The organism is Herbaspirillum sp. SJZ099 (assembly GCF_007828355.1).
Lineage (GTDB): Bacteria > Pseudomonadota > Gammaproteobacteria > Burkholderiales > Burkholderiaceae_D > Herbaspirillum.
Window position 1 is genome coordinate 111,729 of the sequence record NZ_VIUO01000002.1, and the last position, 115,343, is coordinate 227,071.

Sequence of the window (115,343 nt, forward strand, 5' to 3'; positions counted from 1 at the left end):
GCAGAACATCGGCAACATCGTCAAGCTGATCGCCGCCGTGCTGGAAGACGCCGGTTTCGCGCCCGCCGAGGCCGTGCGCCGCGCCGAGGACGGGATGGTGATGCTGCACGGCGCATTGGTGGTGTCGCGCGCCCAGGGCAGCACTGCCGTCTTCACGCGGGTGGTGCGCGGCATCCCCGACATGCTGCTGGCGCCGTAGCGGTTTTCCCCGAACCTGTTCCGTTCCCGCGAGGGCCGCGCCGCAAGGCAGCGGCCCTTGTCGCATTGGCGGGTCACTTTTTGCCGCCCGGTGCGGTGTTGCGAAAACGCCCGCGCGAAAAAATGCCGGCTTGACAGTCGCCAAGTTACTTTTATAATGATAGTTACTATCTTCATGAAAGTAAGTCGCCGCACCCGGCAACACTCCCTCGAACCCGGCACATCGCCCAACCAAGCAGACAAGGAAACCCAATGAACACCAGCAAACGGCCAGGCAAGGCCCTCATCACCGGCGCATCGGCCGGCATCGGCGCAACCTACGCGCAGCGCCTGGCGGCGCGCGGCTACGACCTGCTGCTGGCGGCGCGCGACGCCGCCCGGCTGGAGCAGCTCGCCGCCGAATTGCGCGGCAAGCACGGCGTGCAGGTGGAGGTGCTGCCGGCCGACCTGACCGCCAAGGCCGACCTGCTCAAGGTCGAGCAGCGCCTGCGCGGCGACGCCGATATCACGCTCCTGCTCAACAATGCCGGCATGGCGGTGCAGGGCAAGCTGATCGAGGCCGACATCGACCGTTACGAGGCGATGCTCCAGCTGAACGTGGTGGCGGTCACGCGCCTGGCCGCGGCGGCGGCCGCCAACTTCGGCCGGCGCGGCAGCGGCGCGATCATCAATGTCGCCTCGGTGCTGGCGCTGGCGCCGGAAATGTTCAATGGCGCCTACAGCGGCACCAAGGCCTACGTGCTGAACCTGAGCCAGTCGATGCAGCAGGAACTCGGCCCGCTGGGCGTGCAGGTGCAGGCGGTGCTGCCCGGCGCTACGCGCACCGAGATCTGGCAACGCTCCGGCGGCAGCATCGATCAACTGCCGGCGGAAATGTTGATGGAAGTCGGCGACATGGTGGATGCCGCCCTGGCCGGATTCGACCAAGGTGAAGCCGTCACCATCCCTTCGTTGCCGGACGTTGCCGACTGGAACGCGCTCACCTCCGCGCGCCATGCGCTGGGCCCCAACCTCTCGCGCAACCGGCCCGCCGCGCGCTACCTGGACCATGCCGGCTAAGTCCCGCCCGCGCGCGGCCGCCCAGCCGGACCATCCGGCCGGCTTGCCCGGCCCGCGCCAGCAGGTGCGGGCCGCGCAGGCGGCGCGCCAGTTGACGCGGCAGGGCCAGCCCTGCCCGGTGGCCGGCTCGCTGCAACTGATCGGGGAATGGTGGACCGTGCTGATCGTGCGCGATGCCCTGCGCGGCATGACGCGCTTCGAGCAATTCCGCCGCAACCTCGACATTTCCCCCGCCATTCTCTCGCGCCGCCTGCAGGCGATGGTCGACGCCGGCCTGATGCAACGGCGCCGCTACCGCGAGCATCCGCCGCGCGACGAATACGTGCTGACCGAAGCCGGCCGCGCGCTGCAGCCGGTGATCGCCGCCCTGCGCGGCTGGGGCCGCCTGTACCTTGCGCGGCGCGCTGGCGCCAGCAAGGAAAGCTGAAAGCGGCCACAATGGCAAGGCTTGAGAACCAGCTTGCCGCCAGCAGCGATGCGGGCACAGACCACAAGGAGAAAAGATGAAGATATTGATCGTAGGCGCCGGCGCCGTCGGCGGCTATTTCGGCGCGCGCCTGCATGCGGCCGGCCGCGACGTCGACTTTCTGGTGCGCCCGCAGCGCGCGGCGCTGCTGCGTGAACGCGGCCTGCGCGTGAAAAGCCCGATGGGCGACCTGACGCTGCGCGATGCCCGCCTGCTCGATACGACCGAACTGGTTCCGCACTACGACCTGGTGGTGTTGAGCTGCAAGGCCTACGATCTGGAGAGCGCGATCGAATCGCTGGCGCCGGCGATGGGTGCGCAGACGGCGATCCTGCCGCTGCTCAACGGCATGCAGCACCTCGACATCCTGGAGCAGCGTTTCGGCGCCGCCGCCGTGCTGGGCGGCCAGTGCGTGGTCGCCGGCACGCTCGACGCCGACGGCGCCATCGTGCACCTGAACAATGCCGCCGGCCTGACCTTCGGCGAACGCGGCGGCGGCATCACGGCGCGCGCGCAGGCGATCTGCGATGCCCTCTCCGGCGCCGGATTCGACGTCAAGCTGAGCGAGAACATCCTGCAATCGATGTGGGAAAAATGGATCATGCTGGCCACGCTGGCCAGCGCCACCTCGCTGATGCGCGCCTCGGTGGGAGACATCCTGCAAGGTCCGGGCGGCCAGGCCTTTATCGAAGGCATGCTGGCCGAATGCGCCGGCATCGCCGGGCTGCAGGGCTACCAGCCGGGCGAGAGCTTCTACAACCGCACGCGCGGCATGCTGACCGAGCATGGTTCATCGCTGACGGCATCGATGTTCCGCGACATCGGCAACGGCAACCGGATCGAGGCCGACCACATCGTCGGCGACCTGATCCGCCGCGGCGACGCCAAGGGCGCTAAGACCACGCTGCTGCAGCTGGCCTATCTGCACCTGAAGACCTACGAGGCGCATCAGGCGCGCGTGTCGTCCTGAGATCGGGATGCCTGGGCCGCCTTGGGCGTCCCGGGCATCTCCCGCTTCATTACCAGCCACCCCCCAGCGCCCGGAACACCGACACCGCCGCCCGCGCGTTGTCGGCATGCACCTGCGCCATCTGGTCCTGCGCCGCCAGCAGCAAGCGGTCTTCGGTCAGCACCTCGGCCAGGCTCAGCACGCCGCCCTGGTAGGCTTGCTCGGCGTTGCCGCGCGCGCGTTGCTGGGCATCGACCTGCGCCGCCAGTTCGCGCGACTGCTGTTCCAGTTGCACCAGCGCCATGATGGCGTTTGCCACATCCTCTACCGCCGTCAGCATGCTCTTGCGGTACAGCGCCAAGGCTTCCGCATGGGCGCCTTCGGCGCGCGCGATCTCGGCATCGATGCGGCCGAAGTCGAACAGGCGCCAGCGCAAGCCGAGCCCGCCTTGGGCCTGCAGGCTGTCGGCCGTCAGGAAGCCGGCCGCCCCCAGGCTCTGGAAGCCCAGCAGCGCCGACAGCGACAGGTCGGGATACCACGCCGCCATCGCCTGGCCGATGCGTTCGTTGGACGCGGCCAGCCTGCGCTCGGCCGCGATCACGTCGGGCCGGCGGCGCATCAGTTCCACGCTGCTCTGCGACACCGCGATGGCCGGCACGCGGCCGGTGTCGGCGCCTTCGGAAAGTCGTTGCGCGTAAGTCCCGGGCGCGGCGCCCATCAGCACGTCGAGGCGGTTGGTCTGGCGCTCCAGTTCGATGCGCAGCGGCGGCAGCGCCGCACGCGATTGCGCCAGGCGGGCATCGGCCTGGGCGATCTCGGCCACGCTCGCCAGGCCATCCTTGAGGCGCAGCCGCACGATTTCGCCGAGCTCGGCGCTGGCCTTGACCTGGTGTTCGGCCAGCGCGATGCGCGCCTGCGCGCCGCGGATGCGGAAGTAGGCATCGGCCGCTTCCGCCTCCACCGATATGCGCACGCCGAGCTGCTGCGCCTGGGCCGCCTGCAGCTCGGCATCGGCCGCCTGTGCGCCGCGCTTCAAGGCGCCGGCCAGGTCCAGTTCCCAACTGGCGCCGGCGTCCAGTTCGAACAGGTTCTGCGTGCGCTGGTAGCCGGGGAAGCCGCTGGCGATCTCGCCCAGCGGACTTTGCAGCGATTGCCTGGCGCGCGCGGCCTGGCCGCTGAGTTCGCCTTCCGGCAAGCGGCGGGCGCCGGCGATGCGTGCGCTGGCCTGCGCCTGTTCGACGCGCGCGAACGCTGCCGACAAATCCAGGTTCTGCGCCAGCACGCGCTGGATGATGTCGCTCAGCACCGGGTCGTCGAACCCGTCCCACCAATGATCCAGCGCCGGCGCCGGCGTTTGCGCGGAGCGCTGTTGCAGCAGGGCGACGTTGCGCAGCGGGGTGTCCTGGTATTCGGGGCGCCGGTAGTCCGGGCCGGTCGTGCAGGCGCTCAATGCCAGCGCAGCGGCTAGCGCGCCCAATGCCGGCAGGCGGCCGGCGCGCGAGGGAAACAAGGGGTTCATGCTTCTGGCCTTTTTTTCATCTGTTTCCGATGCCGGGGACGGCGACGGAAGAAGTGGTCGATCCGGTTTGGAATTGTTACTTGCAAAATGATAGCTTGAAGTTTAAACTCACTATCGTTTTGAAAGCAACTTCTATTTGAGGCCTGTCGCGCAATGGGAAAAGGCGACGGGCAGGCCGTCATCCACATCCAATCGCCATCGAGGCCACCATGACCACCCAGAGCACCATCGGCGCCCCCGCGCAACCTGCCGCAACGATGCCGGCGCCCAGAAAGAAATCCACCCTGCTGACATACGCGCTCCTGGCCATCGCCGCGGTGGCGGCCGTTGCCTGGCTGGCGCACTGGTTGGCGGTGGGGCGCTATATCGAGAGCACCGACGACGCTTACGTCGGCGGCGACATCACCGTCATCGCCCCCAAGGTGGCCGGCAACATCGAGGCGGTGCTGGTCAAGGACAACCAGGCCGTGCATGCCGGCGACCTGCTGGTAAAACTGGATGGCCGCGACTACCAGGCCGCGCTGGCCAAGGCGAACGCCGCGGTGGCGGCGCAGGAAGCGGCGCTGGCCAATCTCGACGCCGAGCGCCGCCTGCAGGAATCGGTAATCGACCAGGGCCGTGCCGGCGTGGCCGCGGCCGGGGCCGAGACATCGCGCACCCGCGACGACCAGGTGCGCTACCGCAGCCTTTCGGCCAAGGCGGCGGTGTCGCTGCAGGCGGCGCAAAAGGCCGATGCCGACTACCAGCAGGCGCAGGCCAACGGCCAGAAGGCGCAGGCGGCATTGAACGCCGCGCAGCGTCAGATGGACGTGATCGCCACGCAGAAGCAGCGGGTGCAGGCGGCGTTGCAGCAGGCCCGGGCGGAGCAGCGCCTGGCCGAACTGAACCTGGCCTATACCGAACTGCGCGCACCGGTCGATGGCGTGGTCGGCAACCGCCGCGCGCGGGTCGGCGCTTACACCACCATCGGCGCGCAGCTGCTGTCGGTGGTGCCGGAGCAGGGCCTGTGGGTCGATGCCAATTTCAAGGAAAGCCAGATCGCCCGCATGAAGCAGGGCCAGGCTGTCACCATCAAGGCCGACGTGTTGCCGGGCGAGTCCTTCAGCGGCCATGTGCTGAGCCTGGCGCCGGCTACCGGCGCGCAGTTCAGCGTGCTGCCGGCGGAGAACGCCACCGGCAACTTCACCAAGATCGTCCAGCGGGTGCCGGTGCGCATCGCGCTCGACGGCGAGGGCGCGCGGCTAGGCAAGCTGCGTCCCGGCCTGTCGGTGACCGCCGAAGTCGACCAGCGTGCCGGCCGGAGCTGACATGGCGTCCGCCGCCGCGCCGGCCGTACCCCGGCCTGCCCCCGCCCCGGCCATGGGGCTCACGCTCACCACCCGCCAGCGCGTGTTCGCCTTCGCCACCATGTGCGTGGGCATGTTCATCGCGCTGCTGGATATCCAGATCGTCTCGGCCTCGCTGGCCGACATCGGCGGCGGCCTTTCGGCAGGCACTGACGAGACCGCCTGGGTGCAGACCAGTTACCTGATCGCCGAGATCATCGTCATCCCGCTGTCGGGCTGGCTCTCGCGCGTGATGTCCACGCGCTGGCTGTTTTCGGCCTCGGCGGTGGGATTCACCGTCGCCAGCCTGCTGTGCGGGCTGGCCTGGGACATCAACAGCATGATCGCCTTCCGCGCGCTGCAGGGTTTCCTCGGCGGCTCGATGATCCCGCTGGTGTTCACCTCCGCCTTCGTCTATTTCCAGGGCAACCAGCGCGTGCTGGCCGCCGCCACCGTGGGCGCCCTGGCCTCGCTGGCGCCCACGCTGGGGCCGACCATCGGCGGCTGGATCACCAGCAACTATTCGTGGCATTGGCTGTTCTTCATCAACCTGGTGCCGGGCATATTCGTGGCCGTGGTGGTGCCGATGATGGTGAAGATCGACAAGCCCGACCTGTCGCTGCTGCGCGGCGCCGACTACCCGGGCATGGCGTTGCTGGCGCTCGCGCTGGGCTGCCTGGAATACACGCTGGAAGAAGGGCCGCGCTACGGCTGGATGGGCGACGACGTGATCCGCGCCACCGCCTGGGTGGCGGCGATCTCCGGCATCGCCTTCGTCTGGCGCAGCCTCACCTACGCGCATCCGGTGGTCGACCTGCGCGCGCTCAAGCAGCGCAACTTCGCGCTGGGCTGCTTCTTCTCCTTCGTCACCGGCATCGGCCTGTTCGCCACCATCTACCTGACGCCGGTATTCCTGGCGCGCGTGCGCGGCTTCTCGGCGCTCGACATCGGGCTGGCGATCTTTTCCACCGGCCTGTTCCAGATCCTCGCCATCCCGTTCTACACGATGGTGGCGCGCAGGGTCGACCTGCGCTGGCTGATGATGTTCGGGCTGGCCTGCTTCACGCTGTCGATGTGGAACTTCACGCCCATCACGCACGACTGGGGCTGGCATGAGCTGCTGCTGCCGCAGGCGCTGCGCGGCTTCTCGCAGCAGTTCGCCGTCGCCCCGGTGGTGACGCTGACCCTGGGCTCGCTGGCGCCGGAACGCCTGAAGCTGGCCTCGGGGCTGTTCAACCTGATGCGCAACCTGGGCGGCGCGATCGGCATCGCGGTGTGCGGCACCATCCTCAACGACCGCACCAACCTGCACTTCCTGCGCCTGGCCGAACACCTCAACGCCGGCAACGAGGCGATGGCCGATATGTTGCGCAACGGCGCGCACAACCTGCTGGCCGCCGGTGTGGACGCCGGCGCGAACGAGGTCGGTGCCCTGCGCAACCTGGCGCGCCTGGCCATGCGCGAGGCGCAGACCCAGGCCGTGGCCGACGCCTTCTTCGTCATCATGCTATGCCTGCTGACGGCCACGCTGATGGTGCCGCTGATGCGCAAGGTGGAACCGCCCAAGGCGCCGCCGCCGGACGCGCACTGATGGAGTGCGGCAAGCGAGCCTGAACGGGTGGCCGGCATCAGAGTGAAAACGCTTTGCGGATAGAATCGAGAGCGCCGCTTCATGTTCCGACCCCGATGCCATGCCGCCAGCCTGTCTTGCCCGTTCCGTTTCCCTGTGGCGCGCCGCCTCCCTGGCGTCGCTGCTTGCCTTCCTGTCAGCGCCGGCCTGTGCCGCCGGCGATGCGGCGGCCGGCCGCGCCGCCTTCGCCAAGTGCGCCAGTTGCCATCAGGTCGGGCCATCCGCGCGCGGCGGCTTCGGGCCGCAGTTGTACCGGGTGATCGGGCGCCGCGCCGGTTCCACCGCCGACTACAAATATTCGCCGGCGATGGCGAACGCCGGTTTCGTCTGGAGCGAAGACAAGCTGCGCGCGTTCATGAAGGCGCCCGGCGATGTGGTGCCGGGCAACAAGATGCGTTTCTGGGGCATCGGCAGCGACCGCCAGATCGACGACATTTTGGCTTACCTGCGCAGCGTCAAATAGGTCGCGGACATCAACTTCTTCTTATTGCCGTCGTCCTGACGAAAGTCAGGACCCAGCGTCGTCCGGCAGACATCGAGGCATGACAAACGCCACTGGGTCCAGGCTTGCGCCGGGACGACGGGAATTGCCGGATGGCTCAGCCAAACGGCGCCAGCCCCATGCGCCGGCGCGCCAGGTGGATCGAGCCGTTGCGCACCGCCCAGCGCAACGGCACGGCGGCGACCGCTACCGAGCGGGTCAGCATGGCGCTGCGCGCGGGCGAGCGTTGCGTCACGCCCAGCATCTGCTGCGCCCAGTCCGGCAACAGGTCGATCCCGGCGCGCATCATCAGCCGCGTCCACGGCAGGGCCAGCGCGTTGGGCGCCGGCGCGTTCAACACCAGTTCCAGCGTCTTGCGGGTGCGGTCGTCGCAGCGCAGTTGCGGGCGCATTCCTTCGATATAGGCATCGACCGCCGCGCGCGAACGCGGCACATCCTGCGCGCCCAGCGCTTCGGTCACCTGCGCCATCTCATCGAAGTAGCGATCCTGCCTGGCGGGCGGGAAATCCGGGTTGCGGTAGCGCAGGTAGGCGCGCAAGAAGCAGCTGACCTCGGCCGCGTGCACCCAGCTCAACAATGCCGGGTCGCTGGCGGCATAGGGCGTGCCGTCGGGGGCGGTGCCGCTGACTTGCAGGTGGATATGCCTGACGCGCGCGATCAGCCGTTCGGCGTCGGCGCGGCTGCCGAAGGTGGTGCCGGCGATGAACTGCGCGGTGCGGCGCAGGCGGCCCAGCATGTCGTCCTGGAAATTGGAATGGTCCCACACGCCGGCCAGCGGCAGCGGATGCAGCATCTGCAGCAGCAGCGCCGCCACGCCGCCGGCCAGCATGGCGGTGAAGTCGCTGTGCACCTGCCAGGCGGCCGAATCGGGGCCGAACAGGCCGGGGTCGCCGGGCGGGTTGAGGAAGTCGGCGCTGCCGGGCGGACGGCTGATGGCCAGCACGCTGGCCTCGATGCGCTTGCGCAGGAATTCCATACGGTGAGAATCGGGGGTGATGGGAGGCGGCCGCTTTCGACAACGGCCGGCATGCAGTTTGCCACAGCCTGCCGGCCGCTGCCGGCGTCTCTCAGCAGTGGCCGCGGCGGGCGCGCCTAACTGACATTTCTGTCAGAAAAAATTCCTGCCCGCCGGCCGGCACGCCGTGTTGTGCGCCGCTACAATAACCGGCGCTGCAGGCTGCTCACGAACAAGAACAGGTCCCAGGACATCAGGTCCGCACAGGCGAAAGCCGCGCGGAAGGGGCGGCGGCCCGGCAAGGCATCAGGACTGGAAATCAGGGAGCGGGGCCGCACAGGGGATACGCGCGGCCGCGCATGACAAGAAACAAGCAAAAGAGGGCGCTCACGACACGCCGCGGCGTCTCCGGCAATAGCCGGAGACGATCGACGCGCGCCGGCCCGCGCCTATTGATGAAATGAGTTCCACCCCATGAACATGGTTGCGCTGGCCTTGCGCCGCCCGTACACCTTCATCGTGATGGCGATGCTGATCGTCCTCGCCACGCCGTTGACCCTGCTCAACATGGCCACCGACATCTTCCCGGAAATCAATATCCCGGTGGTCAGCATCATCTGGAACTACAACGGCCTGTCGGCCCAGGAAATGGGCCAGCGCATCGCTGCCCAGAACGAGCGCGGGCTGACCACGGTGGTGAGCGACATCGAGCACATCGAGTCGCAATCGCTGGCCGGGGTGTCGGTGATCAAGGTGTTCTTCCAGCCCAAGGCCAACATCCAGCAGGCCATCGCGCAGGTGGTGGCCTCGGTGCAGTCGCAGGTGCGCCAGCTGCCGCCGGGCATCACGCCGCCGCTGGTGATCAAGTACTCGGCCTCCAGTATTCCGGTGATGCAGCTGGCGCTGTCGTCGCCGACCCTGCCGGAACAGACCGTGTTCGACGCCGCGGTGCAGACGCTGCGCCCGCAACTGATCACCATCCCCGGCGTGGCCGTGCCCTATCCCTACGGCGGCAAGTCGCGCCTGATCTCGGTGGACCTCGATACGCAAGCCCTGCAGGCGCGCGGGCTGGCGCCGATCGACGTGGTCAACGCGGTCAACACGCAGAACCTGATCCTGCCCTCGGGCACCGCCAAGTTCGGCGCCACCGAATACACGGTCAAGATGAACGGCTCGCCGGAAGCGGTGGCCGGCCTGAACGAACTGCCGGTGCGCACCGCCAACGGCGCCACCATCTACCTGAAGGACGTGGCCAACGTACGCGACGGCTTCTCGCCGCAGACCAACGTGGTGCGCCAGGACGGCGCGCGCGGCGTGTTGCTGTCGATCCTCAAGAACGGCGGCGCCTCCACGCTGGACATCGTCGCCAACCTGCGCAAGATGCTGCCGCAGGCGCAGCAGACCTTGCCGGAAGACGTCAAGATCACGCCGCTATTCGACCAGTCGCTGTTCGTGAAAGCGGCCGTGGCCGGCGTGATCAGCGAAGCCCTGATCGCCGCCGGCCTGACCGCGGCGATGGTGCTGCTGTTCCTGGGCAACTGGCGCAGCACGCTGATCATCGGCCTGACCATCCCGCTGTCGATCATGGCCGCCATCCTGGCGCTGGCGGCGCTGGGCGAGACGCTCAACCTGATGACGCTGGGCGGCCTGGCGCTGTCGGTCGGCATCCTGGTGGACCAGGCCATCGTCACCATCGAGAACATCGAGCGCCACATGCACCTGGGCAAGCCGCTGCACGACGCCATCATCGTCGGCGCCGGCGAGATAGGCGTGCCGGCCTTCGTCTCCACGCTGTGCATCTGCATCGTGTTCGTGCCGATGTTCTTCCTCTCCGGCGTGGCGCGCTTTTTGTTCGTGCCGCTGGCCGAGGCGGTGGTGTTCGCGATGGTGGCCTCCTATATCCTGTCGCGCACCCTGGTGCCGACGCTGGTGATGCTGCTCATGGGCAGCCACGGCCAGGTCGACAGCGCCAAGAAGAGCCTGCTGCAGCGCGTCTACCTGGCTTTCGACAACCGTTTCGAGCGCGTGCGGCGCGGCTATACGCTGGTGCTGTCCTCGCTGCTGTCGCACCGGCGCCGCTTCGCGCTGGGCTTCCTCGGCTTCTGCCTGCTGTCCTGCCTGCTGTATCCGTTCCTCGGGCGCGACTTCTTCCCCAGCGTCGATGCCGGCCAGTTGCGCCTGCACATGCGCGCGCCCACCGGCACCCGCATCGAAGAGACCGCGCGCCTGGCCGACCAGGTCGAGCAGGTGATCCGCGAACTGATTCCCCCGAGCGAACTGGAAACCATCCTCGACAACCTCGGCGTGCCCAACTCCGGCATCAACCTTTCCTACAGCAACGCCGGCACCATCGGCACGCTGGACGGCGAAATGCTGATGGCGCTCAAGGAAGGCCACCGTCCCAGCGAAGAGCTGATGGCGCTGCTGCGCGCGGAATTGCCCAAGCGTTTCCCGGGCGTGGAGTTTTTCTTCCAGCCGGCCGACATCGTCACCCAGATCCTCAACTTCGGCTTGCCGGCCGCCATCGACGTGCAGTTCACCGGCGCCAACATGGAGAAGAATGCCGAACTGGCGGCCGAGCTGACCAAGCAGATCCGGCAGATCCCCGGCGCCGTCGACGCCCACGTGCACCAGCGCCTGGACGGCCCGGCGCTGGACCTGCGCATCGACCGCACGCGCTTGCAGCAGTTCGGCCTGTCGGCCTCCAACGTCGGCCAGAACCTGCTGATCGCGCTGTCGGGCAGCTCGCAGACGCAGCCGGCGTTCTGGCTCAACCCTAACAACGGCGTGGTCTACAGCATCGCGGTGCAGTCGCCGCAATACACGGTCGATTCGCTGGATGCGCTGCTCAACATCCCGGTCGGCGCCGGCGCCAACGCCGCGTCCAATGCGTCGCTCGCCAACGCCAACACGCAATTGCTGGGCAACCTGGTCGATGTGCGCGCCGGGCGCCAGATGGCGATCGCCTCGCGCTACAACATCTCGCCGGCCATCGACGTGTTCGTCAGCGTGCAGGGCACCGACCTGGCCAGCGTGGCCGGCAAGGTGGAAAAGCTGGTGGAGCAGGTCAAGCCAAAACTGCCGCGCGGCAGCCAGGTGGCGATCCGCGGCCAGGTGGAAACCATGCAGTCTTCCTTCATCGGTTTGGGTGTCGGCCTGGCGATGGCCATCGTGCTGGTCTACCTGCTGGTGGTGGTCAACTTCCAGTCGTGGATCGACGCCGCTATCATCATCGCCGCGTTGCCGGCGGCGCTGGCCGGCATCGCCTGGATGCTGTTCATTACCGGCACCACGCTGTCGGTGCCGGCGCTGACCGGGGCCATCATGACCATGGGCGTGGCCACCGCCAACAGTATCCTGATCGTGGCGTTCGCGCGCCAGCGCAGGGAGGAAGGCGCCACGCCGCTGGCCGCCGCGCTGGAGTCGGGCGCGACCCGCATCCGGCCGGTGCTGATGACGGCGCTGGCGATGATCATCGGCATGATCCCCATGGCGCTGGGCCTGGGCGAGGGCGCCGAGCAGAATGCGCCGCTGGGGCGCGCGGTGATCGGCGGCCTGCTGCTGGCCACCGTATCGACATTGTTTTTCGTGCCGGTGGTATTCGCCGGCGTGCATCAGAGACTGGCCCGCCGGGCGGAGCGGCGCGGATCGCCTGTGCCGCCGGCCGGGCACGTACAGGAGAATTGAGTCATGTCGCAAGAACGCCATTCCGAACTGGGCATCCACGCCCTGCCCGATGAGGGCGAGCTGTTGAAGCGCCGGCAGATGACCAGGCGCGCCAGGCTGGTGCTGGTGGTGGTGCTGATTTTGCTGGCCGCGGGCGCGGCGCGCACCATCATCAGCCGCGTGGTCAACGCGCGCGAACTGCAGGCCGGCACCGCCGAGCGCGCCAAGGTATTCGTGCGCGTGACCGAAGCCAGGAGCAGCGCCGAAGGCCAGACCCTGGCGTTGCCGGGCACGCTGCAGGGCTTCGTGCAGTCGCCCATTTCCGCGCGTTCCTCCGGCTACCTCAAGCGCTGGTACAAGGACATCGGCAGCGAAGTGAAGAAGGGCGAACTGCTGGCCGAACTGGATACGCCGGAAATCGACCAGCAGCTGTCGCAGGCCGTGGCCGCGCGCGGCCAGGCCGCTTCCAGCATGGAGCTGGCCAAGAGCTCGATGGCGCGCTGGGAAGCGCTGCGCAAGAAGGACGCGGTGTCGCAGCAGGAAGTCGATGAGCGCCGCAGCGCCTACGCCCAGGCCAGCGCCAACCTGGCCGCGGCCGAAGCCAACGTCGAGCGCCTGCGCCAGGTAGAAGGTTTCAAGCGTATCGTCGCGCCGTTCTCCGGCATCATCACGCGCCGCAACGTCGATGTGGGCGACCTGATCGATCCGGGCGCCGGGCGCGCGCTGTTCGTGCTGTCGCAGACCGACCCGCTGCGGGTGTATGTGAACGTGCCGCAGTCTTACGCCAACCTGGTCAAGCCGGGCCAGAAGGTGGTCGTCACCCAGGCCGAACTGCGCGGCCGCAAGTTTGAAGGCAAAGTCGCACGCACCGCCGGCTCGATCGACCCGTCGACCCGCGCGATGCAGATCGAGGTCAGCCTGCCCAACGCCGACAACGCCTTGCTGCCGGGCGCCTTCGTCCAGGTTTCGCTGCCGCTCAAGCCCAGCGGTACCTTGCTGGTATCGGCGGACACCCTGATGTTCCGGCGCGACGGGGCGATGGTGGCGGCGGTGGATGGGCACGACAAGGTGCGCCTGAAGAAGGTGCAGGTCGGGCGCAACCTCGGCTTGACGGTCGAGGTGCTGGACGGCCTGGAAGGCAATGAAAAGCTGATCCTCAATCCTTCCGATTCGCTGGCCGAAGGCGACCAGGTCGTGCCGAGCATGGAGCAGAAGGAAGGCGGCAAGAAAGAGGCCGCATCGTGACCGTCCGCCGCACGCTGACCGCCCTGGCTTGCGCGCTGGCGCTGGCCGGTTGCGCCGCCGGGCCGGATTACAAGAAACCGCAGGTCGACATGCCCGCCGCCTGGACGCCGCAGGCGCCGTGGCGCCCGATGCAGCCGCAGGACGCCGCCGCGCGCGGCGCATGGTGGGAGCGCTTCGGCGATGCCCAGCTGAACGCGCTGCAAGCGCAGGCGCTGGCCGGCAACCAGACCCTGGCGATTGCCGCGGCGCGCCTGTCGCAGGCGCGCGCGCAACTGAATGTGGCGTCGGCCGGGCAGTATCCGCAGGTCGGCATCAATGCGCGCGCGGCGCGCCAGCGCATTTCCGCCAACCGCCCGCTGACCAACTACAACTCGCCCAACTATGCCACGGTGCAGAACGACTTCGCGCTGGGCCTCAACGTCAGCTATGAGCTCGACCTGTTCGGCCGCGTGCAGCGTTCGGTGGAAGGCGCGGCGGCATCGGCGCAACAGTCGGCGGCCGATTTAGAAAACACCCGCCTGCTGCTCACGGCCGAACTGGCCAGCAATTATTTCAACCTGCGCGCGCTGGATATCGAACTCGACGTGGTCGTGCGCGCCATTGCGCTGCAACGCCGCGCGCTGGAACTGGCCACTGCGCGCCACGACCTGGGCGCCACCTCGGGCCTCGATGTGGCCCAGCAGCAGGCATTGCTGGACAGCACGCTGACCCAGGTCGATATCCTGGGCAAGCAGCGCGCGCAGTACCAGCATGCCATCGCCACGCTGACCGGCGTCCCGGCGCCCGGTTTCTCGATCGCGCCGTCGACCGCGGCCATCGCGTTCCCCGACATCCCGCTCGGCGTGCCGTCCGACCTGCTGGAGCGGCGTCCCGATATCGCCTCGGCCGAACGCGCCATGGCTGCCGCCAACGCCCAGATCGGCGTGGCCAGCGCGGCGTTTTATCCGAGCTTCATGCTGCAGCCTGCCTACGGCGTCGACAGCCGCAACTGGGGCGCACTGTTCAACGCGCCCAGCATGTTGTGGTCGCTCGGCGTGTCGGCCACGCAAAGCCTGTTCGATGCCGGGCGCCTGCGCGCCGGCGTGGATTTCACCCAGGCCGGATACGAAGCCGCGGTCGCCGCCTACCGCCGCACCGTGCTCACCGCCATGCAGGAAGTGGAAGACGGCATCACCGGCATCGCCTCGCTGGACCGCGCCTACCGCCAGTCGCAAGCGGCCATCGCCAGCGCGCGCCGGGTGCTGGAGCTGGCCAACAGCCGCTACGACGGCGGCGTCACGCCCTACCTCGACGTCATCACCGCGCAGCAGGCGTTGCTCAACAGCGAACGGCAGGCGGCGCAATTGATGGGGCAGCGGCTGCTGGTGTCGGTGTTCCTGTTCAAGGCGCTTGGGGGCGACTGGCCTGCGCGGCATGACGCGGCGTTCCCGCCGCAAGCCCGGGCGGCCAGCCCGGTGGCGGACAAATAATTGCGCCGGCGCAGCATCTGTCCCTCAACCCATCTCCACCATGGGAGAAACGCTGGCCCTTGATGCACCGTCGCAATCCACAGCCGCATTTCCCATGGACCATCCCTTGATTCAATGGCAAGGCCGCGCCGCTTCATGCCTGGCGCTGCTGACAGCTTGCTGACAGTGGTCTGTCATGCTGACGGGCAACTGTCCGCCAAGGGCAAAATTGCCGGCTAAACCCATCTTTGCTTGCCGATATGGCACATTCCCCCCCTGCATAGAATGAGTAAGGGGACTTTGTATCAATCGTCAATTCGAGGGTGCCATGAACTGGTTCTACAACTTGAAAATAGCCAGAAAATTGATTCTTTCCTTCACCGCGGTGATCTTGCTGACGGTGATCCTGGGAGGCTTTGCCATACGCCAGCTCAGTGCGGTGAACCAGGCTTCCACCGAGATTGCGCACAACTGGTTGCCGGCCATCAAGGCCGCGCAAGCCATCCAGGCATCGATGCCGCGCATGCGCATCTCCGAATTGCAGATAGTGACGGCCAACCAGCCAAGCGACCGGGAGGATGCCGAAAAGGCCATCAATACACGCCTTGGCATCATCGCCAAGCAACGCGCCGCCTACGAGGCAACGATATCGGAGGCGGAAGAGAAGGCCCTCTACGGCCAGTTTTCCAAGACCTTCGCCACGTATCTCGACGTCAGCAAGCAGGTCAAGGCCCTGGCCATTGAAGGCAAGGAAGAAGAGGCGCGGGCGCTGTTCAAGGGCGAGTCGAACAAGCTGTTTCGCACGATGAACGAGCAGCTTGACGGCATCGTCAAGATCAACGACGCAGGCAGCTTGCGTTCGGACCAGGCTGCCGCGGACATGTACGAGGCAGCCAAGCTGTGGATCGGCAGCTTGCTGGCGGCGATCGTGGTGATCGCCTTCGGCCTGGCCATGAGCGTGGCGCGCATCGTGTCGCGGCCGCTGGGCGACGCGGTCGAGGTCGCGCAGCGCGTGGCGCAGGGCGACCTGACGGTGGATATCCGCGCCACCGGCACCGACGAGACCGGTCAGCTGATGCAGTCGCTCAAGGCCATGAACGACAGCCTGCAAAAGATCGTCGGCGAAGTGCGCATCGGCACCGACACCATCAGCACGGCCTCGTCCGAGATCGCCAGCGGCAACCTCGACCTGTCCTCGCGCACCGAGCAGCAGGCCGGCTCGCTGGAAGAGACCGCTTCGGCGATGGAGCAGCTGACTTCCACCGTCAAGCAGAATGCCGACAACGCGCGCCAGGCCAACCAGCTGGCGGTATCCGCTTCCGAGATCGCAAGCCAGGGCGGCAGCGTGGTGGGCCAGGTGGTGGAGACCATGGGCTCGATCAACGCCTCGTCCAGGAAGATCGTGGACATCATCAGCGTGATCGACGGCATCGCCTTCCAGACCAACATCCTGGCGCTCAATGCGGCGGTGGAAGCCGCGCGCGCCGGCGAGCAGGGGCGCGGCTTCGCGGTGGTGGCGTCGGAGGTGCGCTCGCTGGCGCAACGTTCGGCCGCCGCCGCCAAGGAGATCAAGCAACTGATCGACGACTCGGTCGGCAAGGTCGATGCCGGCAGCGCGCTGGTCGAGCAGGCCGGCGCCACCATGAGCGAGATCGTCAGCAGCGTGCAGCGCGTGACCGACGTGGTCAGCGAGATTACCGCCGCCACGCAGGAGCAGAGCACCGGCCTGGAGGAGATCAATCGCGCCATCACGCAGATGGACGAAGTCACCCAGCAAAACGCCGCGCTGGTCGAAGAAGCCGCCGCCGCCGCACAGTCGCTGCAAGACCAGGCCGGTCGCCTGCAACAGGTGGTCGGGGTGTTCAAGCTCAGGCACTGAGCGCGCCGCCGCTTGACTAGTTGCAAGAGCCCGCGTCATGGATGGCGCGGGCTTTTTTGCGTGAAGCCTAGCGTGAGGTCTTGCGTCAGGCCGGCCTGGAGCTACTCCGGCAGTTCGAAGCTGTAGCCGACCCCATACACCGCCTGGATCGCGTTGTGGCCGGGGAAGAACGGCTCCAGCTTGCGCCGCAGGTTCTTGATATGGGTGTCGATGGCGCGGTCGGTGACCGAGCGGTATTCGTCGTGCAGGTGGTTGAGCAGCTGCTCGCGCGAGAACACTTGCCCCGGCGCGCTGACGAAGGTCTTGAGCAGGCGGAATTCGAGCGGCGTGAGGGCCAGCGCCTCGCCGCGCACGCTGGCCTGGAGGCGGGCGTCGTCGATGAGCAGCGGCGACGCTGCCGAGGCTGCCGGCGCAGCGTTGGGCGTGCGCCGCAGGCGGCCGTTGCGGCGGAGCATGGATTTGACGCGCGCCACGATCTCGCGCGGACTGAACGGGGTCTTGCAGATGTAATCGTCGGCGCCCAGCTCCAGGCCGCGCAGGCGGTCTTCTTCTTCCACCCGCGCAGTCAGCATCAGCACCGGCACGTCGGTGAAGCTGCGCAGCTCGCGGCAAATGTCCCAGCCGGTGCGTCCGGGCAGCATGATGTCCAGCAGCACCAGGTCGGGCAGCCTGGCGCGCACCGCCGGCACCGCGTCGTCGCCGTGGGCCACGTGGCGCGAACCGTAGCCGGCGGCGGCCAGGTATTTCTGCAGCAGCTCGGCCAGCTTGGGCTCGTCTTCGACGATCAGGATCTCGGCGCTGGCAGGCGCTTCGAACTGGAAATTGTCGCTCATGCCGTTGCCTCCGGGGCCGGCAATCCCGCCGGCAGCAAGATGGTCACGCGCAGGCCGCCCAGGGGCGAGGCCTCGGCGCTGATGACGCCACGGTGCGCCTCGACGATGCGGCGGCAGATCGCCAGGCCCAGGCCGGCGCCGCCGCTGGCGCGGTTGCGCGAAGCCTCGACCCGGAAGAAGCGCTCGAACAGGCGCGCCAGTGCCGGCGCTTCCACCCCCGGCGCGCTGTCGTCCAGGAGCAGTTGCCATTGCTGCTGCTGTTGTTGCAGGCTGCAGCGCAGCTCCAGCCTGCCGCCCCGGTCGGTGTAGCGCAGGCTGTTCTCGAACAGGTTGTTCAACAGTTGCTGCAGGCGCGCGCCGTCGGCGTGCAACGGTATCGATTCGGGCAGGCGCAGGACGATATCCAGTCCGCGTTTGCGGAAGCCCTCTTCATAGTTGCGGGCGGTGTCGCGCAGCAGCGGCGCCAGGTCGATGTCGGCTTTGCGGTAGGCCAGCGCGCCGGCGTCGGCCAGCGACAGGTCGTAGAGATCGTCCACCAGCTTGTTGAGGTGGTCGACTTCGCTCTTGAGCGAGCGCAGGGTCTGCTCATCGGGCTGCAGCACGCCATCTTCCAGCGCTTCCAGCTGGCCGTTGAGGATGCCCAGCGGCGTGCGCAGTTCGTGCGAGACGTCGGCCATGAATTCGCGCCGCAGCTTCTCGTTGCGTTCCAGCGTCGTGGCCAGTTGGTTGAAGTCCTGCGCCAGCCGGCCGATTTCGTCGCCCGATTGGACTTCCACCCGGATCGCATAGTCGCCGCCGGCCAGCCGGTGGGTGGCGCGCGCCACGCGCGAGAGGGGCTGCAGCAGCACCCCGGAGATGCGTATCACCATGAAGGCCGCCAGCATGATGGCGACGGCGGCGATGATGATCTGTGCCAGGAACTGGCTCTGCTGGAAGCGCAGGTCGACCGCGCCGATCACGTTTTCGAACGGCGTCTGCGCGATCCAGCCGACAATGGCGTCGTCTTGCATGAGCGGGCGCAGGCGCGCGTCGGGGCCGATGTCGGGGTAGCCGATGACCAGCTTGCGGTTGGCATCGAGCAGCGAGAAGCGCAGCGTGGCGCCGGTCAGGTCGGAGGGCGTGAAGGTCGGGCCGGGGGCGGCGCCGCTGTGCTCGACGATGGCCGGTTTCATCAGTTCGAACCAGGTGCGGGGGTTGTTGCGGATGAAATCCCAGTTGCCGTTGGCGCGGTAGGCCTGTTCCACGCGCGGGATCAGGTCTTCCATGCGTTGCTGCGCCTGCTCGTTGAGATAACCGAGGAAATCGCGCGTGAAAATGTAGTGTCCCGCGCCGTTGATCGCGGCGATCAGCGCCACGATCAGCGCCAGCATCGCGTAGAACAGCTTGAGGCGGATGTTGGCGCGGTAAAAGAAGCGGTCGGTCAGGTCCGCTATCGGATGGGGGAGGAATCTGGACACGGCTGGAAATCGGTTTGTAAAAAGATGTGAAGATGGCGGCGGGCGCCATGCATGGCCGGCAACAGGCGCCAGCTTAGCAAGATAAGAGGCGTGGGGGCGAGGATGTTGTAAATGCGGTTTTACTCAATTTTCCTCCACATTTTGTTTTTATGATGCAAGGTCCAAGCAGTTTATTCAGTTCATTACGCCCGGCCCTTGCCAGAATTTCAAGCAAACGGACGGGCAGAAAGCCAACGACGATGCCCGACAAGAATATTTCATCCCGTTCCGTTTCCCTGCCCGGCCTGCCGGCGATGACCCGCCTGGCCGCGGCCCTGATGCTGGCCGCCGCGCTGGCGGCCTGCTCCAGATCCGGCAACCAGCCGCCGGCCCAGGCCCAGTCCGAGGTCGGCTACGTGGTGGTCAAGGTCCAGCGCCAGGCGCTCACCACCGAACTGCCCGGCCGCACTACCGCCTACCTGACGGCCGATATCCGCCCGCAGGTGGGCGGCATCATCCAGAAGCGCCTGTTCAAGGAAGGCGCGACGGTCAGGCAGGGACAGCCGCTGTACCAGATCGACGCCGCCAGCTACCAGGCCGCCTATGACAGCGCCAAGGCCTCGCTGCTCAAGGCCGAGGCCACGCTGGCTTCCTCCCGCCTGAAGGCCCAGCGCTACGCCGAACTGGACAAGATCGACGCCGTCGCCAAGCAGGACAACGACGACGCCCAGAGCACGCTGCGCCAGAACCAGGCCGACGTCGAAGTGCAGAAGGCGGCCGTCAAGACCGCCGCCATCAACCTCGAATACACCCGGATCCTGTCGCCCATTTCCGGCCGCATCGAGAAGTCGAGCGTGACGCCGGGCGCGCTGGTGACGGCCAGCCAGACCACCGCGCTGACCACGGTGCAGCAGATCGACCCAATCTACGTGGACGTGACGCAATCGACGGTGGAACTGCTGCGCCTGCGGCGCGAGCTGGCCAGCGGCCAGATCAAGAAGAGCGGCGAGAATTCGGCGCCGGTCAAGATCGTGCTGGAAGACGGTTCCACCTACGAGCGCCCGGGCAAGCTGGAATTCTCCGGCCTGTCGGTCGACACCGGCACCGGCATGATCACGCTGCGCGCGGTGGTGCCCAATCCGGATGGCATCCTGCTGCCGGGGGCCTATGTGCGCGCGGTGCTGGAAGAGGGCGTGGACGAGCAGGCCATGCTGGTGCCGCAAAAGGCGGTCAGCCGCGACCAGACCGGCGCCGCGACCGCGCTGGTGATCGGCGAGGGCGGCAAGGTCGAGCAGCGCCTGCTGACGGTGGCCCGCGCGGTGGGCAATAACTGGTGGGTGACCAAGGGCATCAAGCCCGGCGACAAGGTGATCGTCGACGGCTTGCAGAAAGTGCGCAGCGGCGACGTGCCGCGCGCCATCGACATCACCGACACCCTGCAGAAGGATCTCGCCAGGGAAGCGGCTGCGGCGGCCGCCGACCCGTCCCTCGGCGGCGACGCCGGCGGCGCGAAGTAAGGGGCGCACATGGCACGTTTCTTTATCGACCGGCCCATCTTCGCGTGGGTCATCGCCATCATCATCATGCTGGGCGGCCTGATGTCGATCCGCTCGCTGTCGCTGGAGCAGTATCCCGACATCGCCCCGCCCAAGGTCAACATCAAGGCGACCTACACCGGCGCCTCGGCCAAGACCCTGGAAGACTCGGTCACCCAGGTGATCGAGCAGCAGATGAAGGGCCTGGACAACCTGCAATACATGTCGGCCAGCTCCAGCTCGGCCGGCAGCGCCACCGTGTCGCTGACCTTCACCGCCGGCACCAATCCGGACGTGGCGCAGATGCAGGTGCAGAACAAGCTGCAGCAGGTCACCGCGCGCTTGCCGCAGGCGGTGCAGAACAACGGCGTGACGGTGACCAAGGCCTCTACCGATATCCTGATGGTGATGTCGCTGACCTCGGACGACCCGCGCATCACCGCCATCGACATCGGCGACTTCATCAGCAGCACGCTGACCGACCAGATCAGCCGCGTCGAAGGCGTGGGAGACGTCACCGCCTTCGGCACCAACTACGCCATGCGCGTCTGGCTCGACCCGGCCAAGCTGCAGAAGTACGCGCTGATGCCTTCCGACATCACCAGCGCGCTGGAGGCGCAGAACACCGAAGTCTCGGCCGGCGAAATCGGCGCGCTGCCGGCGGTGCCCGGCCAGCAGATCAACGCCACCATCACCGCGCGCAGCAAGCTGACCACGGCCGACGAGTTCAGGCAGATCATCGTCAAGTCTTCCAGCGACGGTTCGGTGGTCAAGCTGTCGGACGTGGCGCGCGTGGAACTGGGCGGCGAAAGCTACCAGGTCGCCTCGCAGCAGAACGGCAAGCCTTCCTCGGCGCTGGCGATCCAGCTGGCCACCGGCGCCAACGCGCTGGCCACGGCCGACGCGGTCAAGAAGAAGATGGCCGAACTCGAGCCCTACTTCCCGGCCTCGATGAAGCTGAAGACCAACATCGCCTATGACACCACGCCGTTCGTGCGGGTGTCGCTGGAAGAGGTGGTCAAGACCCTGATCGAAGCCATCGTGCTGGTGGTGCTGATCATGTATCTGTTCCTGCAGAACATCCGCGCCACCTTCATTCCGGCCATCACGGTGCCGGTGGTGCTGCTGGGCACGTTCGGCATCCTCGCCATGTTCGGCTACTCGATCAATACGCTCACCATGTTCGGCCTGGTGCTGGCCATCGGCTTGCTGGTGGATGACGCCATCGTGGTGGTGGAAAACGTCGAGCGCCTGATGAACGAGCAGAAGCTCAGTCCCAAGGAAGCCACGCGCAAGTCCATGCAGGAGATCACCGGCGCGCTGGTCGGCATCGCCATGGTGCTGTCGGCGGTGTTCATCCCGATGGCCTTCTTCGGCGGCTCGACCGGGGTGATCTATCGCCAGTTCTCGATCACCATCGTCTCGGCCATGGCGCTGTCGGTGATGGTGGCGTTGACGCTGACCCCGGCGCTGTGCGCCACGCTGTTGAAGCCGCATGCCGGCGGCCATGTGCAGCAGGGCCGTTTCTTCAGCTGGTTCAACCGCACCTTCGAACGCAACGCCGGCCGCTACCGCGGCGGCGTGGGCGGCCTGCTCAGGCGCGGCAAGCGCGGTCTCCTGATGTATGGGCTGATCGTGGCGGCGATGGCGGTTATGTTCATGCGCCTGCCCACCTCCTTCCTGCCCGAGGAAGACCAGGGCGTGCTGATGGCGCAGATCCAGTTGCCCACCGGCGCCACCGCCGAGCAGACCGGCACGGTGGTCAAGACGGTGCAGGAATACTTCATGAACAAGCCGGAAGTGGTGGACTCGGTGCTGGCCATCGTCGGCGCCGGCGTCGGCGGCAACAGCCAGAACGGCGCGCGCGCCTTCATCCGCCTGAAGGACTGGAGCGCGCGTACCGGCGCCGGCCAGTCGGCCGCCGAACTGGTGCGCCGCGCCAACGCCGACCTGTCCAAGATCCGCGGCGCCCGCGTGTTCCTGATGAATCCGCCGGCAGTGCGCGGCCTGGGCCAGAGCTCCGGCTTCGACCTTGAGCTCAAGGATGTGGGCGGCGTCGGCCACGATGCGCTGGTGCAGGCGCGCGACCAGTTCCTGCGGCTGGCGCGCCAGAATCCGCGCCTGGCCAACGTGCGCACCACCGGCCTGGACGACACGCCGCAACTGCGCGTGACCATCGACGACCGCAAGGCCGACGCGCTGTCGATCTCGACCGCCAACATCAACGACACCATGGCCACCGCCATGGGCGGCACCTATGTCAACGACTTCCTGTCCAATGGCCGCGTCAAGAAGGTCTATGTGCAGGGCGACTCCGCCTTCCGCATGCAGACCGAAGACCTGAACCGCTGGTACGTGCGTAATTCGGCCGACCAGATGGTGCCGTTCTCGGCCTTCATGAGCAGCAAGTGGTCGTTCGGCCCGTCGCTGCTGGAACGTTATAACGGCGTGTCCTCGTTCGAGATCGTGGGCGAACCGGCGGCCGGCGTGAGTTCGGGCGACGCCATGACGGAAGTCCAGAACCTGGTGGCCCAACTGCCCGCCGGCGTCGGTTTCGAATGGACCGGCGCCTCCTACCAGGAACGCCTGTCCGGCAACCAGGCGCCGATGCTGTATGCGATCTCGATCCTGTTCGTGTTCCTGTGCCTGGCCGCGCTGTATGAGAGCTGGTCGGTGCCGTTCGCGGTGATCCTGGCGGTGCCGCTGGGCATCGTCGGCACGGTGCTGCTGACCGGTTTGTTCGGCATGAGCAACGACGTCTACTTCCAGGTCGGCTTGCTGACCACGGTGGGGCTGTCGGCCAAGAACGCGATCCTGATCGTGGAGTTCGCCAAGCAATTGCACGAGTCCGGCAAGTCCTTGTGGGATGCCACGCTGGAAGCGGTGCAATTGCGGCTGCGCCCGATCCTGATGACCTCGCTGGCCTTCATGATGGGCGTGCTGCCGCTGGCCATCGCCTCCGGCGCCGGCTCGGCCAGCCGCCGCGCGATCGGCACCGGGGTCTTGGGCGGCATGATTTCGGCCACCATCCTCGGCCTGTTCTTCGTGCCGCTGTTCTACTTCGTGATCGGTTCCTGGCTGGACCGCAAGGGCAAGTCCGGGGCCAAGACCGATGAGGACCGCGGCGACGACCAATCCATGCAAAAGGAGGGCGTGTGATGCAAACGCTCGCTGACAACAACAAGACTTTCCTGCAGCGTTCGGCAATGGCGCTGGCCCTGGCCGCCGCGCTGGCCGGCTGCGCCAACCTGGCGCCGGACTATGCGCAACCGGCCGCGCCGGTGCCGGCCAACTGGTCGCAAAAGGTGGACGGCAAGCAGATCGTTGCCGCAGCCGGCGACCAGGCGGCAACGCGACAGGCCGATGCAGACAGCATCGGCTGGCGCCAGTTCTTCCTCGATCCGCGCCTGCAGCAGGTCATCGCCATGTCGCTGGAGAACAACCGCGACCTGCGCGTGGCCGCGCTCAATATCGAAAAGGCGCGCGCCCAGTACCGCATTACCGACGCCGACCGCTATCCGGCCGTTTCCGCCACCGGCAGCAGCACCGCCAGCCGCACGCCGGCGCAGCTCTCCTCCAGCGGCCGCGCCACCGTGTCGCACCAGCAGAGCGTCACGGTCGGCATCAGCGCGTATGAGCTGGACTTCTTCGGCCGCCTCAAGAACCTCTCGGATGCGGCGCTGGAAACCTACCAGTACCAGGTCGAGACCCGCCGCAGCACGCACATCAGCCTGGTCGCCGAAGTGGCCACGGCCTGGCTGACGCTGGCGGCCGACCGCGAGTTGCTCAAACTGGCGCAGGACACGCTGCAAAGCCAGTCGCGCACGTATGAACTGAGCCAGCGCAGCCATGACATCGGCACCGTCTCCGGCGTCGACCTGGCCAGCCAGGAAGCGACCGTGGAGTCGGCCCGCGCCGATGTGGCCCAGTACACCGCCCAGGTGGCGCAAGACATCAACGCGCTGCGCCTGATGGCAGGCGCCGACCTGGACGAGGCCCTGCTGCCGCAAGGCTTGCCGCAGACTGCCAGCGTGCTGCTGGAGACGCCGGCCGGCTTGCCGTCGGAGGTGTTGCTGCGCCGTCCCGACGTGCTGGCCGCCGAACACACGCTGAAGTCGGCCAATGCCGACATCGGCGCCGCGCGCGCCGCCTTCTTCCCCAGCATCACGCTGACGGCCGACGGCGGCACCGCCAGCCGAACGCTGGGCGGGCTGTTCAAGCCGGGCAGCGCATCATGGAGCTTTGTGCCGTCGATCAACCTGCCCATCTTCAATGCCGGCAGCCTGCGCGCAAGCCTCGACTCGGCCAAGATCACGCGCAATATCGATGTGGCCAATTACGAGAAAGCGGTCCAGACTGCGTTCCGCGAAGTGGCCGATGCGCTGGCGGTGCGCGCCACGCTGGACCAGCGCATGCAGGCGCAAACCAGGGTGGCGGCGGCCAACGAGAAATCCTATCGCCTGTCGGAAGCGCGTTACCGCAACGGCATCGACAGTTACCTGACGACGCTGGTGTCGCAACGCTCGTTGTACAGCGCACAGCAGACGCTGATCTCGCTGCGGCTGACCGAGCAGAGCAACCGCATCACGCTCTATAAGGTGCTGGGCGGGGGATGGAATGAACAGAGCCAGCCGCCGCAGGCGGTTGCGGACGGCAAGAGCGCGTCCTGACGGCTGCGCCATGAAAACGCCCCGCAGGATGGATTGCCTCCGGCCTGCGGGGCGTTTTGCCGCCGCCTCGCCGTCTTGGCGCCGCCGCATTTTTCGGCGATGATCGGGATTTCCCCTCCGGATGATGTTGCCGATGTCCCGTAACGTAGAAATCAAAGCCCGCATGCCGGGCATCCAAGCCATCCTGCACAAGGTGAAGGGCATTGCCGACCAGGGCCCCATTGAGATTGCGCAGGACGACACCTTTTTCCGCTGCGACGCCGGGCGATTGAAGCTCCGCCAGTTTTCCGCCGATAAGGGAGAATTGATTTTTTATCGCCGCGCCAATCAGGCCGGCCCCAAGGAATCCTTTTTCGTCCGCACTGCCACCGCCGAGCCGGCCGTCCTGCGCGAGGCCCTGTCACTGGCTTACGGCGAATCTGGCCGGGTCATCAAGCAGCGCACCCTGTTCCATGCGGGGCGAACCCGTATCCATCTGGACCGGGTGCAGGGGCTGGGGGAATTCGTCGAACTTGAAGTGGTGTTATCGGACGGCGATGCCATCGAGGACGGCATCCGCGAAGCGGAAGACATCATGCAAAAGCTCGGCATTGAACCTGCGCAACTGATTGAATCGGCTTATGTGGATCTGCTCGGCATGGCGCCCGCGGGCGCCTGACGGAGGGATCCACTGGCCGTCGCCGCCAGGCATCGGCCGGCGTCAGGCGCCGTCGGGAATCTCCGGATCCGTCAGTTGCGCCAGCAACTGCAGCGATTCCTGCCATCCGGCATAACAGAACTCCAGCGGGATCGCCGGCGGGATGCCTTCCTGCACGACGATGAGCTCGCTGCCGGTCAGCACCGGCCGGATCGTTACCGTCACCTTCATTTCGCCGGGCAGGTTGGGATCGTCGAACTTGTCGGTGTAGACGATGCGTTCACCGGGCACCAGCTCGACATAGGTGCCGCCGAAGGAGTGCGAACTGCCGGTGCTGAAATTGGTGAACGACATCTTGTGCGAGCCGCCCACGCGCGCATCCATGTGATGCACCTTGGCGGTAAAGCCATGCGGCGGCAGCCATTTCACCATCGCATCGGGATCAAGGAAGGCGCGATAGACGCGCTCGGGCTTGGCGCGCAGGACGCGGTGCAGGCGGACGGTGTTGGGAGTGCTCATGGGGTGTTTCCTCCTTAAAGAAAATGGCAAGCGATCCGTGTGTGCGCTTACTGTAGGGCTGACGCCGCGGGACGGATCGTGGCCCTCGGTTCGTCGCCAGACCATATAGTATGCCTGTGCGTGGCCGGCGCAAACGCGCCGCTACGCCGCAAGCACATCCATGCCGCATGCGCCGCCGACTTCACATATCATTCCCCTTATCATTTCCCTTTTCCCGCGCGAACCTTTTGCTGCCCATGCCTGCTTCCGACGAATTCCCTTTCCCCCGCCACGCCGTCATCATCGGCGCCGGCGCCATCGGCCTGATGAGCGCCATCCATGCGCTCGACCAGGGGCTGCAGGTGACCTTGCTGGACTTCAACGAGGCCGGCAGCGAAGAGGCATCGAGCTACGGCAATGCCGGCTGGCTGTCGTCGCACTCGGTGATTCCGCCGGTGGAGCCGGGGATGTGGAAAAAGGTGCCGGGCTACCTGGCCGATCCGCTGGGGCCGCTGTCGATCCGCTGGCGTTATCTGCCGCGGCTGATGCCGTGGCTGCTGCGCAATCTGGCCAGCGCGCGGCGCGAGCGCATCCGCGCCACGGCCCGCGCCTTGCGTTCGCTGGCGGTCGATGCGCGGCTGCTGCACCAGGAAGTGGCGCAACGCGCCGGCGTCGGCCATCTGATCGATACCTCGGGCGTGCTGCATGTCTACCGCTCGCGCCGGCACTTTGAGGCCGATGCCTTCGGTTGGAGCGTGCGCCATGAGCTTGGCATCCGGTGGACCGAACTGGAAGGCGAGGCGCTGCGCCGGCGCGAGCCGGATCTCGATCCGGCGTTCGGGTTTGCCGTGCATGTGGATGAGGCCGGCCATTGCAGGAACCCCGGCGCCTACATGCAGGCGCTGGAGGCCTATGCGCGCGCACGGGGCGCGCGCCGGGTACGGGGGCGCGCCACCGGTTTCCGCATCGAAGAGGGACGCCTGAAGGCGGTGCTGACCGGGGATGGCGAACTTGCCTGCGACGCCGCCGTGATTTCAGCCGGCGCGCGTTCCGGGCAGCTGGCCGCCGCGGCCGGCGACCGCGTGCAGCTGGAGAGCGAACGCGGCTACCACGCCAGCATCGCCGGTCATGCGCAGCAAGCCACTGCGCGCACGCCGATGATGGTGTCCGAATTCAAGGTCATCGCCACCCAGATGGACGGCGGCTTGCGCATTGCCGGCCAGGTCGAGTTCGCCTCGTTCGAGGCCGCGCCCGATTGGCGGCGCGGCGAGATCATGCGCGACATCGCGTTGAAACTGTTCCCGGGATTGCCGCGCGAGCTGCCGGCAGCGGATGTGAAATTCTGGCTGGGCCGCCGCCCCAGCACGCCCGACGGCATGCCCTGCATCGGCTATGCCAGCGCCAGCCGCGATATCGTCCATGCCTACGGCCATGGCCATATCGGCCTGGGATGTTCGGCGCGCACCGGGCGCATCGTGGCGCAATTGCTGGCGGGACAGGAACCGGAGATCGACCTGGCGCCGTTCAGTCCACAGCGGTTCTGAGAGATGGTTCCGATACTTCAGAATGAAATGTCTTGCGCGGCCTTGACGGTCGTGCGCACGCCATACGCGCCGAGGTTGGACGTGTGGGCGGATCCGTACAGATAGTCACGGATTCGCATCTGTCCCGGCCCTGATCTTCATTGCGCCAGATGGTCGCGCAAATGCCTGCCGCGATATTCCTTGCGGAACAATCCCCGCCGCTGCAATTCCGGCACCACCTTGGCCGCGAAGTCATCGAAGCCGTAAGGCAGGTGCGAGGGCGAGATGACGAAGCCGTCGGCGCCGCCCTGCTTGACGATATGCTCCAGCCAGTCGGCGATATCGGCCGCGGTGCCGGCCACTTGCGGCGTCAGCACCCCTTGCGCGTAGAGGCGGCCGGCATCGGCCAGCGTGAGCTGGCGCTCGGCCGAGATTTCCCTGAGCAGTTTGAACAGGCCCTGGATGCCGCCCACCTGCACATCGCCGATGGGCGCCTCCAGCGCATAGGCGGAGAAGTCCACGTTCATGTGGCTGGACAAGGTCGACAGCCCGACCAGCGGGTCGGCCAGGGCGTTGGCCTCTTCACGCAACTGCTCTGCATGCGCGCGCGACTGGCCGACGAAGGGCATGACGGCGGACAGGATCCTGATGTCTTGCGGGCGGCGGCCGAACTTGCCGGCGCGGCCCTTGAGGTCGTCGTAGAAGCGTTGCATGCGCGCCAGGTCGGGCTGGATGTTGAACACCACTTCGGCCCAGCGCGCGGCGAAGTCCTGGCCGCGATCGGAGGAACCGGCCTGGATGATCACCGGGCTGCGTTGCGGCGAGGCCGGGATGTTGAGCGGGCCGCGCACATTGAAATGCGTACCGGCGTGGTCGATGGCCTCGACCTTGCCGGCGTCGGCATAGCGGCCGTCGGCGCCCAACTGCAAGGCGTCGGGTTGCCAGCTGTGCCACAGCTTGTGGGCGACGTCGAGGAATTCGTCGGCGCGGTCGTAGCGCACGTCATGCGGCAGCGTTTCCTTCAGGCCGAAGTTGTCGGCCTCGCCCTGGTTGACCGAGGTCACCACGTTCCAGGCGGCGCGTCCGCCGGAAAGGTGATCCAGCGTGGCGAATTCGCGCGCCAGGCTGTAGGGCTGCGAATAGGTGGTGGAGCGCGTGGCGCCCAGGCCGATGCGTTCGGTGACCGCCGCCAGCGCGCCGAGGATGGGCAACGGATCCAGCCGCGTGGCGTCCTGGTCGCCGGTGGCGATACCGTGGCGGTGGCTTTCGCCGTAGCGCGTCGACACCGCCAGCCGGTCGGCGAAGAACAGCAGGTCGAAATTGGCGCGCTCCAGCGTCTGCGCGATGTGGCGGTAATAGTCCAGCTGCAGGAAGCCGCCGGGGTTGCTTTGTGGATGCCGCCACAGCGCCTGGCTGTGGGCGGCATTGCCGGCGATCAGGAAGGCGGCCAGGTGCATTAGAGACACTCTTTAGACCAGCACTTCGGGGTAGACATTGTCCTGCACCCGCACCGCGCTTTTCAGCAGGCCGAGCTTGAGGAAGGCGTCGGCGATCTGCTGCTGTTCGGCGACGATGCCGGCATCGACCGCCACCGTGGTGTAGTTGCGGCGCTCGGTGGCCAGCTTCAGCACCTTGGGATCGACGCCCAGTTGCGGCGCCAGCAGGTCGGCGGTTTCCTGCGGATGCGCCTGGGTCCAGGCGTTGGCCTTCTTCAGTTCGGCGAACAGCGTGCGCACGATGTCCTTGTTCTGGTCGACGAACTTCGGCACGGCCAGGTGGAAGGTGCGGTTGTTGGACAGTCCGCTGCCGTCGCGCAGGATGCGCGGACGGGTCGTGATCTCCTGGCCGGCGAGGAAGGGATCCCACAGCGTGGCGGCGTCGACGTTGCCGGACTGGAAGGCCGCGCGCACGTCGGCGGCGTTGGTGACGTAGACCGGTTCGATATCGTTGTAGCTCAGGCCCACCTCTTCCAATGCCTTGAGCAGCAGGAACTGCACGTTCCAGCCGCGCCCGGTGGCGACCTTCTTGCCCTTGAGGTCCTTCACCGTGCGGATCGGCGAATCCTGGGCCACGAAGATGGCGATGCCCTTGGGATACGGTTGCTCGGCGCCGAGGTAGACCGCGTTCACGCCCGAAGCGTTGGCGAACACCGATGGCGTATCGGCGGCATGGCCGAAATCGATGGCGCTGGCATTGAGCGCTTCGGTCAGTTGCGGGCCGGCCGCGAACTCGAACCATTTCACCGACCAGCCGCGCGGCTGCAGCGCCTGCTCCAGCTGGCCGGTGCCCTTGAGGATATTGAGCGTGTTGAACTTCTGGTAACCGATGCGCAAGACCTTGTCCTGCGCCGCCCGCACCAGCGGCGCGCCGCCGGCCAGCGCACTGGCCGCCAGGCCTTGCAGCAGCAGGCGCCGCTTGAGATTGTGTTGTCCGCCGTTCATGCCCGATCCCCTTTTGTCATCCAAAAGGCAACAGGGTAGGCAACGGCGGGGCGCGCGGGAAGGAAGAATTCCGCAGTTGCAAATGCGAAATTATTTGTAGCCAGCCCGGCAATACCTTTCAGGCCCATTGCTTTTATGCCACTGCGGCAATTTGTCCCATTGCCGGAAGGCCTGGGTGTTTTTAAAATGACGCTTCTTCATCGCATCCCTTCTTTTTCCCATGACCGCATTGTTCGACCGCGTGGAAGCATTCGTGCGCAAGGCTTCAGGATGGCACATCGTGCTGGCCCTGCTGCTGGTGTGCGGCCTGTTGTGCTGGGCGGTCTGGGTATGGGCTACCGGCGAGGGCCGGACGCCTTTCGCCATGTTCGACTTCTGCATCACGCCGCCGGCAGCCGCCGGGAAGTAAACGTCGTCAGCCGTTAAAATGGGCGCTCGTTTTGCTGACGAGGCCGCATGCGCCCCCACTCCGCCACTTCCCCTTCTCCAGTCCGTTTCCAACCGCGCCTGACGCTGCAAACGCTCACGCGCGGCGACGGCGTGCTTGGCATGCGCGCGCACGGCCTGTTCGGCCCGCGCGGCGGCATGGTGACGGTGGCGCAGATCGACTGGGTGTACGGCGAAGGCGCCAGCCGCTGGAGCATGCCGGCCCCGGTGCGCTTCGAAGACGAAGGCGGCGCCGGCTACACGCCGGCGCATGTGGTGCGCGACGTGGCGGCCGAAACGGCCGCCCTCGAACTGATCCGCGAACTAGGTTTCCTGCCGCTGCGCGAAGACGCCTTGCAATGGCGCGCGCACAATCCCCTGCACGATGCCGGCCCGTTGTGGACGCTGGTGCAGGAAGCCGCATTCGGCGACTTCTGGGCCGACCAGGCGCCGCGCCTGCAGCAGCTCGGCTGGCAACTGGTGGTCAGGCCCGGCTTCGCGCATGAGAGCGTGCCGGTCACCGCCTGGCGTTTCATCGTCAGCAGCGAGACCGGCGAAGTGCTGGGCAAGGAAGTGGCCGCGCCCCTGCAGCCGCGTGCGTTTTCGAGCGAGGTGTTCGACGGCCTCGATCCGTCCGGGCGCTGGCTGCTGTCGATCGGCATCGAGGTCGACGGCGAGACCATGGACGTCGGCCCGATGGTGGCCGACCTGTTGCGGCGCGACCCGCGCTGGGCCGATGCGCAGCAGGTCGAGAAGATGGACGACCACGCGGTGATCTCGCTGCGCGCCCCGGGCGGGCGCCGCATCGACGCCATGGCCGGGCCGCTGAAAGCCGTGGTGCTGGCGCTGCTCGACTTGCTGGGCGACCTCAAGCGCAAAGACGGACCGCTGAAACTGACGCCGTGGGACGCGCACCGGCTGGATGCCATCCATGCCGCGCTGCTGGATCTGGACGGCGGCACGCCCTGGCACATGAGCGGCGAAGCCGGCGTGCTGCAACTGGCGCGGCGTTTGCGCGAGGCCGGCGCGGTTCCAAGACTTGGCAGCATTGACGCGCCGCAGGGATTGGGCATCGCGCTGCGCGGCTACCAGCTGCAAGGCGTGGCCTGGCTGCAATATTTGCGCGAGCAAGGGCTGGCCGGCATCCTGGCCGACGACATGGGGCTGGGCAAGACCGCGCAGGTGCTGGCGCACATGCTCATCGAACAGCAGGCAGGCCGGCTCGACCTGCCGGCGCTGGTGGTGGTGCCGACCTCGCTGCTGTTCAACTGGCAGCAAGAGGCGCAGCGCATCGCGCCGGCCTTGCGCGTACTGGCGCTGCATGGCGAAGGGCGCGCGCGGCATATCGAGGCCATCGGCAACGGCGCGGCCGACCTGGTGCTGACCACCTATCCCTTGTTATGGCGCGACTTGGGCGAACTGGCCCGATTGCGTTTCCACCTGCTGGTGCTGGATGAAGCGCAAACGGTGAAGAACGCCGCCTCGCGCAGCGCCACCGCCGCGCGCAAGCTGTACGCGCGCCACCGCATCTGCATGACCGGCACGCCGCTGGAAAACCATCTGGGCGAGTTGTGGACGCAATTCCATTTCCTGATGCCGGGCTTCCTCGGCGACGCGCGCAGCTTCTCGCGCCTGTGGCGCAAGCCCATCGAAGAGCAGGGCCAGACCGTGCGCGCGCGCCTGCTGGCGCAGCGCGTGCGCCCCTTCATCCTGCGCCGGCGCAAGGAGGATGTGCTGCAGGAACTGCCGCCGCGCACCGAAATCATCGAACGCCTGCAACTGCAAGGGCGCCAGCGCGAGCTGTATGAAAGCGTGCGCATCGCCGCCGACAAGCAGGTCAGGCGGGCATTGCAGCGGCGCGGCCTGACCGGTTCGCAGGTCACGGTGATGGATGCGCTGCTGAAGTTGCGCCAGGTCTGCTGCGATCCGTACCTGCTCAAGGACGGTCGCATGCCCAGGGGCATCGAGCGCGCCAAGATAGAACTGCTGCGCGACATGTTGCCGGCGCTGGTGGCGGAAGGGCGGCGCATCCTGGTGTTCTCGCAATTCACGGCGATGCTGGCGCTGATCGAAGCCGAGCTGCGCGAACTCGGCCTGCCCTGGCTCTCGCTGACCGGCGACACCGAACCTGCCGCGCGCGGCGCCGTGATCGCGCAATTCCAGGCGCGCCAGGCGCCGCTGTTCCTGATCAGCCTCAAGGCCGGCGGCGTCGGCCTGAACCTGACCGCGGCCGACACGGTGGTGCTGGTCGACCCCTGGTGGAACCCGGCGGTGGAAGAGCAGGCCATCGCCCGCGCGCACCGCCTGGGGCAGACGCAGCAAGTGTTCGTCTACAAGCTGGTGGTCGAAGGCAGCATCGAGGAACGGCTGCTGGAACTGCAGGCGCGCAAGTCGGCGCTGGCCGAAGGCGTGCTGGGACGCGACGATGCGCAGGCGGTCAAGTTCGGCGAGGAGGAGTTGCAGGCCTTGCTGGCGCCGCTGGGAATGGGCATACGGGAGAAAGTGGCGGAGATTCCCGCGCGCTCATTGACGGCCGATGTATGGGACGGCGTGTCCTGAACACAGGCGCTACAACTCCGCCACTTCCTCCAGTCCTTTCCGCTCCGCATCCACCGCAAACTTCAGCGCGCATAATCCCGCCGCGATCGCCAGCGCCGCACCCAGCGCGTATCCCCCCGCCACCGCATGCCGGTCGCCGCCGGCGATCAGCCAGCCGAACAGCGCCGGCGCGATGAAGCCGCCGGTGCCGGTGCCGATCGCGTAGAAAATGGAGATCGCCATCGCCCGCATCTGCAATGGGAACACTTCGCTGGCGGTGAGGTAGGCCGCACTGGCGGCCGCCGAGGCCACGAAGAACACCGCGCTCCAGCACAGCGCCAATGTCAGCGCATCGAGCAGCCCGGCATCGAAGGCCCAGGCGGTGGCGGCCAGGCCGATGCCCGACAGCAGGTAAGTGGCGGCGATCATGCGGCGCCGGCCCAGGCTGTCGAACAGGTGGCCCAGCAGGAGCGGCCCTAGCACGTTGCCCAGCGCGAACGGGAAGATGTAGAGCGCCACGCGGTTGTCCGGCACCTGGTAGAAGCGCGTGAGCACCAATGAATAGGTGAAGAAGATGGCGTTGTAGATGAAGGCCTGGGCCACCATCATCAGCGCCACCATCAGGCTGCGCGCGCGGTAATGGCGCAGCAGCACATGCGCGATCTCGCCCAGGTTGAGCATGCCGCTGCCGGCCCGGCGTCCATGCCGGGGAAGCTCGGGAACGGGCAGCGCGCCATGCTCGGCGGCGACCTCGGCTTCGATCCCTGCCACGATGCGTTCGGCCTGTTCGCGCCGGCCATGCATCAGCAGCCAGCGCGGGCTTTCCGGCACATGGCGGCGCACCAGGATGATGGCGGCGGCCAGCACCGCGCCCAGCAGGAAGCATGCGCGCCAGCCATTGACCGGCCCCAGCATGCGCGCGTCGAGGATGACCAGCGACAGGCCAGCGCCCAGCGCCGCGCCGATCCAGAAGCTGGCGTTGATGATGAGGTTCACGCGTCCGCGCACGCGCGCCGGAACCAGCTCGTCAATGGCCGAATTGATCGCCGCGTACTCGCCGCCGATACCCAGGCCGGTGGCGAAGCGGCATAGCGCCAGGAACAGGAAGCCGGACGAGAAGGCCGTCGCCAGCGTGGCCAGCATGTAGACCGCCAGCGTGATCATGAAGAGCCGCTTGCGGCCCAGCTTGTCGGTCAGGCGCCCGAACAGCAGCGCGCCCGCCACCGCGCCGCCGATGTAGAGCGAACCGGCCCAGCCGACCTGGATGGCGTCCAGCGCCAGCGTGTCGGGACGCTCCAGCACGCTGCCGAGGGAACCGACCAGCGTGACTTCAAGCCCATCCAGTATCCACGCCACGCCCAACGCGATCACCACGCGCCAATGCCAGCGCGACCATGGCAGGCGGTCGAGGCGGGAGGGGATGTCGCTGGCCGCAGTCATGCTTGCCTCCTGTTTTGCTGACCTTGTCCAGACCAGACCGGCGGCATTCGCGCGCGGTTCCCCAAGCCGCGCAAGGAGGGACGTTTCCGGGATGGAAATGTGCGACGGTATGGCCGAGCTCTTCAGGCAGTGTCAGGCGCTGTCGGCGCGGCGCGAACCAATAAAGACGACGATCAGCAGCGTCGCCAGCAACTCGACCAGCGCGATGCCGGCCAGGCCCTGGGTGTAGCGGCCGGTGGTGGTCTTCAGGTAGCCCAGCAGTTGCGGCGAGAAGTAGCCGGAGAGGTTGGCCACCGAATTGATCACCGCCAGCCCGATGGCGATGGCGCTGCCCGACAGGTATTGCCCCGGCAATTGCCAGAAGATCGGTATCGCGCCCATGGTGCCGGCCGATGACAGCGCCAGTGAAAGGATCAGGCCGGCCGCATTCTTCTCGCCGACGAAATAGGCCGCCAGCAGCAAACCGGCCGCGCCGATGGCGGCGGCCGCCGCCGTGTGCAGGCGCGCTTCCTGGCGGCGGTCGGACAGCCAGCCGTTGAGCACCATTCCGCCCCAGCCGCAGGCATAGATGCCGCCCATGATCCAGCCCAGCGTCTTGATGTCGGTGAAGCCGACCTCCTTGACCAGGCTGGGCCCGTAATACACCAGCGTCGCGTTGCCGGCGATGATGCAGAAGAACACGGCGATCAGCACCCAGATCTTGCCGTCCCTGAGCGAGGCGAAAAAGCTGTGCTCGCGCGGGCCCAGCTTGCGGTCTTCGTCGGCCAGCTCGGCGGCGATATGCTCCTTTTCGCGCGCGGACAGCCACTTGGCCTTGGACGGCAGGTCGGTCAGGATGAAGAAGGCGACGATGCCGATGATCACCGAAGGGATCCCTTCGACGATGAACAGCCATTGCCAGCCTTGCATGCCGAACGTGCCCTGGCTCATTTCCATGATGTAGGCCGCCAGCGGGCTGCCCACCACCAGCGAGATCGCCGAGGCCGAGACGAACAGGCCCAGCGCCTTGCCGCGCCGGTGCGTCGGCAGCCAGTAGGTGAGGTAGAGGATCACGCCCGGTTGCAGGCCGGCTTCGAAGGCGCCCATCAGGAAGCGCAACAGGTAGAACTGGCCGGGCGTCTGCACCCAGGCCATCGCCACGCATATCACGCCCCAGCCGATGGTGATGCGCATGATGGTTTTGCGCGCGCCGATCTTTTGCAGCAGCATGTTGCTCGGCACCTCGAACAGGAAGTAGCCGATGAAGAAGATGCCGGCGCCGGCGCCGTAGACCGCATCCGACCATTGCAGGTCGTTCATCATGGTCAACTTGGCAAAGCCGACGTTGACGCGGTCGATCCAGGCCAGGAACCAGATCAGCGTGACGCAGGGGACGATGCGCCAGACCACCCGGCGGAAGGTGGCATCGTGTTCATTCAGCGCCGCGGAGGCGGGCAGCGGCGACGCGGTTTCGACTACGGACATGGGCTCTCCCTGGAATGGACGATGGCGGCGGAACGCGCCCGGCCGCAGGCCGGGCTTGCGTCGCCTTGTCGGGAGCATTTTTCATGCCATCAACTGCATCCTCCGGCGGCGGCCATTGTGCCGATAGCCTTATTTCTATCCCGGCGATAGCTGCCGGCGATTATTCCGCTTTGCAGAACACTCCATTCTTGTTTTCCACGTTTTTCTCCGTGCGGAAAATCCCTACACTGAAGGCTCATCCCGCTCCTGTCGATGAGATGTCTTCTGGTCGAATCAGGTAAAACAAGAAAAGAGGAAACCAACATGTTGCACCAACTGTTCTCACGCGGCTTGTCCGTCTATCCGCGGATCTACATGCAGTTCGCCGCCCTGGTCGGCCTGCTGATCGCCGCCGAGTTCAGCATGGGAACGCTTGGCATGATGTTGACCCAGCGGGTGGTATACCGGGTCTCGCAACGCCTGCGGCGCCGTCGCGACGCTTCGCGCAGGATGCCCGATGAGCATATCGGCGGCAATTGCTGCGCCTGAGCCGCTTTCTTGAACAACTGGCAAGAACAGCCCGATGCGGATGATTTCGCATCGGGCTTTCGCTTTTTGGGACCCGGTGCGCGGGTAGCGGCGGCAGCGCCATGGATGTCCGGGAAATCGCCTTCCTGGACTTGCTTTTTCATGCCAATCCCGCATCCGGCGCGCCTTATGCCAAAATGGCATGGGACACCGGCGGCCTGCATTTGTATAGTGGCTGCCGGGCAATCGTCGGGCGGCGCGTCATCTGCGCCAGATGGAACGGAAACAATGGAAATCAAATGGGTTGAGGACTTCCTCTCGGTGGTGGAGACGCTGAATTTCAGCCGCTCGGCCAAGCTGCGCAATGTCACGCAGCCGGCTTTCGGCCGCCGCATCCGCTCGCTCGAAACCTGGCTGGGGGCCGAGCTGTTCGACCGTTCTTCCTACCCTTGCACGCTGACCCCGGCCGGCGAATCCTTCGTGCCCATCGCCAGGGAAATGCTGAACCAGTCGATGCAGGTGCGGCTGGTCTTGCGCGGCCAGCTGGCCGGCGCGCAAACGGCGGTTCGATTTGCCATGCCGCACACGCTGCTGCTGACGGTGTTTCCCAAGCTGCTGTCCGAGATCGAAAAGAAAGTCGGCGCCATCGCCACCACGGTCATGGCCGGCAACGTGCACGATGCCGTGATGGCCTTGGTCGAACGCAACTGCGACTTGCTGATCTGCTACGACCACCGCCAGCAGGGCATCGCCCTCGACACCGAGCGCTACGACGTGCTGTCGCTGGGCAAGGAGCCGCTGCGCCCCTATGTGAAGACGCTGCCCAACGGCAAGCCCAAATACGTGCTGCCGGGCACGCCCAACGATCCCTTGCCGTTCCTCAGTTATTCGCCATATTCGTCGCTCTCGCGCATCGTCGAGAAGGCGCTGCATACCAGCCCGCGCCGCGTGCACCTGTTCCGCCGGTTCGAGACCGACCTGGCCGAAGGCCTGAAGAACATGGCGGTGGAAGGCCACGGCATCGCCTGGCTGCCGGCCAGCGCGGTCGCGCGCGAAGTGGCCGAAGGCAAGCTGGCGCTGGCAATTGCCCCCAACGACAGCGAAGCCCTGGAGCAGGGGCTGTGGTGCGATGAAATGGATATCCGCGTCTATCGCCGCCTGGACGGCGCCAATCCGGAAATCGACCGCATCTGGAATTACCTGAAGGCCGAGCATGCGGGCGGATGATGCCCGCATGCCCGGCCTGTATTCGAACCGTTTCAACATTTTTACCCGATTGAAGGAGTCCCCATGAAATTGCTCAGCAACCAGCAGATCAGCGAGCTGCTCACCACCGAAGACGCCATTGGCGCCATGCGCGAAGCGTTCGCGGCAGCCGGTGAAGGCGCCCACCAGGGGCGCGTGCGCACCAGCGCTTCCAACGGCGTGATGCTGTCGATGATGGGCGCGGTGATTCCCGGCGCGGGCATCGCGGGCGCCAAGGTCTATACCACCATCAAGGGGCAGTTCAAGTTCGTGATCGTGCTGTTCTCCAGCGAGACCGGCGCGCCGCTGGCCACCATCGAGGCCGACACCATGACCGGCCTGCGCACCGCCGCCGCCACCGCGGTGGCTTGCGACGCGCTGGCGCGTCCCGATGCGCAGGTGCTGTCGGTGATCGGCACCGGCGTGCAGGCGCGTTCGCACGTGCCGGCCTTGCTGCAGGTGCGCAAGTTCAAGGAAGTGCTGGTGGCCGGTATCAGCGGCCAGCAGGAACTGGCCGAGGAGATCACCCGCACGCTGGGCGTGCCGGCGCGCGTGGTCGAGGTCGATGAAGCGGCCGCTGCCGCCGACGTGCTGGTGACTGTGACCCGTTCGGCCACGCCGCTGTTCGACGGCAAGCTGCTGCGCCCGGGCGTCTTCGTGGCGGCAGTCGGCGCTTCCAAGGCCAATGTGCGCGAGCTGGACGACACCGCCATCGCGCGCGCCGCCGCGCTGTTCGTCGAATGGAAGCCGCAGGCGCAACAGGAAGCCGGCGACCTGCTGCAATGCGCGCCCGGCACCTTCGACTGGAACAATGTGATGGAACTGGCGCAGGCGGTGGACGGCAGCATGCCTTACCAGCGCCGCGCCGATGACATCGTGATCTACAAGGCCATCGGCATCGGCCTGGAAGACGTGGCGCTGGCCGGCCTGGCTTACCGCAAGGCGTGCGCCAAGTACGGCTGGTAAGCGCCGCTGCTGTATGAAAAAACGCCGCATGGCCTTCGGGCCTGCGGCGTTTTTCTTCGGGCGGCGCGGATTGGCCTCAGGCCGATGTCTTGCCCGGCACGCGCGGCGGCGCCGGCTTGGCGCGCAGCGCGGTGGCCGTGGCCAGCAGCACGATGGCGATGCCGGCCACGGTGCCGACGGTGACCGGCTCGTCCAGCAGCAGCCAGGCCCACAGCGAGGCGAACACCGGGATCAGGAAGGTGACCGTGATCGCGCGGGTGGCGCCTTCGGTCGAGATCAACTGGAAGAACAGGGCGTAGGCCAGGCCGGTACAGACCACGCCCAGCACCAGCACCGCCAGCAGCGATGCCAGCGTGCCGGCCTGCAGCGCATGCGGCAGGCCGGGCAGGGCCAGGGGCAACAGGCATAGCGAGGCGGCGAACTGGCTGCCGGCGGCGATCGCGATGGGCGAGATGCCGCCGCCGCGCATGCGCGTGAAGGTGGCGGCGAAGCCATAACTGAGCGCCGCGCCCATGCCGGCGAGCACGGCCAGGATCACCATCGCGTCCACCCGCATCGGACCGATGCCCACCAGCACCCCAACCCCGAACAGGCCCAGCACGAAAGACGCCATACGTATCGCGGTCAGCCGTTCGCCCAGCAACAGGAAGCCGAACAGCGCGGTGAATACCGGCGCCAGCGAATTCATGGTGGCCATGTAGGAAGACGGGATGTACAGCGCCGACCAGGCGAACAGGCTGAACGGCAATGCCGTATTGGCGATGCCGATGACCAGGTACGGCAGCCAGTTGCGCCGCCATTGCAGCGGCACGCCGCGCGAGCGCGCGAAAGCCAGCAGCGCCAGCGTGGCCAGCGAGGTACGGCCGAACGTGGTGAGCATGGGGCCCAATACCGGCGCGGCGATGCGCATGAGCATGAAGCTGGTGCCCCAGATGGCGGCGAGCAGGAGCAGCCTGGCAATATTCGATGAAGACATGGAGGCGACCGGATGCGATGGAGCACCGAGTGTAATGCGCCTCGTCGCCTGCGGCATAGGTACAGTTGCACGGATTTCCACCGGGCCACCTTGCGCGTCCGTAACAGTGTCGCGTGCGGCTGTTGTTCAACTGTACATGTCGCCTGGTCCGGGCAACTGCTAATCTCCGTATGCTCAACGCAAAGGGAGACGGATGTGCTCAAGATCTACGGCAGGGACAATTCCATCAACGTGCGCAAGGTGCTGTGGGCCTGTGCCGAGCTGGACATCGTATGCCAGCGCGAGGATTGGGGCATCGGTTTTCGCTCGACCCGGGAACCGGCGTTCCTCGACATGAACCCGAACGCCATGGTGCCGGTGATCGACGACGACGGCTTCGTGCTGTGGGAATCGAATTCCATCCTGCGTTACCTGGCCGGGCAATACGGCGGCGGCGCGCTCTATCCGGCAGCGCCCCGCGAGCGGGCCCGCATCGACCAGTGGATCGACTGGCAGGCCAGCGACCTCAACCGTGCATGGAGCTACGCCTTCATGGCGCTGGTGCGCAAGTCGCCGGAGCATGGCGACACGCAGCAGCTGGCCGCCGCCATCGAAAACTGGGGCGGCTTCATGCGCGTGCTGGAGCGGCAATTGCAACGGACCGGCGCCTATGTCGCCGGCGCCGCCTTTTCGCTGGCAGACATCCCGGTCGGCCTGTCGGTCAACCGCTGGTTCGGCACGCCGCTGGCGCATCCGGACTTGCCGGCGGTGGCGGCCTACTATGAATTGCTGACGCAGCGGCCGGGCTTTCGCGCGTTTGGACGCAACGGCCTGGCCTGAGTGTGCGGCCCTGATGGGTTTGCATGCGGCGGGGAAGGTACACTTCGGTCTCGCGCATTTTTTATCGCGCCTTTTCTTCTTGCCAAACCGTCCATGAACCGAAAGAAAAAACTGCTGTTCCTCGCCGCCTTCCTGGGATGCCTGCTGCTGTCGAGCGTGCCGCTGATTACGCTGCTGTTTTATTGAAGCAACAGCGCAAGCGCGGCAACCCGGAGCGGATCAGTAACGTTCCAGCCAGTGCGCGTAGGGCGCCGGCAATGTCCACGAGGGACGCTCCACGCCCAGTTCCTTGGCGGCGGCATAAGGCCAGTGCGGGTTGGCCAGGTGCGCGCGGCCGACCATCACCACATCCAGCTGCTGCTCCTTGACCACGCGTTCGGCGATCTCGGGCGTGCCGAAGCCCCAGGCCGAGGATACCGGCACATCGGCTTCGCGGCGCACGCGTTCGGCGATCGGGCCGAGGAAGGCCGGTCCCCAGGGGATATTGGTTTCAGGAATAGTGAAGCCGATGGTGACGCTGATCATGTCCATGCCGGCGGCCTTGAATTCCCGCACCAGGCCGATCGATTCCAGCAGTGTCTGTTCGTTGCGGCCGTCATATTCGAGCACGCCGAAACGCACCGTCAGCGGCAGGTTTTCCGGCCACACCTGGCGTACCGCGCGCAGGGTTTCCAGCAGGAAGCGCGCGCGGTTTTCCACGCTGCCGCCATAGATGTCGTCGCGCTGGTTGGCGTGCGGGGAGAAGAAGCTCTGCGCCAGGTAACCGTGGGCGAAGTGCAGTTCCAGCCATTCGAAACCGACGTCGCGCGCGCGGATGGCGGCATCGACGAAGTCCTGGCGCACGCGGGCGATGTCGTCGATGGTCATGGCCTTGGGTACCTTGGGCAGGCCTTTGCCGTAGGCGATGGCCGAGGGAGCGATGGTCGGCCAGCCGCGGGGGTCGCCTTCGGCGATATGGTCGTCGCCTTCCCACGGGAGGTTGGCGCTGGCCTTGCGTCCGGCATGGCCGATCTGGATGCCCGGCACCGCGCCGGCCTTCTTGATCGCCTGTACCACCGGCACGAAGGCCTGGGCCAGGTCGTCCGACCAGATGCCGGTGCAAGCCGGCGTGATGCGACCTTCGGGCGAGACGGCGGTGGCTTCGACGATCACCAGCCCGGCGCCGCCGCGCGCGATGCTGGCGTAGTGGGACAGGTGCCAGTCGTTGGCGCGGCCGTCGACGGCCATGTATTGGCACATCGGCGGCACGGCGATGCGGTTGCGCAGGGTAACGTCTTTGAGCTTGAACGGTTGGAACAGAGCGGACATAGGGGCCTCTTGGGATGGGATCATATTCGGTAGTTCGAATATATTCGAACTATGGAAACAGTATAACCCAAGGTGTATCATGTTGCAGATGCGCCCCTACAAACACCCCGCCGCCAGCGAACTGCTCCTCGAACGCGTGCTGTACGCCTTGAGCGATTCCATCCGCCTGGACATCGTGCGTCACCTGGCGCGCGTGGAATGCGCGACCTGCGGCGAGCTCGACGGCGGCCGTCCGAAATCCACCGTCTCGCACCATTTCAAGGTCCTGCGCGAAGCGGGCCTGGTGCTGACCGAGAGCACCGGCACCACCCTGATGAATACGCTGCGCCGCGCCGATATCGAAGCCCGGTTCCCGGGTTTGCTGTCGGCGATCCTGTCGCAGGGCGCACCGACGGCGGGCAAGGCCGCCGCCAAAAAGAGCCAGGGCGAGGTGAAGGCCCGGTAACAGCCAGTACGGCCCAGGCCGGTTTCACCGCCAGGCCCTAGCTGGTTTTGGTCACCTTGTTCAGGTGCCTGGGCTTGTCCGCATCCATTCCCCGCGCCGCCGACAATTGCGCGGCCATCACATAGAACGCCTGGATGGCGACAATCGGATCGAGGTCGGGCGTGGCCGCCACCGGCAGCGTCAGGTCGCGCTGGGGGATGTCGTCAGGCGCCGCCAGCAGCACCCTGGCGCCGCGATGGCGCATCTCGTCGGCCAACTGCACCATGCCGGCCTGGGTCGGCCCGCGGGTGGCGAACATGAGCAGCGGATATCCCTCGTCGATCAACGCCATCGGCCCGTGCTTGATCTCGGCGCCGCTGAAGGCTTCGGCCTGGATGGCGCAGGTTTCCTTGCATTTCAGGGCCGCTTCCAGCGCCAGCGGAAAGCCGATGCCGCGGCCGACCACCATGATGCGGTCGCTGGCGGCCAGCGTCTCGACGGCGGCCGACCAGTCGCTGTCGGCGGCCCGGCGCAGCGCATCGGGCAGGCTGTCGATGCCGTGCAGAAACGCCGCATCGTCCTGCCAGTGGCCCGCCAGCAGCGCGCCGGCCACCAGGCTGGCAATGAAGCTCTTGGTAGCGGCCACGCTGGTTTCCACGCCGGCATGCAAGGGGATGCTCCACTCGGCCGCCGCCGCCAGCGGCGAGGCGGCATCGTTGACCAGCGCCAGCGTGGTGGCGCCGCCGGCGCGGAAATAGCGGATCGGTTCGACCACATCGGGGCTTTGGCCAGACTGCGAGATGGCGATGGCCAGCGCGTTCTGCGTCATCAGCGGCGCACGGTTCAAGGTCACCAGCGACATCGGCAGCGAGGCCACGATATGCCCCAGCCGCGCCATGATGAGATAGGCGCAATAGCCGGCGGCATGGTCGGAACTGCCGCGCGCCACGGTGACGATGCCCGAGGGCGGCGCCGCGCGCAGCCGCTGGCCGAGTTCGGCGTAGCGTTCGCGCTCGCGCGTGACTTGCACGGCCACATGGTCGGCGGCCGAGCGGGCCTCCTTGAGCATTTGGGAGGTATCAGGCATCGGCGAGGTCAATTTCTTCTCCTTCCACATAAACGGCCTTCAAGGCGAACTGGCGATCCAGCACCACGATGTCGGCATGGCAGCCGGCGCTGAGGCGGCCGCGGTCATCCAGCCCGAGGTAGTCGGCCGGATAGGTCGAGGTGCGCAGCGAGGCTTCCGACACGTCCAGCCCCAGCGAAACCAGGTTGCGCAGCGCCTGGTCCATGGTCAGGATGCTGCCGGCCAGGGTGCCGTCGGCCAGCCGCACCCCGCCGGCGCATTTGTGCACCACCTGGCGGCCCAGCGTGTAGTCGCCGTCGGGCATGCCGGCGGCGGCGGTGGAATCGGTCACGCAATACAGGCGCGGGATGGCGCGCAGCGCGGCGCGGATGGCGCCGGGATGCACGTGCAGCAGGTCGGGAATCAGCTCGGCATATTTGGCGTGCGCCAGCGCCGCGCCGGCCATGCCGGGCTCGCGGTGGTGGAAGCCGCTCATGGCGTTGAACAGGTGGGTGAAGCCGGAAGCGCCATGCGCCAGCGCGGCCACGCCGTCGTCGTAGCTGCCCAGCGTGTGGCCGATCTGCACCTTCAGGCCGCGGTTGGCCAGCTTGCAGACCAGCTTCAGGTGGCCGTCGACTTCGGGCGCGATGGTGATCAGCTTCAACGGCGCCAGGCTGTTGAGGTAATCGACCTGCTCCAGCGAGGCCTCGATGGCGAAGTCGGGTTGCGCGCCCAGCTTGCCGGGGTTGATGTAGGGGCCTTCCAGGTGCACGCCGAGGATGCGCGCGCGGCCGGCCGCGCGTTGCGCGCAGGCTGCGCCGACGGCCTTGAGCGCGCTTTCCAGCTCATCCAGCGGCGCCGTCATGGTGGTGGCCAAGAGGCTGGTGGTGCCGTGCCGGGCATGCAGGCGGGTGATGGCGGCTACCGCATCGCCGCCTTCCATCACATCGCGCCCGCCGCCGCCATGCACATGCAGGTCGATGAAGCCCGGCAGGATGTAGTCGCCTTCATCGATGAGGCGCGGTTCGTGTCGCAGCGGCCGGCCTTCGATCGAGCGGATGCGCCCGTCGAAGACGATCTCTCCGCTGACCCAGCCCTGGGGCGTCAGCACATTGCCATGGATATTCTTGATGGTGTTCATGGTGTCACTCCTGGAGCGTGTTAGTGCCATGCAAGGCTTGCCGGGCCAGCAACAAGGCGCCGTCGGCGGCATCGGCGGCAGCAGCGACGACGCGCTGGCGCAGCCCGGAAGAGAGATAGCCGTTGAGGGCCCCGGCCAGTCCGCCGCATAGCGCCAGCGGCAGGCGCTGCTGCGGATCGAGCGCGCCGGCCATCAGTTCGATTTCATCGGCGGCCGCTTGCATGATGGCACGAGCCGCATCGTCGCCGCCGGCATGCGCCACCACCAGCCGCGCCAGGCGGGCGAAGGCGGCCTGGTCGGCTTGCGACAGCCAGGCCAGCACCGTCTCGCGTTCGCCGCGTTCGCCGCCGCCAGCCGCGGCGGGCAATTCGCCGGCGCAGAAGGCCAGCACCGCCTCGGCCAGCGGGCCGCGTGCGGCACGGCCATCGATGGCGTGCTGCGTGTGGTGGATGGCGCGCATGCCCATCCAGGCGCCGCTGGCGTCGTCGCCGGACGGAAAGCCCCAGCCGTCGACCATGCGCTGGCGGCCATCGATGTCGGCGGCGATGCCGATGGTGCCGGTGCCCACGGCGATCACCGCGCCGGGCTTGCCCTGGTGCGCGCCGAGCAGGGTGGTGATGCCGTCGGTGGCGGCTTGCAGCATGCCGAAGGCCGGCGCCGCGGCGTGGAAGTCGGCCGCCCATTGCGCCACGTTATAGCCGGCAATGCCGACGCCAACCGCCAGTTGCGACAGCGGCGGCATCGCCTGGCCGGCATGGATGAAGGCCTGTTCGATGGTCGGCACGATGATGCGCCATGCCGTCCCGGCGCCGTTGCGCAAGGCTGAGCCGGGGCCGGCCGCTTCGGCTAGCACGCGGCCATCGGCCGCGGCGATGCGCACCAGGGTCTTGGTGCCGCCGCCATCCACGCCGGCCAGCCAGGCGATGGAGGGAGCGGGGGAAAGGGATGTGTTCATGGCGGCAGCAGGCGTCTCAATGGCGCCGCGACGATTGCAGGTTGCCGGGTTTGAGGCGGCGCAGTGCCTGGCCTTGCGCGTCGAACGCATGGAACGCATGGCTGTCGGCCGACAAGGCCAGGCGGGAGCCGAGGTCGAGGTCGCGGTTGCCGTCGCCGCGCACCACGATGTCTTGCCCGCCATCCAGCGTCAGGTAGATGAAGTTGGCTTCCCCCAGGTGCTCCACCAGGTTGACCGTGCCGTCGAGGCGTTCCGATCCCTGCGCGTGTTCGCGGATCTGTTCGGCGCGCAGGCCCAGCGTCACCTTGTCGCCCGGGCGGACGGCGCCGGGCTCGACGTCGGCATGCAATTGCGCGCCGCCGGCGATTTCCACCCCCAGGCCGTCCGCGGCGACATGCGTTACGGTGCCAGGCAGCAGGTTCATCCTGGGCGAGCCGATGAAGCCGGCCACGAACAGGTTCTGCGGATGCTGGTACAGCTCCAGCGGCGAGCCGGCCTGCTGGATGCGTCCTTCGTGCATGACCACGATCTTGTCGCCCAGCGTCATCGCCTCGACCTGGTCATGGGTGACGTAGACGATGGTGGCGGCCAGCTCCTTGTGCAGCTTGGCGATCTCCAGCCGGGTTTGCACGCGCAGCGCGGCGTCGAGGTTGGACAGCGGTTCGTCGAACAGGAACAGGCGCGGCTTGCGCACGATGGCGCGCCCGATCGCCACGCGCTGGCGCTGGCCGCCGGACAACTCGCGCGGCAGGCGCTCGAGCAGGTGGTCGATCTTGAGGATGCCGGCGGCGTGGCGGATGCGCTCGTCGATGTCGGCACGGCTGCTGCCGGCCACCTTCAGGCCGAAGGCCATGTTCTTGTACACCGTCATGTGCGGATACAGCGCATAGCTCTGGAACACCATGGCGATGCCGCGCTCGGCCGGCGGCAGGTGGTTGACCACCTTGCCGCCGATGGCCAGCTGGCCGCCGCTGATGTCTTCCAGCCCGCACAGCATGCGCAGCAGGGTCGACTTGCCGCAGCCGGAAGGGCCGACCAGCACGCAGAATTCGCCGTCGCGGATGTCGAGGTTGAGGTCGGCCAGCACATCGGCGCGGCCGTCGTAGGATTTCCTCAGGTTTTCTATGCTTACGTTGGCCATTTTCAATTCCAGTATGAGTTTATTTGACGGCGCCGGCGGTCAGGCCGCGGATCAGCTGGCGCGAGAACGCGACGTACAGCAGCAGGATCGGGATCACCGCCATCGACAGCGCCGCCAGCACCGAATTCCAGTCGGTGGCGTACTGGCCGATGAACTGCTGCACGCCCAGCGTGACGGTGCGGGTTTCCTCGCCGGGCGCCAGGATCAGCGGGAACCACAGGTCGTTCCAGGCCGGGATCATGGTGAACACCGCCACGGTGGCGATGGCCGGACGCAGCAGCGGCAGGATCACCTGGAAGAAGATGGCGATCTCGCCCACGCCGTCGCAGCGCGCCGCATCTTTCAGTTCGGACGGGATCTGGCGGATGAACTCGGACAGGATCATCACCGCCAGCGGCAGGCCTTGCGCGGTGTACACCAGGATCAGCGCGGTGCGCGTATTGATCAGCTCCAGCGCCACCACCAGTTGCAGGATGGAGACCGTGCCCAGCCGGATCGGGATCATGATGCCGATGGCCAGGAAAAAGTTGAGGAAGCGGTTGCCGGGAAACTTGTATTCCGACAGCGCCCAGCCGGCCATGGCGCCCAACAGCACGATCAGCACCAGCGAGCCCAGGGTGACCACCAGGCTGTTGCCGAAGTAGAGCAGGAAGTGGGTGCCCGAGAGCACCTTCTGGAAACCGGCCAGGGTCAGGGTATCGGCGGTGGGCAGCGCCATCGGGCCATCGAAGATGGCGCTGCGGGTCTTGACCGAATTGATCAGGATCAGCGCGATCGGAAACAGCGCGATCACCGCGTAGATGCACAGCACCAGATGCACCCACAGGCGGCCGATGGAACCGAAGCCGCGCCGCATCAGCGTCGGTCCGGCTGGCGCGGCGGAGCTGGCGTAGGAAGAGGGCGCAGAGGAATAAGGGGAAGAGGGCATCGGGGTCTCCTCGCGCTTACAGCGCATAGCGGGTCAGCCGGCGCTGCACCAGATAGAAGTACGTGCCCACGCCGGCCAGGATCACCAGGAACATCAGCGTGGCCACCGCGGCGCCCATGGTCGGGCTGCCGATCTGCGCCTGGTAGCCGAAGAAGGTGCGGTAGAAATAGGTGCCCAGCAGGTCGGCCGAATAATTGGGCCCGGCCAGCGCGCCCTTGACCGAATAGATCAGGTCGAAGGCATTGAAGTTGGCCACGAAGGTGAGGATGGTCACCAGGCCCAGCGTCGGGTAGATCAGCGGCAGCTTGATCTGCCAGAAGATGCGCATGGCGGAGGCGCCCTCGGCGTGCGCGGCTTCCAGTATTTCTTCCGGCACCGCCAGCAAGGCCGCATAGATCAGCATCATGGGGATGCCGATGTATTGCCACACCGAGATCAGCGACAGCGTCACCAACGCGGTCGATTCCTGGCCCAGCCAGGGGCCGAACCAGTCGGCCAGGCCGACGAAACCCATCAGCTTTTCGCCCACGCCCCACAGCGGCGAGAGGATCAGTTGCCAGATGAAGCCGATGATCACCACCGACAGCAGCGTGGGCAGGAAGATCAGCGTGCGGTAGGTGCGCGCGCCGCGCAGGCCCTTCAGGCTGAACAGCGTCGCCAGCAGCAGGCCGATCGGGTTTTGCAGCGCCATGTGCATGCCGAAGAACTTGATGTTGTTCCACATCGCGTTCCAGAAGGCGGCCGACCAGTCGGGGTCGAACAGGATGGTGCGGTAGTTGTCGAGGCCGACGAAGCTGGTCGCGCCGGCGTCGTTGCTGGTGTAGAAGCCCAGGCGCAGCGTGTCGGCCAGGGGCAGGGCGCTGAACATGGAATAGATGAGGACGGCAGGCGCGAGAAATACCACGAGCTGCCAGGCGCGGACTTGTTTCACTGCGTCTCCTGAGAGGGATGGCCCGGGATGGAACCGGACCGGCGTCTTGGCGCGCCGCTATCCGGCCTCCTCTTTTTATTTCAGGCCATGCCGCCGCCATCGGATGCGGCATGGCCCTGACGGCGTCCGCTTATTGTTGCGGCTTGTACCACTTGGCGAAGCCGGCCTGGATCTTGGCGGCGGCATCCTTGGGCGCCAGCTTGCCGTTGAGCACCTGGGCGTTGACGTTCCACATCTCGTTTTCCATGCTCGGCGTGCCGCGGTTGAGGATCTGCGAGTTCACCCGGATGGTCGAGGCGCAACCCTTGCGCCAGCCGATCATCTGCTTGGCGATCGGGTCCTTCACCGAGATCAGGTGGTTCGACAGCGAGAAGAAGCCGGTGACCTTGTTGGTGTAGAGGTCGGCGAACTCCTGCGAACCCAGCCAGGCCAGGAACTTGTAGGCGTCTTCCTTGTTCTTCGATTTCTTGTTGATGCCCATGCCGATGTCGTTGTGGTCGGAGATGTAGCAGGCATCGCCGGCCTTGGGCACCGGCGGCGGGAAGGCGCCCATGTCCAGCTTGCCGTTGAAGTAGGCGATGTCCCAGGAGCCGGCCGGATATACTGCGCCGCGGCCCAGGGCGAACATGTTCTGGCTGTCGCTGTAGGTCTGCGCCGAGGCGCCCTTGGGCAGGTACTTGCCGAGCTTGGCTTCATACTCCCAGGCCGCCACGAACTGCGGGTCGGTGAACTTCGCGCGGCCGGCGATGAGCGCCTTGCGGCCCTCCTCGCCCTTCCAGTAATTGGGGCCGATACCGGTAAACAGCACCTGGTGCGATTCCCATTGCTCGGAGGTGCCCATCACCAGCGGCGTGTACTTGCCATTGGCCTTGACGGCGTCGAGCAGCTTGAAGAACTCGGCCTCGGTCTTGGGCGGCTCCAGGTTCAGTTCCTTGAAGATCCGGGTGTTGTAGAAGAAGCCGTGGATCACCGACGCCATCGGCATGCAGAAGGTGTCTTTGCCGTCGTCGGTCTGCCAGGCGGTCTTGGCCGCCGGCGCGAAGAATTCCATGCCGGGCTTGCCGTCCAGCTTTTCCAGGTGGCCCTTGTTGTACAGCGAGAGCGACACGTCGAACGGACGGCAGGCAACCAGGTCGCCGGCGGTGCCGCCGGCCAGGCGCGCGGCCAGGCTGGAGTCGTATTCGGTGGGCGCGGTCGGCGCGAACTTCACGGCGATGCCGGGGTTCTGTTTCTGGAAGGCGGGGATCAGTACGGTTTCCCACAACTGCAGGTCGTCCACGCGCCAGCTTTCGATGGTCAGCGTGCCGGCCTGCGCATGGCCGCCGATGGACAGCGCCAAGGCGGCGGCCGTGGCCAGCGTGGCCGCGGCGCGTTTCATGAAGGGAATGGCGGCGTCGGTCTGTTGCTTGGTTTGCATCGTTTGTCTCCTGGCGTTATTGGCTGTTGGTCGCTCTTGCCTGTCGGGATGTGCGGCCCGGCAACCGGCAACGAGGTGCGCGATGACAGTGGGCAGCGGCGCGACAGTAGCACCGCGCCGCATGTGATGCGAGCTTGGCGCGGCAACCGCCGGCAATGGCGTAAGATGCTGATTTACATGGGAAAATCAGCAAACGGCGCGAGCGCGCCGATTACATATCCTTACAGGTCGCGCCAGGGCGGCGGCAGTCCCTGCCCGCGATGCGAACCGATCGGCGAATGCGGGCGCGGCGCGGGACGGCCAAGCTAAGGAAAGAAAACATTACATTTCTTTACAAGAGGTGAATTGAATTAATGTTTTCATCTAGCCGCTGCAAATTGCAGCGCGGCAGTGGCCGGGCTATAGTCTTTCCCGGTTTGGAGACACACGGACATAATGATAAAAATGAGACGCCCAGTCCGCGCGTCGTTCGCATCGGTCATGCACCGTTGCGCGACGGCGGCGATGCGGGCGACCCTTCCCCTGCTGATGCTGGCGGCGCTGGCGGTATATGCAGCGCTGCCGGCGCAGGCGCGCGCGGCCGCGGCGTCGGCGGCGCCGGCCTCGCTGCAGGTGCTGCACTGGTGGACGTCGGCCGGCGAACGCCGCGCCCTCAACGTGGTGGTGAACCAGTTGGCCAGGCAGAACATCCAATGGCGCGACGTGCCCATCCCGGGCGGCGCCGGCATGGGCGCGGGCAAGGTATTGAAGAGCATGGTGCTGGCCGGGCATGCGCCCGAGGTCACGCAACTGAACGGCGTGATCTTCGGCGAATGGGCCGACCTTGGCCTGCTGCTGGAGCTGGACAATGTGGCCGTGCAAGGCAACTGGGAAAAGCAGATGTTCCCCACCGTCTGGGCGCTGCTGAACAACCGCGGGCATGTGGTGGCCGCGCCGCTGGGCATCCACCGCATCAACATGCTGTTCTACAACGTCGCCATCTTCAACCGTCTGGGGCTGACGCCGCCCAGGACCTGGGATGACTTCGAGCGCGTAGCGCAGGCCTTGCGCGACGCCGGCATCACGCCGCTGGCGCAAAGCGGCGAAGCCTGGCAGATCGCCACCCTGTTCGAGAACCTGGCGCTGGCCGAAAGCGGCCCGGCCTACTATCGCCGCCTGTTCGTCGGGATGGATCCGGCGGCCTATGCCGATGGACGCATGCTGCACATCCTCAAGCGCCTGCGCCGGCTCGGCCAGGCGATGGACCAGCCGGTGCGCGAGCGGCCGTGGACGGAAGTCGCGCGCAGCATGGCCGACGGCGAAGCCGGCATGTTCATCATGGGCGACTGGGCCAAGGGCGAATTCAATGCCTGGGGCCTGGCGGTGGACCAGCAATTCGGCTGCGTCCCGGTGCCGGGAACGGGCGATTATCACCTCTACAGCACCGACACCCTGGCCATGTTCGCCGGCGACTATGCTCACCAGGCCACGCAGGAGACGCTGGCGCAGATTGTCACCTCGCCGGCGGTACAGTCGGAATACAATAAATTCAAGGGTTCCATCCCGGTCTGGCGCACCGCCGATCCGCACATGGACCGCTGCGCGCGCGATTCCTGGCGCGCGTTCAGCAAGGGCCCGGCTTACCAGGCGCCCAGCCTGGTGCACCGCATGGCCACCGATGAAACTACCAAGGACGCCATCATCGCCGAGGTGCAGCGCTTCTTCTTCGACCGCCAGGGCAGCGAGGAGCAGGCGCAGCGCAGGCTGGTGTCGATCGCGCGGGCACTCTCGCGCGGGCGCGGCCAGTGATGGGCAAGGAACCAGGCATTGAGACGAGACAACCTGATTAGCGAAGGCCAACGATGACACGCAAGATATTGATCGTCGACGACGACCAGAAGACCCGCACCCTGTTGAAGGCCTATCTGGAAAAGAACCAGTACGAGGTGCGGCTGGCGCACGACGGCGCCACCTTTCTCGGCGAGTTCCAGCGCTACGCCGATGAGCTGGCGCTGGTGATCCTGGACGTGATGCTGCCCGACACCGACGGCTTCGCGTTATGCAAGACGGTGCGGCGCAAGTCCAACGTGCCCATCATCATGCTCACCGCCAGCTCGGACGAGACCGACCGCGTGGTCGGGCTGGAGCTGGGCGCCGACGACTACATCGCCAAGCCCTACAGTCCGCGCGAACTGCTGGCGCGCATCAAGGCCATCCACCGCCGCACCGGCATCGACAGCACGGCCGCGCCGCGCTATTACCGCTTCGTCGGCTTCACGCTCGACACCGTGGAGCGCACCCTGACCGACAGCGTCGGCCAGGTGGTGGCGCTGACGGGCATGGATTACCAGCTGCTGAAATATTTCGTCGAACACCCGGGCGATGTGCTCGACCGCAATGTCCTGTGCGAAGAGACGCGCGGGCGCGACGCCGGTCCGCTGGACCGTTCGCTGGACGTGCAGATCAGCAAGCTGCGCCTGCGTCTCAACGACGGCGGCCGCCAGCCGCACCTGATCAAGACCGTGCGCGGCGCCGGCTACGTGTTCTCGGCCGACGTCAGCGCGGCCGCCGCGTGAGCGCCATCCCGTGAACGAGAGCGCACCTGCGGCGACGGCGGAGGCGACCGCGCAAGCGGTCCGGCCGCGCTCGCTGCGCGCACGGCTGGCGGCGGTGCTGGACTGGGTCTTGCCCAACTCCCTGCTGGGCCGCCTGTCGGTGGTGATGATTTTCGGCGTGCTGGTCACGCAGGTGGCCGGCGGCCTGATCTGGGCCGCGCAATTGCGCACCAAGTCCGAAGCCGAGACCCGCATCGCCGCGCAGCACCTGGCGCACAGCGCCTCGGTGGCGATCCGTTATTTCATGAGCCTGCCGTCCAATTACCGGCCGCTGATGATCCAGCAGTTGCGCGAGATGGGCGGTACGCGCTTCTTCATCAACGCCAACAGCTCGGCCGTGCCGGTCACGCCGATCGCCCCCAACCAGCTGGCGGCCGTCGCCATCGACGTCGCGGCCCAGACCCTGCGCGAAGACTTGCCGTTCATGCCGGAAGCCCGGCTCGACTTCGCCTGGCCGGACGGCCTGCAGGTCTCCAGCGACGGCCTCAAGGTGGGCGACCTGCCCGACAACTGGGTGCAGCATATCCTGCTGACCAAGCCCAACTCGGCGCCGGTGCTGGTGATACAGATGCAGGTCGAAAGCGGCAAGTGGCTATACCTCGCCGCGCTGATGCCCAACCCGTATTTCCTCGACAGCGGCAACCCGCTGTGGCTGGACCGGCTGGTGCTGCAGGGCCTGTCGCTGGCGGCGATCCTGTTGCTGACCATCCTCGTGGTGCGCTGGACCACCCGTCCGCTGGCGGCGCTGGCCGACGCCGCCGAAGCGTTCGGCAAGGGCGAGACGGTGCCGGAGTTGCCCGGCACCGGCAGCCGCGAATACGTCAAGACCGCCTATGCCTTCTCCGGCATGCGCGAGCGCATCAAGCGCTACCTGGAAGACCGCGAGCGGCTGTTCGTCTCCATCTCGCATGACCTGCGCACGCCCATCACGCGCCTGAAACTGCGCACCGAACTGATGGACGACGACGACATGCGCACCGAATTCCACGATGACCTCGACGAGCTCGACATGATGGTCAAGGGCGCGCTGCAGTCGGTGAAGGACAGCGACATCCACGAGAACCGCACCGAGGTGCGGCTGGACGCGCTGGTGATGCGCATGATCCGCGACGCCAAGATGGCCGGCCACGAGATCGCCTTCACGCCCTCCGGCATCAACGTCATGGCCAAGCCGCTGGCCTTGAAGCGCGCCATCGGCAACCTGTTCGACAATGCGCTGTATTACGGCCAGAAGGTCGAGATCGCCATCCGCCCCTCGCAGGGCGCGGGCGGCGACCTGGTCGAGATCGAGATCCGCGACCACGGCCCCGGCGTGCCGGAAGACGCCATGGGCACGCTGTTCCAGCCCTATGTGCGGCTGGAGCACGGGCGCGCCCAGAACAGCGGCGGCATGGGGCTGGGGCTGGGCATTTCGCGCAACATCGTGCAGGCCCACGGCGGCGAGCTGCTGTTGCGCAACCATCCCGAAGGCGGCCTGATCGCCACCATCATTTTGCCGGCGCGGTAAGCAATGCAGTAAATGGCGCGCGGCATTTCATTCAACCCTCGATAAGGATAGCCATGACTTATATCGCCAACCCTTCCCGCTACGACGGCCAGATGCCTTACCGGCGCGTGGGCAAGAGCGGCTTGCTGCTGCCGGCCATCTCGCTGGGTCTGTGGCAGAACTTCGGCGGCGCCGACAATTTCGAGACCGGCCGCGCAGTGCTGCGGCGCGCCTTCGACCGCGGCGTCACCCATTTCGACCTGGCCAACAACTACGGCCCGCCGGCCGGTTCGGCGGAAGAGAATTTCGGCCGCTGGCTGGCCAAGGACTTCGCACCCTACCGCGATGAACTGGTGATCTCCAGCAAGGCCGGGTGGCAGATGTGGCCCGGCCCCTATGGCGGCCCCAGCGGCGCGCGCAAGCACCTGATCGCCAGTTGCGAGCAGAGCCTGCGGCGCATGGGGCTCGATTATGTCGACATCTTCTATTCGCACCGGGTCGACCCCGATACGCCGCTGGAAGAAACCATGGGTGCGCTGGCGCACCTGCACCGCCAGGGCAAGGCGCTGTATGTCGGCATCTCGTCCTATTCGCCCGAGCTCACGCGCAAGGCGGCAGCGATCCTCAAGAGCGAAGGCGTGCCGCTGCTGATCCACCAGCCGAATTATTCGATGCTCAACCGCAGCATCGAAAACGGCTTGCTGCAGGCGCTGGAAGAACTGGGCGTGGGCTGCATCGGCTTCTCGCCGCTGGCGCAGGGCATGCTGACTTCCAAGTACCTCAACGGCGTGCCGGAAGGCGCGCGCGCCACACGTGCGCCGTCGCTGCCGCCGAGGATGCTGTCGCCGGAAAATCTGGAACGCATCCGCGCGCTGGACGAGATCGCCCAGCGCCGCGGCCAGACCCTGGCGCAGATGGCGATCGCCTGGGTGCTGCGCGATGCCCGCGTGACCTCGGCGCTGATCGGCGCGCGCAATGTCGAACAGCTGGACGGTTCGCTGGACGCGTTGAAGAACCTCGGCTTCAGCGCCGCCGAGCTGGCGCAGATCGACCAGCATGCCATCGATGGCGGCGTCGACCTGTGGCGCGTGTCTTCGTCGATCACCTGAGCATCTCCGGCGTCAGTCTGACCGGAGTGGAATGAGAAAAGGGAAAATAGGAAAGGGCCTGCGCCGGTAACGGTGCAGGCCCTTTGTCATTGGGGCGCGGGGGAGAAAATCGCCTTACTTCGGCGCGTCTTCATCGGCGCCGCGGTCGGCGACCTGTTCCGGCCGCGACCACATCCACAACGCACCCGCAGTCATGCCGATGGCTGCGATGACGATGATCCAGCGCTGTTTGATCGTCAGCAGCATGATCACCAGGCACAGGCTCATCATGATGGAGGCGCTCAGCTTGGCGCGCCGAGCGACTACCTTGCCGTGGCGCCAGTGATGGATCATCGGGCCGAACGCCGGATGGTTTTCCAGCCAGCGTCGCAGCCGCGGCGAACCCTTGCCGGCGGCCCAGGCGGACAGCAGGATGAATTCGGTGGTGGGGATGCCGGGGATGAAGATCGCCAGGATGCCGATGCCCAGGCTGGCATAGGCCAGCGCCAGCCACAGCCAGCGGGTGCCGGCCGGCGCCAGTTTGCCGGGAGTGCCGTCGCTGCCGGGCGGCATGCCGTCCCCTTGTGCCGGATCGTTCATCGCGGTCGGTATGGCGTTCCCGCTCACGCCAGCCCGAAGTGGCGCTTGAGCAGGCTGCCGAAGCGGGCGTAGGCCGCGGCGGCGCCGGCGATGACGGCATCGTGCTCTTGTTCTTGCAGCGCGGGCCGGTCAAGGAAGCCGACGAAGCGGCGCCATACGATGGCGCGCCCTTCCGGATACGCCGCCAGGTTGCGGGCGCCGAAGGTCTCGCTCAATCCCAGCCTGGCCTTGGCTTGCTTGAGCAGGAAGGCCGCGCCTAGGGTCGAGCCTTCCGACACGTAGAGCCAGCCCAGCGCACCGGGCATGGCGACGCCGGCGCTGGCGGCCGGTTCCGGCACGGCATCGAAACCCAGGTCGGCCAGGTCGGCCAGCGATGCCGCTGCGCGGCCGCGCACGTCGAGGTCGGGCACGGCGGCCTGGATGGCGGGATCGGCGAACAGGTGCTCGATATCGCGCTGGAAGTGGTATTGGGCGGCGACAAAGCGCGCGTAATTGTCGCGGTTGGCGAACGGCTGGCCCTGTTCCATCAGGGCATGCATCAGTTCGTGCAGGTCAGCAGTCTCGATCTTGAGGCGGGAAGAGAGCAGGGCGGGGCGTTCGATGACGGTGTTCATAAGCAGGAAGGTCGATGAGATGTCCGGTATCCGGGAGGCAACCCCGGACGCATTATCGATAAATCGCAAGTCCTGTTGAGATCGCGGAAGGACAGGCTTGGTTCAGGCTATGCATGAAGCCGGCCGCATTGCGTGATTTTTTCGACATCTTGCGGCATGGGCGTGCGGTCATGGCCGGTTCCTTCAGCTGCCCGCGTTGCGCGGCTTGGGCAAGGGATCGTTGGCATCCACCTGGCCGTCATGGTCGGTGTCGGCGGCTGCGAAGCGCTGGCGGCGCACGCTGTCGTATTCGGCGCGCGTGACCACGCCATTGCGGTTGACGTCGTAGCTGCCCATGAAGGCTTCGCGGCCGTGGCCGCCGGCCGGGCGCGCCGAGGTGGTAGTGCCGGAATCGACCTGCACTTCGGAATACATTTCCGGATCGATGAAGTCGCGCCCCTGGCCGAAGGTGCCGATGGAAGCGCGGCCGCTGCCGGAAGTGGCCGAGCGGTCCACCGCTTCCGGCATTTCGACGTCGTCCACATCCACCCCGACGCGGTTGCCTTCGACGCCGCGGATGTTGTAGTTGGTGCTGCCCGGATGGTCGTAGGCGCTGGTGGTGTTGGTGGTGCCCGCGGTGACGCCGGGCACCGAGACCAGCGGCTGGTATTTCAATACATCGGCAAAGCTGCCGGCGCCTTGCTTCTCAAGCTCTTCCTTGGTGACTTTGACCGAGGCGCCGGGTTTGTGCTGTTCTTCGCGTGCTTCTTTGACTTCGATGTCGGGCAGCTTCTTGCCGGGGCGCTCCTTGCCGGCCATCGGGCTGGCGGAAACGTTTTCCTGGGCGCCGGCGTTGGGCGCGGCCAGGCAGAGCAGGGCGCCGTTGATGGCCAGCGCGAGGGTGAGCGGTTGCAGGGACGAACGTCGACGCCGGCGCATGACGCCGACGCCCGATGGTTGCTGAGCCATGTGGGCAAGCCTTATCAATAAGTGGAGAGGGATGAGGCTGGCGCAACACAACGGAATAACACGGCACTCTTGCCGGAGCAGGCGCTATTTTTCTTGTTGATGTCTAAGCTGACGTGGCAGGGATTTTAGCACGCAAATAATAATGATTTCTATTTGCAATTGGGGAAGAGGTGTCGTGCGCGGCCGCATTTCATATTGCAGCCGGCCGGCATGAGCGCATCTTGAACCGTTTTCCCATGCGCGGCGCCTATTCGCATGTGCCCCACGCATGTGAAGCGGCGCAAATCTCGTTTGATCGCGTCACAGGCGGGTGCTCCAATGCAGCTGTCTCCCGGCGTCTTGCATTTGCGGTGGGAGAAACAGCCGATTGACCAGGAGCCTGCCATGCATATGCAACCCTATCTCTCATCCCCGGGCATTGAAGCGGCCGGCGTCATCGCGCCGCTGAGTTATCTCGCCGCCGATGCCTGCCATCCCGTCAGTTATACCTACACGCCGCCGCCCGGAACGCCGTGGGAAAGCGCCGCCTATGAGGCGTATCAAAGCTTCATCGCCGACGCCCGCCGGCAACAGGGGCTGGCGCTGGACGGCAACGGTTTCCTTCTGGCCGACGCCCCGAGCGCGGTCCGCGACTTCAGCGACGAGGATGAGATCGTTTCCACCTATTACGCCGAAGCGATGGAACTGGCGCTGATGGCCACCGGCGGCACGCATGCCTATGTCTTCGACCATCTGGTACGCCGGCGCGAAGCCGACCGCGCGGCCTTGGGTTTTGGCCGCGCATCGGTGCGAGGTCGGGCTGCCGCCAATGGCCGCATTCATAACGATTACACCGAAGAGTCGGGGCGCCGTCGCCTGGCGCTGGTGCTGCGCGAATCGGACCTGCTGCCTTGCGTGCAGCATTTTTCCATCATCAATATCTGGCGTTCCATCAAGGGGCCGGTGCAGGACACGCCGCTGGCGGTGTGCGATGCGCGCAGCGTGCAGCCCACCGAACTGGTGCGCGGCGAGGTGCGTTATCCGAAGCGGACCGGCGAGATCTACCAGTTGCGCCATGCGGCGCATCATCGCTGGTCTTATTTTCCGCACATGGACCGGCACGAAGCACTGCTGTTCAAGCAATACGATTCGCGCACGCAGGGCGTGGCGCGTTTCACGCCGCATGCCGCCTTCGACTTGCCGCATATCCCGGCCGATGCGCCCCTGCGCGAGAGCATCGAGGTGCGTTGCCTGGTGGTGCACGCATGAGTACGCCGGCCATCGAGTTCTGGTTCGACTTCGGCAGCAACTACAGCTATATCAGCGTCATGCGCATCGGGCCGGAAGCGGCAGCCGCGGGTGCGCGGGTGGTCTGGCGTCCGTTCTTGCTGGGGCCCGTTTTTCGCGCGCTGGGCTGGAGCACCTCGCCGTTCGTACTGCAGAAGGAGAAAGGCGACTACACCTGGAAGGACATGCAGCGCCAATGCCGCAAGTACGGCTTGCCGTGGCAACGTCCCAGCAACTTTCCGCGCTCGGCGGTGCCGCCCACGCGCATCGCGCTGGCCAACGCGGAACAGCCGTGGATCGGTGAATTCTGCCGGCGCGTGATGCAGTTGAATTTCGTCGACGACCGCGACATCGATCATGCCGGAGTCGTGCAAGAAGTATTGCTGGCGATGGGGCTGCCGGCGCAGCAGTTGTGGGAGCAGGCGCAATCGCAAGCGTGGCGCGAGCGGCTGCGGGCTCAAACCGGGATGGCGCGCCAGCGCGGCATCTTCGGTGCGCCGACCTTTTTCGTCGGCGATGAAATGTTCTGGGGCAATGACCGGCTGGACGATGCGCTGGCGTATTGCAGGCCCTAGTCCCCGGCCTGGCTGCAAATCCAGCCGGCAACCAGGCGCACTTCGCGCCGCGGCGCGGCATCGGCCTGGATCAGCCAATAGGCGTGGCCATCCTCGGGTTGCGCGCGTGGCGGCGCCAGCATGATCAGCTGGCCGTTCTCCAGCAGCGGCCGGATCAGTTCCATGCGCCCCAGCGCTACGCCCTGGCCGGCCACGGCTGCCTGGATCACCATGTCGTACTGGTTGAAGCGCAGCATTCCGCGCTTTTTGCCCTTGCTTTTGCCGGCGCCGGCGAGGTCTTGCCATTGCTGCCATGAGAGCCAGGCATTGGGCTGGTCGAATTCCAGCAGCGGGATATCCGGCGGCAATTGCCCGGCGCTGGCGCCGGCCAGCAGCAGCGGATGCGCCACCGGCGCCACCGATTCGCCGAACAGCCGCTGCGCGCCGGGCGGCGCCAGCGCGGCGGTGGTGTAGCGGATCGCCAGGTCGATGCCGTCGTGGCGCAGGTCGGCCAGGCTGTCGCTGGCGGCCACGCGCACGTCGATGCCGGGCAGATGCTGCTGCAGGTGCGCCAGGCGCGGCAGCAGCCACAGGCCGGTGACGCCGATGCTGGCGGTCACCGTCACCGGCTTGGCCGCCTGCGCGCTGCGCAATTCGCCCAGCACATCCTGCAATTGCTGCAGTACCGCGTCGGCGCTGCGAAACAGCCGCTCGCCTTCGGGCGTGAAGGCGATCGAACGATGGCCGCGCACCAGGAGACGGATTCCCATGAATTCCTCCAGCGCATGGATCTGGCGGCTGACGGCCGATTGCGTCAGGCACAGGTCCTGCGCCGCTAGCGTAATGCTCATGCGGCGCCCGGCGGCGACGAAGCCGCGCAGCAGGTCCAGGGAGGGCAGTTTCAGCAGCGGAAGAGACATTCCTTGGCGGCATGCGAAAGAGGAAGGCTCCATTGAACCACAAGGCGCCTTCGGCTGCAGAAGGCAAGCCTGGAAAGGCCGGCGTCAGCCGGCGGGTTTGCCGGCCGGCAGGATGACCGTGACCATCAGCCCGCCTTCGGCGGAGGTATCCAGCGCGACGCTGCCGCCGTGTTCCCGTGCCACCGTCCTGACGATCGCCAGCCCCAGGCCGCTGCCGCTCTGGACCTGGTCGGGATCGCGGAAGAAGCGGTCGAACACGCGCTCGCGCATGGCCGGCGCGATGCCCGGACCGGCGTCCGACACGCTCAGTTGCACGCCTTGCGCGCCCAGGTGCACAGCCACTTCGACCCGCGCGCGCGCCGGGCTGTACTTGATGGCGTTTTCCACCAGGTTGTCCACCAGCGACACCAGCCCTTCGCGTGCGCCATCTACCCATGCCTCGCCGCGCGCATCCAGTTCCAGCTCCACCTCGCGCTCGGTCGCCAGCGGCGACAGCGCCGCCAGCCGCTCCTGCACCAGCGCGGTCAACGCCACCGGACGCAACGGAATGCCGGTGTGCGCCTCGCTGCGCATGAGCAGCAGCAACTGGCGCACCAGTCGCGTGGCGCGGTTGCCGCTGTTGAGGATGCCGGCCAGCAGTTCGCGCTGGTGGGCATCGGCCACGCGCGACTGCATCGCCTCGACGTTGATGCGCATGGCCGCCAGCGGGGTGCGCAGCTCGTGCGCGGCGTCGGCGATGAAGGCGCGTTCGCGCCCGGCGCTCTCGCGCACCCGCGCCAGCAGGTCGTTGATGCAGTCGACCATGTTGCGCAGCTCTTCATGCTTGGGCATCGATTGCAGCGGCGCCAGGTCGTGCGGCCCGCGCTTGGCAACCTCGCGCGCCACCTTGCTCCACGGCCGCAGCGCCATGCGCACCGAGAGCCAGGCCGGCAGCAGCAGGAAGGGCAGGCTGATGAGCAGCGGCAGCAGGTAGTAGCCGCGCGAATTGATGTGGATGAAGAAGGCCCAGGCATCGCCCGGTATCACCAGCATGGCTTCGGCATCCGAGCGCGGCGAGCGGACGGTGCGGCTGCGCCAGGAGCGTTCGCCGACGGCGATACGTTCATTCGTGTCGTAACGCGTGTTGCGTACCTCCAAAGGGGCGCCTGCGGACGCATAGACTACCTGGCCGTGGCTGCGCACGATCAGGCTGCTCGAAATCTTGGAATCGTCGCCGGGGCCGTAGTCTTCGCGCAGGGCCATGTCGATCTGGTGCAGGACTTCATGGCGTGCCTGCGGGCGATCTTGCAGTTCGTCCGTGACGGCCAGGACGGTGTCGAATACCTTGGCGCCGCCCAGCAGCCCCGGACCGCGCAGGCTTTCCCACAGCACGTAGGTGAGGAAGGCGCACCACAGCAGCGTGAGCAGCAGCAACTGCGCCAGCATGATCCGCCGCACCAGGGAGGGCGTCGCCACGCGACGCCACCAGCCGAGCATCATCATGCGTTTTCCTTGCGCTGCGCCACGGTGTCGATCACATAGCCTACGCCGCGCACGGTGCGCACGAAGCCGTCGCCGATCTTGCGGCGCAGGTTGCCCATATGCACGTCCAGCGCGTTGCTGGCATTTTCATTGGCGCCGGGCAGCGCTTCTTCCTCCAGCAGGCGCCGCGTGACCACGCGGTCGGCGCGCACCATCAGCAGCTTGAGCAAGGCGTATTCGCTGGCCGTCAGTTCCACCGCCCGTTCGCCTGCCGTCACGCGCCGCGTCGGCACGTGCAGCGTCAGGCCCCGCACTTCCAGCGTTTCGCCGTCGAAGCCGTAGCTGCGCCGCGCCAGCGCCTTCACGCGCGACAGCAGTTCGGCCAGCACGAAGGGCTTGACCAGGTAATCGTCGGCGCCGCCGTCCAGGCCGCGCAGGCGGTCTTCCAGGGCGTCGCGCGCGCTCAGGATGATGACCGGCATGTTGTGCCGCTCGCGCCGCAGGCGCGCCAGGATGCGCATGCCGTCGCCGTCGGGCAGGCCGAGGTCGAGCAGCGCCAGTTCGCAGGCGCCGGTCTCGAGCTGGCGCAGCGCGTCTTCCTGCTGGCGCACCCACACCACGTCGAAGCCATGGTCGGCCAGCGCGATGCGCACGCCATTGCCCAGATCGAGGTCGTCTTCTATCAGGAGGATTTTCATGCCGCGAGTGTATACGCGGCGCGTGAAGAATGGCTTAAGACGCGTCAGGCCGGCATGCCCGTTGCGTGCAATGACGGGGGGCGGCACTGCGGGCGGCTTCATTTTTCCTTCATTTCCGGTTCATCCGGACTTCATGCGTGGATTCCATACTGCGTTGCCACGGGGCCTGGCCTCGTCTTGCCCTCTTTCCTCCACCAAAGGTGTTTCATGCAAAGTATCGAATCGTACCGGCAGCCGCGTTCGCGGCGCATTCCTGGCGCAATGTCCCGACTCTTGCGGCAGTCTTGTCCGCCGATGGCGCTGCTGGCGGTCGCTGCGCTGGCGGTATTGGCCGCTCCCACCCAGGCCGCCGAAGCGCCCAAAGGCGATGTGTTCACGCTGGGGGCGGGGGTGGCCATCGGCCCGCGTTATTCCGGTTCCGACCAGAACCGCGCCGGCCTCGGACTGGCGGTGGATTATGCGGCGTCCAACGGTTTCTTCATCGGCACCACGCGCGGCATCGGCTACGGCAGCCAGGCCGGCAAGCTCGACTACAGCATTGCCCTGGGTTATCGCGAAGGCCGCAAGGACAGCAGCCAGAGCAGTTTCATGGGACGTACCGGCAGCGATTACCTGCGCGGCATGGGCGAGATCAAGGGTTCGGTGACGACGCTGCTCGGACTGGGCTATACCGTGACCGACTGGTTGCGTCTCGGGCTGCAGGCCGAGGTGCCGCTGTCCCAGCGCGACAACGGCAGCGCCCTGCATTTCAGCGCCAGCAGCCCGTTCTACACCAGCGACTCCGACCGGCTGACGCTGGGCCTGACCAGCAGCTGGGGCAACCGCAAATACGTGCAGACCTACTACGGCGTGACGGCGGCCCAGTCGGCCGCGTCCGGTTTCCGCCAGCACGGCGCCAAGTCGGGAATCTACGCTTATGCGCTGGAATTGGGCTGGAAGCACAAGTTCGACGCCAACTGGAGCCTGATGGCGTCGGTCGGCGCCATGCAGCTTGCCGGCGACGCCGGCAACAGCCCTATCGTCAAGCGCAAGACGGCGCCGATGGGCAGCGTCTTCGTCACCTACAGCTATTGATGCGAACCGGCTACGCCGATTCCTTGGGCCAATCGAGAAAGGACTTTCATGACGAACGAGCATGACGACTTGATCCTGCTCACCGGCGCCACCGGGTTTCTCGGCGGCGCGGTGGCGGTCGAGCTGATGCGGCAACGCCAGGGCGCGCGCCTGCTGTTGATGGTGCGCGGCGCGGATGCGGCCGGCGCCCATGCCCGCGTCACCTCGCAACTGCGCCGCCTGGGCGCGCCGGAAGAAGCGCTGCGGCGCTTGCGTCCTGCGCAGATCCTGCTGGCCAGCCTGGAGCAGGTCGAGTCCATCGCCGGCGATGCGCGGCTGGCGCGGGTAGGCGTGGCGATCCATTGCGCGGCGCATGCCAGCTTCACCGCCCATCCGGCGATGGGGGCACTCAACGTCGACGCCAGCATAATCCTGGCGCGGCTGCTGCAGCGCCATGCGCCGTTGCGCCGCTTCGTCTACATCGGTACCGCCATGGCGTGCGGCAACCGGCAAGCGGCCGGCAGCGACATTCCCGAGAGCGCGGCGCTGCCGCTGGACGAACGTGCGCATTTGGTGACTTATACCCATTCCAAGGCGGTGTGCGAACTGCTGTTGAGGAAGATGGCGCCGGCGTTGCCGCTGGTGGTGCTGCGCCCATCGATCGTCGTCGGCCATACCCGGCTTGGCTGCGCGCCATCGGCCAGCATCTACTGGGTTTTCCGCGCCTGGCGCGCATTGGGCGCGAGCGTGGCGGAGCTGCAGCAGAAGATCGACGTGGTGCCGGTGGACTGGTGCGCGGCGGCCATCGCGGCGGCGGCGCTGCGGCCGGAGTGGAAACACGACTTGCTGCACCTGTCGGCCGGCGCGCAGCGAAGCTGCAGCTTCGCCGATATCGACGCCGAACTGGCGCGGGCTGCCGGCGAGTCGCCCGGCGCCTACGGCATCCTGCCGCCGGAGCGCCTGGGGGAACTGCTGCCGCGCATCCGCGAACGACTGCCCGACTGCAATCCGCGCCTGATGTTGCGGGCGTTGCGGCTCTACGGCGGTTTTGCGCGGCTGGGCTACACCTTCGACAACCGCGCCACGCAGGAAGCCGGCATTCCACCGCCGCCGCCGCTGACGCGCTACATCGGCCTGTGCGCGCAGAGCGTGGCGCACCAGCCGGTGTCGCAGCAGATGGCCTGGGATTTCAAGTGAAGATGGATGCGGCGGCGGCTTACAGCCGCACTTCGGCTACGCCGGGAAAGGTGATGCGCACCACCAGCCCGCTGCCTTGCGCCGGGCTTTCCAGCGCAATATGGGCGTGGTGCATGGCGGCGATTTCGCGCACGATGGAAAGACCCAGGCCGGTGCCGGAGGGGTTGATGTGCTGCGTGGCGCTGGCGCGGTAGAACGGTTCGAAAACGCGTCCGCGCTCGATGTCGGGAATGCCGGGGCCATTGTCTTCCACTTCCAGCAGTGCGCGCGTGGCGCGGCCGGGCTCGCTGGCGGCATGGACGCGCAGCGTGATGCGCCCGCCGTCGGGCGTGTAGCGGATGGCGTTGTCGAGCAGGTTGACGATCAGTTCATGCAGCAGCAGCGCGTTGCCTTCGATGCGGATGTCGCCTTCGCTTTCGAAGGCCAGTTCGATGCGGCGCATCACCGCCTGCTGCGACAGTTCCAGCGCCACCTGGCGTACCGCGTCGGTCAGCGAGACCGGCGCCGTGCCGCCTTCGGCGGCGCCGTGTTCGGCGCGCGCCAGCGTCAGCAAGCGGTTGGCCAGGTGCACGGTGGCGTCGGTGGTGTGCGCCATGCCTTCGACCAGTTCCCGCAATTGGGCCGGGTCGTGTTGCCCGCGCCTGAGTTCGCGCAAGCTCAGTTCGGCCTGGGTCTTCAAGACCGTCAGCGGCGTGCGCAGCTGGTGCGAGGCGTCGGCGATGAAGCGGCGCTGGCCCGAGATCAGGGTTTGCAACCTTTCCATGTAGCCGTTCATGGCCAGCACCAGCGGCCGCATTTCCTTGTGCACCAGCGTCGGATCGAAACCGGAGAGATCGGTGGGCGCGCTGGCCTCGACTTCGCCGCGCAATTGCATCATCGGGCGCAGCACGAAGCGTACTGCGATCCATACCAGGAGCGCGGCCACGGTCACCAGCGTGCCCTGGCGCCACAACGTGTCGAACAGGATCTTGCGCGTCATGCCATGGCGCGCATCCATGGTTTCCCCGACCTGGATGAGCACGATGCCGCGCATGCTGTCGTCATATACCGGCTGCAGCAGCGCGGCGATGCGGATCGGCTGGTCGTGGTAGTCGGCCTGGTAAAAGCGCACCAGCGCCGGATAGGCTTCCGACCGCTTGACATCGGGCGGCACCGGCGGCAGGTCGTCGTAGCCCGACACCAGTTCGCCGTTCAGGCCGGTGACCTTGTAATAGATGCGGCCCAGGGTATCGGTTTCGAAACTGTCGAGCGCTACATAAGGAACGTCGGCGATGACCTGGCCGTCGACGATGGAAACGCGCTCGGCCAGCGCCCGGGTGGATGCCAGCAGCGAGCGGTCGTAGGCCAGGTCGGCCACTTCCAGGGCGTTGTAGTAGACCGAGACGGCGTCCAGCGCCACCAGCAGCGTCAGCGGAATCAGCAGCCAGCGCAGCAATTGGCCGCGCAGGCTGCCCAGTTTCGCTTGTGCGGCCATCACACTGCCTGCAGCAGGTAGCCCAGGCCGCGCAAGGTGGTGATGGAGACGCGCCCGGGGCCGGCATGTTCCAGTTTCTTGCGCAGGCGATGGATGTAGATTTCGATGGCGTCGACGCTGGCGCTGTCGTCCAGCGAAAACACCTGCTGGAACAACTTCTCCTTGGGCACCGTATGCCCGTGGCGCGACAGCAGCGCTTCCAGCACCGCATGCTCGCGCGGGGTCAGCGCCAGCAATTCGCCGCCGTAGCTGAAGGTGCGCGAAACGGTATCGAAGCACAGCGCGCCGCAGCTGACGGTGACCGCCTCATTGTTCTGGGTGCGGCGCAGCAGCGCCTTCACCCGCGCTTCCAGTTCTTCCAGTTCGAACGGTTTGGCCAGATAATCGTCGGCGCCCAGGTTCAGGCCGTTGACGCGGTCGGCCAGCCCGCCGCGCGCGGTCAGGATCAATACCGGCGAGCGGCTGCCGCGGGCGCGCATGCGCTTTAGCACCTCCAGTCCATCCATCCTGGGCAGCGTGAGGTCGAGGATCACCAGCGCGTATTCCTGCGTCAGCAGCAGGCTGTCGGCGTCGGCGCCGTTGCGCGCGCATTCCACGTTGAGGTGGGCATCCTGCAGGGCTTTGGAAATCCAGCGGGAAAGTTCGACGTGATCTTCTACCAGCAAGATGCGCATGATATTGCCTTATTAGAATATTGTTGATGCGGAGCCGGGCTGTTATAGACACGCGTCCGGCTTGCCCCCAGCGCGGATGCTAACAGATGCATGCGCAGGGTTGAAATGCATGGATGGCAACTGCGCAAATCGCACACAGGATTTCTTGCATGGGGGCTTTCCATTGAAAGCCGACTGAAAGACTTTTCTTGTAGGATTAGCCAAACCCAAAAAGAATCAAGCCGGAGACAAGACCATGACGTATTTCCCCGATTCCCGATATTGCGCAGAGGCCTGAGCGGTGCACCCGCAAGACCAGGCATGAAAGCACGCAGCCTGCGCATCCTGTTGATGGCATGCCTGTTGGCGTGCGCCGCGCCGCGGGCGTTGGCGCTGGAATGCATCGTGCCGGCCAAGCCCGGCGGCGGCATGGATGTCGCCTGCAAGATGCTGCGCAAGATCTTCCCGGCGGGCGCCGGGAGCGAACAGGTCAAGCTGAGCTACTTGCCTGGCGGCATCGGCGCGGTGGCGTGGAGTTCGGTCGTGTCGAAGCGGCGCGGCGGGCCCGATGTGCTGGTGACCTTTTCCGGCGGTTCGCTGCTGAACCTGGCGCAGGGGAAGTACGGCAAGGCCTCGGTGGATGACGTGCGCTGGGTGGCTGGCGTGGGCATCGATTACGGCATGATCGCGGTACGCAGCGACGCTCCCTGGCGCAGCCTGCGCGAACTGATGCAGGCCATCCGCAAGGATCCGGCCAGGACGACGGTCGGATTGTCCGGCACGGTGGGCAGCCAGGACTGGCTGAAGATGGCGCTCATTGCCAGCCGCGCCGGCATCGAGCCCCGGCAGTTCCGCTTTGTCGCCCTGGAGGGCGGCGGCGATTCCTTCGCCGCGCTGCAGGCCGGTCATGTGCAGGTGATTTCGGGCGACGCCTCGGAGGTGGCGCACTTCGCCGCCGAAGGCCGGGTGAGGATCCTGGCGGTGCTGTCCGAGCAGCGCCTGCCGGGCGCGCTGCAGGGAGTGCCCACCGCGCGCGAACAAGGGTACGACGTGGTCTGGCCCATCATCCGCGGCTTCTACATGAGCCCGCATGTGCCGGAGGCGGATTACCGCCGTTGGGTAGAGATTTTCGACAAGGCGATGGCCGATCCCGCCTTCGACCTGCAACGCAGCGCCAGCGGTCTTTATCCCTTTGCCATGACCGGCAAGCCGCTGACCGATTACATTGCGCAGACCGTTGCGCAGTACCGCAAGCAGTCCCAGGAGCTAGGGCTGGTTCGTTGACCAGGCGCTTTTCGGCGCCGCACAACCAGCCTCATTTCAATATCAAGGAGAACCCATGTTGCACAAACGTCGCCTGAGCGTCGCGCTCAGCCTTGCCCTCGCTTTGCCTGTCGCTTTGACGAACGCCGCATTTGCGCAAGTGCCGGCCGGCTATCCCGCCGACTACGCCAAGATCATCGAAGGCGCGAAGAAGGAAGGCAAGGTGGTGGTCTACAGTACCACCGATTCCAAGGCCGCCGAATCGCTGATCAAGGATTTCAGTGCGCTCTATCCCGGCGTGAAGGTCGAATACAACGACATGAATTCGACCGAGGTGTACAACCGCTTCATCTCGGAAGCGGCCGCCGGCGGCGCCACTGCCGACGTGATGTGGTCGTCCTCGATGGACCTGCAGGTCAAGCTGGCCTCCGAAGGCTACGGCCTCGCCTACAAGTCGCCCGAGGCCGCCGCCCTCCCGGGTTGGGCCAACTGGAAGGAAACCGCCTACGGCACCACCTTCGAACCGGCCGCCATCGTCTACAACAAGCGCCTGGTGCAGGAAGACGAAGTCCCGACCACCCACGCCGAATTCACCAAGCTGCTGACCTCCAAGCAGGACAAGTTCAAGAACAAGGTCACCACCTATGACATCGAGAAGTCCGGCGTGGGTTTCAGCCTGATGATCTATGACCTGAAGCTGAACCCGCAATTCTGGGATTTCGCCCGTGCCATGGGCGGCGTCGCGGCGCGCGTGCAGTCGTCCACCGGCACCATGCTGGAACGCCTCTCTTCGGGCGAAAACCTGATCGGCTACAACGTGCTCGGTCCTTATGCGCTGATGCGCGCCAAGAGGGATCCGTCGATCGGCGTCGCTTTCACCAAGGATTACAACCTGGTGCTCTCGCGCGTGATCTTCATCAACAAGTCGGCCAAGAACGCCAATGCGGCCAAGCTGTGGCTGGACTACATCCTGTCCAAGCGCGGCCAGACCATCATCGCCAATGATGCGCAATTGTTCGCCATCCGCGGCGACGTCACCGGCGCGACCACCTCGGCGGAATTGAGCAAGCAACTTGGTGCGGCCCTGAAGCCGATGCCGGTGTCGACCGAATTGCTGGAATACCTGGACCAGACCAAGCGCCTGGCATTCCTCAAGCAATGGAAAGAAGCCACCAAACGATAAGGCGGCCCGCCAGCCGCAACGGGTGTGTGCCGTTGCGGCGATTTTCAACCGAGGGATCTGCATGGAGCGCGGCTGTCCGCGACTCCATCGCCGCTTCGCCTGTCGCATGGCAAACCGGCACGAGCGGATTCCGGTTTTTCGAGCTGAATCATGCAAACAACTACATCGCTGCCTCAGGGGGAATACGCGCCGGTCAAGCGGCGCCTGCGCCTGAACTGGCCGCGCGGCCTGGTCGTCACGCTGGCCGCACTGGCCATCTTCACGCCGCTTCTCCTCATCGTGTACCAGAGTTTCCTGTCGGCGCCGTTCTTCGCGCCGGTCAAGCAACTGACCCTGGATTCCTATCGTTTCATTTTCGATGACCCGGACTTCCGCCAGGCCTTCGTCAACGGCTTCACGCTGGCCACCGGCCTGACCCTGATCGCGGTGCCGATGGGCGGCATGCTGGCCTTCCTGATGGTGCGCACCGATCTGCCCGGCCGCAACTGGATCGCGCCGGCATTGCTGGTGCCCATCTTCGTTTCGCCCATGGTGATCGGCTTCGGCTATGTGGTGTCGATGGGGCCGGTGGGCTTCTATACGGTGTGGGCCAAGGAGCTGCTGTCGTTCTTCGGTTTCGATGGCGAGCCGTGGAACATCTATTCCTTCACCAGCATCGTCATCATTGCCGGCCTGACCCACGTGCCGCACGTTTACCTGTACGCCTCCTCGGCCCTCAAAAGCCTGGGCTCGGATGTCGAGGAAGCCGCCCGCGTGGCCGGCGCCTCGCCGCTGCAGGTCGCGCTCAACGTGTCGCTGCCGATGATCATGCCGGCGCTGGCCTTTGCCGGCGTGCTGGTGTTCTTCCTCGGTTTCGAAGTGTTCGGCCTGGTGCTGGTGCTGGGCGATCCGGAAGGCCACCTGGTATTGCCCACCTACCTGTACAAGCTGACCAACAAGCTGGGCACGCCTTCCTACCACCTGATGGCGGCGGTGGCGGTGTGCCTGGTGGCGGTCACCATGCCGCTGGTCATGCTGCAGCGCTGGCTGCTGCGTTCGGCCAACAAGTATGTCGCGATCAAGGGCAAGGGATCGCGCCAGAAACCGCTGCCGCTGGGCAAGTGGCGCTGGGTGGCGTTCGCGCTGATCGCGGCATGGCTGCTGTTTACGGTGGTGATCCCGCTGTCCGGCATCGCATTGCGCACGTTCGTCTCGCACTGGGGCCTCGGCGTGCATCTGTTCGATGTGCTGACCTTGCAGAACCTGCGCGATGTCTGGGACCAGCCTTCGCTGGTGCGCGGCATCATCAATACGGTCGCCATCGGCGTGATCGGCGGCGCGTTTGCGGTGGTCTGCTACACCGCCATCGCCCTGGCGATGCACCGCAAGCCGGATGGCATTACCCGTTTCCTCGACTACAGCGTGCTGGTACCCCGCGCGGTGCCGGGCCTGCTGGCCGGCCTGTCCTTCCTGTGGGTGTTCCTGTTCGTGCCGTCGCTGCTGGAGTCGCTGTTCAAGGGGAGCGACAATTTCTTCGCGCTGTGGATGGTGGACAGTTTCATCCCTGCCATGCGTTCGCTGCGCTCGACCATCTTCTCGGTCTGGCTGGCGTACACGGTGGTGTGGCTGGCCTATGGCCTGCGCCTGATCAATGCCGCACTGCTGCAGGTCGGGCCCGAACTGGAAGAGGCGGCGCGCGCAGTCGGCGCGCCGCGTGCGAGGGTCACGCGCGACGTCACCATCCCGCTGGTGCGCTATGGCCTGATCGGCGCCTGGCTGATGGTGTTCCTCATCTTCGAACGCGAATACTCCACCGGCGTCTACCTGCTCTCGCCGGGCACCGAGGTGATCGGTTCCCTGATCGTGTCGATGTGGGCCGCCGGCGCCGTCGACCTGGTGGCGGCGCTGTCCTTCATCAACATCACGCTGGTGGCCGTGGGCCTCGGCATTGCGCTGCGCTTCGGCGTCAAGCTGCACGATTAATCCGAACAGAAAGAGAAACCATCATGTCCGAACTTTCCGTCAACGACCTGCACCTGGACTACGGTACTGGCGTCCACGCCAACCCCATCCTCAAGGGCGTCTCGATGCAACTGCAGCGCGGCGAAGTGGTGGCGCTGCTGGGCCCCTCCGGCAGCGGCAAGACCACGCTGCTGCGCGCGGTGGCCGGGCTGGAGTCGCCCAAGGCCGGCACCATCGACATCGGCACGCGCCGCGTGTTCGAGGGCTCGCGCAACTTCGAGATGCCGGCCGAAGAGCGCAACCTGGGCCTGGTGTTCCAGTCCTACGCGCTGTGGCCGCACAAGACGGTGTCGGAGAACGTCGCCTACGGCCTGAAGCTGCGCAAGGTATCGACCGCCGACATCGGGGAACGCGTCAAGGCGGTGCTGGCGCAACTGGGGCTGGGCCATCTCGGCGAGCGCTATCCGCACCAGCTTTCCGGCGGCCAGCAGCAGCGCGTGGCGATCGCCCGTGCGCTGGTCTACAACCCGCAGGTGATCCTGCTCGACGAACCGCTCTCCAACCTTGACGCCAAGCTGCGCGAGGAAGCGCGCGCCTTCCTGCGCGAGCTGATCGTGCGCCTGGGCCTGTCCGCGCTGATGGTCACCCACGACCAGGGCGAGGCGATGGCGATCTCGGACCGGATCCTGCTGCTCAACAACGGCCGCATCGAGCAACAGGGCACGCCGCAAAGCATGTACCAGACCCCCGACACCCTGTTTACCGCCGAATTCATGGGCAGCAACAACAAGCTGGCCGCACAGGTGATCAGCCGCGAAGGCGAGCGCGTCACGCTCAAGCTCGACGGCGGCACCGCGACGGCGACCCTGCGCGGCAACCCCGATGCCGCGCCCGGCAAGGAGGTCACCGGCATCATCCGCGTCGAGCAGGTGCGCATCTCCGACCAACCCGCCGACAACGCCATCCGCCTGCCGCTGTCCACCTGCATGTACCTGGGCGATCGCTGGGAATGCCTGTTCAAGGCCGGCGACCTTGCGGGTACCGGCAACGGCACGGTGGTCTTGCGCGCCTACTCCCCGCAGCGGCTGGAGCCGGGCGAGTACTGGCTGTGCCTGCCTGAGCAGGCGCTATGGGCTTTCTGATTCATCCGCTGCCAAGGGGATGACGGGGGCGCGCGGCCACAAGCCGCTGCGTCCGCCACAGCAGCATGCAACGCCGGCGACACCAGCAGTGCAGAAACAAGCAAATCAAAACGAGCAAATCAAAACGAGCAGATAACAACAAGCCGCAGCCGTCCCACGGCATGCGATATGCGGCAAAGAGCATCACAACCGCTTTCAACAAAGGAGATCACAGTGCAGAAAAAACATCTGGCGGCCGCTGCAGCGGCTACCGCATTTGCCGCCGCCGGCGGCGCCGTCCAGGCCCAGAGCAGCGTCACCGTCTATGGCTTGCTCGACACCGGCCTGGAGTTCGTCAACAACGCCGGCGCCAATGGCGGCAGCGTCACCCGCCTGTCGTCGGGCAACATGAACACCTCGCGCATCGGCTTTCGCGGCAGCGAAGACCTGGGCGGCGGCCTGAAAGCCATCTTCCAGCTGGAAAACGGCTTCAAGCTGGACACCGGCAACTTCGATGGCGATGCCAACCAGCTGTTCAACCGCCAGTCCACCGTCGGCCTGGAAGGCGGCTTCGGCCGCGTGGTGGCGGGCCGTTCGTATACCACCACCTATGACTTCATCCTGCCGTTCGACCCGATGGGCTATTCGGCCAATTATTCGTGGGTCACCTCGGCCGGCGCCACCGGCGGCCGCAAGGATGGCATGCTCTCCAGCGCTTCCAACCTGATCAAGTACCAGGGACAATTCGGCGGCGTGAAGATCGGCGCGACCTACGCCTTCGGCGAAGTGGCCGGCAGCCAGAGCGAGGGCGCCAAATACGCCCTCGGCCTGGGATATGGCAACGGCCCCTTCTCCCTGGCGGCGACCTACGATCGCAACAACAGCACGGCTGCGGCCACCGGCGGCGCCTATGACAAGGCCACCTCCGCCCACCTGGCCGGCGGCTACCAGGCGTCCGATGCGTGGAAGCTGAACCTGGGCTACCGCTACTACAAGAAGACGTTGGCCTCGGGCGCGACCGACCTGCGCAGCGATATGTTCTGGGGCGGCGGCAGCTACAAGATCACCCCGGCGATGACCCTGATCGGCACGGTCTACTACCAGAACATCAAGAACGTGGCCAACGATGCAGATCCCATCATGTATTCGTTGCGCCTGAAGTACGCGATGTCCAAGCACACCGACCTGTACGCCAGCACCGCGTATGCCAAGGCCAAGAACAACCAGCTGGTCGGCCTGTCGCGCGACGAGTCCGGTTTCGGCAACAGCCAGTTCGGCCTGACGCTGGGCATGCAGCACCGCTTCTGATGAAGGAAACGCATGGCGCAAGCGCGCCATGCGTGAGCAGTCTTATGAGTAGTCTTGAGCCGTCGGACTTGATGCCGGCGCAAAAGGAACCCACCGGTTCTTTTTGCGCCGGTTTTTTTATTTGCCGAGCAGCAGGTAGTAAGTGGGATTGTCTGCGCAGGCGCCGGCGCCGCATTCGAGCACCGTCGAGGCCAGGTTGCCCGTTACCAGCAGCAGGAACAGCAGGCAGGCCAGTTTGCCGCCGGCCGATTTCCATGCCGGGAAGCGCGCCGGCACTTCCCAGCTCTTGAGCATCAGCAGCGCGGCGATGCCGGCCAGCGCCGCCAATGAAGCCAGTGCGGCCAGCGTGTAGAAATGCAGCCCCATGACAGTCGAACCGTAGCCGGCGTCGCCCGGCGCGATGTGCAGCAATACCTGGCGCAGCGCGATGACGCCGGTGGCCAGCGCGCCGGCCAGCGCGACGCCGTAGTGTGCGCTCCTGACGCCGAAGCGCACGTTCATCATCAGGCCGATGCCGGTCAGGATCAGGCCGGCGCGCTGCAGCAGGCACAAGGGGCAAGGGAGTTCGTTGCGGGCCAGCTGGTAATAAAAGGCGATGCCCAGCGCGGCGCAAACGGCCAGCAGCCCCAGCACGTTCAGTATGTTGCCGCCGGAAGTGGCGCGGTCGCGCGAGGACGACAGGATGGATCGGTTCATGGCGGCCGGCCTCAGAAGGAAAGGTTGAGCGCGCTGGTGGCGTGGAAGCCGAACCAGTACAGCGTCACGCACAACGCGCATAGCCACAGCGCGAAACTGAACGTCCTCCAGCCGATCACGATGCCGATCGCGGCCAGCAATGCCAGCAGGAAGGGAAGGTACATGAACATGGGAATGCCTTTGTTTTGATTGTTGTCTATGGGGCGGTTCGTTTGTGCGGGATGATAGCGTAAAGATGGCTGTTGGCAGGTGATAAGCTGCAGTCTTTTCGGAAGACGGGTGCAGTTTTTGCGCGGGCAGCAGGCGTCTTCTTGTCATACCGATAATCAAACCGGCAGGCCCGTCCGATGGCCGCCAACCGAGGAGAGGCACATGCAGCAAGCAGGCGGCACGCCAGGCAAAGGCGAAATCAAGCGTATTGCCGTGGTCGGCACCGGCGTGATCGGCGCCAGCTGGGTCGCGTATTTCCTGGCCCGGGGCCTGGATGTGTCGGCCACCGACCCCATGCCCGAAGCCGGGCAGAAATTGCGCGAGGCCGTCGCGCGCCACTGGCCCAGCCTGGAAACGCTGGGCCTGGCGCCAGGCGCATCGCTGTCCCGCCTGCGCTTTTTCGAGAAGCTGGAAGATGCGCTGCAAGGCGCCGATTTCGTCCAGGAAAACGGCCCCGAGCGCGAAGACCTGAAGACCGACCTGTTCCGGCGCATGGATGCCGCTTTGCCGGCGCAAGTGATCCTGGCGTCGAGTTCGTCGGGCCTGCTGATGAGCAAGGTGCAGGCAGCCTGCCGCCATCCCGAACGCGTGGTGCTGGGCCATCCCTTCAACCCGCCGCACCTGATCCCGCTGGTGGAAGTCATCGGCGGCCAGCTGACTTCGCCGGAGGCAGTGCAAGGCGCCATCGATTTCTACGCCGCCATCGGCAAGAAGCCGATCCATGTGCGTAAGGAGGTCAAGGGCCATATCGCCAACCGGCTGCAGGCGGCATTGTGGCGCGAAGCCTTCCACCTGGTGGAGCAGGGCGTGGCCAGCACCGAGGATATCGATACCGCGATTGCCTACGGGCCGGGATTGCGCTGGGCGCTGATGGGGCCGTACCTGAACTTGCACATGTCCGGCGGCGAGGGCGGCATCAAGCATATGCTCGACCACCTGGGACCGCCGATCGAGAGCTGGTGGGCCGACCTGGGAACGCCGGCGATCACCGACGCGCTGAAGGAAACCCTGCGCGCGGGCGTGGAACAGCAGATGCAGGGGATGACCTCGGCCGAGGTGGCGGCGGAGCGCGACCGGCTGCTGGTGAAGTTGCTGGCGTCCAAGGCGGAGTCGAAGATATTGCCTTGATGGTTGTGATTCCATGAATCCGATCCCGGCGCAGGCCGGGATCGGGCAGTTCATTTCCCCTTGCGCCTGCTTGGCGCCATCTCGCGCATCAAGGCGATAAAGCGCTGCGCCCCCAGACCCAGCGGCTTGTCCTTGTTCCACACCACGTCCACCCACAGCCGCAACTGGTTGCTGATGTTGTCGAAGTCGATGGCGGCCAGCGCGCCCGAATCGATTTGCGGCTGCACCAGGCTGTGCGGCAGATAGGCCCAGCCCAGCCCTTCGCGCACCAGCGACAGCGTGGCCAGGTGGTTGTCGGTGCGCCAGATCTGGCGCGCCAGGAAAAAGCGCGGATCGGAGACGCTGGCATCGCGGCTGGCCACGGCGATCTGGCGGATGTCGTACAGGTCTTCGTAGCGCAGCTTGCGTTTCTTCGTCTTCAATGCCGGATGCTGTGGCGAGATCACCGCCACCAGCATTTCGCTGCTGAATTCCTGGAACGCCTCGCGGTCGTTGCCGGCGTGGCGCTCGAACACCAGCGCCAGCTGCGCGCAGTCTTCGTACAGCATGCGCATGGCATCGGCTTGCGGCGAAGACAGGACCTCCACTTCCAGCGACGGAAATTCCTCGGCCAGCACCGCCAGCGGCCTGGCCCAGGGCACCGACAACAGTTCGGGGGCGACCGCCAGCGTCAGCTTGCGTTCCAGGCCCTGGTGCATGGCCAGCGCATGGGCGTCGAGCTGGCGCAGGGTGCTGGCCAGCAGGCGCGCGTCCGGCTCCAGCGCGCGCGCCATGTCGGTGGGGCGGGCGTCGCGCGCGGTGCGGTCGAACAGCACCAGGTCCAGTTCGGCCTCCAGCTGGCTGATGGCCATGCTGACCGCGGAGGGCACGCGTCCCAGCATGCGCGCCGCGGCTGAAAAGGAACCGCCGTCGAGCACCGCCAGGAAGACTTTCACATTGTCGCTGGAGAAGGTCATGTTGTCTTTTTGGTTATCAATAAAACTGAAAGAAGCTGACTTCTTCTATCAATAATTAAACCATAAAATGCTTCCCGTACCCAAGGCCGTCCCCTCTGTCGTGGCTGGCGGCCCGCAATCCAATCAGGAGAGTTTCCATGCAAGGTTTCAAACGCAAATTCGTCTACGCTTGTATGTTCGAGCTGCTGGCGATCTGTTTCACCACCTTCGGCCTGGCGGTGATCGCTGGCCATGACGGCGCCCATTCGACGGCGGCGGCGGTGGCCTCGTCGACGGTCGCCTTTATCTGGAACTTCATCTTCAACGGCTTGTTCGAGCGCTGGGAAGCGCGCCAGGCCAAGCGCGGCCGCGGCGTTGGCCGCCGCATCGCGCATGCCCTCGGATTCGAGGGCGGGCTGGTGCTGATGCTGGTGCCGCTGTTCGCCTGGTGGCTGGATATCGGCCTGTGGGATGCCTTCGTGCTGGATCTCGGCCTGATCGTGTTCTTCATGGTCTATACCTACCTGTTCAACCTCGTGTTCGACAAGGTGTTCGGCCTGCCCAGCTCGGCCATGCCGGCGCCCCAGACCTGAACCGGGGGAGCCCCTGCCGGCGACAGGGGAAAGTCTTCCGCATTTGCCTCTAGAATTGGGCGGACGCCAGCGCGTCCATCGCCACCCAACCGGCAGCCTCCGGACCCGGCCATCTCCACGGCCGGGACATTCAACATTACGGAGCAATGCCATGCCTTATTCCCTGCCAGTCCTTCCCTATGCCTACGTCAACAAGCTCAATGCCGCCGTGGCCGGCGTCGAATGGGAGCGGCTGACGGTGGAGGAACAGGTCGGTGCGTAACCAGGGCGCACATGCATCTCCGCAACGGCGATGCTGGCTGCAACATTGGCCGCATTAAGGCTCATGCCGGCACGCGGTTAGTTTTTTATGCCATGATTCCAGCCAAATGAGATTGGTGGAGACCGGCTTCGATATTGAATGAATCCGGTTTGACGCCGTCATCGTTGCCATTCCCATTCCCACTGCCCAGCCTACCTGCCAGGAGCCGCCATGTACGTACCCTCCCACTTCGATGAACCGCGCACCGAAGTCTTGCACCAGATGATCGCCAGCCACCCGTTCGGGGTGCTGGTCTCGCATGGCGCCGGCGGGCTGGATGCCAACCATCTGCCGTTCCATCTCGATCCGGCGCAGGGCGCGCTGGGTACCTTGCATGCCCACGTGGCGCGCGCCAATCCGTTGTGGCGCGCATTGGCCGATGGCGACGAGGTGATGGTGATCTTTTCAGCCGGCGACGCCTATATCTCGCCCAACTGGTATCCCAGCAAGCATGAGGCACATCAGCAGGTGCCGACCTGGAACTATATGGTGGCGCATGCCCACGGCCGTATCGTCATCCGCGACGACGAGCGCTACGTGCGCGGCGTGGTGGGACGGCTCACGCGCACCCACGAGGCGGCGCAGCCGGCGCCGTGGAAGATGTCGGACGCGCCAGCCGATTACATCGACACGATGCTCAAGGCCATTGTCGGCATCGAAATCGAAATCACCCGCCTGGCCGGCAAGCGCAAGCTCGGCCAGAACAAGGACGTGCGCGATATCCGCGGCGCCGGCGAGGCGCTCAGCGCCAATGGCAGCCACGCCGTGGGCGATGCGATGCTGGACGAGGCAGCGGCCAGGGAAAAATAAATCCGTCGATGCAACGTTCGCCATGCAACGTGGCGAACGCCGCCGGCCTGCCGCCTCTTGCCGTGCGCTTTCGGCGCTGATGGGCGGAGGCGATGCTGCGATGTTGATTCCATTTCCGCACAAACTGATGACGATTAATCGTTTGCCAACACCCCCCGGCAAACACAATAATTTTTCCTCAATGGAAACGGCAGCCACATTCCCGAGGAGACAGCATGGCGCAGCGTTATCAGCTTTTCATCAACAACGAATGGGTCGATCCGCTGTCGGGCCAGTGGTTCGATTCGCTCGACCCGTTCAGCGGCGAAGCCTGGGCGCAGATCCCGCGCGCCAACAAGGATGACGTCGAACGCGCCGTGGCGGCGGCGACGGCCGCCATGCAGGGGCCGTGGGGCAAGATGTCGGCCACCGACCGCGGCCTCTTGCTGCACAAGCTGGGCCAACTGATCGAGCAGCATGCCGAGACGCTGACGCTGGCCGAGAGCCGCGACAACGGCAAGTTGAAGAGCGAGGTGGGCGGCCAGGTCAGGTACATGGCCAAGTACTTCTACTACTACGGCGGCCTGGCCGACAAGGTACAGGGCGCGGTGATCCCGATGGACAAGCCCAAGGTGTTCAACTACACCAGGTACGAGCCGGTCGGCGTAGTGGCCACCATCACGCCTTGGAACTCGTCGCTGTTGCTGACCGCATGGAAGGTGGCGCCGGCGCTGGCCGCGGGCAACACGGTGGTGGCCAAGCCGTCGGAACATACTTCGGTGTCGCTGTTCGAGCTGGCCAGGTTGTTCGTCGAAGCCGGTTTCCCGCCGGGCGTGTTCAACGTGCTGACCGGCTTCGGCCATGAAGTGGGCGAGCCGCTGGTGACGCATCCCCAGGTGCCGCGCATCGCCTTCACCGGCGGCGACGAGGGCGGGCGCAAGGTCAACGTGCTGGGTGCGCAGCACTTCAAGCGCGTCTCGCTGGAGCTGGGCGGCAAGTCGCCGCACATCATCTTCGACGACGCCGACCTGGCGCGTGCGGCCAACGGCGTGATCACCGGCATCTTCTCGGCCGGCGGCCAAACCTGCATGGCCGGCTCGCGCCTGCTGCTGCAGGAGAGCATCCACGATGAATTCGTCGAGCGCCTGGTGGCCATTGCCAGCAAGGCCAAGCTCGGCGACCCCACCCGTTCCGACGTGCAGGTCGGCCCGGTGGCTACGCGACCGCAGTTCGAGAAAATCATGGATTACATCGACATCGCCAAGAATGAAGGCGCGCGCTGCGTGTTCGGCGGCAACGCGCGCACCGGCGAAGGATTCGGCTGCGGCCAGTTCGTCGAGCCGACCATCTTCGTGGATGTGGACAACGGCATGCGCATCGCGCAGGAAGAAGTGTTCGGACCGGTGCTGTCGGTCATCCGCTTCAAGGACGAGGAAGACGCCATCCGCATCGCCAACGACATCCGTTTCGGCCTGGCGGCCGGCGTATGGACCAGGAGCCTGCATCGCGCCATGCTCATGTCCGATAAGATCAAGGCCGGCACGGTGTGGATCAACAACTACCGTTCCACCAGTTTCACGACGCCCTTCGGCGGCTACAAGGACAGCGGCATGGGGCGCGAAGGAGGCATGGAGGCCATCAAGGAGTACCTGGAGACCAAGAGCGTATGGATCTCCACCGACCTCGACATGCCGGACCCTTTCATCCGCAAGTATTGACCGCGCGGCCAATGCCGCGCCTACCGACAAGATCACGCCGGCCACGCGCCAGGCGTACGGATATTGAGGAGACAAGATGAATGCGCAGACGGATAGCTTGCCTGCCTGTGATGTGCTGGTCATCGGCTGCGGCATCTCGGGTTTGTCGGCCGCGGTGTCGGCCCGCGCCGCCGGCGCCCGCGTGCTGGTGCTGGAACGCGCGGTAAAGGAAAAATTCGGCGGCAACACGCGCTGGACCGAATCCTATTTCCGCATGAAGAACGAGCACGAGGTCAGCGATGACTTCGAAGAGCGCCTGATCGCCAACGCCGGCTACAACCTCGACCCGCACATCATCGGCGAGGTCGGCGCCGACTACGGGAACTGGCCCTCCTACGTCAGGGCGCACGGCATGACCGACCCCGAGCTGGTGTCGACGCTGGCGCAGCAGGCCGGGCCCACGGTGCAGTGGCTCAAGACCTTCGGCATCCGCTTCAGCAACATGCCGACCTATTTCCTGACCGCAGCGGCGCCGCGCATGATGCCGGACGGCGGTGGCCTGGCCATGATCGAGGCGCTGCGCGCGCACGCCGAGAAGATTGATGTTCCCATCAGCTACCAGACCACCGCCAACGCCATGCGGCGCGAAGCCGACGGTTTCGCCGTCGACGTGGTGCGCGATGGCGGCCGCCAGCAGACCATCCTTGCGCGCAACGTGGTGATCGCCTCCGGCGGCTTCGAGGGCAATGCCGAGATGCTCACCCGCTACCTGGGCAGCAGCGCCAAATACCTGCGGCCGGTGGCGCCGGGCGGTTACTTCAATCGCGGCGAAGGCATTCGCATGGCGCTGGAAAACGGCGCTGCGCCGGCCGGCGACTTCGGCTCCTATCATGCCGAACCGCTCGATCCGCGTTCGGCCGCGGCCGAGGCGCTGGTGATGAATTTCCCCTACGGCATCCTGGTCAACAAGCGCGGCAAGCGCTTCACCGACGAGGCGCCCGGCCCGGTAGACATCCACTACGACCATATTGCGCGCGACATCGGCGACCAGCCCGAGGGCATCGCCTACGTGCTGTTCGATCGCAAGATGGATGACGTGCCGAACTGGAAGAAGAGCATCCGCACCGACCAGCCGCCGCTGCAGGCCGGTACGCTGGAAGAGCTGGCGGCGCTGTGCGGCATCGACGCCGCGCCGCTGCTGCGCACCGTCAATGAATACAACGCCGCCTGCGGCAAAGCGGGCGGGAAATTCTCTGCGCTGGAGGTGGATGGCCTGGCCGCCGAAGGCCTGGACATCCGCAAGTCGAACTGGGCGCGCGCCATCGACCAGGGACCGTTCTTCGCCTACCCGATCGTGCCGGGCATCTGCTTCACCTATGGCGGTGTCAAGACCGATACCTCGGCCCAGGTGCTGGACCAGGATGGACGTCCCATCCCCGGCCTGTACGCCGCCGGCGAAGCGGCCGGCCTGTACCACCAGGTGTACACCGGCGCCACGTCGGTGATGCGCGGCGCGGTGTTCGGGCGCATTGCCGGCGAGCACGCCGCCGCGCGCCAGCGCTGAGCGCAGGCCTGCCGCCAAGGCCGGCAGGCACACATGCATGGAAAAACAGGCGGCATGCCGCCATTGCCACGGCGCGTCGATGCGCCGGGGAGGCGGCTTGCCGCCGGATAACAAGACCATCGAAGCGAGGAGACCAGGATGAAAACGAAGCACGCAGGGAAACAGCGTTTGCGGCAGTCTGCGGCGATCGCGCTGGCCGCGGCAGTAGCAGCGGTGGCAGGCGCGGGCAATGCCATGGCCCAGGATCCGAAAATGTCCGACGGCGTGGTGCGCATCGGCGTGCTGACCGACCTGTCCGGCACCTTCTCGGACTTTGCCGGCAAGGGAGCGGTGGAAGCGGTCAAGATGGCGGTGGAGGACTTCGGCGGCAAGGTCAATGGCGTGCCGATCGACGTGATCGCGGCCGACCACCTGAACAAGGCCGACATCGCCGCCTCCACCGCGCGCGAATGGATCGACCAGCGCAAGGTCGACATGATCACCGACATCTCCGGCTCGGCCACGGCGCTGGCGGTCATCAAGGTGGCCGGGGAGAAGAAGCGCATCTCCATCGTCACCGGCGGCGGCACCACGCGCGTGACCAACGAGGACTGCACGCCCTACAGCCTGCATTACAACCACGATACCGCCGCGCTGGCCAATGTCGCCGGCAAGTACATCGTCAGGCAGGGCGGCAACAGCTGGTACTTCATCACCGCCGACTATTCCTTCGGCTACTCGCTGCAGGCCGACACCACGGCCATCATCGAGGCCGCCGGCGGCAAGGTGGTGGGATCGGTCAAGCATCCTTTCAACACCTCGGATTTTTCTTCCTACCTGCTGCAGGCGCAAAGCAGCGGCGCCAAGATCATCGGCCTGGCCAACGGCGGCTCGGACACCATCAACGCCATCAAGACCGCCGCCGAGTTCGGCATGCTCAGCCCGGCCAGCAAGCAGAAATTCGCCGGCCTGCTGATGTTCATCAACGACGTCCATGCGCTGGGCCTGAAGACGGCGCAAGGCCTGTTCATCACCGAAGGTTTCTATTGGGATCTCAACGACGAGACCCGCAAGTGGTCGCAGCGTTTTTACAAACGCATGGGCAAGATGCCATCGGCCATCCAGGCCGCGGACTATTCTTCGGCGATGCACTACCTCAACGCCGTCAAGGCCGCCGGCACCGACGATCCGGATGCGGTGATCAGGAAGATGAAGGAAACGCCGGTCAACGACTTCTACACCAAGAACGGCAAGATCCGCGCCGACGGCCTGCTGGTGCACGACATGTACCTGATGCAGGTGAAGACGCCGGCCGAATCCAAGGGCCCCTGGGATTATTACAACCTGCGCGCCACCGTGCCCGGCGAGGATGCCTATCCGCCGCTGTCGGCCAGCACTTGTCCGCTGCTAAAGAAATGACCGACCGCGATAAGGCCGCAGAACCGGGGTTGCACGCGGCGGGTACTATAGAATAGCCTGCGCTGCGAGGCCCGCAATCCGCAGGCTTCAGTCGATTCTGGATGAGCGATGAGAAGAAAGATTCCCGGCACCAGCATGCTGGAGGCGTTCGAATCGGCGGCGCGCCATCTGAGCTTCACGCGCGCCGCGGAAGAGCTGTCCTATACCGAGGGCGCGATCAGCCGCAAGATCGCCATGCTGGAAGACTACCTGGGCGTGAAGCTGTTCAGCCGCGTCAAGAAGCGCCTGCTGCTCACCGAAGCCGGGCGCAACTACAGCCAGACGGTGCGCGCCACGCTCGACCGGCTGGAAATCGAAACCACCCTGGCCATGGCGCACGACGAAGGCCGCGTGGCGCTGGAGCTGGCGGTGCTGCCGACCTTCGGCCTCAAGTGGCTGATGCCGCGGCTGGAACAATTCCGCCTGCAGCATCCGCTGATCACCTTGAACGTCACCGCGCGCGAAGACCCCTTCCTGTTCTCCGAAGAGGGCTTCGATGCCGCCATCCATTTCGATCATCCGGTCTGGACCAATGCGGTCAGCACCTACCTGTTTACCGAGGAACTGGTGCCGGTGTGCAGTCCGGCGCTGATCGGCGCGTTGCAATGCAAGCGTCCGGCGGACCTGCTGGCGCATGTGTTGCTGCACAAGTCGGGCCGTCCCGAAGCCTGGTCGCGCTGGTTCGAACTGGCCGGCGTGGCCGACGTGCGGGCCCTCAAGGGGCCGCGCTATAACATGCACGCGATGCTGATCGAAGCCGCGCGCGCTGGCGCCGGCATCGCCCTGGTGCCGCGCACCTATGTCGCCGATGAGATCGCCGGCGGCCAATTGACCATTCCCTGGGAGATGCGCGTGCCGGGCGCCAAGGACTATTACTTCATCGCGCCCGAGGACAAGCAGGGCAATCCCGGCGTGCAGGCGTTGCGCGACTGGCTGCGCGCCGTGTCGGAGCAATATCGCAAGGAGCACGACCGCAACTGATCCGGTTCCAGGCGCGTACTTGCGCCACGCCGTCGCGCCTGTTAGTCGCTGGCGCCGATAAACTTAGAATGTTCCGCGCCTGTTGAGGAAACGAGTTTCATATTGATAAGTCCTAAACATTCATCGGCTTCTCCCATCAAATGGGACTTTGTCGCTGGTGGATACGCAATCGAGCCCCCATAATAGGCGCCACATGTTTCCAACAGCGAGGAGTCCGACGTGGCCAGAAAATCCATCACCCAGGGAAGCAGGCAGGATCCCGGCTTCATCCGTGATCCGGACGGTTTCATCAACGTGCCGGTCAGCAAGGAAACCCGGGAACAGCTGCATGCGCTGAAAGTCAGCATGCAGGTTGCCAGCCAGGCAGAAGTGATCGAAAAGGCCATCGCCATCGTCAGCGCAATCGACGCTGCGGTGCGCAAATGAACGCCATCGGCCATTGCCGGCGATGGCCGTATCCCGAAACGCAACCCTGACAAGCAGCTGTTGCGGCCGCGCCAGGAAGGGCAATGCCCTTCCTGGCGGCTTTCTTGGGGCCTGTTGTTAATTGGCCTTAGTAATATCCCGAGCGAATCACAGGGCATTGAATAATATATTGGACAACTGGGGCCGCCCACGGCACCCTAGTGCTCCTTTTCGTTCGCAGCTCTGAGGAGACACCCAACATGCCTACCTACCGTTCCTATACCACCACCCAAGGCCGCAACATGGCGGGCGCCCGCGCATTGTGGCGCGCCACCGGCATGAAGGATGGCGATTTCTCCAAGCCCATCATCGCCGTGGTCAACTCGTTCACCCAGTTCGTGCCGGGCCACGTGCACCTGAAGGACCTGGGCCAGCTGGTGGCGCGCGAGATCGAGGCGGCCGGCGGCGTAGCGAAAGAATTCAACACCATCGCCGTCGACGACGGCATCGCCATGGGCCATGACGGCATGCTGTACTCGCTGCCCTCGCGCGACCTGATCGCCGACTCGGTGGAATACATGGTCAACGCCCACTGCGCCGACGCCATGGTGTGCATCTCCAACTGCGACAAGATCACCCCGGGCATGCTGATGGCCGCCATGCGCCTGAACATCCCCGTGATCTTCGTCTCCGGCGGCCCGATGGAAGCCGGCAAGGTTATCAAGACCGTCAACACTGACAAGAAGATCATCAAGCTGGATCTGGTCGACGCCATGATCCAGGCCGGCGACCAGAACATCTCCGACGCCGACGTGGCCGAAGTCGAACGCTCGGCCTGTCCGACCTGCGGTTCCTGCTCCGGCATGTTCACCGCCAACTCGATGAACTGCCTGACCGAAGTGCTGGGCCTGTCGCTGCCGGGCAACGGCACCATCCTGGCCACCCACGCCGACCGCAAGGAACTGTTCCTGCGCGCCGGCCGTCAGATCGTGGAACTGGCCAAGCGCCACTACGAGCAGGACGACTACTCCATCCTGCCGCGCAACATCGCCACCAAGGAAACCTGGGAAAACGCCATGACCCTGGACGTGTCCATGGGCGGCTCCACCAACACCGTGCTGCACCTCCTGGCCGCCGCGCATGAAGCCAAGGTCGAATTCACCATGGCCGACATCGACCGCATCTCGCGCAAGGTGCCCTGCCTGTGCAAGGTCGCGCCGATGACCAACAAGTACCACATCGAAGACGTGCATCGCGCCGGCGGCATCATCGCCATCCTGGGCGAGCTGGCGCGCGCCGGCCTGCTGGACACTTCGCGTCCCACCGTGCACAGCAAGACCCTGGGGGAGGCCATCGAGAAATACGACATCCGCGTCACCAGCGACCCGGCCGTGCACAAGCTGTTCCGCGCCGCGCCCGGCGGCGTGCCCACGCAAACCGCGTTCTCGCAGGAAGAGCGTTTCGAGACCAGCGACCTGGACCGCGCCAACGGCTGCATCCGCGACATCGAGCACGCTTACTCGAAGGACGGCGGCCTGGCGGTCCTGTACGGCAACATCGCCGAGAAGGGCTGCATCGTGAAGACCGCCGGCGTGGATGAAAGCATCCTCAAGTTCTCCGGCACCGCGCGCGTGTTCGAAAGCCAGGACGCCGCCGTGGAAGGCATCCTGGGCGACAAGGTGCATGCCGGCGACGTTGTCATCGTGCGCTACGAAGGCCCCAAGGGCGGTCCGGGCATGCAGGAAATGCTGTACCCGACCTCGTACATCAAGTCCAAGGGCCTGGGCAAGGCCTGCGCGCTGTTCACCGACGGCCGTTTCTCCGGCGGCTCCTCGGGCCTGGTGATCGGCCACGCTTCGCCGGAAGCGGCCGAAGGCGGCGCCATCGGCCTGGTGGAAGAAGGCGACATGATCGACATCGACATCCCCAACCGCACCATCAACCTGCGCATCTCCGGCGACGACCTGGCCAAGCGCCGCGCCGCCATGGAAGCGCTGGGCGACAAGGCATGGCAACCGGGCAACCGCGAACGCGTGGTGTCGCAGGCATTGCAAGCCTATGCCGCGCTGACCACCTCGGCCGACCGCGGCGCGGTGCGCGACCTGTCGCAGCTTAAGCGCTGATGCAAACGCTAATGCAAATGCTGATGCAAATGCTGATGCAAGCGTGAGCGCCGGAAGAAACCCGCCTGAAGTTCGAGGCGGGGTTTTTTTTGTGGCGGCGATGTATTGCGGTCCTGGCCAAGTTCGACTACTACCGGCTGGCCGCTGAGCATTCCGGGCTACGCCTTGTTCGATGCCGCGCTCCACTACGACTTGCCGAATTGGCGCCTGTCGCTGACCGGCAGCAACCTGTTCAACCGCGACTATGTCACTGGCTGCTATTACGATGGGCGCTGCATCTATGGCAACAGCCGGCAGGTGCTGGCGACGGCGCGTTACCGCTGGTAAGGCGCGTCGATCTGGATGAACGGCTAGGTCGGCAAACCCTGCCTTCGCCGCAGTTCCCGGATGATGCCGCTATGGTCCAGTTCCCCATCGCCATGCTCGACCATGTCGGCGAACAGGCGGTCGGCCTGGTTGAGCATCGGCAGCGACAAGCCCACGCTGTGCGCGAAGGCGATGGCGGTGCGGGTGTCCTTGAGCTGGTATTTGGCCGGGCCGCCGGGCGTGAAGTCCGAGGCGATCATGCGCAGCGCATGCTGGCGCAGGATGGTCGAATCGGCGAAGCCGCCCAGCAACGCCTCGCGCACCTTGGCGACGTCGGCGCCGCCATGTTCGGCCAGCAGCATGGCTTCAGAGACGCTGGCGATGTTGGCTGCCACCATCATCTGGTTCACCAGCTTGGCGAGCTGCCCGCAGCCGGCCGGGCCGACATGCGTGGGCCGACCCATCAGCGCCAGCAACGGCTGCGCGGCGTCCCAGGCCGGTGCGGCGCCGCCGGCCATGATGGCCAGCGTGGCTTCCCTGGCGCCCTTTTCCCCGCCCGAGACCGGCGCATCCACATAGAGCACGCCATGTTCGCCGGCCGTGGCCGCCTGCCGCCGCGCCGTCTCCACCGGGATGGAACTCATCACCACCAGCAGCGCGCCCGGCTTCATGGCGGCGATCAGCCCTTGTTCGCCCAGCAGCAGCTCGTCGCAAGCCGGGCCGGAACTGAGCATGCAGACCAAGGCGTCGGCATCGCGTACCGTGTCCGCTGCGGCGGGCGCCAGTTGCGCGCCCAGTGTTGCCAGCGGCGCGGCCTTGGCCGGCGTGCGGTTCCAGGCCTTGACCGCCAGCCCGGCGCGCAGCAGGTGGCCGGCCATGGGCAAGCCCATGATGCCGGTGCCGATGAAGCCGATGGTCTTCATGCGGGGCTTCCTTCCCAGTGCCGGTGCATCTGGCGGAAGCGCACCGGCAGCTCGCGCACCACCAGTGCCGGGAAACCGGCCTGGAAGCGTTTGAGATGGGGCGTGTCGAGATGCAGGTCGAAGGCGCGCCGGTCGTCGTACAGCTCGTAGAACAGCACGTGGTTGGTGCCGTCGAGCCGCACCACATCGAAGCGTTGGCAACCCGCTTCGCTATTGACGGAATGATGGGCATCGTCATGCGCCAGCGCGAGAAAAGCCGCCATGCAGGCCGGCTTTACCTCGAACTCCGCGATGACGGCAAATGCGTCTGCGTTTGCCATGCGCACCCCTAGCGGACGTTGCCGCGCGCCTGGTTTTCCATCTCGCGGCGCAGCGCCACCACGTCCAGGTCGTTGAGCAGTTCCACGTCCTCGAAGCGCACCACGGTGTCCTTGGCGACGGCGCGCTTGAGCTTGACGTTATGCGCCAGGCCGATCGGCAAGGCGCCGTGGGCCAGGCTCCTGGTCGCCGGAATGGCGTTGGCCCAGACCGCGTAGCCGCCTTCGCCGTCGAGGAATTCGCCCGGCTTCAGGTCGCGCTTGGCGGTGGCCACGGCATCGCCGCGGAACTCCTTGGAGCAGCCGGTCGATTCGCCGCGCAGCACGGCCGACAGCACGCTGATGCTGGTTTCCAGGCCGATCATGTGGAACGGGCGCCACATCGAGCCGTACCAGCCCGACTTGTCGACCAGCAGGCCGTATTGCTTGAAGCAGGCGCGCGCATATTCGGTCGGCGCCTTGAAGGTGACGAACACGCCGTAGCGGATGTTGTTGAACACTTCGCGGCCGTCGGGCTCCTGGCTGGCGGCGATGTCGACCAGGCCGGCGCGCGGCAGGCGGCCGCCTTCGGATGCGGGCTTGAACACGCCGGCCAGGTCGTGCAGCCCGGTCGGCGGAAACGCCAGGCCGTCATCCGGGCAATCCAGGCCGGTGCCGTTGGCCACTGCTGCCATTTCGATCGCGGCCTTGGTGCCGTCGGTGAAAGAGTTGTACATCTTGGGATTGAAGTCGCCCTTGGCCACTTCTTCATCGGTCCAGCCGAAATAGCCCCAGACGGTATCCGGCGTCGAGTAGCGGTAGCGCGGCTCGAAGTTCATGCCCTTGCCGGCCGAGACCAGTTCGAAGCCGCACGAGCGCGCCCAGTCCACCAGTTCGCAGATGATGGCCGGCTGGTCGCCGTAGGCCATGCTGTAGACCAATCCCTTGGCCTTGGCGCGCGCCGCCAGCAGCGGGCCGCACATGGCGTCGGCTTCGACGTTGACCATCACCACGTGCTTGTTGCCGTCGATGGCCGAGAGCGCATGGCGCACGCCGGCGATCGGATGGCCGGTGGCTTCGATGATGCATTCGATCTCTTCGCAGTCGGCCAGCGCGGCGGCGTTTTCCAGCACGCAGGTGGTGCCGTTCTTGACGGCTTCGCCCAGGCTCTTGGCGGCGTAGCGTTCCTTGGGCCAGCCCACGCGGTTGAGCGCGGCATGCGCCTTTTCGACGTTGAGGTCGGCCACGCCGACCACGTGCATGCCTTCGATATGCTGCGCCTGGGCCAACACCATGGAGCCGAACTTACCGGCGCCGATCAGGCCGACGCGCACCGGGCGGCCGGCGGCCGCGCGCTCGCGCAGCAAGCTGTACAAATTCATGTCAATTCCTTCTCGTAATGTGCGGCGGCCCGATGCGTGAAGCGTCAGGCGGGCGCCGGATGCGACTGACTCGTCAAAGCGGCAGGGATGGGTTCCTTGCCGTGTCTCCTTTTTGCGGGGCGGCTGCGGTGTGAAGCGAGCGCGCAGCCAACCCGTGCAAAAAAGTTTAATCAGCGCATCTTGTTAAAACAATTAACATTTACGATAGGAATGCTTAGTTTTTCTAATTATTTGCCGCCGGGCATGCCGGGCGGGATGAATTGCTGCGCCTGCCACTGCTTCACTTCTTCCTTGAGCCAGTCCAGGAACAGGCTGACCTTCTTCTTGCGCAGGCTGTCCACCGGGCACACCACCCACTGCGTGGTCTGCGCCACCCGCGGCGGGTGGCGCAATGGGCAAACCAGCGTGCCCTCGCGCAGCTCGCGCCACATCATGAGCGAACTCTCCAGCGCCAGGCCGATGCCGTCGGCGGCCGCGTCGATGGCCATGTGGCGGCGGTCGAACAGCACGCGCCGCATCTGGTTCGGCGCACTGAGCTTGTTGAGCGAAAACCAGTAGGGCCATTGCACCTGCGACTTCACCGACTGGATCAGGCGGTGCTGCGCCAGGTCTTCCGCGTTCAGGCTGCCGGGCGCGGCGTAGCCGGGGTGGCACACGGGGAAGAACAGTTCTTCGGTCAGCCCTTCGGTGTAGAGCCCCGGCCATTGGCCGCGGCCGTGGCGGATTTCCACATCCACCGTTTCACGCGTGAAATCGGTGACCTCGTTGGTGCCGTTGAGGCGCACTTCGAGGTCGGGATTGGCGTCCAGAAAACCCTTCAGGCGCGGCAGCAGCCACTTGCTCGACAGCGTGGGCGTGGCGCGCACCGTCAACAGGGTGACCGGCCGCAGGCCGCGGATGCTTTGGGTGGCCTCGGAGATGCGGTCGATCTCTTCGGCGATCAAGGAGAAGTAGCGCTCCCCCGCCTCGGTCAGCGCCACGCCGCGCCCCACTTTCACCATCAGGGACGTGCCCAGGTGCGTCTCCAGCGCCTGGATCTGCTGGCTGACGGCCGAGGGCGTCACATTGAGTTCGTCGGCGGCCGCCGAAATGCTGCCGGAGCGGGCGGCGGCGTGGAATACGCTGATGGCGCGAAGCGGCAGATACATACGCTAACCCTTTAAATTTTCTAAAGATTAATGAAAAATAAATTAATTGTACTTCACCAATAAACCTTTTAAATTCAAGCTCGAATGCACCGTAGCAGCCACAGAGCTGCACTATCAGGACATGGCCGCCAGCCCGCTGCAACCGGCAGGCGGCACTCCTCCGACACATAAAAACTGGAGACACAGCATGAGCAAAACCAACCCGCCGCGCGGCGTGTCGCGCCGCTCCGTCCTGGCCGCCGCCGCGGCCCTGCCGCTGGTGACGATCTGGAGCAAACCGGCGCGCGCCGCCGAATTCAACTACAAGCTGGCCACCGGCCAGTCGCTCGACCAGCCGATCAACGCCCGCTTGAAGCAGGCCACCGAGCGTATCCGCGAAGCCAGCTCGGGCCGGCTCGACATCCGTTTCTTCCCGGCCAGCCAGTTGGGTTCCGATACCGACCTGCTGACCCAGGTGCGCACCGGCGGCGTCGAGTTCCTCAACATCGCCGGCTCGGTGCTGTCGACCGTGGTGCCGCTGGCGGCCATCACCAATGTCGGCTTCACCTATTCCGATTACCAGCAAGTGTGGTCCAGCGTGGATGGCGAACTGGGCAAGATCATCCGCGCGCAGATCGACAAGAGCGGCATCGTGTCGGTCTCCAAGGCCGCCGACAACAGCTTCCGCCAGATATCGTCGACTTCCAAGCCGATCAAGGCCCCGGCCGACCTGCAGGGCTACCGCATCCGCGTGCCGGTGTCGCCCATGTTCACCTCGCTGTTCAAGGCGCTCGGCGCCAACCCGACCTCGATCAACTTCAACGAGCTGTACACGGCGCTGCAAACCAAGCTGGTGGACGGCCAGGAAAACGGCTTGGTCGCCATCGATGCCGGCAAGCTGTATGAAGTGCAGAAATACATCAGCCAGACCAACCACATCTGGGACCCGTTCTGGCTGCTAGGCAACCGCCGCGCGTTCAACAATCTGCCGGACGACCTCAAGGCGATCGTGCGCCGCGAATTCGACCGCGCCAGCGTCGAGCAGCGCGGCGATGTCGAACAGCTCAACGTCTCGCTCAAGGAGCAGCTCACCAGGAAGGGCATCGTCTTCGACAGCGCCAACCGCGACGCCTTCCGCAAGGCGCTGGCCGACGCCGGGTTCTACAAGGAATGGAAAGACAAGTTCGGCGCCGCGCCGTGGGCCGCGCTGGAATCGGTCGTCGGGAAGATGACATGAGTGCCGTGCACAGCATGCAGCCGGGCGCGGCGATGGGAACGCACGATGCCCCGCGCAGCCTGATCGACGCCTGCCAGCACTGGTTGCAGAAGTCGGTGGAGACGCTGGCGGCGGTTGTGCTGGTGGCCGAGGTGGCGATCCTGATGGCCGGCATCGTCGCGCGCTCGGTGCTGCACAGTTCCCTGGTGTGGAGCGACGAGCTGGCCTCGATCCTGTTCCTGTGGCTGGCCATGCTGGGCGCGGCGCTGGCGGTGCAGAAGAATTGCCACATGCGGCTGACCTTCTTCGTCTCCAAGCTGCCGCCGCGCGCCCAGGTATGGGCCGAAACGCTGGCCATCGGCGTCACGCTGGTGCTGCTGGCGATGGTGCTGCACCCCAGCTTCGATTACGTGGAAGACCAGGGTTTCGTCGAAACGCCGGCGCTGGGATGGAGCGGCATGGTGCGGGCGCTGGCCTTGCCGGCCGGCTTCGTGGTCGCGCTCGCCAGTTGCGTGCTGCGCCTGCTGCAGCATGGCAAGCGCGACGTGGCCAGCGTGGCGGCGCTGCTGGCGCTGGTCGCCGGCGGCTGCTACCTGGCCGCGCCGATGCTGGCGGCGATGGGGCAGCAGGCGCTGCCGGTGTTCTTCCTTGGCATGCTGGGCGTGGCGGTGATGGCCGGCGCACCGATCGCCTTCGCCTTTGCCATCGCCACCAGCGCCTATTTGCTGTGCACCACCTCGACCCCGCTGGTGATCGTGGTCGGGCGCATGGACGAGGGCATGAGCAGCCTGATCCTGCTGGCCGTGCCGATGTTCGTGCTGCTGGGCCAACTGGTGCATGCCACCGGCCTGGCGCGCGTGATGGTCGAATTCCTGGCCTCGCTGGTGGGCCACGTGCGCGGCGGCATGTCGTATGTGCTGCTGGGGGCGATGTTGCTGGTGTCGGGCATCTCCGGATCGAAGACCGCCGACATGGCCGCCGTGGCGCCGGTGCTGTTTCCCGAAATGCGCAAGCGCGGCATGCAGGACAGCGAATTGATTTCGCTGCTGGCCGCCTCCGGCGCAATGAGCGAAACCATCCCGCCCTCGCTGGTGCTGATCGCAATCGCCTCGGTGACCGGCATCTCGATCGCGGCGCTGTTTACCGCCGGCATCCTGCCGGCGATCGTGCTGGCCGTGGTGTTGGCGGTCGTGGCCTGGTGGCGCGCCGGTAGCGACCATGTGGAAACCGCGCGCGCTCCCGCCAAGTATGTGCTGCGCACCTTCGCCATCGCGCTGCCGGCATTGCTGCTGCCGTTCGTGATCCGTACCGCCGTGGTCGAAGGCGTGGCGACGGCGACCGAGGTCTCGACCATCGGCATCGCCTATTCGCTCATCGTCGGCCTGCTGATTTATCGGGGCAGCCTGAAGTGGAGCATGGCCATGCCGATCCTGGTGCAGACCGCCGCCTTGTCGGGCGCGATCCTGTTCATCGTCGGCGCCACCAGTGCGATGGGATGGGCGCTGACGCAATCGGGTTTCTCGCACGACCTGGCCGCCATGATGACCCATGTGCCGGGCGGCGCCACCGGCTTCCTGCTGGTGTCGATCGTGGCGTTCATCGTGCTGGGCAGCGTGCTTGAGGGGATTCCCGCCATCGTGCTGTTTGCGCCCTTGCTGTTTCCGGTCGCGCACCAGCTCGGCATCCATGAAATCCACTACGCGATGGTGGTGATCCTGGCCATGGGTTTGGGCGTGTTCGCGCCGCCATTCGGCCTGTGCTACTACGCCGCCTGCATCATCGGGCAGGTGCCGCCGGAGACCGCGCTCAAGCGCATCTGGCTGTATCTGGGCGTGTTGCTGGCGGGGTTGGTGGCCATTACATTCATTCCCGCGATTTCAACCTGCTTCCTCTGAATCGCGATTGCCGGGCAGCAGGCGGCAAGCGCGGCCGGCGCGGACTGTGGCCGCGCCGGCCTTGCCGATACGCGCTCGGGCGGCGGCATCGGCTGCAGTGACTTTTTCTCACAGGGCGCGGCTTTAATATCCATTGAGCCGGCGTTTTCCGTCTCTCATAATCTGCTCCAATCATGCATGTTTCGGCACGGTCGATCCGGCGCCGCAGCGAAAAAATTGGGACAGGAGACAACGTGGAAGAGACGCAACGCAAGAGCAACGGCAGGGTAGCAGTAATCACCGGAGGCGCGGCCGGCATCGGCGCCGAAGTGGGCGAGCAGCTGGCGGCAGCCGGCTATCACATCGTCATTGCGGACCTGGATCTGGCGGCGGCGCAAGCCACCGCCGCACGCTTCCAGGGCCAGGGCCATGCGGCATCGGCGCTGCAGATGAACGTGGCCGACGCGCAATCGATCGCCGCCGGCTTCAGCCAGATCGGCCAGGAGTTCGGGCGCTGCGACGTGCTGGTCAACAGCGCCGGCATCGCCAAGGTCTTGCCTTTCGTCGAATACCCGCTCGACATCTTCCAATCGACCATGAACGTCAACGTCACCGGCAGCATGCTGTGCGGCCAGCACGCGGCGCGCCTGATGATCCCCAAGCATTGGGGCCGCATCGTCAACATCGCCTCGGTGGCCGGCATGCGCGCCGTGGGCAGCGGCCGCACGGCCTATGGCACTTCCAAGGGCGCGGTGATCGCATTGACGCGCCAGATGGCGGTCGAGCTCTGCCCGCACGGCATCACCGTCAATGCGGTGGCGCCGGGGCCGGTCGATACGCCGATGACGCGGGTCCTGCATACCGATAAATTCCGCGAAGAATATACGCGCGCCATCCCGATGAAACGTTACGGCACGACGGCCGAGATCGCTTCGGCCGTGACCTATCTCGCCTCGGATGGCGCTTCGTATGTGAACGGCATCGTGCTGCCGGTGGATGGCGGGTTCCTGGCGCATGGCGCCGGTTCCATCTGAGGCCTGTTTGCAAAGGTTGGCGCACCGGCGCCGTTTTCGATGGCTCCGGTGCGCAGTGATGAATCAGCAGTCAGGAGTGGCCGGCGAGGCGCAGGATGCGTTGCGCCATGCGGACGTTGGCGTAGTCGACCATCTTGCCGTCGACCGACACCGCGCCCTTGCCGTTGCGTTCGGCATCCTCCATGGCCGCGACGACGCGCTGCGCGAATGCCTGTTGCGCAGCGTCCGGAATGAACGCATCGCGCGTGGCTGCGATTTGCGATGGGTGGATGACCTGTTTTCCATCGAAGCCCATCGCCGCCGCTTTCTCGGCCCAGGCCTGGGTGAGCGTGGCATCCCGGTACGCGCCGCATGGGCCGTCGACGGCGCGCAGGTTGAATGCGCGGGCTGCGACCAGGAGCCGCATCATCGGATAGGCGAACAGGTCGAGCGGCGCGCTCAGGTAGTTGCCCGCGGCAGCAACGGTTTGCCGGTAGCCGTCCGGCGAACTGCCGATCTCCGTGCTGCGGGCGCCGATGGAAGCGGCGAAATCGCCGACGCCAAGGTGCAGCGCCGAAACCCGCGCATGGCTTTGCGCCAGCGCATCGACTTGCACCAGGCCGAGCGCGGTTTCGATGAGCAGTTCCAGTTGGAGCGGTTGGGCGCGCGCCGTTTCGGATGCATCCAGCCAGCCGGCAATGGCGGCGATGTCGCCGCAGCGTTCGGCCTTGGGGATGATGATGGCGTCGAGCCGGGAGGCCTTCTTGGCCAGCGTCTCGATTTCGGCTTGCAGGAAACGGCTGCCAAAGGCATTGACGCGTACGGCCACATGCTTGCCGCTCCAGTCGAGTTCCTGCAGCGCCAGCAAGGCGTCGTCCAGCGCCTGCTGTTTTTCGGACTCGGGAACCGCGTCTTCCAGGTCGAGGAAGACGGCATCGGCCTGCGAGCGGGCCGCCGACTCCACCAGCCGTCGCCGATGGGCCGGCACGGCAAGGAAGGTGCGCACGATGCGTACGGTTTGCCCGGAGCTGGCCGGAGTCATGCGGCGCTCCGCTGGCGCAAATGTTGCAGGCCGAGCTCGCCCAGGATGGCGTCGTTGTGCTGGCCCACGGCAGGAACCGGATGCATGGCCGGTTCCAGGCCGTCGATCGTGATGGCGGGCAGGAACATGGTTTGCGGGCCGTGGGGCGAGTCCACTTCGCGGGTGCGCTTGCGGGCATGCAATTGCGGATGCCGCGTGAATTCTTCCACCGTGTTCATGCGCGCGTTGGCAATGGCGGCCTGGTCCAGCCTGGCGAGCAGCTCGTCGCTGCTCCAGCGGGCGAAGCGTTCTTCGATGAGCTGTTCGAGCGCATCGCGGTTGACCAGCCGCTGCGGATTGGTGGCAAAGCGGGCATCGGTGCCGACGGACGGGTCTTCCAGCACCGTCTGGCAGAACGACTCCCATTCGCGGGCGTTCTGGATGCCGAAGAAGATGCTGCGGCCGTCGCCGGCGCGGAACGGGCCGTAAGGAGCAATCGTGGCGTGGCGCATGCCGGTGCGCTTGAGCGGTGCGCCGGTGCCGCTGGTGTAGAAGGCCGGGTAGCTCATCCATTCGGCCATGGAATCGAACAGCGAGACTTCGAAGGCGGTGCCCTGGCCGGTGCGTTCGCGATGATAGAGCGCCATGAGGATACCGTTGAGGGCATACATGCCGGTGGCGGTATCGGCAATGGCCAGCCCGCATTTGGCCGGTTGCTCTTCGGTGCCGTTGATGGCGAGGAAGCCCGATTCGCACTGCACCAGCAGGTCATAGGCTTTTTTCTTGCCGTACGGGCCGCCGCTGCCGTAGCCGGAAACGTCGCAGGCGATCAGCGCCGGAAAGCGCTTGACCAGCGTGCGCGCGTCGAGCCCGAGTTTGGCGGCGGCGCCCGGCGCCAGGTTTTGCAGGAACACATCGGCCTTGGGCAGCAGCGCGTCGAGGACCTGCTTGCCCTCGGGGCTCTTGATGTCGAGCGCCAGGCTTTCCTTGGAGCGGTTGGTCCAGACGAACTGACTGGACATGCCGTTCATGGCGGTGTCGTAGTCGCGGCAAAAGTCGCCCCGGCCCGGACGCTCGATCTTGATCACCCGCGCGCCCCAGTCGGCCAGGTGGCGCGAGGCGATCGGTGCGGCAATGGCTTGTTCAAGCGTCACCACGGTGACGCCGGAAAGAGGAAGTGGCATGTCTGGTCTCCAGGACGGTTGGATTTTTCGTTGTAACGAGGCGAATGTCGTGCCGATGAAAAATCTTAGCCCGCAAAAGGAGACCCCGGGAAATACTCTTTTTGACTAGGGGGTATAGCCAAAACCAATGTGGTGGATGCCTGCAGCCGGCCAGGGAGATTAGGGCGTTACCTTCAGCGACGGCGCCAGGTCGGCCACGATCGCCTGGATGCAGTCCTGCACCGCGCGCGATGCGGCGGTCTGCGGGACGGAATTGAGGCGGCACAGCGCGACCGAGCGCTCCAGCGTCGGCTCCACCAGATAGCGCGCCGGCAGTTCGCCGTGGCTGCCGATGGTGATGAAGCCGGACAGGATCGTGGCGACGCTGCCGCGGCGGGCCAGCGAGAGCATGGTGGGCAGGGAGTCGATATCGGCGACGACGTTGAGCTCCAGCCGTTCGGCGGCAAACGTGCGTTCCACCAGCAGGCGCAAGCCGTTGGATTTGCCCGGCAGGACCAGCGGCACGCCGGACAGCATCGACAGCGGCAGCGACCGCGCCATTGGATCGCCGATCCAGGCCGCGCCGTGCACGGAGAGCAGTTCGTTGAACAGCGGGATGACGCTGATGCCGCGCGTCTCGGTCTCGCGGAACAGGATGGCCATGTCCAGCCGGCCGTTGGCCAGCAGTTCGGAGAGGCTGCCGCTCATGCTCTCGATGATCTGCAGTTCGATGCCGGGATACCTGCTGCGCATGCGGTCGAACAGCGGCACGGCGATGACAGTGGCGACGCTGGTGGGCAGGCCGATGGCGACCGGGCCGGAGAGTTCGTACTCGCCGCGGCGTACTTCGGCGCGCATCTGTTCGACCTGGCCGAGGATGGTTTTTGCATGCCGGTACATTGACAGTCCGGCCTCGGTCGGCCGCACGCCGGACCAGCTGCGCAACAGCAATGGAAGACCCATGTCGCCTTCCATTTCGACGATCTGCTGGCTCAGCGAGGGTTGCGAAATGGCCAGCTTCAGCGCGGCCTTGGAAAGGCTGCCGGCTTCGACGACGGCCACGAAGTAACGCAATTGTCGTACGTCCACGAACTTGTCTCCTACAGGTTCCATGGCGGGCGCCACACATGGAGAAACGATGGAAAAGCGGTGTTTTTATGGTTGGTATAGGCGTGGATTATATCCTCTATTGGCAATTCGTATTTGTAGCGCGGGCTTTTAACTCCCTATACTTTTTTCCAGCACCGGAGCAAGGCCCCGCCTTGCAACGATGGCCAATACCGCCGCAACACCACTACAACGATCGAGACATCAGGAGGCATCACCATGGCTGCACAAGCCCAGACCATCTTTATCAACGGCGCCTGGAGCGCCGCAGCATCGGGGGCGTCCATCGACGTGCGCAACCCTTCCGACGGTGAAGTGTTCACTGCGATTGCGCGCGGCGCCAAGGACGAAGTCGAGCGCGCAGTGCAGGCCGCGCGCCGCGCGCTGGCAGGCGCCTGGGGCAGCATGGCAGGCTTCGAGCGCGGCCGTATCCTGGCCCGGCTGTCGCAACTGATCCTGGACAACGAAGAAGACCTGGCGCAGCTTGAGGCGCGCGACACCGGCAAGCCGATCAGCCAGGCCCGCACCGATATCAAGGCCACGGCACGCTACTTCGAGTTTTATGCCGGCGCCTGCGACAAGATACTAGGCGACGTGCTGCCGTTCCTCGACGGTTTCCAGGTGACCGTCCAGCGCGAAGCGCGCGGCGTGGTGGGATTGATCATCCCGTGGAACTACCCGGCGTCGATGTTCGGCCGCACGCTGGGCCCGGCGCTGGCGACCGGCAACACCGCCATTCTCAAGCCGGCCGAAGACGCCAGCATGAGCTGCATCCGCCTGACGCAACTGGCCGCGCAGGCCGGCTTGCCGGCGGGCGTGCTCAACCTCGTCACCGGCCTGGGCGAAGAGGCCGGCGCGGCCTTGTCGAACCATCCGGATGTGGATTTCCTGTCCTTCACCGGCTCGCCGGAGGTGGGCACGCTGATCCAGACCGCGGCGGCGAAGAACCATGTGCCATGCGTGCTGGAGCTGGGCGGGAAATCGCCGCAGATCGTCTTCGACGATGCCGATGCAGAACTGGCCGCCAGGACGATTGTCGGCGTCATCACCCAGAATGCCGGGCAGACCTGCTCGGCCGGCAGCCGCGTGCTGATCCAGCGTTCTATCTACGACCGCTTCTCGGCGCTGCTGGCCGAAAAGATGGCCGCCATCCGCGTCGGCGCGCCGGCGGCCGACTTGCAATGCGGCCCGGTCATCAACGCCACCCAGGCCGACAAGGTCAAGGGGTTCATCGACCGCGCGCGGAAAGACGGCATCAAGGTGCTGGCGCAAGGGGGCATGGATGCCAGCGTAGTGAAGACGGGTTACTTCGTGCCGCCGACCTTGTTCGGCCCGGTGCCGACCACCCATGAACTGGCCCAGGACGAAGTGTTCGGGCCGGTGCTGGCTGCCATTCCGTTCGAGGACGAGGCCGAGGCGATTGCCATCGCCAACGGCACCGAATACGGCCTGGTGGCAGGCCTGTGGACCGAGAACGGCGCGCGCCAGATGCGCGTGGCCAAGAAGCTGCGCGTCGGCCAGGTATTCATCAACAACTACGGCGCCGGCGGCGGCATCGAACTGCCGTTCGGCGGCGTCAAGCGCAGCGGGCACGGCCGCGAAAAGGGCCTGGAAGCGCTCAAGGAATACACCGTCGCCAAGACCATCGTGCTGCGCCACGGTTGAACAGAACAACGCCATCCCATCAGGAGACAGACTGCATGACACCCATTCCCGAGTTTTCCCGCGCGGCCGTGCTGCGCGAATTCAAGGCGCCGCTGAAGATCGAAGAAGTGCCTGTGCCGCGCGAGCTCGAACCCAATGCCGCCATGGTCAAGATCGAGATGTGTTCGATCTGCGGCACCGATATCCATTTGTGGCAGGGCTCCCTGTCGCTGAAGGTGAACCTGCCCGTGATCATCGGCCATGAAATGGTGGGCCGGGTGATCCGCGCCGGCAAGGGCGTGGAGACCGACTCGGTCGGCACGCCGCTGAAGGTCGGCGACCGGGTGGTCTATACCCATACTTCCTGCGGCGGCTGCTATTTCTGCACCACTGCGCGCAAGCCGACGCTATGCATCAACCGCCGCGCCTACATGTATGAAAACATCGAGCAGTCGCCTTACTTGCTGGGCGGGTTTTCCCAATACGGTTACGTGCTGCCGCAGTCCGGCCGCTTGCGCGTGCCTGACTCGGTTCCCAATGAGCTGGCCAGCCTGTCGAGCTGCGCGCTGCGTTCGGTGATGAACGCCTTCTCGCAACTGGGCGAGATCGAGCCGACCGAGACCGTGCTGATCCAGGGCGCCGGCCCGCTGGGCCTGCTGGCGACGGCCAATGCCCGCGTCCGCGGCGCCCGCAAGATCATCGTGGTCGGTTCGCCGGCGCCGCGCCTGGAGATGGCGCGCCAGTTCGGCGCGGATGTCTGCATCCCGGTGGAAGGCACGACCCCGCAGGAACGCCTGGACCTGGTGCTGCAGCACACCGAAGGGCGGGGCGCCGACATCGTCATGGAGTTCACCGGCGCGCCATCGGCCTTCAATGAAGGCCTGGCGCTGGCCCGCAAGGGCGGCCGTTACCTGGTGGTCGGCCAGTTGGGCGAAGGCGCCACCACGATGCAGCCGTCAATGATCGTCAAGAAGAACCTGCAGGTGATCGGCTCGTTCTCGGGCGATGCGCGCAGCTATTCGCTGGCCCTGCAGTTCCTGGAAAAGCACCAGGACGATTTCCCGTTCCAGAAAATGATCACCGGCCGCTACAAGCTCGATGAGGTCAACCTGGCGCTGGAGCGCATGAAGAATTTTGAGGAGATCAAGCCCGTGATCGCCGTCGACTGAGCGATGCCGGCAGCGCCGCGATAGAGAACCAGGCAGAGATCCAACGCATACCAAGGGTAGGGAGACAGCCGATGCTGCGGCAGGGTACCGCCTTGCCGTCGCCAGGCACATAAACGCCGACAACGGTCGGCAATTACATCAAGGAGATAGCAATGACTTTCGATCGCCGCAAATTCCTCATCACCGGGGCAGGTTCCGTCGCATTGGCCGCATCCGGCGTGATGGGCGCACCCTGGATTCGCCGTGCACATGCGGCCGAGTTCACCTACAAGGTCGGTACCGACTTGCCGGCTTCGCACCCGCTCAATACGCGTATCCAGGAAGCGGCCGATGCCATCAGGAAGGAAACCGACGGCCGCATGGAAATCCGCCTGTTCCCCAACAACCAGCTGGGCGGCGATCCCGACATGTTCGCCCAGTTGCGCGCAGGCGCGCTGGAGTTCTTCACCTTGTCCGGGGTGAACGCACTGTCGGCGCTGGTGCCGAAGACGGCGATTTCGGGCGTCGGCTTTGCCTTCAAGGATTACAACCAAGTGTTCTCGGCGCTGGACGGCGAACTGGGCGCACACCTGCGCGGCCTGATCAACAAGGCGGGACTGGAAGTGCAGGACAAGATCTGGGACAACGGCTTCCGCCAGATCACCAGCAGCGTCAAGCCGATCGCCACGCCGGGCGACCTGAAAGGCATGAAGATCCGCGTTCCGCCGGGACGCGTATGGATTTCCTTGTTCCGGGCCCTGTCGGCGGCGCCCACTTCGATCAGCTTCAATGAAGTGTATTCATCGCTGCAGACCCGGGTGGTGGAAGGCCAGGAGAATGCACTGGCGGTGATCGATTCGGCCAAGCTGTTCGAAGTCCAGAAGTATTGCTCGATGACCAGCCACATGTGGGATGGCTTCTGGTTCCTGGGCAACCGCAACGCCTGGCAGAAGTTGCCCTCCAGCGTGCGCGACGTGGTGTCCAGGCATCTCAATGCCCATGCGATGAAGCAGCGCGAAGATGTCGCCAGGCTGAACGCTTCGCTGCAAAAGGACCTGGAGGCGAAAGGCCTGGTCTTCAACCGGCCCAACATCGATGCCTTCCGCGATGTGCTCAAGAAGGGCGGTTTCTATGCCGAGATGCAAAAGACCTTCGGCGATGAAGAATGGTCGCTGCTCGAAAAAGTCACAGGGAAGCTGGCATGACTCCGGCCATCGCTGAAGAGTTCGCCGCGGCGCGCGGCGGCGAGGCAGCGGTTGCCGGGCCGCCGCATTCCATGCCCGGCTGGCTCAAGCGCATCGACCATGCGCTGGGGCTGATGGTGGCCGTGCCGGCCGCGCTGCTGGTGCTGGCGGAGATCGTGCTGCTGTTTTCCGGCGTGGTGATGCGGTATGCCTTTCACAACCCCTTGTCCTGGGGCGATGAGCTGGCGGCGATACTGTTTCTCTGGCTGGCGATGACCGGCGCGGCCACCGCCTTGCATCGCGGTGCGCACATGCGGATGACGGCCATCGTCAACCGTGCGGGAAAAGAGTGGGGCAAGATCTGGGACAACGTCGCCCTGATGTCCAGCATGCTGTTCCTCGGCCTGATCCTGGCGCCGGCATGGGCCTTCATCAGCCAGCAATGGGGATTGGTGACGCCGGCGCTGGAGTTCAACGATGGCTGGCGCGTGGCCGGCATCATGTATGCGGTGCTTTGCATGCTGGCCATGTGCATCGTCCGCCTGCTGGCGATCGGCTGGAAGCAGATGCTCGGCGGCATCTGCATGGTGGCGCTGGCGGTGTTCGCGCTGGAGTTCAGCGGCCCGCTGCTCAAGGACCTGGGCAACCTCAACTTGCTGATCTTCTTCGTCGGCGTGGTCGGCTTCACGGTGCTCAGCGGCATGCCGATCGCCTTCTCGTTCGGCCTGGCGACGTTTTCCTATTTGTCGCTGTCGACCACGATGCCGCTGGAAATCGTGGTCAGCCGGATGGACGAGGGCATGTCGCAGCTGCTGTTGCTGGCGGTGCCGATGTTCGTTTTCCTCGGCTTGCTCATCGAGATGACCGGCATGGCCAAGGCGATGATCAATTTCCTGGCCTCGTTGCTGGGGCATGTCCGGGGCGGCTTGTCGTATGTGCTGGTGGGCGCGATGTACCTGATTTCCGGCATTTCGGGGTCGAAAGCGGCGGACATGGCGGCGGTGGCGCCGATCCTGTTTCCAGAGATGACCAAGCGCGGGGAGAAGCCGGGCGAGCTGGTGGCATTGCTGTCGGCCACCGGCGCCCAGACCGAGACGGTGCCGCCGAGCATTGTGTTGATTACCATCGGTTCGGTCACCGGCGTATCGATCTCGGCGCTGTTTACCGGCGGCCTGCTGCCGGGCCTGGTGCTGGGTCTGGCCTTGTGCGTCCTGGTCTGGTGGCGCGCCCGCAAGACGACGCCGTCGGCGGCGCGGGCCTCGGGCCGCGAAGTCGGCAGCACCTTGCTGGTGGCCATTCCGGCGCTGGCGCTGCCGGTCGTGATCCGGGTGGCGGTGGTCGAAGGCGTGGCCACCGCCACCGAAGTGTCGACGGTGGGCATCGTGTATGCCGTCGTTGCCGGCCTGCTGCTGTACCGCACCTTCAACTGGAAACGCATCGGGCCGATGCTGGTGGAAACGGCGGCCCTGTCCGGCGCCATCCTCATCATCATCGGCACCGCCACGGCGATGGCATGGTCGCTGACCCAGTCCGGCTTTTCGCACAACCTGGCGCTGTTCATGGAGAACCTGCCGGGCGGGGCGATCGGTTTCATGGCCATGTCGATCGTGCTGTTCGTGGTGCTGGGCAGCGTGCTGGAGGGGATTCCCGCCATCGTGCTGTTCGGGCCGCTGATGTTCCCGATCGCCCGCGAGGTGGGCATCCATGAGGTGCAATATGCGATGGTGGTGATCCTGTCGATGGGCCTGGGCCTGTTCTCGCCGCCGTTCGGCGTCGGCTACTACGGCGCCTGCGCGGTCAGCAAGACCCATCCCGATGCCGGCATCAAACCGATCATCGGCTACATGGTCGCGCTGCTGATCGGCATCATCGTGGTCGCGGCCATCCCGTGGATCTCGATCGGGTTCCTCTGATATCGGAAACACATTCCGCAGCTTGGTATGTGGATTTGGCGGCAACTCCGGTTGCCGCCTTTTTTTATGTGCGACGGACCGGCGGAGAAAACAGCGCGGGAATCAGCGGGGAATCAGCGGGGAATCGGCTGGGGAATCGGCACGACAAAGCGATACCCGCCGGACTGGGCCGGACGGGTATCAGCGGAGGCGGGAAAATGGATAGGGAAGAGGCGGCGACGACGACGCTTCAAAGGTTGCCGCGCAATGCCGTGACGAAGAAATCGGCATTGCCCATCTGGCCGCCTTTCAGGGAAATTTCCAATCCGCGCAGTTCTTCCTTGTCGGAGATGACTTGGCACAATGGGGCGCCCGGCGCCAGCTTGGCCGAGATTTCCAGCGCGTCCGGCCCCAGCACCTGCGTGATCTGGCTGGACGTATCGCCGCCGGAGAGGATCAGGCGCTGCAGCGGCGCCGCCTTGAGGATGGCTTGCGTGAGCAGGCCCAGGCGCTGGCCCAGCAGGCGTCCGCCCTGATGGCGCGCCTGTTCGCGGTCCATGCCGCGCTGCGCCAGGCTGGCGATCATGGCATCGATGCGCGCATCCCCGGGGCCGCGCGCGGTATGGATGATGACGCTGCGCCCGGCGTGCAACGCGGCGACGGCCCGTCGCGCCATCGTCGCCTGCGCGTCTTGCCAGGTGTCGTCGCCGACCAGTGCGGTCGCGTCGACGGCGATCTCTTCAAAGCCGGCATCGATGGCGGCATCGACCTGCTGCGCGCTGAGCGGCGAGGCGCTGCCTGAGACGGCCAGGATGCAGGCGGCGCCATCCACATGCCGGTAACTGCGGCTGGCTTGCGGCAAGCGGCCTTGCGATTGCCACCATTGGGTCAGCGCATATTCCAGGCCTGAAGAGCCGACGGCGAAGAGCGTTTTGCGCGATGCCCGGCGCAATTGCGCTTCACGCTCCAGCAGCCGTCCGAGCTCGGTCAGGTGATCGCTGCTGGCGGTATCGAGCAGCACGGCGGCGGCGTCGGCAAACTGCGCATCCAGTTCCTGTTCGCGCGCCTGCGGCGCAAGTTCGAACAAGGGCAGGTGGAAATTGCCGATCGGCAGTGCGGTTTGCCGGCCCAGGTGCGCGGCCAGGTCGCCTTCATCCATCGGCGTGACGGGGTGGCGGCGCATGATGGGATGACGGTCGATACGGTAGACCCGGCCGTCGGTGCCAGAACGCGCAAACAGGTTCCCGAACAGGCAATAGCGCTGCAGCGCCGGCGTGCCGGCAACGATGGGAATCGCATCGGCGCCGATCTGGGCGCGCGCGATCTCCATGACCCGGCCGATGCTGCCGATGGCCGGCGAACTGTCGAAGGTCGAGCACACCTTGTAATGCACGATGGGCGCATCCAGGGCATGCAGCGCCTGGAACACCGGCGGCAGGGCGACATCCATTTCCGCCGGCGACATGCCGCGGCTGTCGCCGGCCACGCCGATGGCGTCGAAGCCGCCCAGCCGCTCCAGCATGGCCGGCGTGGGCGCTTTCAGAAAGAGCGCGCAACGCAGTCCGGAGAAGGCAAGCACTTCGAGCGCATCGGTCGAGCCGGTGAAATCGTCGCCATAGAATGCCAGGCGCAAGGTCGGGGATTGTCCGTTGCCGCGCATGCTCAGTCCTTGTTGAAATAAGCCAGTGCCGCCTTCAGCGCCGGACGGGTCTGGGCATATTGTTCCAGCGAGACGCCCGACACTGCCGCCTCCCATCCTTCCTTCATGCTGGCCACGCCCGCTGCGATGCCTTGCGGATGCCCGATGATGCCGCCGCCGGCCAGGTGCATCAGGTCGGTGGATTGCAGCAGGCGGTACAGGTCGGGCGCTTGTCCGGCCCATTGCCCGGAAGAGAACACCGGCATCAGCGGCCGGGTGCCGGCGAAACCGGCCAGGCACTGCCTGGCCGAAGCGATCACGGAATCGTCCGGTTCCCAGAATTTTCCGCGCAGGCCGTTGACGTGCAGATGGTCCACCCCTGCCAGGCGCCACAGCTTCTGGTAGGCGGTGAACGAGAAACCGAGATGGGGAAAGCGCGTGAACGCGCCCCAGCCATTGCGGTGGCCGTGGATCGGCAACTGCGTGTGGCGGCGCAGATGCTCTACCCCGGCAAAGCCGACCCAGTTGGCGCTGACCATCACGCAGGTGCCGCCGGCAGCCAGCACGGCGTCATGGCGCTGGCGCAGCTCTTCGATGCTGCCTGAAATATTGATGGCATACATGGGCATGCGTCCCAGGCGGTCGGCATGGCGCTTGAGCACCGGCATGACGGCTTGCAGGCGGGCGTCGAAGCTGGCGTAGTCGGGATCGGCCAGCAGTTCGTCGTCCTTGATGAAGTCGATGCCGGCCGCGCACAGCGCATCGACCATTTCCGCCGTTTGTTCAGGCGACAGGCCGATGCTCGGCTTGATGATGGTGCCGACGATGGGGCGGCCATGCACCCCGGCGAATGCGCGTGTGCCTTCGATGCCGAACCTGGGGCCGGGAAAGCGCGCGGCGTAATCGTCCGGCATGTCGATGTCGAGGATGCGCAGGCCGGTGATCTCGCCCAGCTCGAACAGGTTGCCGGCGACGGTGGCCAGCAGCGAAGGCAGGTTGGCGCCGACATTGGCGCACGGGAAGGCGATTTCTACTTCGCCGCGATGGAACACGCCTTGATGGCCGTTGCGTTCGGCGTGGGCGCTGCGCAGCGACGGCTCCATGGCCGGCGGCAGCATGGCGACATGGATGACGCGGGCGCGCGAACGTTGCTTGAGCTCTTCGGTTTCGCCGGGCAGGGAAAGAAAGGTCCCGCTGGATTGTTCGCCGGCGATGATTTCCGCCGCCTTCGGAATGGGGACGGTGCTTTCGACGAAATAGCGGGCGGTGAATTCTTTGCGTGGAGAAGGTTGGTTTGGCATGTCGGCTACGGGTTATTGGCAGCGCCGTATGGTGTTGTCGTATGGCGCAGCAAGGTCGTCTCTTGTCGTTTGAGTTGGGATGGCGCACACCGGGCGGCCAGTGTCGAATATAAGATTGACCGTCAAAAGCATCAAACGATATGATTTCTGGACGCCCTGCAAAAAACTCACAATAGCGAAGACAGGCCACACCAGGATTGCCCGTGCCACCGTCTCTGCACGACACCCCCGGGCATGCAGAACAGAGGAGACATGCCAGATGGCATATGTTGCGCCAACGCGGATACCCCGCCCGTCCCTGAATGCGCTGCGCGCGTTTGAAGCGACCGCGCGCTTGCGCAGCTTCGGCGCGGCGGCCGAAGAGCTGTCGGTCACGCATGGCGCGGTGAGCCGGCATATCCGCTCGCTGGAAGACACGCTGGGCGTCATGCTGCTCATGCGCAACGCCCATTCGACCGAACCTACCCCGGAGGGCGCGCGGCTCGCGGAAGGGCTGTCGCGCGCCTTCAACCTGATCCAGGCCAGCGTGGAGCAGGTCAAGCCGGGGCCGTTGATCCTCTCCTGTTCCGAGTCCATCATGATGTATTGGCTGCTGCCGCGGCTGGCGCAGTTCCACGATCGCTATCCGGACATCAAGGTCAGCTTCAACATGAACCATGGCCATGTCGATTTCGCGCGCGACAACGTGAGCGTGGCGATCCGCATCAATACCATCGAGCCGCCGCGCGACATTGTGCCCATCGAGTTGGTGCCGGAGTGGATCGGGCCGGTGTGCACGCCGGAATACATGCGCTCATCCAGCCTGCGCATCCCGGCCGATTTGGCCCGGGTGCGCCTGCTGGCCACCAAGACGCGCCCGCAGGCCTGGCAAGAGTGGTGCGACGCTTCCGGCCAGGCCGGAGTGCAGCCCGTCATCGCGGAGGCCTTCGAGCATTTCTACCTGCTGATCCAGGCGGCGAAATGCGGATTGGGCGTGGCCAATGTCCCGCGCATGCTGGTGCGCGACGAACTGCGTTCGGGCGCCCTGGTGGCGCCGTTCGGTTTTGTGCCGGGACCGCATCACCTGGTGCTGTGGGTGGCGCCGCATATGGCCGGACGCCACCAGGCCGATGCGCTGGTGGCGTGGCTGAAGCAGGAACTGGACGCCGCCGAAGGCGCTGCCTGAACCGTGCTTGCTTACATCGCCGAACCGCCATCGGCGTTGTAGACCGAGCCGGTCACGAACGACGATTCATCCGACGCCAGGAAGGCCACGACCGCAGCGATTTCATGCGGCTGCGCGCCGCGCGCCAGGGGCGTGGACGCCATGATGGTATCGACGAAACCAGCCGGCTTGGTTTCCAGCTGGCGGGCCACGAAATCGGTCAGGGTGAAAGCGGGCGCGACCACGTTGGCGCGTACGCCGGTCTTGGCGAACTCGCGGGCGATCGATTTGGTCATGGCGATGACGGCGCCCTTTGAGGTGGCATAGGCCGCCGTGCCCAGCATGCCGCCGCCGCGGATGCCGGCAATCGAGCTGATGTTGACGATGGCGCCGCCAGCCTGCCTGACCATGTGCGGCAATACCGCCTGGCAGCACAACCAGGTTCCGGTGGTATTGACTTCCATCACCTTGCGGAATTCGGCAGGCGCGATGTCGAGGAAAGGTTTGGCGCTTTCCAGCCCGGCGCTGTTGACCAGCGCATCGATCCGCCCCCACTTGCCGATGACCGCCTCGGCCATCCTGGCCACGCTGTTTTCATCCGACACGTCGATTGCCATGGCCATCGCTTGCAAGCCTTGCGCCTGGAAATGTTGCGCAGTTGCCAAGGCGGCATCTGCGCGCAGGTCGGCAATGGCGACGCGGTAGCCGCGCTGGGCCAGCATGAGGGCGGATGCTTCGCCGATACCGCTGGCGCTGCCGGTAACGATGGCGACTTTGGTATTGTTCTCCATGTTTTTTCTGGGTAGGTATTGGGTTGATGAATGACGCGCGCAGCCTGAAACCATCACGTCTACGCCGCATCTTAAGAGACGGGTATGCGGCGGGCAAACGATATGAAATCCCGGTAATGTGAGCAAAAGTCACAGGCGGAAATGGCATGGCGGCCGCCTGAATGCGGCCAATGTCCTTTTCCTGCGGAATGCGGAATGCGAAAATCCGGGCCGGAACACCTGAACCAGGAGAAGAATCAATGAGAGACGAAATCAAGATCCGCCCGGAAGAGCATTCCGACATCGGCGCAATCCGGGATGTCACTGAAGCGGCATTCAGGCATGCGGCGTATTCCAGTCACACGGAGCACTGGATTGTCGATGCCTTGCGGAGAAGCAATCAGCTATCCATTTCCCTTGTGGCCGAGCTCGATGGGAATATAGTCGGCCATGTCGCCATTTCGCCCGTCAGCATTGCGGCTGGAGTAGCGGGAGTGGCCGGGGTGGCCGGCTGGTACGGTCTCGGCCCCATTTCCATCCTGCCTGGGCACCAGGGAAAAGGCATCGGCTCCGCACTGATGAGGGAGGCGCTGTCCGAACTCAAGGCACGCAATGCGCAAGGGTGTGTCGTCCTTGGCGATCCCAATTACTATGGACGATTCGGGTTCCGCGTTCATGAGGGGCTTTTTTATCCGGGCGTTCCCCCCGAATATTTCCAGGCGCTTGCGTTGAATGGCGGCATGCCCACCGGCGAGGTTGCCTACCATGACGCATTCAATGCGACAGAATGACGAGAAATAAAAAGAGCAAGACCTGTCATTGCGACCGGCGCGCTATTCTTCTGCCTCGGGAGCGAATTCCTCAGCAATATCAACGCTCAGTACGAAGTGTCGGCGCAGGTGGGGTGGGTGATCGATACCGGCGCATGCCCTGCTCAATCCGGCAACGACACAACCGCTGTCCAAACTTGCGACTGGCGTACCGAACCGATTCAATCGGCCTCGCAACACCTTGAATTGAGGGGGCATGGGGCAAAGGGCCAAGCAGGTATTCAGCCATCGTCTTTCTGTATGACCTGGATTTTGTTGCTGCTGCGGGTTGTCCTGGAGGTGCTGGCTAAAATGGCGGCACGCATTTCTTTGGTCATGAGTTCCGCGGCGGGCCGAAGCACATCGCCCTTGCGGGTGATCAGGCCCAACGGGCGCGTGATGACGGGCCTGGTAAGGCGCTTTGAAACGATGCCGGTATAGGGCGCGCCTGTGATGGCAAGCTCCGGCAGCAAGGCGATGCCGACGCCGGCCGCCACGAGGCTGATGGCGCCGGAGACATGGTTGATTTCGTACTGGATGACGGGCCGCTCCTGGATCCTGGCGAAGGCGCGATCGATGACGCCGCGGTTGCCGCTGCTTGACGAGACCGAGACCAGCCTTTCGCCGCAGAGCGCTTCGCACGAAACCGACCCCAGGTGCGCAAGCGGATGATCCGCCGGCATCACCGCCAGATAGTGTTCATTGGCGATTTCTTCAAACTCGATGTCCGCTTCCTGCGCGCCGATGAAGTTGATGCCGAAGTCGGACTCCCCCTTGCGAACGCTTTCGAGAACGTCGATGGCGCTTTCGTCGATGACTTTCACCCTGACGTTGGGATGCTGCAGCGAGAATTTCCGCAATACGCGCGGAAGGACGCGGGTGGCCACCGAAGGAATGCAGGCGACCGTGACGTGCTCCCTCCTGTGAACCGTTCCTTGCTCGACGTTCTTCATGGCAATGTCGAGTTCCTCCAGCACCGCCAGGGCATGGGTGAGGAAGATCTCGCCGGCGCGCGTGAGGGAAACGCGCCGCGTCGTCCTGTTGAACAGACGTTCCTGGAGCGCATGTTCAAGGTTCTCGATGCGCCTGCTGAGGGCGGGCTGGGAGATGAAAAGCCCTTCTGCCGCGGCCTTGAAGCTCGATTGCCGGGCCACGGCGACAAACGCCTGAATTTCACTGGTCTCGATATTGATGCGCATTGTTTATTAATCGTTAAATTAAATGCATTTAACTTTTTAAACAGATTTGCCCAATATTGCAAGTTTCAATAACTCTACTGAAGGAGACCGTGATGAAAAGGAATTCTCTGGCCGTTCAATTCAAACGTGTGGTCTTCGCGTTGGCGCTCGTCTCGGTCGCAAGTTGGGCCCAGGCGGCGGATATCCACGTGGTCAGCTCGGGCGGCTTTGCCGCGGCGTACAAGGCGCTGGGCCCGGGCTTCGAGAAGAAGACCGGCCATAAGCTGATTTCCGATTGGGGGCCTTCCATGGGCGAGACCCGGCAAGCGATTCCCAATCGCCTGGCCCGGGGCGAACAATTCGACGTGGTCATCATGGTTGGCGATTCGCTGGATGGTTTGGTCAAGGCCGGCAAGGTGTCGCAAAAAGACCATGAGCTGCTGGCCTTGTCCCGCATCGGCCTGGCGGTCAAGGCCGGCGCCCCCAAGCCGGACATCTCCAGCATCGATGCCTTGAAGAAGACCTTGCTCGCCGCGCATTCGATTGCGTATTCCGATAGCGCCAGCGGCGTTTACCTGTCGACGGTCCTGTTCAAGCGTTTGGGAGTGGAGGAACAGCTCAAGGGAAAAGCCCGCATGATTCCGGCCGAACCCGTCGGCAACGTGGTGGCGCGCGGTGAAGCGGAGCTGGGCTTCCAGCAGCTATCCGAGTTGAAGCCCCTGGCCGGCATCGACATCGTCGGCCCGCTGCCGGAGGCGGCGCAACAGGTGACGCCCTTCTCTGCGGGCATCGTCGTCGGCGCGCGGCAGCCGGAAGCGGCCCGTGAGCTGCTGGACTACCTCGCCTCCCCGGAAGCGCAGGACATCATCAGGCAAGCGGGGCTGGACCCGGCTCCCAGGCACCGACAATAAACTGAACCAGGCGAGCGAGAGAGACAATAATGCATAACCAACACGCCAAACCATCGAAACTGTCGACCGTCATTCGCGTGACGAGCGGCAATTTCCTGGAAATGTTCGACTTCTTCCTGTACGGCTTTTACGCCAGCTACATTTCGAAGACCTTTTTCCCGTCCGACAATGAGTTCGTATCGCTCATCCTGACGTTCGGCACATTCGGCGCGGGCTTCCTGATGCGCCCCCTGGGCGCCATCATCCTGGGTTCCTACATCGACCGCGTCGGGCGCCGGCAAGGCCTCATCGTCACCTTGAGCATCATGGCGGTCGGCACCGTACTGATCGCTTTTGTGCCGGGATATGCGTCGATCGGCATCGCCGCGCCGATCCTGGTTCTCATCGGACGCCTGTTGCAAGGCTTCTCGGCCGGCGTCGAGCTGGGCGGCGTTTCCGTGTACCTGGCGGAAATGGCGACGCCAGGCCGCAAAGGTTTCTACGTGAGCTGGCAATCCGCCAGCCAACAGGCTGCCATCATGGCATCCGCGCTGATCGGCTATCTGCTGAGCCAGTGGCTGGCGCCGGCCCAGATCAGCGATTGGGGATGGCGCGTTCCGTTCTTTATCGGCTGCATGATCGTGCCGGTGATTTTCATCATCCGCCGTTCGCTCCAGGAAACGGAAGAGTTCCTGGCGCGCAAACACCATCCTTCCTTCGGCCAAATTGTGGCGTCGATCGCCCAGAACTGGAGGATTGTCATCGCCGGGATGATGATGGTGGTCATGACGACGGTTTCCTTCTACCTGATCACCGTCTATACGCCGACCTTCGGTAAGAACGTCCTGAAACTGTCGGCATCGGAAAGCCTGATTACGACCTTCTGCGTCGGGTTGTCGAACTTCATCTGGCTGCCGATCATGGGCGCCGTATCCGACAAGGTGGGGCGGCGCCCGGTCCTGATCGTCTTCACGCTGCTGGCGATCCTGACCGCCTATCCGGTGATGAGCTGGCTGGTCGCCAACATCAGTTTCCGGAATTTGCTGATCACCGAACTGTGGTTGTCCTTTATCTATGCCAGCTACAACGGCGCGGCAGTGGTGGCGCTCACTGAAGTGATGCCTGCCCATGTGCGCACGGTCGGCTTTTCGCTCGCCTATAGTCTGGCGACGGCGATTTTCGGCGGCTTTACCCCGCTGGTCTCTACCTGGCTTATCGAAGCAACCGGCGACAAGGCTTCCCCCGGTTACTGGATGACCTTCGCCGCCGTATGCGGACTGGTTGCCACGGTTCTTCTGTATCGCAACCAAGGCCGCGATACGGCCATCGGCGGCGTGGGGCAGGCGAGCCGGTAAGCGAGTCGGTAAGCGCGCCGGCGGCGGAGGGATTGGGAAGGAAAACCCCTCCGCGCCGCGGCCGCCGGGATCATGCGGGCAGTCCGGAGGGGGCTTGTCTTCGCCAGCCGGCCAATGGCACGGGATGTTAAGATTTGTGCGCAACAGAGGGAGCGCGCCGTTGCGAAACGCCTCCTGAAAAATAATGCACTGATCCCGGGTCTTGTATGGAAATCCGCCAGCTAAGATATTTTGCCAGCATCGTTGAACACGGCAGCATCGGCAAGGCCGCGCTGGAGCTGGGCATGGTGACCTCGGCCCTGAGCCAGCAGATCACCAGGCTGGAGAACGAACTGGCGACCCGCTTGCTGCAACGGACTTCCACCGGCGTGGTGCCGACCGACGCCGGGATCGCCTTTCTGAAGCAGGCGCAGCTGGCGTTGCGGCATATCGACGACGCGGCGCTGGCGGCCCGCCAGGCACGCCTGTCCGGCCATGTCAGCGTTGGCATGGCCTCCAGCACGGCGGGCGTGATGGGGCTGGCGTTCATGGCGGCGATGCGGGCGCGTTATCCGGATGTGCGCCTGCGCATGGTGGAAAGCCTGTCCGGCCATTTGGGGGCCATGCTCGGGGCGCGCCAGATCGATCTGGCCATCCTGTTCCAGGAAGAACCGGCGCAGCGCTGGAGCGTGATGCCCTTGCTCGACGAGCGCCTGTTCGTCATCGGCGCGGCGACGTTGCCGGGCATGCCCGCGGCGCGCCAGGCACGGTTGAAATCGCTGGGAGACTTGCCCCTCATTCTTCCGACCCGCAAGCACGGGCTGCGCTCCTTGCTGGATACGGCGTTCAAGCATGCGGCCTATGCGCCTCGCATCGTGATGGAAGTCGACGGCTTGCCCATCCTGATGGATGCCGTGCGCGCCGGCATTGGCGCCACCATCCAGCCTGGCGCCGCGCTGGCCCGTTCGGAGAACGCCGGCCTGGCCAGTGTGCCGCTGGCCGGCGGCGACGCCACGCGGCCGAACCTGATCGTCAGCGTATCGGATGACGAATTGTCCCCGGCCGGCCTGGCCGCCCGCGTGCTGCTGGCGGAGGTGGCGCGCAAGCAGGTGGAAGAGGGACGCTGGCCTGGCGCCGCCCTGCGTCCCACCACCCTTCACAAAAACTGAATATCTCTTGCCGGCCCGCCGATAGCGGCGCGGGGCCGGCGTGCCTATAGTCGTCTCCTGGACATATCTCAAGGAGGGGACGGCGATGATCGACGTTCTAGTCATCGGCGGCGGCAACGCCGCGCTGTGCGCCGCCATTATGGCGCGCGAGGCCGGCGCCTCGGTGTTGATGCTCGAATCGGCGCCGCGCGCCTGGCGCGGCGGAAACTCCCAGCACACCCGCAACCTGCGCTGCATGCACGACGGCCCGCAGGACGTGCTGGTGGATGCCTATCCGGAAGAGGAATACTGGCAAGACTTGCTGAAGGTTACCGGCGGCCTCACCAATGAGCACCTGGCCCGCCTCACGATCCGGGCCTCGGCCATCTGCCGGCCCTGGATGCGCAAGCACGGCGTGCGCTTCCAGCCGCCGCTGTCGGGCGCCTTGCATGTGGCCCGCACCAATGCATTCTTCATGGGGGGCGGCAAGGCCTTGGTCAACGCCTATTACCGCAGCGCAGAGGCGCTGGGGGTGCAGGTTCTCTACGACACGCCGGTTGACGCCATCGAGCTGGATGGCGCACGCTTCGTCGCCGCGCGCAGCGGCAGCCGCCGTTTCGCGGCGCACGCCTGCGTGCTGGCTGCGGGCGGCTTCGAATCCAATCGCGAATGGCTGCGCGAGGCCTGGGGGCCGAACGAGCGCGGGGAATGGCCGGCCGATAATTTCCTGATCCGCGGCACCCGCTTCAACCGGGGCGACCTGCTGCGTTTCATGATCGATGCCGGCGCCGACAAAATCGGCGATCCGACCCAAGCCCATATGGTGGCCATCGATGCGCGGGCGCCGCTGTATGACGGCGGCATTTGCACCCGTATCGATTGCGTCTCGCTGGGCGTGGTGGTCAACCGCGATGGCGAGCGGTTCTATGACGAGGGCGAGGATTTCTGGCCCAAGCGCTATGCCATCTGGGGACGCCTTGTGGCGCAGCAGCCTGGGCAGATCGCCTATTCGGTGATTGACGCCAAGGCGGTCGGGCACTTCATGCCGCCGGTATTTCCCGGCGAGAAGGCCGACACCCTGGCGGAACTGGCCCGCAAGCTGGGCGTGCCCGAGGCGCGCTTCGTCCAGACCGTCGAAGCCTATAACGCCGCCTGCAGCGGCGGCCGTTTCGACCATACCGTCTTGGACGACTGCCGCACCGAACATCTGCATCCCCCCAAGACCCACTGGGCACGGCCGATCGACAAGGCGCCGTTTTACGGCTACGCCCTGCGGCCTGGCGTGACATTTACCTACCTGGGCCTGAAGGTCAATGAGCAGGCCCAAGCTCATTTCTCCGGCCAGCCCAGCGAGAACCTGTTCGTGGCTGGTGAAATGATGGCCGGCAATGTTCTCGGCAAGGGCTATACCGCCGGAGTAGGCATGTCCATCGGCACCGCTTTTGGA

Annotated in this window: 99 protein-coding genes (2 of these 99 cut by a window edge); 59 read left to right on the top strand and 40 right to left on the bottom strand. The window is 65.6% G+C overall.

The genetic code is table 11. The features are described 5' to 3' along the window. From FB597_RS05560 to panE, 4 genes are all read left to right on the top strand, one after another. Positions 1-199 carry the end of a TetR/AcrR family transcriptional regulator gene (locus FB597_RS05560; RefSeq protein ID WP_141914072.1) on the top strand. It extends 362 nt beyond the left edge of the window, so the window shows 199 of its 561 coding nt (coding positions 363-561); its start codon lies beyond the left edge, outside the window; its stop codon occupies positions 197-199. 251 nt (positions 200-450) lie between these two features. Further along, on the top strand, positions 451-1,257 hold the full coding sequence (locus FB597_RS05565; protein WP_141914071.1) for an SDR family oxidoreductase: 807 nt from the start codon (positions 451-453) through the stop codon (positions 1,255-1,257). After that, positions 1,247-1,684 carry a helix-turn-helix domain-containing protein gene (locus FB597_RS05570; protein WP_144768550.1) on the top strand — a complete coding sequence of 146 codons (438 nt, stop codon included), beginning with the start codon at positions 1,247-1,249 and terminating at the stop codon, positions 1,682-1,684. Before FB597_RS05565 ends, FB597_RS05570 begins: the two co-directional genes overlap by 11 nt. 76 nt (positions 1,685-1,760) lie before the next feature. Next, a complete protein-coding gene (gene panE, locus FB597_RS05575) occupies positions 1,761-2,693 on the top strand; it encodes a 2-dehydropantoate 2-reductase (RefSeq protein ID WP_144768552.1) in 933 nt (310 codons plus the stop codon). A gap of 49 nt (positions 2,694-2,742) precedes the next feature. On the opposite strand, the gene FB597_RS05580 is transcribed toward panE, so the two are convergent. Beyond that, on the bottom strand, positions 2,743-4,191 hold the full coding sequence (locus FB597_RS05580; RefSeq protein ID WP_144768554.1) for an efflux transporter outer membrane subunit: 1,449 nt from the start codon (positions 4,189-4,191) through the stop codon (positions 2,743-2,745). A gap of 209 nt (positions 4,192-4,400) precedes the next feature. Here FB597_RS05580 and FB597_RS05585 point away from each other — a divergent pair, with 209 nt between their 5' ends. From FB597_RS05585 to FB597_RS05595, 3 genes are all read left to right on the top strand, one after another. Beyond that, positions 4,401-5,498 carry an HlyD family secretion protein gene (locus tag FB597_RS05585; protein WP_144768556.1) on the top strand — a complete coding sequence of 366 codons (1,098 nt, stop codon included), beginning with the start codon at positions 4,401-4,403 and terminating at the stop codon, positions 5,496-5,498. Position 5,499: 1 nt separating this feature from the next. Further along, complete coding sequence (locus tag FB597_RS05590; protein WP_144768558.1) at positions 5,500-7,107, top strand: DHA2 family efflux MFS transporter permease subunit; 1,608 nt, start codon at positions 5,500-5,502, stop codon at positions 7,105-7,107. A gap of 100 nt (positions 7,108-7,207) precedes the next feature. Then, complete coding sequence (locus FB597_RS05595; RefSeq protein ID WP_144768560.1) at positions 7,208-7,609, top strand: cytochrome c family protein; 402 nt, start codon at positions 7,208-7,210, stop codon at positions 7,607-7,609. A 136-nt stretch (positions 7,610-7,745) separates the two neighbouring features. On the opposite strand, the gene FB597_RS05600 is transcribed toward FB597_RS05595, so the two are convergent. Continuing rightward, positions 7,746-8,624: an oxygenase MpaB family protein gene (locus tag FB597_RS05600; protein ID WP_144768562.1), complete on the bottom strand. Its 879-nt coding sequence runs from the start codon at positions 8,622-8,624 to the stop codon at positions 7,746-7,748. Positions 8,625-9,077: 453 nt separating this feature from the next. Between FB597_RS05600 and FB597_RS05605 the strand changes: the two genes are divergently transcribed. The 4 genes from FB597_RS05605 (at position 9,078) to FB597_RS05620 (ending at position 16,841) form a co-directional block, all read left to right on the top strand. Then, positions 9,078-12,290, top strand: coding sequence for an efflux RND transporter permease subunit (locus tag FB597_RS05605; RefSeq protein WP_141914064.1), 3,213 nt, complete (start codon positions 9,078-9,080; stop codon positions 12,288-12,290). A gap of 3 nt (positions 12,291-12,293) precedes the next feature. Beyond that, entirely contained in the window at positions 12,294-13,514 is a 1,221-nt protein-coding gene (locus FB597_RS05610; RefSeq protein WP_144768564.1) for an efflux RND transporter periplasmic adaptor subunit, read from the top strand. Beyond that, complete coding sequence (locus FB597_RS05615) at positions 13,511-14,983, top strand: efflux transporter outer membrane subunit (protein WP_144768566.1); 1,473 nt, start codon at positions 13,511-13,513, stop codon at positions 14,981-14,983. Before FB597_RS05610 ends, FB597_RS05615 begins: the two co-directional genes overlap by 4 nt. Before the next feature lie 307 nt (positions 14,984-15,290). Continuing rightward, the gene (locus FB597_RS05620; RefSeq protein WP_144768568.1) at positions 15,291-16,841 is read left to right on the top strand and encodes a methyl-accepting chemotaxis protein; all 1,551 of its coding nucleotides are present in this window, start codon (positions 15,291-15,293) and stop codon (positions 16,839-16,841) included. Positions 16,842-16,942: 101 nt separating this feature from the next. Here the strand turns inward: FB597_RS05620 and FB597_RS05625 are convergent, their stop codons facing one another. Then, positions 16,943-17,674, bottom strand: a complete 732-nt coding sequence (locus FB597_RS05625; protein WP_144768570.1) for a response regulator — start codon at positions 17,672-17,674, stop codon at positions 16,943-16,945. Continuing rightward, positions 17,671-19,131: an ATP-binding protein gene (locus FB597_RS05630; RefSeq protein WP_255517086.1), complete on the bottom strand. Its 1,461-nt coding sequence runs from the start codon at positions 19,129-19,131 to the stop codon at positions 17,671-17,673. The genes FB597_RS05625 and FB597_RS05630 overlap by 4 nt, the downstream gene beginning before the upstream one ends. 239 nt (positions 19,132-19,370) lie before the next feature. Between FB597_RS05630 and FB597_RS05635 the strand changes: the two genes are divergently transcribed. From FB597_RS05635 to FB597_RS05650, 4 genes are all read left to right on the top strand, one after another. Continuing rightward, positions 19,371-20,627, top strand: coding sequence for an efflux RND transporter periplasmic adaptor subunit (locus FB597_RS05635; RefSeq protein WP_144768572.1), 1,257 nt, complete (start codon positions 19,371-19,373; stop codon positions 20,625-20,627). A gap of 9 nt (positions 20,628-20,636) precedes the next feature. After that, positions 20,637-23,804 (top strand): efflux RND transporter permease subunit, encoded by a 3,168-nt coding sequence (locus FB597_RS05640; RefSeq protein WP_144768574.1) that lies wholly within the window; start codon positions 20,637-20,639, stop codon positions 23,802-23,804. After that, on the top strand, positions 23,804-25,315 hold the full coding sequence (locus FB597_RS05645; protein ID WP_144768576.1) for an efflux transporter outer membrane subunit: 1,512 nt from the start codon (positions 23,804-23,806) through the stop codon (positions 25,313-25,315). Before FB597_RS05640 ends, FB597_RS05645 begins: the two co-directional genes overlap by 1 nt. Positions 25,316-25,448: 133 nt before the next feature. Further along, on the top strand, positions 25,449-25,973 hold the full coding sequence (locus FB597_RS05650; RefSeq protein WP_144768578.1) for a class IV adenylate cyclase: 525 nt from the start codon (positions 25,449-25,451) through the stop codon (positions 25,971-25,973). Positions 25,974-26,015: 42 nt separating this feature from the next. Here FB597_RS05650 and FB597_RS05655 read toward each other — a convergent pair whose 3' ends face one another. Beyond that, on the bottom strand, positions 26,016-26,471 hold the full coding sequence (locus FB597_RS05655; RefSeq protein WP_141914056.1) for an SRPBCC family protein: 456 nt from the start codon (positions 26,469-26,471) through the stop codon (positions 26,016-26,018). A 236-nt stretch (positions 26,472-26,707) separates the two neighbouring features. Here FB597_RS05655 and FB597_RS05660 point away from each other — a divergent pair, with 236 nt between their 5' ends. Next, a complete protein-coding gene (locus FB597_RS05660) occupies positions 26,708-27,994 on the top strand; it encodes an FAD-binding oxidoreductase (protein WP_144768580.1) in 1,287 nt (428 codons plus the stop codon). Positions 27,995-28,131: 137 nt separating this feature from the next. On the opposite strand, the gene FB597_RS05665 is transcribed toward FB597_RS05660, so the two are convergent. Together FB597_RS05665 and FB597_RS05670 are read right to left on the bottom strand one after the other, a co-directional pair. After that, entirely contained in the window at positions 28,132-29,430 is a 1,299-nt protein-coding gene (locus tag FB597_RS05665) for an LLM class flavin-dependent oxidoreductase (protein ID WP_144768582.1), read from the bottom strand. A gap of 12 nt (positions 29,431-29,442) precedes the next feature. Next, positions 29,443-30,414, bottom strand: coding sequence for a sulfonate ABC transporter substrate-binding protein (locus FB597_RS05670; RefSeq protein WP_141914053.1), 972 nt, complete (start codon positions 30,412-30,414; stop codon positions 29,443-29,445). 220 nt (positions 30,415-30,634) lie between these two features. Here FB597_RS05670 and FB597_RS05675 point away from each other — a divergent pair, with 220 nt between their 5' ends. Together FB597_RS05675 and FB597_RS05680 are read left to right on the top strand one after the other, a co-directional pair. Then, the gene (locus FB597_RS05675) at positions 30,635-30,823 is read left to right on the top strand and encodes a metallothio multi-domain protein (RefSeq protein WP_141914052.1); all 189 of its coding nucleotides are present in this window, start codon (positions 30,635-30,637) and stop codon (positions 30,821-30,823) included. Between the two features lie 47 nt (positions 30,824-30,870). Beyond that, on the top strand, positions 30,871-33,399 hold the full coding sequence (locus tag FB597_RS05680; RefSeq protein WP_144768584.1) for a DEAD/DEAH box helicase: 2,529 nt from the start codon (positions 30,871-30,873) through the stop codon (positions 33,397-33,399). 9 nt (positions 33,400-33,408) lie between these two features. On the opposite strand, the gene FB597_RS05685 is transcribed toward FB597_RS05680, so the two are convergent. After that, complete coding sequence (locus tag FB597_RS05685) at positions 33,409-34,818, bottom strand: MFS transporter (protein WP_144768586.1); 1,410 nt, start codon at positions 34,816-34,818, stop codon at positions 33,409-33,411. A gap of 132 nt (positions 34,819-34,950) precedes the next feature. Beyond that, the gene (locus FB597_RS05690; RefSeq protein WP_144768588.1) at positions 34,951-36,282 is read right to left on the bottom strand and encodes an MFS transporter; all 1,332 of its coding nucleotides are present in this window, start codon (positions 36,280-36,282) and stop codon (positions 34,951-34,953) included. A gap of 303 nt (positions 36,283-36,585) precedes the next feature. Here FB597_RS05690 and FB597_RS05695 point away from each other — a divergent pair, with 303 nt between their 5' ends. The 3 genes from FB597_RS05695 to FB597_RS05705 all read left to right on the top strand — a co-directional run bounded on the left by FB597_RS05695 (position 36,586) and on the right by FB597_RS05705 (position 39,000). Further along, positions 36,586-36,810: a hypothetical protein gene (locus FB597_RS05695; protein WP_144768590.1), complete on the top strand. Its 225-nt coding sequence runs from the start codon at positions 36,586-36,588 to the stop codon at positions 36,808-36,810. Between the two features lie 267 nt (positions 36,811-37,077). Then, positions 37,078-38,016, top strand: a complete 939-nt coding sequence (locus FB597_RS05700; protein ID WP_144768592.1) for a LysR family transcriptional regulator — start codon at positions 37,078-37,080, stop codon at positions 38,014-38,016. 63 nt (positions 38,017-38,079) lie between these two features. Then, a complete protein-coding gene (locus FB597_RS05705) occupies positions 38,080-39,000 on the top strand; it encodes an ornithine cyclodeaminase family protein (RefSeq protein ID WP_141914047.1) in 921 nt (306 codons plus the stop codon). Between the two features lie 76 nt (positions 39,001-39,076). Here the strand turns inward: FB597_RS05705 and FB597_RS05710 are convergent, their stop codons facing one another. Further along, entirely contained in the window at positions 39,077-39,976 is a 900-nt protein-coding gene (locus FB597_RS05710; RefSeq protein WP_144768594.1) for a DMT family transporter, read from the bottom strand. Between the two features lie 195 nt (positions 39,977-40,171). Here FB597_RS05710 and FB597_RS05715 point away from each other — a divergent pair, with 195 nt between their 5' ends. After that, positions 40,172-40,795 (top strand): glutathione S-transferase family protein, encoded by a 624-nt coding sequence (locus tag FB597_RS05715; RefSeq protein ID WP_141914046.1) that lies wholly within the window; start codon positions 40,172-40,174, stop codon positions 40,793-40,795. 219 nt (positions 40,796-41,014) lie between these two features. Here FB597_RS05715 and FB597_RS05720 read toward each other — a convergent pair whose 3' ends face one another. Next, a complete protein-coding gene (locus tag FB597_RS05720; protein WP_141914045.1) occupies positions 41,015-42,103 on the bottom strand; it encodes an NADH:flavin oxidoreductase/NADH oxidase in 1,089 nt (362 codons plus the stop codon). 88 nt (positions 42,104-42,191) lie between these two features. On the opposite strand from FB597_RS05720, the gene FB597_RS05725 reads away from it, so the two are divergent. Beyond that, the gene (locus FB597_RS05725; protein WP_141914233.1) at positions 42,192-42,548 is read left to right on the top strand and encodes a helix-turn-helix transcriptional regulator; all 357 of its coding nucleotides are present in this window, start codon (positions 42,192-42,194) and stop codon (positions 42,546-42,548) included. Between the two features lie 37 nt (positions 42,549-42,585). On the opposite strand, the gene FB597_RS05730 is transcribed toward FB597_RS05725, so the two are convergent. The 7 genes from FB597_RS05730 to FB597_RS05760 form a co-directional block, all read right to left on the bottom strand. Next, positions 42,586-43,596 carry an SIS domain-containing protein gene (locus FB597_RS05730; RefSeq protein WP_141914232.1) on the bottom strand — a complete coding sequence of 337 codons (1,011 nt, stop codon included), beginning with the start codon at positions 43,594-43,596 and terminating at the stop codon, positions 42,586-42,588. Between the two features lie 10 nt (positions 43,597-43,606). Beyond that, positions 43,607-44,734 (bottom strand): N-acetylglucosamine-6-phosphate deacetylase, encoded by a 1,128-nt coding sequence (gene nagA, locus FB597_RS05735; RefSeq protein ID WP_141914044.1) that lies wholly within the window; start codon positions 44,732-44,734, stop codon positions 43,607-43,609. A 4-nt stretch (positions 44,735-44,738) separates the two neighbouring features. Beyond that, entirely contained in the window at positions 44,739-45,689 is a 951-nt protein-coding gene (locus FB597_RS05740) for a BadF/BadG/BcrA/BcrD ATPase family protein (protein WP_141914043.1), read from the bottom strand. A 16-nt stretch (positions 45,690-45,705) separates the two neighbouring features. Further along, positions 45,706-46,830 (bottom strand): ABC transporter ATP-binding protein, encoded by a 1,125-nt coding sequence (locus FB597_RS05745; RefSeq protein WP_141914042.1) that lies wholly within the window; start codon positions 46,828-46,830, stop codon positions 45,706-45,708. 19 nt (positions 46,831-46,849) lie between these two features. After that, entirely contained in the window at positions 46,850-47,686 is an 837-nt protein-coding gene (locus FB597_RS05750) for a carbohydrate ABC transporter permease (protein WP_255463874.1), read from the bottom strand. Between the two features lie 88 nt (positions 47,687-47,774). Then, positions 47,775-48,689: a carbohydrate ABC transporter permease gene (locus FB597_RS05755; protein ID WP_141914040.1), complete on the bottom strand. Its 915-nt coding sequence runs from the start codon at positions 48,687-48,689 to the stop codon at positions 47,775-47,777. A gap of 130 nt (positions 48,690-48,819) precedes the next feature. Next, positions 48,820-50,067: an ABC transporter substrate-binding protein gene (locus tag FB597_RS05760; protein WP_144769011.1), complete on the bottom strand. Its 1,248-nt coding sequence runs from the start codon at positions 50,065-50,067 to the stop codon at positions 48,820-48,822. Between the two features lie 474 nt (positions 50,068-50,541). On the opposite strand from FB597_RS05760, the gene FB597_RS05765 reads away from it, so the two are divergent. From FB597_RS05765 to mgrA, 4 genes are all read left to right on the top strand, one after another. Next, on the top strand, positions 50,542-51,894 hold the full coding sequence (locus FB597_RS05765; protein WP_141914039.1) for an ABC transporter substrate-binding protein: 1,353 nt from the start codon (positions 50,542-50,544) through the stop codon (positions 51,892-51,894). A gap of 53 nt (positions 51,895-51,947) precedes the next feature. Next, positions 51,948-52,661: a response regulator gene (locus tag FB597_RS05770; protein ID WP_050467520.1), complete on the top strand. Its 714-nt coding sequence runs from the start codon at positions 51,948-51,950 to the stop codon at positions 52,659-52,661. A 145-nt stretch (positions 52,662-52,806) separates the two neighbouring features. Next, positions 52,807-54,207 (top strand): ATP-binding protein, encoded by a 1,401-nt coding sequence (locus tag FB597_RS05775; protein WP_255463876.1) that lies wholly within the window; start codon positions 52,807-52,809, stop codon positions 54,205-54,207. Between the two features lie 53 nt (positions 54,208-54,260). Beyond that, complete coding sequence (gene mgrA / locus FB597_RS05780) at positions 54,261-55,295, top strand: L-glyceraldehyde 3-phosphate reductase (protein ID WP_144768596.1); 1,035 nt, start codon at positions 54,261-54,263, stop codon at positions 55,293-55,295. 114 nt (positions 55,296-55,409) lie between these two features. On the opposite strand, the gene FB597_RS05785 is transcribed toward mgrA, so the two are convergent. The 3 genes from FB597_RS05785 to FB597_RS05795 all read right to left on the bottom strand — a co-directional run bounded on the left by FB597_RS05785 (position 55,410) and on the right by FB597_RS05795 (position 57,436). Then, the gene (locus FB597_RS05785; protein ID WP_255463845.1) at positions 55,410-55,874 is read right to left on the bottom strand and encodes a YbaN family protein; all 465 of its coding nucleotides are present in this window, start codon (positions 55,872-55,874) and stop codon (positions 55,410-55,412) included. Positions 55,875-55,897: 23 nt separating this feature from the next. Further along, positions 55,898-56,488, bottom strand: a complete 591-nt coding sequence (locus FB597_RS05790) for a biliverdin-producing heme oxygenase (RefSeq protein ID WP_141914038.1) — start codon at positions 56,486-56,488, stop codon at positions 55,898-55,900. A 183-nt stretch (positions 56,489-56,671) separates the two neighbouring features. Further along, positions 56,672-57,436: a TonB-dependent receptor plug domain-containing protein gene (locus tag FB597_RS05795; protein WP_255517087.1), complete on the bottom strand. Its 765-nt coding sequence runs from the start codon at positions 57,434-57,436 to the stop codon at positions 56,672-56,674. 384 nt (positions 57,437-57,820) lie between these two features. Between FB597_RS05795 and FB597_RS05800 the strand changes: the two genes are divergently transcribed. Together FB597_RS05800 and FB597_RS05805 are read left to right on the top strand one after the other, a co-directional pair. Next, positions 57,821-58,684 carry a CmcJ/NvfI family oxidoreductase gene (locus tag FB597_RS05800; protein ID WP_183405692.1) on the top strand — a complete coding sequence of 288 codons (864 nt, stop codon included), beginning with the start codon at positions 57,821-57,823 and terminating at the stop codon, positions 58,682-58,684. Further along, positions 58,681-59,277, top strand: coding sequence for a 2-hydroxychromene-2-carboxylate isomerase (locus FB597_RS05805; protein ID WP_141914037.1), 597 nt, complete (start codon positions 58,681-58,683; stop codon positions 59,275-59,277). Before FB597_RS05800 ends, FB597_RS05805 begins: the two co-directional genes overlap by 4 nt. Here the strand turns inward: FB597_RS05805 and FB597_RS05810 are convergent. The 3 genes from FB597_RS05810 to FB597_RS05820 form a co-directional block, all read right to left on the bottom strand. Then, positions 59,274-60,176, bottom strand: a complete 903-nt coding sequence (locus FB597_RS05810; protein ID WP_141914036.1) for a LysR substrate-binding domain-containing protein — start codon at positions 60,174-60,176, stop codon at positions 59,274-59,276. The two genes, FB597_RS05805 and FB597_RS05810, sit on opposite strands and share 4 nt — an antisense overlap. Positions 60,177-60,260: 84 nt before the next feature. Next, a complete protein-coding gene (locus FB597_RS05815) occupies positions 60,261-61,658 on the bottom strand; it encodes a HAMP domain-containing sensor histidine kinase (RefSeq protein ID WP_255463847.1) in 1,398 nt (465 codons plus the stop codon). Next, the gene (locus FB597_RS05820; RefSeq protein ID WP_141914035.1) at positions 61,655-62,335 is read right to left on the bottom strand and encodes a response regulator; all 681 of its coding nucleotides are present in this window, start codon (positions 62,333-62,335) and stop codon (positions 61,655-61,657) included. The genes FB597_RS05815 and FB597_RS05820 overlap by 4 nt, the downstream gene beginning before the upstream one ends. A 261-nt stretch (positions 62,336-62,596) precedes the next feature. Here FB597_RS05820 and FB597_RS05825 point away from each other — a divergent pair, with 261 nt between their 5' ends. Beyond that, on the top strand, positions 62,597-63,409 hold the full coding sequence (locus tag FB597_RS05825) for a MipA/OmpV family protein (RefSeq protein WP_222428638.1): 813 nt from the start codon (positions 62,597-62,599) through the stop codon (positions 63,407-63,409). 48 nt (positions 63,410-63,457) lie between these two features. Then, complete coding sequence (locus tag FB597_RS05830; RefSeq protein ID WP_141914033.1) at positions 63,458-64,585, top strand: SDR family oxidoreductase; 1,128 nt, start codon at positions 63,458-63,460, stop codon at positions 64,583-64,585. A 19-nt stretch (positions 64,586-64,604) separates the two neighbouring features. Here FB597_RS05830 and FB597_RS05835 read toward each other — a convergent pair whose 3' ends face one another. Continuing rightward, positions 64,605-66,059, bottom strand: coding sequence for a sensor histidine kinase (locus FB597_RS05835; RefSeq protein ID WP_183405693.1), 1,455 nt, complete (start codon positions 66,057-66,059; stop codon positions 64,605-64,607). Then, positions 66,059-66,733 carry a response regulator gene (locus FB597_RS05840; protein ID WP_141914031.1) on the bottom strand — a complete coding sequence of 225 codons (675 nt, stop codon included), beginning with the start codon at positions 66,731-66,733 and terminating at the stop codon, positions 66,059-66,061. The genes FB597_RS05835 and FB597_RS05840 overlap by 1 nt, the downstream gene beginning before the upstream one ends. A 300-nt stretch (positions 66,734-67,033) precedes the next feature. Here FB597_RS05840 and FB597_RS05845 point away from each other — a divergent pair, with 300 nt between their 5' ends. The 5 genes from FB597_RS05845 (at position 67,034) to FB597_RS05865 (ending at position 73,528) form a co-directional block, all read left to right on the top strand. Beyond that, complete coding sequence (locus FB597_RS05845; RefSeq protein ID WP_141914030.1) at positions 67,034-67,996, top strand: tripartite tricarboxylate transporter substrate binding protein; 963 nt, start codon at positions 67,034-67,036, stop codon at positions 67,994-67,996. A gap of 55 nt (positions 67,997-68,051) precedes the next feature. Further along, positions 68,052-69,158, top strand: a complete 1,107-nt coding sequence (locus FB597_RS05850; RefSeq protein ID WP_141914029.1) for an ABC transporter substrate-binding protein — start codon at positions 68,052-68,054, stop codon at positions 69,156-69,158. A 150-nt stretch (positions 69,159-69,308) separates the two neighbouring features. After that, complete coding sequence (locus tag FB597_RS05855; protein WP_141914028.1) at positions 69,309-71,120, top strand: iron ABC transporter permease; 1,812 nt, start codon at positions 69,309-69,311, stop codon at positions 71,118-71,120. Positions 71,121-71,143: 23 nt separating this feature from the next. Next, positions 71,144-72,241, top strand: coding sequence for an ABC transporter ATP-binding protein (locus FB597_RS05860; protein WP_144768601.1), 1,098 nt, complete (start codon positions 71,144-71,146; stop codon positions 72,239-72,241). A 213-nt stretch (positions 72,242-72,454) separates the two neighbouring features. Further along, positions 72,455-73,528: a porin gene (locus FB597_RS05865; protein ID WP_144768603.1), complete on the top strand. Its 1,074-nt coding sequence runs from the start codon at positions 72,455-72,457 to the stop codon at positions 73,526-73,528. Between the two features lie 117 nt (positions 73,529-73,645). On the opposite strand, the gene FB597_RS05870 is transcribed toward FB597_RS05865, so the two are convergent. Together FB597_RS05870 and FB597_RS20200 are read right to left on the bottom strand one after the other, a co-directional pair. Then, positions 73,646-74,224: a disulfide bond formation protein B gene (locus FB597_RS05870; RefSeq protein WP_144768605.1), complete on the bottom strand. Its 579-nt coding sequence runs from the start codon at positions 74,222-74,224 to the stop codon at positions 73,646-73,648. An 11-nt stretch (positions 74,225-74,235) separates the two neighbouring features. Further along, positions 74,236-74,394, bottom strand: a complete 159-nt coding sequence (locus tag FB597_RS20200; RefSeq protein WP_183405695.1) for a DUF5993 family protein — start codon at positions 74,392-74,394, stop codon at positions 74,236-74,238. Between the two features lie 202 nt (positions 74,395-74,596). On the opposite strand from FB597_RS20200, the gene FB597_RS05875 reads away from it, so the two are divergent. Then, positions 74,597-75,562, top strand: a complete 966-nt coding sequence (locus FB597_RS05875; RefSeq protein ID WP_144768607.1) for a 3-hydroxyacyl-CoA dehydrogenase NAD-binding domain-containing protein — start codon at positions 74,597-74,599, stop codon at positions 75,560-75,562. A gap of 50 nt (positions 75,563-75,612) precedes the next feature. Here FB597_RS05875 and FB597_RS05880 read toward each other — a convergent pair whose 3' ends face one another. Then, positions 75,613-76,518 (bottom strand): LysR family transcriptional regulator, encoded by a 906-nt coding sequence (locus FB597_RS05880; protein ID WP_141914023.1) that lies wholly within the window; start codon positions 76,516-76,518, stop codon positions 75,613-75,615. A 137-nt stretch (positions 76,519-76,655) separates the two neighbouring features. On the opposite strand from FB597_RS05880, the gene FB597_RS05885 reads away from it, so the two are divergent. The 9 genes from FB597_RS05885 to FB597_RS05930 all read left to right on the top strand — a co-directional run bounded on the left by FB597_RS05885 (position 76,656) and on the right by FB597_RS05930 (position 86,714). Then, on the top strand, positions 76,656-77,090 hold the full coding sequence (locus FB597_RS05885; protein ID WP_141914022.1) for a PACE efflux transporter: 435 nt from the start codon (positions 76,656-76,658) through the stop codon (positions 77,088-77,090). A gap of 472 nt (positions 77,091-77,562) precedes the next feature. Continuing rightward, on the top strand, positions 77,563-78,201 hold the full coding sequence (locus FB597_RS05895) for an FMN-binding negative transcriptional regulator (RefSeq protein WP_141914021.1): 639 nt from the start codon (positions 77,563-77,565) through the stop codon (positions 78,199-78,201). Between the two features lie 215 nt (positions 78,202-78,416). After that, a complete protein-coding gene (locus FB597_RS05900) occupies positions 78,417-79,898 on the top strand; it encodes an aldehyde dehydrogenase (protein WP_144768609.1) in 1,482 nt (493 codons plus the stop codon). A 76-nt stretch (positions 79,899-79,974) separates the two neighbouring features. Further along, the gene (gene tcuA / locus FB597_RS05905; RefSeq protein ID WP_141914019.1) at positions 79,975-81,441 is read left to right on the top strand and encodes an FAD-dependent tricarballylate dehydrogenase TcuA; all 1,467 of its coding nucleotides are present in this window, start codon (positions 79,975-79,977) and stop codon (positions 81,439-81,441) included. A gap of 138 nt (positions 81,442-81,579) precedes the next feature. Then, positions 81,580-82,839, top strand: a complete 1,260-nt coding sequence (locus FB597_RS05910) for an ABC transporter substrate-binding protein (protein ID WP_183405696.1) — start codon at positions 81,580-81,582, stop codon at positions 82,837-82,839. Positions 82,840-82,947: 108 nt separating this feature from the next. Next, the gene (locus FB597_RS05915; protein WP_141914018.1) at positions 82,948-83,859 is read left to right on the top strand and encodes a LysR substrate-binding domain-containing protein; all 912 of its coding nucleotides are present in this window, start codon (positions 82,948-82,950) and stop codon (positions 83,857-83,859) included. 219 nt (positions 83,860-84,078) lie between these two features. After that, positions 84,079-84,285: a hypothetical protein gene (locus tag FB597_RS05920; RefSeq protein WP_141914017.1), complete on the top strand. Its 207-nt coding sequence runs from the start codon at positions 84,079-84,081 to the stop codon at positions 84,283-84,285. 239 nt (positions 84,286-84,524) lie between these two features. After that, positions 84,525-86,387, top strand: coding sequence for a dihydroxy-acid dehydratase (gene ilvD / locus FB597_RS05925; protein WP_144768611.1), 1,863 nt, complete (start codon positions 84,525-84,527; stop codon positions 86,385-86,387). A gap of 105 nt (positions 86,388-86,492) precedes the next feature. Then, positions 86,493-86,714 carry a TonB-dependent receptor gene (locus FB597_RS05930; RefSeq protein ID WP_144768613.1) on the top strand — a complete coding sequence of 74 codons (222 nt, stop codon included), beginning with the start codon at positions 86,493-86,495 and terminating at the stop codon, positions 86,712-86,714. Positions 86,715-86,737: 23 nt separating this feature from the next. Here FB597_RS05930 and FB597_RS05935 read toward each other — a convergent pair whose 3' ends face one another. The 4 genes from FB597_RS05935 to FB597_RS05950 all read right to left on the bottom strand — a co-directional run bounded on the left by FB597_RS05935 (position 86,738) and on the right by FB597_RS05950 (position 90,442). After that, positions 86,738-87,616 carry an NAD(P)-dependent oxidoreductase gene (locus tag FB597_RS05935; RefSeq protein ID WP_144768615.1) on the bottom strand — a complete coding sequence of 293 codons (879 nt, stop codon included), beginning with the start codon at positions 87,614-87,616 and terminating at the stop codon, positions 86,738-86,740. Further along, the gene (locus FB597_RS05940) at positions 87,613-87,936 is read right to left on the bottom strand and encodes a putative quinol monooxygenase (RefSeq protein WP_144768617.1); all 324 of its coding nucleotides are present in this window, start codon (positions 87,934-87,936) and stop codon (positions 87,613-87,615) included. The genes FB597_RS05935 and FB597_RS05940 overlap by 4 nt, the downstream gene beginning before the upstream one ends. An 8-nt stretch (positions 87,937-87,944) precedes the next feature. Next, positions 87,945-89,294 (bottom strand): NAD(P)H-dependent oxidoreductase, encoded by a 1,350-nt coding sequence (locus FB597_RS05945; protein WP_144768619.1) that lies wholly within the window; start codon positions 89,292-89,294, stop codon positions 87,945-87,947. A 227-nt stretch (positions 89,295-89,521) separates the two neighbouring features. Next, a complete protein-coding gene (locus tag FB597_RS05950) occupies positions 89,522-90,442 on the bottom strand; it encodes a LysR substrate-binding domain-containing protein (protein ID WP_144768621.1) in 921 nt (306 codons plus the stop codon). A 187-nt stretch (positions 90,443-90,629) separates the two neighbouring features. Here FB597_RS05950 and FB597_RS05955 point away from each other — a divergent pair, with 187 nt between their 5' ends. The 3 genes from FB597_RS05955 (at position 90,630) to FB597_RS05965 (ending at position 94,545) form a co-directional block, all read left to right on the top strand. After that, a complete protein-coding gene (locus tag FB597_RS05955) occupies positions 90,630-91,658 on the top strand; it encodes a TRAP transporter substrate-binding protein (RefSeq protein WP_141914010.1) in 1,029 nt (342 codons plus the stop codon). Then, positions 91,655-93,532 (top strand): TRAP transporter large permease subunit, encoded by a 1,878-nt coding sequence (locus FB597_RS05960; RefSeq protein WP_186442742.1) that lies wholly within the window; start codon positions 91,655-91,657, stop codon positions 93,530-93,532. The genes FB597_RS05955 and FB597_RS05960 overlap by 4 nt, the downstream gene beginning before the upstream one ends. Positions 93,533-93,765: 233 nt before the next feature. Further along, complete coding sequence (locus FB597_RS05965) at positions 93,766-94,545, top strand: SDR family NAD(P)-dependent oxidoreductase (protein ID WP_255515732.1); 780 nt, start codon at positions 93,766-93,768, stop codon at positions 94,543-94,545. Between the two features lie 70 nt (positions 94,546-94,615). Here FB597_RS05965 and FB597_RS05970 read toward each other — a convergent pair whose 3' ends face one another. From FB597_RS05970 to FB597_RS05980, 3 genes are all read right to left on the bottom strand, one after another. Next, positions 94,616-95,566, bottom strand: a complete 951-nt coding sequence (locus FB597_RS05970) for a CoA ester lyase (protein WP_141914008.1) — start codon at positions 95,564-95,566, stop codon at positions 94,616-94,618. Continuing rightward, positions 95,563-96,729, bottom strand: coding sequence for a CaiB/BaiF CoA-transferase family protein (locus tag FB597_RS05975; protein WP_141914007.1), 1,167 nt, complete (start codon positions 96,727-96,729; stop codon positions 95,563-95,565). The genes FB597_RS05970 and FB597_RS05975 overlap by 4 nt, the downstream gene beginning before the upstream one ends. Before the next feature lie 159 nt (positions 96,730-96,888). Next, entirely contained in the window at positions 96,889-97,821 is a 933-nt protein-coding gene (locus FB597_RS05980; protein WP_221292208.1) for a LysR substrate-binding domain-containing protein, read from the bottom strand. A 213-nt stretch (positions 97,822-98,034) separates the two neighbouring features. Between FB597_RS05980 and FB597_RS05985 the strand changes: the two genes are divergently transcribed. The 4 genes from FB597_RS05985 (at position 98,035) to FB597_RS06000 (ending at position 103,704) form a co-directional block, all read left to right on the top strand. Further along, positions 98,035-99,480 carry an aldehyde dehydrogenase family protein gene (locus FB597_RS05985; RefSeq protein ID WP_144768625.1) on the top strand — a complete coding sequence of 482 codons (1,446 nt, stop codon included), beginning with the start codon at positions 98,035-98,037 and terminating at the stop codon, positions 99,478-99,480. A gap of 35 nt (positions 99,481-99,515) precedes the next feature. Then, on the top strand, positions 99,516-100,628 hold the full coding sequence (locus FB597_RS05990; RefSeq protein ID WP_141914005.1) for a zinc-binding dehydrogenase: 1,113 nt from the start codon (positions 99,516-99,518) through the stop codon (positions 100,626-100,628). A gap of 152 nt (positions 100,629-100,780) precedes the next feature. Then, the gene (locus FB597_RS05995; protein WP_141914004.1) at positions 100,781-101,812 is read left to right on the top strand and encodes a TRAP transporter substrate-binding protein; all 1,032 of its coding nucleotides are present in this window, start codon (positions 100,781-100,783) and stop codon (positions 101,810-101,812) included. A 71-nt stretch (positions 101,813-101,883) separates the two neighbouring features. Continuing rightward, positions 101,884-103,704 (top strand): TRAP transporter large permease subunit, encoded by a 1,821-nt coding sequence (locus tag FB597_RS06000; RefSeq protein ID WP_221292241.1) that lies wholly within the window; start codon positions 101,884-101,886, stop codon positions 103,702-103,704. A 229-nt stretch (positions 103,705-103,933) separates the two neighbouring features. Here the strand turns inward: FB597_RS06000 and FB597_RS06005 are convergent, their stop codons facing one another. After that, on the bottom strand, positions 103,934-105,343 hold the full coding sequence (locus tag FB597_RS06005) for a four-carbon acid sugar kinase family protein (protein WP_144768629.1): 1,410 nt from the start codon (positions 105,341-105,343) through the stop codon (positions 103,934-103,936). Positions 105,344-105,345: 2 nt separating this feature from the next. Then, on the bottom strand, positions 105,346-106,623 hold the full coding sequence (locus FB597_RS06010) for a ribulose-bisphosphate carboxylase large subunit family protein (protein WP_144768631.1): 1,278 nt from the start codon (positions 106,621-106,623) through the stop codon (positions 105,346-105,348). 259 nt (positions 106,624-106,882) lie between these two features. Here FB597_RS06010 and FB597_RS06015 point away from each other — a divergent pair, with 259 nt between their 5' ends. After that, on the top strand, positions 106,883-107,788 hold the full coding sequence (locus tag FB597_RS06015; RefSeq protein ID WP_144768633.1) for a LysR substrate-binding domain-containing protein: 906 nt from the start codon (positions 106,883-106,885) through the stop codon (positions 107,786-107,788). Positions 107,789-107,799: 11 nt separating this feature from the next. On the opposite strand, the gene FB597_RS06020 is transcribed toward FB597_RS06015, so the two are convergent. Next, on the bottom strand, positions 107,800-108,558 hold the full coding sequence (locus FB597_RS06020) for an SDR family NAD(P)-dependent oxidoreductase (RefSeq protein WP_186442743.1): 759 nt from the start codon (positions 108,556-108,558) through the stop codon (positions 107,800-107,802). Between the two features lie 239 nt (positions 108,559-108,797). Here FB597_RS06020 and FB597_RS06025 point away from each other — a divergent pair, with 239 nt between their 5' ends. Beyond that, a complete protein-coding gene (locus FB597_RS06025) occupies positions 108,798-109,328 on the top strand; it encodes a GNAT family N-acetyltransferase (protein ID WP_144768637.1) in 531 nt (176 codons plus the stop codon). Between the two features lie 260 nt (positions 109,329-109,588). Here the strand turns inward: FB597_RS06025 and FB597_RS06030 are convergent, their stop codons facing one another. Then, complete coding sequence (locus tag FB597_RS06030) at positions 109,589-110,545, bottom strand: LysR family transcriptional regulator (protein ID WP_144768639.1); 957 nt, start codon at positions 110,543-110,545, stop codon at positions 109,589-109,591. A gap of 92 nt (positions 110,546-110,637) precedes the next feature. On the opposite strand from FB597_RS06030, the gene FB597_RS06035 reads away from it, so the two are divergent. The 4 genes from FB597_RS06035 to tcuA (FB597_RS06050) all read left to right on the top strand — a co-directional run. Next, positions 110,638-111,435 (top strand): substrate-binding domain-containing protein, encoded by a 798-nt coding sequence (locus FB597_RS06035; RefSeq protein WP_141913996.1) that lies wholly within the window; start codon positions 110,638-110,640, stop codon positions 111,433-111,435. Positions 111,436-111,464: 29 nt separating this feature from the next. Further along, positions 111,465-112,769: an MFS transporter gene (locus FB597_RS06040; RefSeq protein ID WP_144768641.1), complete on the top strand. Its 1,305-nt coding sequence runs from the start codon at positions 111,465-111,467 to the stop codon at positions 112,767-112,769. A gap of 206 nt (positions 112,770-112,975) precedes the next feature. After that, on the top strand, positions 112,976-113,917 hold the full coding sequence (locus FB597_RS06045; protein ID WP_144768643.1) for a LysR family transcriptional regulator: 942 nt from the start codon (positions 112,976-112,978) through the stop codon (positions 113,915-113,917). A gap of 85 nt (positions 113,918-114,002) precedes the next feature. Then, positions 114,003-115,343 carry the 5' portion of an FAD-dependent tricarballylate dehydrogenase TcuA gene (tcuA, locus tag FB597_RS06050; RefSeq protein WP_141913993.1) on the top strand. 69 nt of this gene lie beyond the right edge of the window, so only the first 1,341 of its 1,410 coding nucleotides appear in the window; its start codon is at positions 114,003-114,005; its stop codon lies beyond the right edge, outside the window.

Coding starts and splice junctions, on each gene's coding strand:
- FB597_RS06020 (WP_186442743.1), bottom strand. CDS start 108,558: ATGGAGAACAATACCAAAGTCGCCATCGTTACCGGCAGCGCCAGCGGT.
- FB597_RS05980 (WP_221292208.1), bottom strand. CDS start 97,821: ATGGAACCTGTAGGAGACAAGTTCGTGGACGTACGACAATTGCGTTAC.
- FB597_RS05675 (WP_141914052.1), top strand. CDS start 30,635: ATGACCGCATTGTTCGACCGCGTGGAAGCATTCGTGCGCAAGGCTTCA.
- FB597_RS05810 (WP_141914036.1), bottom strand. CDS start 60,176: ATGTCTCTTCCGCTGCTGAAACTGCCCTCCCTGGACCTGCTGCGCGGC.
- FB597_RS05985 (WP_144768625.1), top strand. CDS start 98,035: ATGGCTGCACAAGCCCAGACCATCTTTATCAACGGCGCCTGGAGCGCC.
- FB597_RS05800 (WP_183405692.1), top strand. CDS start 57,821: ATGCATATGCAACCCTATCTCTCATCCCCGGGCATTGAAGCGGCCGGC.
- FB597_RS05940 (WP_144768617.1), bottom strand. CDS start 87,936: ATGGCAAACGCAGACGCATTTGCCGTCATCGCGGAGTTCGAGGTAAAG.
- FB597_RS05645 (WP_144768576.1), top strand. CDS start 23,804: ATGCAAACGCTCGCTGACAACAACAAGACTTTCCTGCAGCGTTCGGCA.
- FB597_RS05745 (WP_141914042.1), bottom strand. CDS start 46,830: ATGGCCAACGTAAGCATAGAAAACCTGAGGAAATCCTACGACGGCCGC.
- panE (WP_144768552.1), top strand. CDS start 1,761: ATGAAGATATTGATCGTAGGCGCCGGCGCCGTCGGCGGCTATTTCGGC.
- FB597_RS05665 (WP_144768582.1), bottom strand. CDS start 29,430: ATGCACCTGGCCGCCTTCCTGATCGCCGGCAATGCCGCCCACAGCCAG.
- FB597_RS06025 (WP_144768637.1), top strand. CDS start 108,798: ATGAGAGACGAAATCAAGATCCGCCCGGAAGAGCATTCCGACATCGGC.
- FB597_RS05830 (WP_141914033.1), top strand. CDS start 63,458: ATGACGAACGAGCATGACGACTTGATCCTGCTCACCGGCGCCACCGGG.
- FB597_RS05790 (WP_141914038.1), bottom strand. CDS start 56,488: ATGAACACCGTCATCGAACGCCCCGCCCTGCTCTCTTCCCGCCTCAAG.
- FB597_RS05660 (WP_144768580.1), top strand. CDS start 26,708: ATGCCTGCTTCCGACGAATTCCCTTTCCCCCGCCACGCCGTCATCATC.
- FB597_RS05740 (WP_141914043.1), bottom strand. CDS start 45,689: ATGAACACATCCCTTTCCCCCGCTCCCTCCATCGCCTGGCTGGCCGGC.
- FB597_RS05585 (WP_144768556.1), top strand. CDS start 4,401: ATGACCACCCAGAGCACCATCGGCGCCCCCGCGCAACCTGCCGCAACG.
- FB597_RS05795 (WP_255517087.1), bottom strand. CDS start 57,436: ATGGCTCAGCAACCATCGGGCGTCGGCGTCATGCGCCGGCGTCGACGT.
- FB597_RS05975 (WP_141914007.1), bottom strand. CDS start 96,729: ATGCCACTTCCTCTTTCCGGCGTCACCGTGGTGACGCTTGAACAAGCC.
- FB597_RS05595 (WP_144768560.1), top strand. CDS start 7,208: ATGCCGCCAGCCTGTCTTGCCCGTTCCGTTTCCCTGTGGCGCGCCGCC.
- FB597_RS05825 (WP_222428638.1), top strand. CDS start 62,597: ATGTCCCGACTCTTGCGGCAGTCTTGTCCGCCGATGGCGCTGCTGGCG.
- FB597_RS05610 (WP_144768564.1), top strand. CDS start 12,294: ATGTCGCAAGAACGCCATTCCGAACTGGGCATCCACGCCCTGCCCGAT.
- FB597_RS06035 (WP_141913996.1), top strand. CDS start 110,638: ATGAAAAGGAATTCTCTGGCCGTTCAATTCAAACGTGTGGTCTTCGCG.
- FB597_RS05700 (WP_144768592.1), top strand. CDS start 37,078: ATGGAAATCAAATGGGTTGAGGACTTCCTCTCGGTGGTGGAGACGCTG.
- FB597_RS05870 (WP_144768605.1), bottom strand. CDS start 74,224: ATGAACCGATCCATCCTGTCGTCCTCGCGCGACCGCGCCACTTCCGGC.
- nagA (WP_141914044.1), bottom strand. CDS start 44,734: ATGAACACCATCAAGAATATCCATGGCAATGTGCTGACGCCCCAGGGC.
- FB597_RS05655 (WP_141914056.1), bottom strand. CDS start 26,471: ATGAGCACTCCCAACACCGTCCGCCTGCACCGCGTCCTGCGCGCCAAG.
- FB597_RS05850 (WP_141914029.1), top strand. CDS start 68,052: ATGTTGCACAAACGTCGCCTGAGCGTCGCGCTCAGCCTTGCCCTCGCT.
- FB597_RS20200 (WP_183405695.1), bottom strand. CDS start 74,394: ATGTTCATGTACCTTCCCTTCCTGCTGGCATTGCTGGCCGCGATCGGC.
- FB597_RS05955 (WP_141914010.1), top strand. CDS start 90,630: ATGAGCAAAACCAACCCGCCGCGCGGCGTGTCGCGCCGCTCCGTCCTG.
- FB597_RS06010 (WP_144768631.1), bottom strand. CDS start 106,623: ATGCCAAACCAACCTTCTCCACGCAAAGAATTCACCGCCCGCTATTTC.
- FB597_RS06015 (WP_144768633.1), top strand. CDS start 106,883: ATGGCATATGTTGCGCCAACGCGGATACCCCGCCCGTCCCTGAATGCG.
- FB597_RS06045 (WP_144768643.1), top strand. CDS start 112,976: ATGGAAATCCGCCAGCTAAGATATTTTGCCAGCATCGTTGAACACGGC.
- FB597_RS05580 (WP_144768554.1), bottom strand. CDS start 4,191: ATGAACCCCTTGTTTCCCTCGCGCGCCGGCCGCCTGCCGGCATTGGGC.
- FB597_RS05565 (WP_141914071.1), top strand. CDS start 451: ATGAACACCAGCAAACGGCCAGGCAAGGCCCTCATCACCGGCGCATCG.
- FB597_RS05875 (WP_144768607.1), top strand. CDS start 74,597: ATGCAGCAAGCAGGCGGCACGCCAGGCAAAGGCGAAATCAAGCGTATT.
- FB597_RS05950 (WP_144768621.1), bottom strand. CDS start 90,442: ATGTATCTGCCGCTTCGCGCCATCAGCGTATTCCACGCCGCCGCCCGC.
- FB597_RS05770 (WP_050467520.1), top strand. CDS start 51,948: ATGACACGCAAGATATTGATCGTCGACGACGACCAGAAGACCCGCACC.
- FB597_RS06030 (WP_144768639.1), bottom strand. CDS start 110,545: ATGCGCATCAATATCGAGACCAGTGAAATTCAGGCGTTTGTCGCCGTG.
- FB597_RS05720 (WP_141914045.1), bottom strand. CDS start 42,103: ATGTCCGCTCTGTTCCAACCGTTCAAGCTCAAAGACGTTACCCTGCGC.
- tcuA (WP_141914019.1), top strand. CDS start 79,975: ATGAATGCGCAGACGGATAGCTTGCCTGCCTGTGATGTGCTGGTCATC.
- FB597_RS05895 (WP_141914021.1), top strand. CDS start 77,563: ATGTACGTACCCTCCCACTTCGATGAACCGCGCACCGAAGTCTTGCAC.
- FB597_RS05840 (WP_141914031.1), bottom strand. CDS start 66,733: ATGCGCATCTTGCTGGTAGAAGATCACGTCGAACTTTCCCGCTGGATT.
- FB597_RS05625 (WP_144768570.1), bottom strand. CDS start 17,674: ATGAGCGACAATTTCCAGTTCGAAGCGCCTGCCAGCGCCGAGATCCTG.
- FB597_RS05730 (WP_141914232.1), bottom strand. CDS start 43,596: ATGCTCAAGGAGGCCCGCTCGGCCGCCGACCATGTGGCCGTGCAAGTC.
- FB597_RS05880 (WP_141914023.1), bottom strand. CDS start 76,518: ATGACCTTCTCCAGCGACAATGTGAAAGTCTTCCTGGCGGTGCTCGAC.
- FB597_RS05970 (WP_141914008.1), bottom strand. CDS start 95,566: ATGACTCCGGCCAGCTCCGGGCAAACCGTACGCATCGTGCGCACCTTC.
- FB597_RS05805 (WP_141914037.1), top strand. CDS start 58,681: ATGAGTACGCCGGCCATCGAGTTCTGGTTCGACTTCGGCAGCAACTAC.
- FB597_RS05835 (WP_183405693.1), bottom strand. CDS start 66,059: ATGGCCGCACAAGCGAAACTGGGCAGCCTGCGCGGCCAATTGCTGCGC.
- FB597_RS05590 (WP_144768558.1), top strand. CDS start 5,500: ATGGCGTCCGCCGCCGCGCCGGCCGTACCCCGGCCTGCCCCCGCCCCG.
- FB597_RS05605 (WP_141914064.1), top strand. CDS start 9,078: ATGAACATGGTTGCGCTGGCCTTGCGCCGCCCGTACACCTTCATCGTG.
- FB597_RS05990 (WP_141914005.1), top strand. CDS start 99,516: ATGACACCCATTCCCGAGTTTTCCCGCGCGGCCGTGCTGCGCGAATTC.
- FB597_RS05855 (WP_141914028.1), top strand. CDS start 69,309: ATGCAAACAACTACATCGCTGCCTCAGGGGGAATACGCGCCGGTCAAG.
- FB597_RS05900 (WP_144768609.1), top strand. CDS start 78,417: ATGGCGCAGCGTTATCAGCTTTTCATCAACAACGAATGGGTCGATCCG.
- FB597_RS05635 (WP_144768572.1), top strand. CDS start 19,371: ATGCCCGACAAGAATATTTCATCCCGTTCCGTTTCCCTGCCCGGCCTG.
- FB597_RS05650 (WP_144768578.1), top strand. CDS start 25,449: ATGTCCCGTAACGTAGAAATCAAAGCCCGCATGCCGGGCATCCAAGCC.
- FB597_RS05680 (WP_144768584.1), top strand. CDS start 30,871: ATGCGCCCCCACTCCGCCACTTCCCCTTCTCCAGTCCGTTTCCAACCG.
- FB597_RS05885 (WP_141914022.1), top strand. CDS start 76,656: ATGCAAGGTTTCAAACGCAAATTCGTCTACGCTTGTATGTTCGAGCTG.
- FB597_RS05705 (WP_141914047.1), top strand. CDS start 38,080: ATGAAATTGCTCAGCAACCAGCAGATCAGCGAGCTGCTCACCACCGAA.
- FB597_RS05945 (WP_144768619.1), bottom strand. CDS start 89,294: ATGAATTTGTACAGCTTGCTGCGCGAGCGCGCGGCCGCCGGCCGCCCG.
- FB597_RS05690 (WP_144768588.1), bottom strand. CDS start 36,282: ATGTCCGTAGTCGAAACCGCGTCGCCGCTGCCCGCCTCCGCGGCGCTG.
- FB597_RS05685 (WP_144768586.1), bottom strand. CDS start 34,818: ATGACTGCGGCCAGCGACATCCCCTCCCGCCTCGACCGCCTGCCATGG.
- FB597_RS06005 (WP_144768629.1), bottom strand. CDS start 105,343: ATGCGCGGCAACGGACAATCCCCGACCTTGCGCCTGGCATTCTATGGC.
- FB597_RS05710 (WP_144768594.1), bottom strand. CDS start 39,976: ATGTCTTCATCGAATATTGCCAGGCTGCTCCTGCTCGCCGCCATCTGG.
- FB597_RS05820 (WP_141914035.1), bottom strand. CDS start 62,335: ATGAAAATCCTCCTGATAGAAGACGACCTCGATCTGGGCAATGGCGTG.
- FB597_RS06040 (WP_144768641.1), top strand. CDS start 111,465: ATGCATAACCAACACGCCAAACCATCGAAACTGTCGACCGTCATTCGC.
- FB597_RS05765 (WP_141914039.1), top strand. CDS start 50,542: ATGATAAAAATGAGACGCCCAGTCCGCGCGTCGTTCGCATCGGTCATG.
- FB597_RS05915 (WP_141914018.1), top strand. CDS start 82,948: ATGAGAAGAAAGATTCCCGGCACCAGCATGCTGGAGGCGTTCGAATCG.
- FB597_RS05775 (WP_255463876.1), top strand. CDS start 52,807: ATGATTTTCGGCGTGCTGGTCACGCAGGTGGCCGGCGGCCTGATCTGG.
- FB597_RS05600 (WP_144768562.1), bottom strand. CDS start 8,624: ATGGAATTCCTGCGCAAGCGCATCGAGGCCAGCGTGCTGGCCATCAGC.
- FB597_RS05570 (WP_144768550.1), top strand. CDS start 1,247: ATGCCGGCTAAGTCCCGCCCGCGCGCGGCCGCCCAGCCGGACCATCCG.
- FB597_RS05935 (WP_144768615.1), bottom strand. CDS start 87,616: ATGAAGACCATCGGCTTCATCGGCACCGGCATCATGGGCTTGCCCATG.
- FB597_RS05640 (WP_144768574.1), top strand. CDS start 20,637: ATGGCACGTTTCTTTATCGACCGGCCCATCTTCGCGTGGGTCATCGCC.
- ilvD (WP_144768611.1), top strand. CDS start 84,525: ATGCCTACCTACCGTTCCTATACCACCACCCAAGGCCGCAACATGGCG.
- FB597_RS05995 (WP_141914004.1), top strand. CDS start 100,781: ATGACTTTCGATCGCCGCAAATTCCTCATCACCGGGGCAGGTTCCGTC.
- FB597_RS06000 (WP_221292241.1), top strand. CDS start 101,884: ATGCCCGGCTGGCTCAAGCGCATCGACCATGCGCTGGGGCTGATGGTG.
- FB597_RS05785 (WP_255463845.1), bottom strand. CDS start 55,874: ATGAACGATCCGGCACAAGGGGACGGCATGCCGCCCGGCAGCGACGGC.
- FB597_RS05750 (WP_255463874.1), bottom strand. CDS start 47,686: ATGCGGCGCGGCTTCGGTTCCATCGGCCGCCTGTGGGTGCATCTGGTG.
- FB597_RS05725 (WP_141914233.1), top strand. CDS start 42,192: ATGCGCCCCTACAAACACCCCGCCGCCAGCGAACTGCTCCTCGAACGC.
- FB597_RS05815 (WP_255463847.1), bottom strand. CDS start 61,658: ATGATGATGCTCGGCTGGTGGCGTCGCGTGGCGACGCCCTCCCTGGTG.
- FB597_RS05910 (WP_183405696.1), top strand. CDS start 81,580: ATGAAAACGAAGCACGCAGGGAAACAGCGTTTGCGGCAGTCTGCGGCG.
- mgrA (WP_144768596.1), top strand. CDS start 54,261: ATGACTTATATCGCCAACCCTTCCCGCTACGACGGCCAGATGCCTTAC.
- FB597_RS05620 (WP_144768568.1), top strand. CDS start 15,291: ATGAACTGGTTCTACAACTTGAAAATAGCCAGAAAATTGATTCTTTCC.
- FB597_RS05695 (WP_144768590.1), top strand. CDS start 36,586: ATGTTGCACCAACTGTTCTCACGCGGCTTGTCCGTCTATCCGCGGATC.
- FB597_RS05960 (WP_186442742.1), top strand. CDS start 91,655: ATGAGTGCCGTGCACAGCATGCAGCCGGGCGCGGCGATGGGAACGCAC.
- FB597_RS05670 (WP_141914053.1), bottom strand. CDS start 30,414: ATGAACGGCGGACAACACAATCTCAAGCGGCGCCTGCTGCTGCAAGGC.
- FB597_RS05760 (WP_144769011.1), bottom strand. CDS start 50,067: ATGAAACGCGCCGCGGCCACGCTGGCCACGGCCGCCGCCTTGGCGCTG.
- FB597_RS05860 (WP_144768601.1), top strand. CDS start 71,144: ATGTCCGAACTTTCCGTCAACGACCTGCACCTGGACTACGGTACTGGC.
- FB597_RS05845 (WP_141914030.1), top strand. CDS start 67,034: ATGAAAGCACGCAGCCTGCGCATCCTGTTGATGGCATGCCTGTTGGCG.